General features: G+C 69.9%; 100 protein-coding genes, 3 tRNA genes and 2 pseudogenes. 63 read left to right on the top strand and 42 right to left on the bottom strand.

From position 1 onward, the window contains the following. From A5692_RS24750 to A5692_RS24760, 3 genes are all read right to left on the bottom strand, one after another. Positions 1 to 658 (bottom strand): DUF4350 domain-containing protein (locus A5692_RS24750; RefSeq protein ID WP_197514561.1); only part of this gene is annotated, 658 nt, incomplete at its 3' end. Next, entirely contained in the window at positions 658 to 1,311 is a 654-nt protein-coding gene (locus tag A5692_RS24755) for a DUF4129 domain-containing protein (protein ID WP_068061302.1), read from the bottom strand. The genes A5692_RS24750 and A5692_RS24755, both read right to left, overlap by 1 nt. A gap of 13 nt (positions 1,312 to 1,324) precedes the next feature. Continuing rightward, on the bottom strand, positions 1,325 to 2,659 hold the full coding sequence (locus tag A5692_RS24760; protein ID WP_197514562.1) for a hypothetical protein: 1,335 nt from the start codon (positions 2,657 to 2,659) through the stop codon (positions 1,325 to 1,327). On the opposite strand from A5692_RS24760, the gene A5692_RS24765 reads away from it, so the two are divergent. After that, complete coding sequence (locus tag A5692_RS24765) at positions 2,658 to 3,122, top strand: GatB/YqeY domain-containing protein (protein ID WP_068061308.1); 465 nt, start codon at positions 2,658 to 2,660, stop codon at positions 3,120 to 3,122. The two genes, A5692_RS24760 and A5692_RS24765, sit on opposite strands and share 2 nt — an antisense overlap. Here A5692_RS24765 and A5692_RS24770 read toward each other — a convergent pair. The 3 genes from A5692_RS24770 to A5692_RS24780 form a co-directional block, all read right to left on the bottom strand. Further along, a complete protein-coding gene (locus tag A5692_RS24770) occupies positions 3,106 to 4,815 on the bottom strand; it encodes a selenocysteine-specific translation elongation factor (protein ID WP_068061312.1) in 1,710 nt (569 codons plus the stop codon). The two genes, A5692_RS24765 and A5692_RS24770, sit on opposite strands and share 17 nt — an antisense overlap. Then, on the bottom strand, positions 4,803 to 6,095 hold the full coding sequence (selA, locus tag A5692_RS24775) for an L-seryl-tRNA(Sec) selenium transferase (RefSeq protein WP_068061314.1): 1,293 nt from the start codon (positions 6,093 to 6,095) through the stop codon (positions 4,803 to 4,805). Before selA ends, A5692_RS24770 begins: the two co-directional genes overlap by 13 nt. A gap of 18 nt (positions 6,096 to 6,113) precedes the next feature. Next, positions 6,114 to 6,208: transfer RNA gene (locus A5692_RS24780), tRNA-Sec, on the bottom strand. A gap of 27 nt (positions 6,209 to 6,235) precedes the next feature. On the opposite strand from A5692_RS24780, the gene selD reads away from it, so the two are divergent. The 10 genes from selD to A5692_RS29290 all read left to right on the top strand — a co-directional run bounded on the left by selD (position 6,236) and on the right by A5692_RS29290 (position 17,645). Next, entirely contained in the window at positions 6,236 to 7,228 is a 993-nt protein-coding gene (gene selD / locus A5692_RS24785) for a selenide, water dikinase SelD (RefSeq protein ID WP_068061316.1), read from the top strand. Between the two features lie 58 nt (positions 7,229 to 7,286). Then, complete coding sequence (fdh, locus tag A5692_RS24795) at positions 7,287 to 10,604, top strand: formate dehydrogenase (RefSeq protein WP_231984454.1); 3,318 nt, start codon at positions 7,287 to 7,289, stop codon at positions 10,602 to 10,604. After that, positions 10,567 to 11,538 carry a 4Fe-4S dicluster domain-containing protein gene (locus A5692_RS24800; RefSeq protein WP_068061322.1) on the top strand — a complete coding sequence of 324 codons (972 nt, stop codon included), beginning with the start codon at positions 10,567 to 10,569 and terminating at the stop codon, positions 11,536 to 11,538. Before fdh ends, A5692_RS24800 begins: the two co-directional genes overlap by 38 nt. Positions 11,539 to 11,545: 7 nt before the next feature. Further along, a complete protein-coding gene (gene nrfD, locus A5692_RS24805; protein WP_068061326.1) occupies positions 11,546 to 12,637 on the top strand; it encodes an NrfD/PsrC family molybdoenzyme membrane anchor subunit in 1,092 nt (363 codons plus the stop codon). 131 nt (positions 12,638 to 12,768) lie between these two features. Continuing rightward, positions 12,769 to 13,755 (top strand): LLM class F420-dependent oxidoreductase, encoded by a 987-nt coding sequence (locus A5692_RS24810; RefSeq protein WP_068061331.1) that lies wholly within the window; start codon positions 12,769 to 12,771, stop codon positions 13,753 to 13,755. Positions 13,756 to 13,933: 178 nt separating this feature from the next. Beyond that, entirely contained in the window at positions 13,934 to 14,863 is a 930-nt protein-coding gene (locus tag A5692_RS24815) for an SRPBCC family protein (protein ID WP_068061334.1), read from the top strand. Further along, positions 14,860 to 16,032 (top strand): zinc-dependent alcohol dehydrogenase, encoded by a 1,173-nt coding sequence (locus tag A5692_RS24820; protein ID WP_068061338.1) that lies wholly within the window; start codon positions 14,860 to 14,862, stop codon positions 16,030 to 16,032. Before A5692_RS24815 ends, A5692_RS24820 begins: the two co-directional genes overlap by 4 nt. Positions 16,033 to 16,057: 25 nt before the next feature. Further along, positions 16,058 to 16,612: a type 1 glutamine amidotransferase domain-containing protein gene (locus A5692_RS24825; protein ID WP_068061341.1), complete on the top strand. Its 555-nt coding sequence runs from the start codon at positions 16,058 to 16,060 to the stop codon at positions 16,610 to 16,612. Between the two features lie 98 nt (positions 16,613 to 16,710). Next, the gene (locus A5692_RS24830) at positions 16,711 to 17,400 is read left to right on the top strand and encodes a HemK2/MTQ2 family protein methyltransferase (protein WP_068061344.1); all 690 of its coding nucleotides are present in this window, start codon (positions 16,711 to 16,713) and stop codon (positions 17,398 to 17,400) included. A gap of 35 nt (positions 17,401 to 17,435) precedes the next feature. Next, positions 17,436 to 17,645 (top strand): CDGSH iron-sulfur domain-containing protein, encoded by a 210-nt coding sequence (locus A5692_RS29290; RefSeq protein ID WP_082963064.1) that lies wholly within the window; start codon positions 17,436 to 17,438, stop codon positions 17,643 to 17,645. Here the strand turns inward: A5692_RS29290 and A5692_RS24835 are convergent. From A5692_RS24835 to A5692_RS24860, 6 genes are read right to left on the bottom strand one after another with little or no spacing between them, the layout of a single operon-like run. After that, a complete protein-coding gene (locus A5692_RS24835; protein ID WP_068061558.1) occupies positions 17,593 to 18,612 on the bottom strand; it encodes an iron-containing redox enzyme family protein in 1,020 nt (339 codons plus the stop codon). The genes A5692_RS29290 and A5692_RS24835 overlap by 53 nt on opposite strands. Before the next feature lie 49 nt (positions 18,613 to 18,661). After that, entirely contained in the window at positions 18,662 to 20,875 is a 2,214-nt protein-coding gene (locus tag A5692_RS24840; RefSeq protein WP_068061348.1) for a SpoIIE family protein phosphatase, read from the bottom strand. Further along, positions 20,872 to 21,498: a SpoIIE family protein phosphatase gene (locus A5692_RS24845; protein ID WP_068061351.1), complete on the bottom strand. Its 627-nt coding sequence runs from the start codon at positions 21,496 to 21,498 to the stop codon at positions 20,872 to 20,874. Before A5692_RS24845 ends, A5692_RS24840 begins: the two co-directional genes overlap by 4 nt. Further along, entirely contained in the window at positions 21,491 to 21,901 is a 411-nt protein-coding gene (locus A5692_RS24850; protein WP_068061354.1) for an anti-sigma regulatory factor, read from the bottom strand. Before A5692_RS24850 ends, A5692_RS24845 begins: the two co-directional genes overlap by 8 nt. After that, a complete protein-coding gene (locus tag A5692_RS24855) occupies positions 21,891 to 22,280 on the bottom strand; it encodes an STAS domain-containing protein (RefSeq protein ID WP_068061358.1) in 390 nt (129 codons plus the stop codon). The genes A5692_RS24850 and A5692_RS24855 overlap by 11 nt, the downstream gene beginning before the upstream one ends. Positions 22,281 to 22,301: 21 nt before the next feature. Beyond that, positions 22,302 to 23,204 carry an STAS domain-containing protein gene (locus A5692_RS24860; RefSeq protein WP_068061362.1) on the bottom strand — a complete coding sequence of 301 codons (903 nt, stop codon included), beginning with the start codon at positions 23,202 to 23,204 and terminating at the stop codon, positions 22,302 to 22,304. 163 nt (positions 23,205 to 23,367) lie between these two features. Here A5692_RS24860 and A5692_RS24865 point away from each other — a divergent pair, with 163 nt between their 5' ends. Further along, entirely contained in the window at positions 23,368 to 23,736 is a 369-nt protein-coding gene (locus tag A5692_RS24865) for an STAS domain-containing protein (protein WP_231984450.1), read from the top strand. A 96-nt stretch (positions 23,737 to 23,832) separates the two neighbouring features. Next, on the top strand, positions 23,833 to 24,333 hold the full coding sequence (locus A5692_RS24870) for a DUF6328 family protein (protein ID WP_068061561.1): 501 nt from the start codon (positions 23,833 to 23,835) through the stop codon (positions 24,331 to 24,333). On the opposite strand, the gene A5692_RS24875 is transcribed toward A5692_RS24870, so the two are convergent. Further along, a complete protein-coding gene (locus tag A5692_RS24875; RefSeq protein ID WP_068061368.1) occupies positions 24,298 to 24,993 on the bottom strand; it encodes an HAD family hydrolase in 696 nt (231 codons plus the stop codon). The genes A5692_RS24870 and A5692_RS24875 overlap by 36 nt on opposite strands. A gap of 199 nt (positions 24,994 to 25,192) precedes the next feature. Here A5692_RS24875 and A5692_RS24880 point away from each other — a divergent pair, with 199 nt between their 5' ends. From A5692_RS24880 to A5692_RS24890, 3 genes are all read left to right on the top strand, one after another. Beyond that, complete coding sequence (locus A5692_RS24880) at positions 25,193 to 25,504, top strand: hypothetical protein (protein WP_231984451.1); 312 nt, start codon at positions 25,193 to 25,195, stop codon at positions 25,502 to 25,504. Positions 25,505 to 25,588: 84 nt separating this feature from the next. Further along, positions 25,589 to 25,879, top strand: a complete 291-nt coding sequence (locus A5692_RS24885; RefSeq protein ID WP_068061372.1) for a hypothetical protein — start codon at positions 25,589 to 25,591, stop codon at positions 25,877 to 25,879. Positions 25,880 to 25,954: 75 nt separating this feature from the next. Continuing rightward, positions 25,955 to 26,257, top strand: a complete 303-nt coding sequence (locus A5692_RS24890; protein ID WP_068061374.1) for a DUF4193 domain-containing protein — start codon at positions 25,955 to 25,957, stop codon at positions 26,255 to 26,257. Positions 26,258 to 26,299: 42 nt separating this feature from the next. Here the strand turns inward: A5692_RS24890 and A5692_RS24895 are convergent, their stop codons facing one another. The 5 genes from A5692_RS24895 to ponA2 all read right to left on the bottom strand — a co-directional run bounded on the left by A5692_RS24895 (position 26,300) and on the right by ponA2 (position 31,686). Continuing rightward, positions 26,300 to 26,875 carry a hypothetical protein gene (locus A5692_RS24895; protein ID WP_068061376.1) on the bottom strand — a complete coding sequence of 192 codons (576 nt, stop codon included), beginning with the start codon at positions 26,873 to 26,875 and terminating at the stop codon, positions 26,300 to 26,302. A gap of 82 nt (positions 26,876 to 26,957) precedes the next feature. Continuing rightward, positions 26,958 to 27,031 (bottom strand) — tRNA-Pro (locus A5692_RS24900). 61 nt (positions 27,032 to 27,092) lie between these two features. After that, positions 27,093 to 28,220, bottom strand: coding sequence for a PLP-dependent cysteine synthase family protein (locus tag A5692_RS24905; protein WP_068061378.1), 1,128 nt, complete (start codon positions 28,218 to 28,220; stop codon positions 27,093 to 27,095). Further along, entirely contained in the window at positions 28,217 to 29,176 is a 960-nt protein-coding gene (locus A5692_RS24910) for a metallophosphoesterase (RefSeq protein ID WP_068061381.1), read from the bottom strand. Before A5692_RS24910 ends, A5692_RS24905 begins: the two co-directional genes overlap by 4 nt. Before the next feature lie 77 nt (positions 29,177 to 29,253). Continuing rightward, positions 29,254 to 31,686, bottom strand: a complete 2,433-nt coding sequence (gene ponA2, locus A5692_RS24915) for a transglycosylase/D,D-transpeptidase PonA2 (protein ID WP_068061384.1) — start codon at positions 31,684 to 31,686, stop codon at positions 29,254 to 29,256. Positions 31,687 to 32,045: 359 nt separating this feature from the next. Here ponA2 and A5692_RS24920 point away from each other — a divergent pair, with 359 nt between their 5' ends. Next, complete coding sequence (locus A5692_RS24920; protein WP_065443482.1) at positions 32,046 to 32,396, top strand: WhiB family transcriptional regulator; 351 nt, start codon at positions 32,046 to 32,048, stop codon at positions 32,394 to 32,396. Between the two features lie 22 nt (positions 32,397 to 32,418). Here the strand turns inward: A5692_RS24920 and A5692_RS24925 are convergent, their stop codons facing one another. Together A5692_RS24925 and A5692_RS24930 are read right to left on the bottom strand one after the other, a co-directional pair. Next, the gene (locus A5692_RS24925) at positions 32,419 to 33,564 is read right to left on the bottom strand and encodes an ArsA family ATPase (protein ID WP_068061387.1); all 1,146 of its coding nucleotides are present in this window, start codon (positions 33,562 to 33,564) and stop codon (positions 32,419 to 32,421) included. After that, positions 33,561 to 34,580: an ArsA-related P-loop ATPase gene (locus A5692_RS24930; protein WP_068061393.1), complete on the bottom strand. Its 1,020-nt coding sequence runs from the start codon at positions 34,578 to 34,580 to the stop codon at positions 33,561 to 33,563. Before A5692_RS24930 ends, A5692_RS24925 begins: the two co-directional genes overlap by 4 nt. A 77-nt stretch (positions 34,581 to 34,657) precedes the next feature. On the opposite strand from A5692_RS24930, the gene A5692_RS29295 reads away from it, so the two are divergent. From A5692_RS29295 to A5692_RS24940, 3 genes are read left to right on the top strand one after another with little or no spacing between them, the layout of a single operon-like run. Further along, positions 34,658 to 34,819 (top strand): DUF4177 domain-containing protein, encoded by a 162-nt coding sequence (locus tag A5692_RS29295; protein ID WP_007166633.1) that lies wholly within the window; start codon positions 34,658 to 34,660, stop codon positions 34,817 to 34,819. Beyond that, positions 34,820 to 35,284: a RidA family protein gene (locus A5692_RS24935; RefSeq protein WP_068061396.1), complete on the top strand. Its 465-nt coding sequence runs from the start codon at positions 34,820 to 34,822 to the stop codon at positions 35,282 to 35,284. Further along, the gene (locus tag A5692_RS24940; RefSeq protein ID WP_068061399.1) at positions 35,281 to 36,072 is read left to right on the top strand and encodes an MBL fold metallo-hydrolase; all 792 of its coding nucleotides are present in this window, start codon (positions 35,281 to 35,283) and stop codon (positions 36,070 to 36,072) included. The genes A5692_RS24935 and A5692_RS24940 overlap by 4 nt, the downstream gene beginning before the upstream one ends. Positions 36,073 to 36,264: 192 nt before the next feature. On the opposite strand, the gene crp is transcribed toward A5692_RS24940, so the two are convergent. Next, positions 36,265 to 36,939, bottom strand: coding sequence for a cAMP-activated global transcriptional regulator CRP (gene crp, locus A5692_RS24945; RefSeq protein ID WP_007166630.1), 675 nt, complete (start codon positions 36,937 to 36,939; stop codon positions 36,265 to 36,267). Positions 36,940 to 37,037: 98 nt separating this feature from the next. Then, positions 37,038 to 37,418: a hypothetical protein gene (locus tag A5692_RS24950; protein WP_068061402.1), complete on the bottom strand. Its 381-nt coding sequence runs from the start codon at positions 37,416 to 37,418 to the stop codon at positions 37,038 to 37,040. A gap of 188 nt (positions 37,419 to 37,606) precedes the next feature. On the opposite strand from A5692_RS24950, the gene nth reads away from it, so the two are divergent. From nth to marP, 4 genes are read left to right on the top strand one after another with little or no spacing between them, the layout of a single operon-like run. Then, positions 37,607 to 38,287 (top strand): endonuclease III, encoded by a 681-nt coding sequence (gene nth, locus A5692_RS24955; protein ID WP_067918857.1) that lies wholly within the window; start codon positions 37,607 to 37,609, stop codon positions 38,285 to 38,287. A 9-nt stretch (positions 38,288 to 38,296) separates the two neighbouring features. After that, entirely contained in the window at positions 38,297 to 38,938 is a 642-nt protein-coding gene (locus A5692_RS24960) for a TlpA disulfide reductase family protein (protein ID WP_068061405.1), read from the top strand. A gap of 29 nt (positions 38,939 to 38,967) precedes the next feature. Then, a complete protein-coding gene (locus A5692_RS24965) occupies positions 38,968 to 39,792 on the top strand; it encodes a CoA pyrophosphatase (RefSeq protein WP_068061409.1) in 825 nt (274 codons plus the stop codon). Between the two features lie 11 nt (positions 39,793 to 39,803). Then, positions 39,804 to 40,997 (top strand): acid resistance serine protease MarP, encoded by a 1,194-nt coding sequence (gene marP, locus A5692_RS24970; protein ID WP_102420061.1) that lies wholly within the window; start codon positions 39,804 to 39,806, stop codon positions 40,995 to 40,997. Here marP and A5692_RS24975 read toward each other — a convergent pair. After that, complete coding sequence (locus A5692_RS24975) at positions 40,990 to 41,943, bottom strand: alpha/beta fold hydrolase (protein ID WP_068061412.1); 954 nt, start codon at positions 41,941 to 41,943, stop codon at positions 40,990 to 40,992. The genes marP and A5692_RS24975 overlap by 8 nt on opposite strands. Continuing rightward, positions 41,944 to 42,471 carry a phage holin family protein gene (locus A5692_RS24980; protein ID WP_068061415.1) on the bottom strand — a complete coding sequence of 176 codons (528 nt, stop codon included), beginning with the start codon at positions 42,469 to 42,471 and terminating at the stop codon, positions 41,944 to 41,946. Between the two features lie 247 nt (positions 42,472 to 42,718). Between A5692_RS24980 and A5692_RS24985 the strand changes: the two genes are divergently transcribed. Beyond that, entirely contained in the window at positions 42,719 to 43,417 is a 699-nt protein-coding gene (locus A5692_RS24985; RefSeq protein ID WP_156766263.1) for a serine protease, read from the top strand. A 5-nt stretch (positions 43,418 to 43,422) separates the two neighbouring features. Here the strand turns inward: A5692_RS24985 and acs are convergent, their stop codons facing one another. Further along, complete coding sequence (gene acs / locus A5692_RS24990; protein WP_068061420.1) at positions 43,423 to 45,372, bottom strand: acetate--CoA ligase; 1,950 nt, start codon at positions 45,370 to 45,372, stop codon at positions 43,423 to 43,425. 115 nt (positions 45,373 to 45,487) lie between these two features. Between acs and A5692_RS24995 the strand changes: the two genes are divergently transcribed. Next, the gene (locus tag A5692_RS24995) at positions 45,488 to 46,030 is read left to right on the top strand and encodes a DUF4232 domain-containing protein (protein ID WP_197514563.1); all 543 of its coding nucleotides are present in this window, start codon (positions 45,488 to 45,490) and stop codon (positions 46,028 to 46,030) included. A 7-nt stretch (positions 46,031 to 46,037) separates the two neighbouring features. Here the strand turns inward: A5692_RS24995 and A5692_RS25000 are convergent, their stop codons facing one another. Beyond that, complete coding sequence (locus A5692_RS25000; RefSeq protein ID WP_231984452.1) at positions 46,038 to 46,604, bottom strand: hypothetical protein; 567 nt, start codon at positions 46,602 to 46,604, stop codon at positions 46,038 to 46,040. 322 nt (positions 46,605 to 46,926) lie between these two features. Between A5692_RS25000 and A5692_RS25005 the strand changes: the two genes are divergently transcribed. The 5 genes from A5692_RS25005 to A5692_RS25025 are packed head-to-tail and all read left to right on the top strand — an operon-like array spanning position 46,927 to position 52,724. Continuing rightward, entirely contained in the window at positions 46,927 to 48,546 is a 1,620-nt protein-coding gene (locus A5692_RS25005) for an ABC transporter substrate-binding protein (RefSeq protein ID WP_068061430.1), read from the top strand. 3 nt (positions 48,547 to 48,549) lie between these two features. Continuing rightward, entirely contained in the window at positions 48,550 to 49,476 is a 927-nt protein-coding gene (locus A5692_RS25010; protein ID WP_068061434.1) for an ABC transporter permease, read from the top strand. After that, positions 49,469 to 50,344 (top strand): ABC transporter permease, encoded by an 876-nt coding sequence (locus tag A5692_RS25015; protein ID WP_068061437.1) that lies wholly within the window; start codon positions 49,469 to 49,471, stop codon positions 50,342 to 50,344. Before A5692_RS25010 ends, A5692_RS25015 begins: the two co-directional genes overlap by 8 nt. After that, positions 50,341 to 51,954, top strand: coding sequence for an ABC transporter ATP-binding protein (locus tag A5692_RS25020; protein ID WP_068061567.1), 1,614 nt, complete (start codon positions 50,341 to 50,343; stop codon positions 51,952 to 51,954). The genes A5692_RS25015 and A5692_RS25020 overlap by 4 nt, the downstream gene beginning before the upstream one ends. An 11-nt stretch (positions 51,955 to 51,965) precedes the next feature. Next, entirely contained in the window at positions 51,966 to 52,724 is a 759-nt protein-coding gene (locus tag A5692_RS25025) for an oxidoreductase (protein ID WP_068061440.1), read from the top strand. Positions 52,725 to 53,168: 444 nt separating this feature from the next. On the opposite strand, the gene A5692_RS25030 is transcribed toward A5692_RS25025, so the two are convergent. Next, positions 53,169 to 54,002, bottom strand: a complete 834-nt coding sequence (locus tag A5692_RS25030) for an HAD-IB family hydrolase (protein ID WP_068061442.1) — start codon at positions 54,000 to 54,002, stop codon at positions 53,169 to 53,171. A 479-nt stretch (positions 54,003 to 54,481) separates the two neighbouring features. On the opposite strand from A5692_RS25030, the gene ssd reads away from it, so the two are divergent. The 7 genes and pseudogenes from ssd (at position 54,482) to A5692_RS25065 (ending at position 58,957) form a co-directional block, all read left to right on the top strand. Beyond that, a complete protein-coding gene (ssd, locus tag A5692_RS25035; RefSeq protein WP_082963068.1) occupies positions 54,482 to 55,534 on the top strand; it encodes a septum site-determining protein Ssd in 1,053 nt (350 codons plus the stop codon). Then, positions 55,531 to 56,703, top strand: a complete 1,173-nt coding sequence (locus A5692_RS25040) for a TadA family conjugal transfer-associated ATPase (protein WP_068061444.1) — start codon at positions 55,531 to 55,533, stop codon at positions 56,701 to 56,703. Before ssd ends, A5692_RS25040 begins: the two co-directional genes overlap by 4 nt. Continuing rightward, entirely contained in the window at positions 56,700 to 57,500 is an 801-nt protein-coding gene (locus A5692_RS25045) for a type II secretion system F family protein (protein ID WP_068061447.1), read from the top strand. Before A5692_RS25040 ends, A5692_RS25045 begins: the two co-directional genes overlap by 4 nt. After that, positions 57,497 to 58,093, top strand: coding sequence for a type II secretion system F family protein (locus A5692_RS25050; protein WP_197514564.1), 597 nt, complete (start codon positions 57,497 to 57,499; stop codon positions 58,091 to 58,093). The genes A5692_RS25045 and A5692_RS25050 overlap by 4 nt, the downstream gene beginning before the upstream one ends. 27 nt (positions 58,094 to 58,120) lie before the next feature. Beyond that, entirely contained in the window at positions 58,121 to 58,312 is a 192-nt protein-coding gene (locus A5692_RS25055) for a DUF4244 domain-containing protein (protein ID WP_068061576.1), read from the top strand. Positions 58,313 to 58,335: 23 nt separating this feature from the next. Next, positions 58,336 to 58,658, top strand: a pseudogene (locus tag A5692_RS25060) (TadE family type IV pilus minor pilin). Positions 58,659 to 58,669: 11 nt separating this feature from the next. Next, entirely contained in the window at positions 58,670 to 58,957 is a 288-nt protein-coding gene (locus A5692_RS25065; protein WP_369830325.1) for an Rv3654c family TadE-like protein, read from the top strand. Here A5692_RS25065 and A5692_RS25070 read toward each other — a convergent pair. Next, positions 58,954 to 59,991, bottom strand: a complete 1,038-nt coding sequence (locus A5692_RS25070) for a PAS domain-containing protein (RefSeq protein ID WP_068061449.1) — start codon at positions 59,989 to 59,991, stop codon at positions 58,954 to 58,956. The genes A5692_RS25065 and A5692_RS25070 overlap by 4 nt on opposite strands. Before the next feature lie 46 nt (positions 59,992 to 60,037). Next, positions 60,038 to 62,368 (bottom strand): DEAD/DEAH box helicase, encoded by a 2,331-nt coding sequence (locus A5692_RS25075; RefSeq protein ID WP_068061452.1) that lies wholly within the window; start codon positions 62,366 to 62,368, stop codon positions 60,038 to 60,040. A 251-nt stretch (positions 62,369 to 62,619) separates the two neighbouring features. Here A5692_RS25075 and cspA point away from each other — a divergent pair, with 251 nt between their 5' ends. From cspA to topA, 3 genes are all read left to right on the top strand, one after another. After that, positions 62,620 to 62,823, top strand: a complete 204-nt coding sequence (gene cspA / locus A5692_RS25080; RefSeq protein WP_007166602.1) for a cold shock protein CspA — start codon at positions 62,620 to 62,622, stop codon at positions 62,821 to 62,823. 143 nt (positions 62,824 to 62,966) lie between these two features. Continuing rightward, positions 62,967 to 63,557, top strand: a complete 591-nt coding sequence (locus tag A5692_RS25085; protein ID WP_068061454.1) for a hypothetical protein — start codon at positions 62,967 to 62,969, stop codon at positions 63,555 to 63,557. 193 nt (positions 63,558 to 63,750) lie between these two features. Further along, positions 63,751 to 66,558, top strand: coding sequence for a type I DNA topoisomerase (gene topA / locus A5692_RS25090; RefSeq protein WP_068061457.1), 2,808 nt, complete (start codon positions 63,751 to 63,753; stop codon positions 66,556 to 66,558). A 2-nt stretch (positions 66,559 to 66,560) separates the two neighbouring features. On the opposite strand, the gene A5692_RS25095 is transcribed toward topA, so the two are convergent. After that, positions 66,561 to 68,282 carry an adenylate/guanylate cyclase domain-containing protein gene (locus A5692_RS25095; protein WP_231984453.1) on the bottom strand — a complete coding sequence of 574 codons (1,722 nt, stop codon included), beginning with the start codon at positions 68,280 to 68,282 and terminating at the stop codon, positions 66,561 to 66,563. Positions 68,283 to 68,340: 58 nt separating this feature from the next. On the opposite strand from A5692_RS25095, the gene A5692_RS25100 reads away from it, so the two are divergent. Continuing rightward, a complete protein-coding gene (locus A5692_RS25100) occupies positions 68,341 to 69,558 on the top strand; it encodes a DNA polymerase III subunit delta' (protein ID WP_068061463.1) in 1,218 nt (405 codons plus the stop codon). 144 nt (positions 69,559 to 69,702) lie between these two features. Then, positions 69,703 to 69,778 (top strand) — tRNA-Thr (locus A5692_RS25105). A 26-nt stretch (positions 69,779 to 69,804) separates the two neighbouring features. On the opposite strand, the gene A5692_RS25110 is transcribed toward A5692_RS25105, so the two are convergent. Further along, the gene (locus A5692_RS25110; RefSeq protein WP_197514565.1) at positions 69,805 to 71,613 is read right to left on the bottom strand and encodes a hypothetical protein; all 1,809 of its coding nucleotides are present in this window, start codon (positions 71,611 to 71,613) and stop codon (positions 69,805 to 69,807) included. Between A5692_RS25110 and A5692_RS25115 the strand changes: the two genes are divergently transcribed. Then, positions 71,579 to 72,523, top strand: a complete 945-nt coding sequence (locus A5692_RS25115) for a GDP-mannose 4,6-dehydratase (protein WP_156766266.1) — start codon at positions 71,579 to 71,581, stop codon at positions 72,521 to 72,523. The genes A5692_RS25110 and A5692_RS25115 overlap by 35 nt on opposite strands. 53 nt (positions 72,524 to 72,576) lie before the next feature. Here the strand turns inward: A5692_RS25115 and A5692_RS25120 are convergent, their stop codons facing one another. Genes A5692_RS25120 through A5692_RS25130 form a run of 3 tightly spaced genes read right to left on the bottom strand, consistent with a single transcriptional unit; the run spans position 72,577 to position 74,928 of the window. Further along, positions 72,577 to 72,927: a DUF2304 domain-containing protein gene (locus A5692_RS25120; protein ID WP_068061471.1), complete on the bottom strand. Its 351-nt coding sequence runs from the start codon at positions 72,925 to 72,927 to the stop codon at positions 72,577 to 72,579. After that, positions 72,924 to 73,628, bottom strand: coding sequence for a glycosyltransferase family 2 protein (locus tag A5692_RS25125; RefSeq protein WP_068061475.1), 705 nt, complete (start codon positions 73,626 to 73,628; stop codon positions 72,924 to 72,926). Before A5692_RS25125 ends, A5692_RS25120 begins: the two co-directional genes overlap by 4 nt. 22 nt (positions 73,629 to 73,650) lie before the next feature. Then, positions 73,651 to 74,928 carry a hypothetical protein gene (locus tag A5692_RS25130; RefSeq protein ID WP_068061588.1) on the bottom strand — a complete coding sequence of 426 codons (1,278 nt, stop codon included), beginning with the start codon at positions 74,926 to 74,928 and terminating at the stop codon, positions 73,651 to 73,653. A gap of 90 nt (positions 74,929 to 75,018) precedes the next feature. On the opposite strand from A5692_RS25130, the gene A5692_RS25135 reads away from it, so the two are divergent. Next, the gene (locus A5692_RS25135; protein WP_068061478.1) at positions 75,019 to 76,095 is read left to right on the top strand and encodes a DUF475 domain-containing protein; all 1,077 of its coding nucleotides are present in this window, start codon (positions 75,019 to 75,021) and stop codon (positions 76,093 to 76,095) included. Between the two features lie 19 nt (positions 76,096 to 76,114). Here A5692_RS25135 and A5692_RS25140 read toward each other — a convergent pair whose 3' ends face one another. Together A5692_RS25140 and A5692_RS25145 are read right to left on the bottom strand one after the other, a co-directional pair. Continuing rightward, on the bottom strand, positions 76,115 to 76,807 hold the full coding sequence (locus A5692_RS25140; protein WP_068061480.1) for a hypothetical protein: 693 nt from the start codon (positions 76,805 to 76,807) through the stop codon (positions 76,115 to 76,117). A gap of 47 nt (positions 76,808 to 76,854) precedes the next feature. Next, positions 76,855 to 77,343, bottom strand: a complete 489-nt coding sequence (locus A5692_RS25145; RefSeq protein ID WP_068061483.1) for an inorganic diphosphatase — start codon at positions 77,341 to 77,343, stop codon at positions 76,855 to 76,857. Positions 77,344 to 77,457: 114 nt separating this feature from the next. Between A5692_RS25145 and dacB the strand changes: the two genes are divergently transcribed. Genes dacB through hpt form a run of 4 tightly spaced genes read left to right on the top strand, consistent with a single transcriptional unit; the run spans position 77,458 to position 81,513 of the window. Next, entirely contained in the window at positions 77,458 to 78,843 is a 1,386-nt protein-coding gene (gene dacB, locus A5692_RS25150) for a D-alanyl-D-alanine carboxypeptidase/D-alanyl-D-alanine-endopeptidase (protein ID WP_068061486.1), read from the top strand. Continuing rightward, positions 78,840 to 79,898, top strand: coding sequence for a zinc-dependent metalloprotease (locus tag A5692_RS25155; protein ID WP_068061489.1), 1,059 nt, complete (start codon positions 78,840 to 78,842; stop codon positions 79,896 to 79,898). The genes dacB and A5692_RS25155 overlap by 4 nt, the downstream gene beginning before the upstream one ends. Continuing rightward, positions 79,877 to 80,851, top strand: coding sequence for a tRNA lysidine(34) synthetase TilS (gene tilS, locus A5692_RS25160; RefSeq protein ID WP_068061492.1), 975 nt, complete (start codon positions 79,877 to 79,879; stop codon positions 80,849 to 80,851). The genes A5692_RS25155 and tilS overlap by 22 nt, the downstream gene beginning before the upstream one ends. A gap of 50 nt (positions 80,852 to 80,901) precedes the next feature. Next, positions 80,902 to 81,513: a hypoxanthine phosphoribosyltransferase gene (gene hpt, locus A5692_RS25165; protein ID WP_068061497.1), complete on the top strand. Its 612-nt coding sequence runs from the start codon at positions 80,902 to 80,904 to the stop codon at positions 81,511 to 81,513. A gap of 24 nt (positions 81,514 to 81,537) precedes the next feature. Here hpt and A5692_RS25170 read toward each other — a convergent pair whose 3' ends face one another. Further along, positions 81,538 to 82,284 (bottom strand): SIMPL domain-containing protein, encoded by a 747-nt coding sequence (locus tag A5692_RS25170; RefSeq protein ID WP_068061500.1) that lies wholly within the window; start codon positions 82,282 to 82,284, stop codon positions 81,538 to 81,540. 349 nt (positions 82,285 to 82,633) lie between these two features. Between A5692_RS25170 and A5692_RS25175 the strand changes: the two genes are divergently transcribed. Together A5692_RS25175 and A5692_RS25180 are read left to right on the top strand one after the other, a co-directional pair. Continuing rightward, on the top strand, positions 82,634 to 82,933 hold the full coding sequence (locus A5692_RS25175; RefSeq protein ID WP_068061504.1) for a PE family protein: 300 nt from the start codon (positions 82,634 to 82,636) through the stop codon (positions 82,931 to 82,933). A gap of 11 nt (positions 82,934 to 82,944) precedes the next feature. Continuing rightward, on the top strand, positions 82,945 to 84,183 hold the full coding sequence (locus A5692_RS25180) for a PPE family protein (RefSeq protein WP_068061508.1): 1,239 nt from the start codon (positions 82,945 to 82,947) through the stop codon (positions 84,181 to 84,183). Positions 84,184 to 84,210: 27 nt separating this feature from the next. Here A5692_RS25180 and A5692_RS25185 read toward each other — a convergent pair whose 3' ends face one another. Beyond that, positions 84,211 to 85,797: an HNH endonuclease signature motif containing protein gene (locus A5692_RS25185; protein WP_068061511.1), complete on the bottom strand. Its 1,587-nt coding sequence runs from the start codon at positions 85,795 to 85,797 to the stop codon at positions 84,211 to 84,213. 51 nt (positions 85,798 to 85,848) lie between these two features. Next, positions 85,849 to 86,193: a hypothetical protein gene (locus A5692_RS25190; RefSeq protein WP_068061514.1), complete on the bottom strand. Its 345-nt coding sequence runs from the start codon at positions 86,191 to 86,193 to the stop codon at positions 85,849 to 85,851. Positions 86,194 to 86,366: 173 nt separating this feature from the next. Here A5692_RS25190 and A5692_RS30055 point away from each other — a divergent pair. From A5692_RS30055 to A5692_RS25210, 4 genes and pseudogenes are all read left to right on the top strand, one after another. Then, a pseudogene (locus tag A5692_RS30055) lies at positions 86,367 to 86,660 on the top strand (PE family protein); the annotation flags it as partial. Positions 86,661 to 87,287: 627 nt separating this feature from the next. Continuing rightward, a complete protein-coding gene (locus A5692_RS25200; protein ID WP_068061520.1) occupies positions 87,288 to 88,364 on the top strand; it encodes a PPE family protein in 1,077 nt (358 codons plus the stop codon). Between the two features lie 74 nt (positions 88,365 to 88,438). Further along, a complete protein-coding gene (locus A5692_RS25205) occupies positions 88,439 to 88,735 on the top strand; it encodes a WXG100 family type VII secretion target (RefSeq protein WP_068061523.1) in 297 nt (98 codons plus the stop codon). 39 nt (positions 88,736 to 88,774) lie between these two features. Then, positions 88,775 to 89,059 (top strand): WXG100 family type VII secretion target, encoded by a 285-nt coding sequence (locus A5692_RS25210; RefSeq protein WP_068061526.1) that lies wholly within the window; start codon positions 88,775 to 88,777, stop codon positions 89,057 to 89,059. 5 nt (positions 89,060 to 89,064) lie between these two features. Here A5692_RS25210 and A5692_RS25215 read toward each other — a convergent pair whose 3' ends face one another. From A5692_RS25215 to A5692_RS25225, 3 genes are read right to left on the bottom strand one after another with little or no spacing between them, the layout of a single operon-like run. Then, complete coding sequence (locus A5692_RS25215) at positions 89,065 to 90,078, bottom strand: zinc-binding dehydrogenase (RefSeq protein WP_068061528.1); 1,014 nt, start codon at positions 90,076 to 90,078, stop codon at positions 89,065 to 89,067. Continuing rightward, positions 90,078 to 91,265, bottom strand: coding sequence for an LLM class flavin-dependent oxidoreductase (locus A5692_RS25220; RefSeq protein WP_068061531.1), 1,188 nt, complete (start codon positions 91,263 to 91,265; stop codon positions 90,078 to 90,080). Before A5692_RS25220 ends, A5692_RS25215 begins: the two co-directional genes overlap by 1 nt. Continuing rightward, the gene (locus A5692_RS25225) at positions 91,262 to 92,230 is read right to left on the bottom strand and encodes an alpha/beta fold hydrolase (RefSeq protein ID WP_068061534.1); all 969 of its coding nucleotides are present in this window, start codon (positions 92,228 to 92,230) and stop codon (positions 91,262 to 91,264) included. The genes A5692_RS25220 and A5692_RS25225 overlap by 4 nt, the downstream gene beginning before the upstream one ends. A 135-nt stretch (positions 92,231 to 92,365) precedes the next feature. Here A5692_RS25225 and A5692_RS25230 point away from each other — a divergent pair, with 135 nt between their 5' ends. The 8 genes from A5692_RS25230 to A5692_RS25270 all read left to right on the top strand — a co-directional run. Next, positions 92,366 to 92,782: a VOC family protein gene (locus A5692_RS25230; RefSeq protein ID WP_068061538.1), complete on the top strand. Its 417-nt coding sequence runs from the start codon at positions 92,366 to 92,368 to the stop codon at positions 92,780 to 92,782. Between the two features lie 269 nt (positions 92,783 to 93,051). Beyond that, complete coding sequence (gene ftsH / locus A5692_RS25240; RefSeq protein WP_068061541.1) at positions 93,052 to 95,418, top strand: ATP-dependent zinc metalloprotease FtsH; 2,367 nt, start codon at positions 93,052 to 93,054, stop codon at positions 95,416 to 95,418. A 15-nt stretch (positions 95,419 to 95,433) separates the two neighbouring features. Then, entirely contained in the window at positions 95,434 to 96,048 is a 615-nt protein-coding gene (gene folE, locus A5692_RS25245) for a GTP cyclohydrolase I FolE (protein ID WP_068061543.1), read from the top strand. Between the two features lie 18 nt (positions 96,049 to 96,066). After that, positions 96,067 to 96,900, top strand: a complete 834-nt coding sequence (gene folP, locus A5692_RS25250) for a dihydropteroate synthase (protein WP_068061546.1) — start codon at positions 96,067 to 96,069, stop codon at positions 96,898 to 96,900. Beyond that, positions 96,893 to 97,294 carry a dihydroneopterin aldolase gene (gene folB / locus A5692_RS25255; protein WP_068061549.1) on the top strand — a complete coding sequence of 134 codons (402 nt, stop codon included), beginning with the start codon at positions 96,893 to 96,895 and terminating at the stop codon, positions 97,292 to 97,294. The genes folP and folB overlap by 8 nt, the downstream gene beginning before the upstream one ends. Before the next feature lie 100 nt (positions 97,295 to 97,394). Further along, a complete protein-coding gene (folK, locus tag A5692_RS25260; protein WP_068061553.1) occupies positions 97,395 to 97,943 on the top strand; it encodes a 2-amino-4-hydroxy-6-hydroxymethyldihydropteridine diphosphokinase in 549 nt (182 codons plus the stop codon). Continuing rightward, the gene (locus A5692_RS25265; RefSeq protein ID WP_068061555.1) at positions 97,943 to 98,419 is read left to right on the top strand and encodes a DUF3180 domain-containing protein; all 477 of its coding nucleotides are present in this window, start codon (positions 97,943 to 97,945) and stop codon (positions 98,417 to 98,419) included. The genes folK and A5692_RS25265 overlap by 1 nt, the downstream gene beginning before the upstream one ends. Positions 98,420 to 98,505: 86 nt before the next feature. Beyond that, positions 98,506 to 99,562 (top strand): DUF6779 domain-containing protein (locus tag A5692_RS25270; protein WP_369830326.1); only part of this gene is annotated, 1,057 nt, incomplete at its 3' end.

Genomic DNA, 99,562 nt, shown 5'->3' on the forward strand with positions numbered 1-99,562 from the left:
CACCCGCAAGGTTCATCGCCAGGGCGGCGTTGCCCGCCTGCAGCAGGGCGTCGTTGGTCAAGAAGTCGGTGCTGCCGACCACCGTGACGGTCCGCCCGCCCTCACGGAAGCGGATCAGCGCCCCGCCGTAGCAGCGGGTCATGGGCCGTCCGTCGGTAGCGCGATAGGCGTCGCTGGGCCCGAACCGCACCGGCCCGGCCCGCGTCGCCTCGCGCAGAGTGCAATCCGGATCGGTGTCGAAGGCGTCGGCCGCCGCCGAGACCCGCACGCCCGGCATCAGCGCCTCGCGGGTGCGCGCCGTCGGTTCCACCAGCAGCAGGTCGCCCGGCGCCTTCGAAAGCCGGTCCAGCAGCGGCTCGGTCAGGTATTGGCTCTGCGCCACCAGGATCAGCGCGTCGGGGCGCGCCGCCCGCTCGACGCCGGCGATGCTGTCGGCGACCACGACGTCGACGCCACCCCCGCGCAGCAGCGCCACCAGCGCGTGGGCGCCGTCGGGGCCCGTCGAGGCCGGATCCATGCGCGCGCCCGGCCGTGGCGCGGTCAGGTAGGCATCGACCCCGGCGACCACGACGAGCACGAGCAGGATGAGGATCACCCAGCGCCAGGACCGTGAGCGCCGTATCGGCGTCGCGGGTTGAGGGCGCCCGACGGTCGCCATCACCGCACCTTGGCCCACGCGTCGGACGGGGCGGATTGCCCCGGCCCTGCGGCGACGGCCGCCGAGCGGGACCGCAGGTGGTCGTCAAGGTCGGCGATCATCCGGTATGCGCTCGGTGTCCCCGGTTGCTCGCCATAGGTAACGTCGTTGAAAGCCGTTGCGGCCTGCGAAAGTTCGCCGGCGAGATGGGGCAAAGCGGTGCCCGCGTCGGAGGCCAGCTCGTTGGCGGTGCGGCCGGGCGCCGGGTTCAGCACCCCGGTCTCCTCCAGCTGGCGGGCGACCGCACGCAGCCGGTGCCGAATCGCCGCGGCCCAGTCCCCTTGCGCCGCGTAACTTTCGGCGGTCACACGGTGCTGGGCGGCGGTGAGCTGCGCGGCTTCGAACAGCTGATAGTCGCCGCCGCGATTGGTGCGCATGGTGCGCCGCGCGAGGTGGATGGCGGCCGCCAGCGCGATCCCGAGCATGACGAAAAGCACCGTCGCCGTGAGCCATCCGCCGGGCAGCGAGGCCGTCTTCTGCAGCAGCCGGTAAAGGGTCTCGTTGAGCCATTCGGCGATCTGCTCGGTGGCCGAGCCCTTGGAGTAGATCGGTTTGTTGAGCTCGTCCTGGGCGGCCTGGTGTGCGGCATCGCGGTCGATGTCGATGGAGGGCACGGTCAGCTCGTCCTCAGACCGGTCGCGTCAGCCACAGGTTATCGGTGGACTCGGCCGCGTACTGCCCGCCCGCGGCGCCGGTCTGCAGCACCAGATCGAATGCCTCGGCGCGCATCCGGCGATCGGTGTAGAGCAGCGCGATCACCCCGGCGTTGAACGGCGCGGTGATGATCTCGCCGATCGCGGCGCCCACCGACGCGACCGCGGTGCCGACCAGGAAGGCCGCGGTGGACGTGCTGACCAGGAAGAACCTGCTGGCGATCTCGAACGGAACCGAGACCGCGCCCGCGACAACGGAGGTCACCAGCAGCGACAGCAGCCGGATGCCCAGCACCCGCCAGAAGCCGTTGCGCACCAAGGCGAACGATCGGGTGATGGCGTCCAGGACGGGCAGCCGCTCCAGCACGATCAGCACGGGCGCAAACAGCACGACCGTGTACAGGTACACCAGCAACGCGATCACGGCCAGCACCAGCGGCATGCCAAGGATGACCGCCGCCGCGCCGTTCCCGATGGCCGCCAGCACCGCGATGATCACGATCACCAGTCCGGCGACGACGGCCAGGGCGGCTCCTTCCAGCAGGGCGAGGCCGAATAGCGGAACCAGGCGCCCCCGGATCCTGGCCCACGTCTCGCCGATGGTGATCGGCGAGCCGAACACCGCCCGCCCGACGATGACGGTGAGCATCCCGGACAGCAGCATGCCGCCCAGCCAGGCGACCAGGACACCGGCGCCCATCGACGTCAACCAGGCGCCGATGACCCCGCTGGTCAGCTCCTTGGCGTGGTCGGTGCTCAGCCTGCCGTAGGCCGCCAACGGCCCGTAGACGGCCAGTTTCGTGACGATCTGGATGACCACCACCACCACGGTCGTCAACCCCAGGGTGGCCTTCGGATTGGCCCGGACGTAGCCGACCGCGCCGTTGAAGATGTCGCCCAGGGTGAGCGGCCGCAACGGGATGATGCCGGGTTTGACCGCCCCCGGAATCAGTTGTGGGAGGCCGGATTGCCACGGCGGCGGGGGTCCGTACCCCGGTGGGGGGCCATACCCCGGCGGAGGTCCATACCCCGGCGGGGGACCGTAGCCCGGTGGGGGCCCGTAGCCCGGTGGGCCGTATCCCGGGGGTGGGCCGTAGCCGGGTGGGGGTCCGTATCCCGGTGGTGGGCCGTAGCCGGGTGGCGGGCCGTAGCCCGGTGGCCGGCCAACCGGATAGCCAGGCGGCGGCGCGCTCAACGTGTTCCGCGGCGTCTGCGAGCGGGCCCGTCGTTCGTCATGGGCTCCATCCTGTCGGTGGTCCGGGCATTTCTCAATCATGGCCAGACCGTCGGCGCGTAGCGTTCCTGGCATGGCGGAACTCAAATCCCGGCTGCGGGCCGACCTGACCGATGCGATGAAGAGCAAGGACAAGCTGCGCACGGCGACCCTGCGCCTCCTGCTCGCCGCGATCCAAACCGAGGAGGTGTCCGGCAAGCAGGCCAAAGACCTCTCCGACGACGAGGTGATCAAGGTGCTGGCCCGGGAGTCCCGCAAGCGTGCCGAGTCGGCGGAGATCTACACGCAGAACGGCCGCGGGGAGCTGGCCGCCACCGAGCACGCCGAGGCGCGCATCATCGACGAGTATTTGCCGACGCCGCTCACCGAGGCCGAACTGGCCGACGTCGCCGACACCGCGATCGCCCAGGTCGCAGAGGAGATCGGCGAGCGCCCGAGCATGAAGCAGATGGGGATGGTGATGAAGGCGGCCACCGCGATCGCGGCCGGCAAGGCCGACGGGGCCCGGCTGTCGGCGGCGGTCAAGGAGCGGTTGTAGCAAGCACCACCCGGGTGCCGTCCGGGGCCCGCCTGGTCACGCGCCGGGCGTCGAGCTGCTCCAGCAGCGGGACCGCGACCCGCCGGGTGGTGCCCAGCGCCCGGCGCGCGTCGCTGACCGTGAACGGCTGCGGCAGCGCCGCGAGGACGCCGGCCGCCCGGTCCAGCGCGCCGGATCCCAGGACGACGCCGTCGGCGATCCGGGTCAGCCGCCCGGCGCGCACCGCCGCCGCCAGCTCCCGGGAACCCAGCTTGAGCTCGGCCAGTTCGTCGGCCTCCGGCGCCCGGAACGGCTCGGCGGCCAGCCACTCCTCGATGGCGCGGACCGCCTTGTCGACGCGGGCCGGCAGGCCCGCGCCCGGCGCACGGACCAGCCCGTCGGCCACCTGAAGGCCGGTGCCCTCGAGCAGCTTCGGCAACAGCTCGGCGGCGGGCAGCCCGGCCCGCTGCCGCAGCGTCTCCAGCGTCATCCCGGCCGCGACGTCGTGGTCGTCCGCCCACAACCGCACCGCCGCGGTCGCCCGCTCGCGCCGCCCGGCCCACCACTGCGGGTCCACCACCCAGTCGCCCACCCGCAGCCCGGCGAGCGGCAGGCCCATCGCCCGCAGGTGGGCGGCCCGGGCGCAGTCGGGCGGGCGGACCCGCCCGGTCGCGAGCTCGGCGGCCCGATCTCGGGCGGCGCCGCGTCGGCGCAGCGCCGGCGGCCGGACGTCGAGCACCTCGACGCCCGCCGCGATCCGGTGCTCGCCGGGGTCGCGCAGCAGTCCCACGTCGCCGACCCGCAGCGGCAGCGACCGCGCCAGCCGCAGCCGGGCCGCCGCCTCGCCGAGCGGGCGCACCTGCACCGGCACGGCCGCGGACCCGACATGCAACACCAGCTGGCGATGCAGCGCGTCCGCCGACCGCAGGGCGACGTCGATCTCCGCCGTGTCCAGCCACACGCCCGGTGCCCGAACGGTGTCGCCGCGGCCGATGTGCTGACGGTCGACCCCCCGCAGGTTCAGCGCGACGCGCGCCACCGGGCCAACCGACGGCTGGTCGCGGCCCAGCGATTGCAGCCCGCGCACCGTGACGCGCCGGCCGGCGTGTTCCAGTTCGTCGCCCACCCGGATCGTCCCGGCCGCCAGCGTCCCGGTCACCACGGTGCCCGCACCCCGGACGGTGAAGCTCCGGTCGACCCACAGCCGCACGTCGGCGTCCGGGTCCGGAGCCGGCAGCCGGTCGGTGAGCGCCAGCAGCTCCGCGCGCACCCGCTCCAGATCGGTCCCGATCGCGACGGGAACCCCGGCCAGCGAGGTGGCGGCGAACCGTTCCCGCGCCTGCTCGATGGCCGGGCCGGGATCGGCGAGGTCGGCCTTGCTGATCACCACCAGCCCGTGCCGGACCCCGAGCGCATCCAGCGCCGCCAGGTGTTCGTCGGACTGCGGCATCCAGCCCTCGGTCGCGGCGACGACGAACAACACCGCGGGGACGGTCCCCACCCCCGCCAGCATGTTGGCCACGAACCGCTCGTGCCCCGGCACGTCGACGAACGCCAGCTGGCGGCCGCCGAACTCGGTCCACGCGAAACCGAGGTCGATGGTCAGGCCCCGGCGCCGCTCCTCGGCCAGCCGGTCCGGCCACATGCCGGTGAGCCGGTGCAGCAGGGTGGATTTGCCGTGGTCGACGTGCCCGGCGGTGGCTATGACGAACATGCGAGCACCGCCGCCGCCAGCAGCGCGTCGTCCTCGGGCGCCACCGTGCGCAGGTCGAGCAGGCACCGACCGGCCTCGAGGCGGCCGACGACCGGCGGGCTGGCGGCGCGCAGCGCGGCGGCGTAGGGCTCCGGCAGGCTCACGGCGGCGCTGGGTAGCCGGACGTCCGGCGCCCCGCCCCCGCCGACGGCCGCGACGCAATCCACCGCCTGCGCGCCCGGCAACGCGGCCGCGAGCGACTCCGCGCGGGCCCGCAGCCGCGCCACGTCGGCGACCAGCGCCTCGGCCACCGGCGTCGGCGGGCCCGTCAGCGTCGCTTCCAGCGCGGCCAGGGTGAGCTTGTCCACCCGCAGGGCGCGCGCGGCGGGGTGGCGGCGCAGCCGTTCGATGAGCCCGGCGTCGCCCAGCAGCAGGCCGGCCTGGGGGCCGCCGAGCAGTTTGTCGCCGCTCGCGGTGACCAGGTCGGCGCCGTCGCGCAGGGCCGTCGTGGCGTCGGGCTCGTCGGGCAGCAGGGGGTGCGGGGCCAGCATCCCGGAGCCGATGTCGACCACCAGGGGCACACCGAGTTTCGCCAGCTCCGCGACGCCGACCGCCGAGGTGAACCCGGTGACGTGGAAGTTGGACGGGTGGACCTTCAGGACGAAACCGGTCTGCGGCCCGATCGCCTCGGCGTAGTCACGCAGGCTGGTGCGGTTGGTGGTGCCGACCTCGCGCAGCCGCGATCCGGTGGAGGCCAGCAACTCGGGGATGCGGAACCCGTCGCCGATCTCGACCAGCTCGCCACGGCTGAGCACGATCTCCTTGCCCCCCGACAAGCCCCCAGCGAGCGTCAAGGCCGTCAGCAGCAGCGCGGCCGCGTTGTTGTTGACGACGTGCACCCCACCCGCGAGGGGCACCGCGCGGGCCAGCGCCGCCAGCGCGCCCCGGCCGCGACGGCCGCGGCGGCCGGTCGCCAGGTCCAGCTCGACGTCGGTGGTGCCGGCGGCGGCGAGCACCGCGTCGACGGCGGCCCGCGACAGCGGCGCGCGCCCCAGGTTGGTGTGCACGATCACGCCGGTGGCGTTGATCACGGGCCGCAGGCTGGACGCGGTGCTGGGCAGCGCGTCGAGGGCGTGCTCGGCGACGCGCTCGGGCTCGATCTCCCCGGCGCGGGCCCGCCGCTGCGCGTCGGCGATCACCGACTTCACCAGCGCGCGCCCCAGCACCCGCTGGGCCTCGACCAGGCGCGGATCGGCGAGCAGCGTGTCGGTTCCCGGCACCCGCCGGCGCGGGTCGGTCATGTCGGGCTCGAGAGGGTATGGCGGAGGCGGACGGGAATCGAACCCGCCAGCGGCAGCGTCTGCCGTTCGACGGTTTTGAAGACCGCGCCGGTCACCAGACCGGACACGCCTCCTCGGACCATAGGGACAAGTATGGACGCGTGGCCTATCGACTGACTCAGTACGCCCACGGCGGCGGGTGTGCATGCAAGATCCCGCCCGGTGAGCTCGAGGAGGTGGTCCGCGGGCTGGGGGTGAGCGCGCCGCGCGACCCGGTCGGCGAGCTGCTGGTCGGGCTGGAACACGGCGACGACGCGGCCGCGGTGCAGATCGCCGACGGCACGGCGCTGATCGCGACGACGGACTTCTTCACCCCGGTGGTCGACGACGCGTACGACTGGGGCCGCATCGCGGCCACCAACGCGCTGTCCGACGTCTACGCGATGGGCGGTCGTCCGGTGGTGGCGGTGAACCTGCTGGGCTGGCCGCGCGACGTGCTGCCGTTCGAGCTGGCGGCCGAGACGCTGCGGGGCGGGCTGGACGTCTGCGGCCTGGCCGGCTGCCACCTCGCCGGCGGGCACAGCGTCGACGACCCGGAACCCAAATACGGGCTGGCGGTCACCGGGATCGCGGACCCGAACCGGTTGCTGCGCAACGACTCCGGCAAGCCCGGCCTGCCGCTGTCGCTGACCAAACCGCTCGGCGTCGGGGTGCTCAACAGCAGGCACAAGGCCACCGGGGAGCGCTTCGAGCAGGCGGTCCGGGTGATGACCACCCTCAACGCCGAGGCGGCCGCCGCCGCGCTGGCCGCCGGCGCCGAATGCGCAACCGACATCACCGGTTTCGGGCTGCTCGGTCATCTGCACAAGCTGGCGCGGGCCAGCGGCGTCACGGCGATCGTCGACGCGGCGGCGGTGCCCTACCTGGAGGGGGCCCGGGAGGCGCTGGCGGCCGGCTACGTCAGCGGGGGCACGCGCCGCAACCTCGACTGGGTGGCCCCGCACGTCGACCTGTCCGCGGTCAGGGAGTCCGACGCCCTGTTGCTCGCCGACGCGCAGACCTCGGGCGGCCTGCTGGTCGCCGGTGAGGTACCGGGCGCCCCGGTGATCGGTGAGCTGGTGCCGCGTGGCGAGCACACGATCGTGGTGCGGTGAACCGAGCGGGGTTTCGGGGCCGCGCACTAGGGTGGTGGTCATGGCCCCGAAAAAAGACATGCGGAAGCTTTTCCTCGAGTGGCCCGTCGTACGTCAGCTGCGTTCGGGCGACAAGCTCGGCCGCGGCTCGGCCGTGACCTCGAAGCGCACCCGCGCCGTCACGCCGCGCACGACGACGGCCGACCGCGTGGTGCAGAGCATCTGCCCCTATTGCGCGGTCGGTTGCGGGCAGCGGGTCTACGTCAAGGACGAACGGGTGGTCCAGATCGAGGGCGACCCGGACTCGCCGATCTCGCGAGGCCGCCTGTGCCCCAAGGGTGCTGCCAGTGAACAGCTGGTGAACTCGCCCGGCCGGCAGCTGCAGGTGCTCTACCGCGCCCCCCGGGCGACTGAATGGCAGCCCCTCGAGCTGGACACCGCGATCGACATGATCGCCGACCGGTTCGTCGAGTCCCGCCGCCACACCTGGCAGGACATCGACAAGAAGGGCAACCTGTTGCGCCGCACCATGGGCATCGCCGCGCTGGGCGGGGCGACGCTGGACAACGAAGAGAACTACCTCATCAAGAAGCTCTTCACCGCCGCGGGCGCCATTCAGATCGAGAACCAAGCTCGCATTTGACACTCCGCCACGGTTCCCGGTCTGGGAGCCTCCTTCGGGCGCGGCGGCGCCACCCAAACACTGCAGGACATGGCGAACGCCGATTGCATCGTCATCCAGGGCTCCAACATGGCCGAGTGCCACCCGGTGGGTTTCCAGTGGGTCGAAGAGGCCCGGGCCCGCGGCGCTCGGGTGATCCATGTGGACCCGCGCTTCACCCGCACGTCGGCGGTGTCGGACAAACACATCCCGATCCGGGCCGGTTCGGACGTGGTGCTGCTCGGCGCCTTGATCAACCACGTGCTCGCCAACGACCTGTGGTTTAAGGAATACGTCGTCGCCTACACCAACGCCGCCACGTTGATCAACGAAAAGTTCAGGGACACCGAGGATCTCAATGGGCTGTTCTCCGGCTTCGACCCCGAGACCGGGCAGTACGACACGTCGACGTGGGCGTACGAGCAGGAAGGGAACGGCCAGATCGAGTCCGCCGGCGGCGACCACACGCACGGTGCCACCGCGTCACCGAGCGCGGCGGGCGACGAGCACGGCAGCGGCGGCCCGCCGCTCGCGCACGCCAAGGTGAAGCGGGACGAAACCCTGCAGCACCCGCGCACCGTCTTCCAGATCCTCAAGCGCCACTACGCCCGCTACACCCCGGAGGTGGTCACCGACGTCTGTGGCATCAGCCGCGCGGATTTCGACTACCTCGCCCGCTCCATCGTCGAGAACTCCGGGCGCGAGCGCACCACCTGCTTCGCCTACGCCGTCGGGTGGACGCAGCACACCCTCGGCGCCCAATTCATCCGCACCGCAACCATTCTGCAGCTCCTGCTGGGCAACGTGGGCCGGCCGGGCAGCGGCATCATGGCGCTGCGCGGCCACGCCACCATCCAGGGCTCCACGGACATCCCGACGCTGTTCAACCTGCTGCCCGGCTACCTGCCCATGCCCAAGGCCGGCATGCACGACACCCTGGCCGACTATCTCGACGTGGTGGGATCGAAGAAGCAGAAGGGGTTCTGGGCCAACTCCGACACCTATGCGATCAGCCTGCTCAAGGCGTGGTGGGGGGAGGCGGCCACCAAGGACAACGACTGGGCCTACGACTACCTGCCGCGGCTGTCCGGGCCGCACGGCACCTATCAGACCGTGATGGGCATGCTGGCCGACGAGGTGGAGGGCTACTTCCTGCTCGGCCAGAACCCCGCGGTCGGGTCGGCGCACGGCCGGATGCAGCGGATGGGCATGTCCCACCTCAAGTGGCTGGTGGTGCGCGACCTCAACCTCATCGAGTCGGCCACCTGGTGGAAGGACGGGCCCGAAATCGCTTCGGGCGAACTGAAAACGGAGGATATCGAGACCGAGGTGTTCTTCCTGCCCGCCGCCACGCACGTGGAGAAGGCCGGATCGTTCACCCAGACCCAGCGCCTGGTGCAGTGGCGCCACAAGGCCGTCGAGCCGCCGGGCCAGTGTCAGAGCGAGTTGCAGTTCTTCTTCGAACTCGGCAAGCGGATCAGGCAGCGGTTGGCCGGGTCGACCGACGAGCGCGACCGGCCCCTGCTGGACCTGACGTGGGACTACCCGACCGACGAGCACGGCGAGCCCGACGGCGAAGCCGTATTGGCCGAGATCAACGGGTATCACACCGCCGACCGCGCGCCGCTGTCGTCGTACACCGAGTTGCGCGCCGACGGGTCGACCGCCGCGGGGTGCTGGATCTACACGGGCGTCTACGCGAACGCCACCAACCAGGCCGCCCGCCGCGTGCCGCACGGCGGTGACTCGCCGAGCCAGCACGAGTGGGGCTGGGCGTGGCCCGCCGACCGGAGAATCCTCTACAACCGCGCGTCGGCCGACCCGGACGGCAAGCCGTGGAGCGAACGCAAGAAATACGTGTGGTGGGACGCGGATCAGCGGCGCTGGGTCGGGTATGACGTGCCCGACTTCGTGGCCGACCGGGCGCCGGGGAGCCGGCCCGATCCCGCCGTCGGCGGTCCCGACGCGCTCGCCGGGGACGACCCGTTCATCATGCAGGCCGACGGCAAGGGGTGGCTGTTCGCGCCGAAGGGTGTGGTCGACGGCCCGCTGCCCACGCACTACGAACCGCAGGAGTCCCCGGTCGCCAACGCGTTGTACCCGCAGCAGCGCAACCCGGGACGAATCACCTTCCCGCGCAAGGACAATCTGAGCGCGCCCAGCGCAGGCGAGCCGGGTGCGGACGTGTATCCGTACGTGTTCACCACCTACCGGCTCACCGAGCATCACACCGCCGGCGGGATGAGCCGGTGGCTGCCCTACCTCTCGGAGCTGCAGCCGGAGATGTTCTGCGAGGTGTCCCCGGAGCTGGCCGCCGAACGCGGCCTCGAGCCGTATGGGTGGGCCACCATCGTATCGCCGCGCGCGGCGATCGAGGCGCGGGTGCTGGTCACCAAACGCGTTGCGCCGCTGGTGATCAACGGTCACACCGTGCATCAGATCGGCCTGCCGTATCACTGGGGCGTCGGCGGTGACGCCGTCGTGAGCGGGGACGCGGCCAACGATCTGCTGGGCATCACGCTGGACCCCAACGTGCAGATCCAGGAGTCCAAGGCCGGCTCGTGTGACATCCGGCCGGGGCGCCGGCCGCAGGGCGAGGATCTGCTGCGGCTGATCGCCGAGTATCAGTCCCGCTCGGGGGCCACCACCGAGACCGGCAACGTGCGGATCGACGACGGCGTCTGGGAAGGGGGAGCCGATGGGTCAGCTGAGCGGACCGACCGACCCGACGAGTGACGCCGGCTGGGCAGAACCCAAGCCGCGCAAGGGCTTCTTCACCGACACCTCGATCTGCATCGGCTGCAAGGCCTGCGAGGTCGCGTGCAAGGAGTGGAACCGCAACCCCCGCGACGGCGACCTGGAGCTGCTGGGTTCGTCCTATGACAACACCGGCGCGCTGGGCGCCAGCACCTGGCGGCACGTCGCCTTCATCGAGCAGGACCGCGACCGCATCGAGGAGGCGCGCGAATCCGGGCGCGCCCTCACCGATTTGGGCATGCCGGCGCTGCCGGGTGCCGCGTCGGAGCCGGACCTCACCCCGCCCGACACCCCGGAGTTCCGCTGGCTGATGTCGTCGGACGTGTGCAAGCACTGCACGCACGCCGGCTGCCTGGACGTCTGCCCGACGGGTGCGTTGTTCCGCACCGAGTTCGGCACGGTCGTCGTGCAGGACGACGTCTGCAACGGGTGCGGCACCTGTGTGGCCGGGTGCCCGTTCGGCGTGGTCGAGCGCCGCAGCGACGGCACCTATGCGACGCCCGCGCGGCGGCCGGGCCGCCCGACCGAGAAGTTCGTCACCGGGGTCGCCCAGAAGTGCACCCTGTGCTACGACCGCCTGGTCGACGACCAGATCCCGGCGTGCGCCAAGACCTGTCCCACGACGTCGATCAAGTTCGGCGACCACGACGACCTGGTCATCACGGCGCGGGAACGGGTGGCCGCGCTGCGCGCCCAGGGGCTCACGGAGGCCCGCCTCTACGGGGCGAACGAACACGACGGCGTGGGTGGCACCGGGTCGATCTTCCTGCTGCTCGACGAGCCCGAGGTCTACGGCCTGCCGCCGGACCCGCGGGTGTGCACGGCCGACCTGCCCCAGATGTTCAAACGAGCCGGCGTGGCCGCGGCGGGCATGTTCGCCGCCGCGGCGCTGGCCTTCTGGAAAGGCCGGTGAAAAGCCCATGAGCACTTCGGAATACGACAGCCTGCGCCCGCCCGAGCCCGTCGGCGGTCGGCGCAAGCGGCAGCGCAGGGGCCGCCGGGGCGGCGGCAGGAGTTTTGATGGTTCCCGCGAGACGCCGATGGTGCCCGAAGCCGAATTCAGCTCCTACTACGGGCGTCCGGTGGTCAAGCCGCCGCCCTGGGAGTCCGAGGTGGCCGCGTACCTGTTCCTGGGCGGCGTCGCGGGCGGCTCCGGCCTGCTGGCGGCCGGCGCGCAGCTCACCGGCCGCGCCAGGCTGCGCCGCAACGCCCGCCTCACCGGCTTGGCGGCCGTCCTGTTGAGCCTCGTCGCGCTGGTGAAGGACCTTGGCCGGCCCGAGCGGTTCCTGCACATGCTGCGCACGTTCAAGCTCACCTCGCCGATGAACCTCGGCTCGTGGATCCTGAGCGCCTTCAGCGCCGGGATCGGGGTGGCCGCCGCGTCCGAGGTCGATCGGATGACGGGGGAGCGGCTACCGCTCGGTCCGCTGCGGCCGGTGCTGCGCGCCGTCGAGGGGCCGGCCGGCCTGGAGGCGGCGCTCCTCGCCCCGCCGCTGGCCGCCTACACCGCGGTGCTGCTCTCCGACACGGCGACGCCGACCTGGAACGCCGCCCGCGAGGACCTGCCGTTCGTGTTCGTCAGCTCGGCGAGCCTGGCCGCGTCGGGGTTGGCGATGGTCACCACCCCGGTCGCCGAAGCCGGCCCGGCCCGCGCACTGGCCGTGTTCGGCGTGATCGGTGACCTGGTGGCGACGAGGCTGATGGAGCGCCGGATGGACCCGGTCGCCGCCGAACCGCTGCACCACGGCGCCCCGGGCCGGATGCTGCGGTGGAGCGAACGGCTGGCGATCGGCGGCGGGTTGGGCACGCTGCTCGGGGGCCGCAACCGCGCCGTCGCGGCGGTGTCCGGCCTGGCGCTGGCGACGGCGTCCGCGCTGACCCGCTTCGGCGTGTTCGAGGCGGGGCTGGAATCGGCGCGCCACCCCCGCTACACGATCGAGCCGCAGAAGCGCCGGCTGGCGGCGCGCCGCGCGGCGGGCGTCACGGGGGACTCGATCACCACCGCGGGCTGAACGGTCCCCGGGTCGCGAGCGTAACGTCACCGCGATTCTGGGCCCCATTTTTCGCGGTGCCGTTACGCTCGCGAAGGATGGCGCCCCGGCGCAGCGGTTTGCGCCCGGCCGGCCGGGGTAACCATAGCAGCATGACGCATTTTGGTTACACCCTGATGACCGAACAGAGTGGAGCCAAAGACCTTGTCCGCCAAGCTCTTTCCGCCGAGGAGCGCGGTTTCGACTTCGAGGTGTGCAGCGACCACTTCTCCCCCTGGCTGACATCGCAGGGGCATGCGCCCAACGCCTGGGCCGTGCTGGGCGCGGTGGCGCACGCCACCGAACGGGTGGACCTCTACACGTATGTGACGTGCCCGACGATGCGCTATCACCCCGCCGTCGTGGCCCAGCAGGCCGCCACCGTGCAGATCCTGTCCGATGGCCGGTTCACGCTCGGCCTCGGCACCGGCGAGAACCTCAACGAGCACATCGTCGGCCGTGGCTGGCCCACCGTCGAGCGTCGGCAGGACATGCTGCGCGAAGCGATCAAGATCATCCGCGAGCTGTTCGGCGGTCAGCTGGTGAACTTCAGCGGCGACTACTTCCAGGTGGACTCCGCACGGTTGTGGGACGTGCCCGAGGTCCCGGTCGGCATCGCGGTGGCGATGGGTGGCGCCAAGGCCATCGACAAATTCGGCCGGCTGGCCGACCACTTCGTTGCGGTCGAGCCGGACGGGGAGCTGGTCGACGCCTGGCACGCCGCGCGGCAGGCCGGCAACCTCGCCGGCGGCGGCCGCGTCGTCGGCCAGATCCCGGTGTGCTGGGACCCCGACCGCGACACCGCGATCGAACGCGCCCATGACCAGTTCCGCTGGTTCGCCGGGGGCTGGAAGGTCAACGCCGACCTGCCGACGCCGGCGGGGTTTGCCGGCGCGACCCAGTTCGTGCGTCCCGAAGACGTCGCCGAGTCCATCCCCTGCGGCCCCGACCTCGATGCGATCGTCGAGGCCGTCCGGCCCTACTGGGACGCCGGGTTCACCGACGTGGCGCTGGTCCAGGTCGGCGGGGAATCCCAGGACCTCTTTCTCAAAGAAGCCGCCGAACCTTTGCTTGCCGCACTGCGCAGCGCAGCAAACTGATCCCACGTTTGGGCGGTATCCGCTCGGGTATCCGGCCTCAATCGCGCGTCCACCGAGTACGGGCCGGTGCGGTGCGCGAACACCGCAAGCAGCGCCGAAAACCTGTTGATTCGCAAAGCGGCTGTCCGCCAGCAACTTTGCCCGATGCGTGTTCGCCGCAAGGCAAGGAGAGCTGACAATGGGTGACCGATCCGCCAACACCACCTCGGCCTTGGTCAAGGCGCTCAGCGGCGCCAGCTTCGGACTGGGCCTGAGCGAGTTGGTGGCCCCCGGAAAAGTTGCTGCAGTGGCGGGTGTCGACGACACCGCCCGGTCGCGGCGGGTCATCCGCGCGTTGGGCGCGCGGGAATGCGGCCACGGTGCGGCGCTGCTGGCCGGTCCCGACAAGCTGGTGTGGACCCGGGTGATCGGCGATGTCTTGGACATGGGGCTGCTGGTAGCCGGGGTGGCCGCGCGCGGCCCGGGGCGACGACGGCAGGGTGCCATCTCCGCCGTGCTGCTCACCGGCATAGCGGGGCTCGACCTGTACACGGCCCTACGCACGGTCAATGGCGGCGGCCGGCACGTCAACAAGGCCCGGCACCGGACCCTGCGCGCCGCGGTGACGGTGCGGCGCCCGCCCGAGGAGGTCTACGGGTACTGGCGCGACCTGGAGAACCTGCCCAGCTTCATGCACCACCTGAAGTCGGTCACCCCCGCCACTGACGGCCAGTCGCACTGGGTCGCCCACGCCCCGGCCGGACAGTCGGTGCAGTGGGACGCGCAGATCACCGAGGAGACCCCCAACAGGCGGATCGCCTGGCAGTCGCTGCCCGGCTCGCCGATCGAGAACGGCGGCAGCGTCGAGTTCACCCCCACCGTCACCGGCGACGGCACCGAAGTCCGCGTCCGGATCGGCTACCACATCCCCGGCGGACTGTTCGGCAAGGCGGCGGCGAGCCTGTTCGGCCAATCTCCCGAGCAACAGGTCAGCGACGATCTGCGCCGATTCAAGCAGATCCTCGAGACCGGCCAGGTGCTGCTCACGGACGGGTCCCCCGAGGGCACGGCGTCGGCCCGGCAGCTGCATCAGCAGCCCGCTCAACCCAACAAAGGAGCAAGCGTATGAGGGCCACCGTCTACGCGGGCCGCAACAGCGTGCAAGTGGAGTCTGTCCCGGATCCCAAGATCCTCAACGACCGCGACGCGATCGTACGCATCACCTCGACGGCGATCTGCGGTTCGGATCTGCACCTGTACGACGGCTACATCCCCACCGTCAAGCACGGCGACGTGCTCGGGCACGAATTCATGGGCGAGGTGGTCGAGGTCGGCAAGGCGGTCAACAACCTGGCCGTCGGTGATCGGGTGGTGGTGCCGTTCCCGATCGCGTGCGGCGCGTGCAACGCCTGCCGGCGGGACCTGTACTCGCTGTGCGAGAACTCCAATCCCAACGCCGGCATCGCCGAGAAATTCATGGGTCACTCCCCGGCCGGCCTGTTCGGGTACTCGCACATGCTGGGCGGATTCGCCGGCGGTCAGGCCGAATACGCACGGGTGCCGTTCGCCGATGTCGGGCCACTCAAGATCGAGGACGACCTGACCGACGAGCAGGTCCTGTTCCTGTCGGACATCCTGCCCACCGGTTACATGGGTGCCGAGATGTGCGACATCACCCCCGGTGACGTGGTCGCCGTGTGGGGTGCGGGTCCGGTCGGCCTGTTCGCCATCATGAGCGCCTATCTGCTGGGGGCGTCGAAAGTCATTGCGATAGACCGGGTTCCGTACCGGCTCGAGCTGGCGCAGAAGATCGGCGCCACCCCCGTCAACTTCGCCGAGACGTCGGTGCTCGAGGAGCTTCGCGACATCACCGCCGGCCGGGGACCCGACCATTGCATCGACGCCACCGGCATGGAAGCACGCAGCGGATCCACCCCGGTGGACGCCTACGATCGTGTCAAGCAAGCCGCGCGCCTGGAAACCGAACGGCCGCACGCCATTCGGGAAGCGGCCATGAGTTGCCGCAACGGCGGCACGATTTCGATCGTCGGGGTGTACGGCGGCCTGATGGACAAGTTTCCCATCGGGGCGGTCATGAACCGGTCGCTCACCATCAAGACCGGCCAATGTCACGTGCACCGCTACATGCGGCCGCTGTTGGACCGGATTCGCAACGGCGACATCGACCCGACCATCATCGTCAGCCACCACCTGACCCTTGACCAGGCGCCGTACGGATACGAGATTTTCAAGAACAAAGAGGACCGCTGCACCAAAGTCATCCTCAATCCGAGCTGACCGAAAGTAAGAAAGAGGAATAGCCATGGCAAATGAATTGCAGGGCAAGAAAGTCGCGATTCTCGCCGCCGATGGCGTCGAGAAGGTAGAACTCGACCAGCCCCGTTCGGCGCTCGAGGAGGCGGGCGCCCAAGTCGAGTTGCTTTCGCTGAAGACCGGCGAAATCCAGGCCCGCAACCACGATCTGGAGCCGGCCGGAACCTTCGAAGTCGACCGGGCGGTCTCGGACGCGTCGGTCTCCGAATTCGACGGCCTGGTGCTGCCCGGCGGCACCGTCAACCCGGACAAGCTGCGGATGGACAGCTCCGCCGTGGCCTTCGTGCGCGACTTCGCCGCCTCCGGAAAGCCGGTCGCCGCGATTTGTCACGGTCCCTGGACGCTGCTGGAAGCCGGTGCGGCAAAGGGCCGCACGCTCACGTCGTATCCGTCGATCCGCACCGACCTTCGCAACGCCGGGGCCAACGTGGTGGACGAGGAGGTCGTCGTCGACGGCAATCTGATCACCAGCCGCTCACCGAAGGACCTCCCCGCGTTTTGCGCGACCATCGTGCAGCAATTCGCCCACGCGCCTGCGAGTTAGCGGAAATGGCCTTTCCGCACTCCGTTTGAACCCATCGGTTTGCGGGCATTACACAGGCCAAGCGGTGATCGCCGCGGCGATCCGTCGAAAGGCCAAAGTTGACCACAACATATCCCGGAGCGGTTGCTTCTGCTGCCTCGAACGTCTATCAGCCGCAAGATGATTCCCGATTGTTGGTGGGCGTAATGGGAGAAAGCGGACTCATTCGGGGCCGACGCGTTCTCGACTTGTGCACGGGCAGCGGATTTGTCGCGATCGCCGCCGCAGAAATGGGCGGCGCCGACGTCACGGCCTTCGACATTTGTCCGCAAGCGGTGGGCTGTTCGCGCGGTAACGCCGTCGCCGCCGGGGTGGATGTCGACGTCCGCCACGGCACATGGAGCGACGCACTGGACTGCGCGCCGTTCGACGTCGTCGTGTCCAACCCGCCGTACGTGCCGGCACCGCCGCACGACGACACGGCGGCGATCCCGGTGAGCGCGGGGCCGTCGTGGGCGTGGAACGCCGGTCCGGACGGGCGGATGGTGCTGGACTCGCTGTGCGAAGCGGCGCCGAAGTTGTTGTGCGACGGCGGAACCCTGCTCTTGGTGCATTCGGCCCTGGCCGGTGTCCAGCAATCGCTGGACTCGCTGAAGTGGGCCGGCATGGACGCGAAAGTCGTTGCGTCGAAATGGATACCGTTCGGCCCGGTGATGACGGCGCGGGCGGCCTGGCTCGAGAGCGTCGGGTTGATATCGCCCGGCCGCCGGGAAGAGGAGCTGATCGTGATCCGGGCGGACAAGCGGTGACCGGCACCCGGGTACAGGTGGTTGCGGGCGGACCGGTGCTGGTGGCCGGTCCGGTGCGCATCGAGATGCCCGACGGGGAGGTCGTCGAATCCGACCGGTTTATGGTGGCTATCTGCACCTGCCGGCGCAGCGACAACTATCCGTTGTGCGACACCAGCCATCGTCGATGCCGGAATCTGTCCCGGCGGACGGCTAGTCCAGCGGCCCCCGCAACGACGTCCGACCCTGCTGCCACGACGCCATAACGGCGTCGGCCAACCGGTTTTCGACGGCGGCGTGCGCGCGGATCCCGAACACGATGTCGCGATCGAGCTGGGGCTCCCGGGCGACGAGATCCCCGACGACATCGATGCGCACCACGTGTTCGTGCACCGCGTCGGCCTCGACATGCTCGGCGTAGAACTCCACGCACGCCGACGGTGCCCCCATCCGCTGCAGGGCCTGCACCATCCGCCGGGACCCCGGCGGCGAGGTGATCTCGGTTGACGCGAAGTGCCCGATCGCGGCGCCACGCAACTCGCGGTGCAGCCCGAAGAGCGACATCAGGTTCACCGCGGCCAGCGCCTCGGCGGTGACAACGTCCGCGTAGGCCAGGTACGTCGTGTCGAGGCCGGCGGCCGCCATCAGGTCGGCGAAAAGCTGCTGGTGCACCCGGGGGCCGCGCCCGGCGCCGTATTCGTCGAATTCGATTGCCACGAAAGCCGCTTTGGCGACACCCATCAGTCGCGGGATGGCCCACGCGTGGGGATCGCCCTCTTTGAGGTGATACACCGACCGGTGCACGAAGTATTCGCGCATCTGCTGCCAGGTTCCGGTGTCACGCAAGTAGTACGACGGGCCGGTGCCGTCGGCCGGTTCGACGGAGATGGCGTCCATTTCGGTGGCCGCCGTCCGGTCGTCCGCGATGGGTCCGACGTCGCGGCGCACACCGGCCAAGAAGACGCGTTCCAGTTCGGCGCGCAGGGCCAGCAGCGCCGGATTCCACTCCCAGCCCGGATCCACCCCCGCGAAGCCGCGGTAGTGCAGCTCGTAGCACATGCACAGTGCCAGCTGCAGGTCCAGGCCGTAGGGATCCGAATCGCGCACCGACGCGCCGATGCGCGTCAGGTGGTCATGCGACGGCGGCCCAGCCAGGGCGCGACGAACCGCGGTCGATAACGGCCCGTGTGCCGCCGGCAGGGCGGGTTCGGTCGTGATTGATGCGCGGGTCACGCCCACGACTACCCGCAATCCAGGGGCCACAAACGGTGCGGCGCCACCCCTAGCCGGCCTCGGCCGGCAGGCGAAAGGTGAGGTCGACGGCCGTTCCGTCGGGGCCGTGATCCAGCTCCAGCGTGCTGCTGAGCGCCCTCATCAGCAGCAGGCCCCGCCCACCGTTGCCGGGGTTGACGGCCGGTTCCTTCCAGGAGCCCTGGTCGGTGACCCGGGCGCGGATCTCGCCCGCCGCGAGTTCGACATCGAGCGACATCGCGCCGGGCGGGTGCCCGGAGTATGCGTGTTCGACGCAATTGGTGCAGGCCTCGTTGGTGACCAACACGATGTCGGCGGCCAGTTCGTCCGGCAGGCCCGCGGCGCGCAGCCAGTCGGCCAACCTGTGCCGGATGCCGGCCAGTTGGTCTGCCCGGGCCTCACTTTCGATACGAAGCGGGGACTGCTGGTATCGGTAGATCACCATGGCCACGTCGTCGTCATACCCCGAAGCGGGGGCCAACTCACGCAACACCGCATCGGCGACGGAATCCAACGGCAACGTCGTCGTCTTCGCCAGCACCGCCGCCGCCCGATTGATCCCGTCGTCGATGGACTCGTGCTTGCGCTCGACCAGCCCGTCGGTGAACAGCATCAGGGTCGACCCGGGCGGCAGCACCCGGCTGGCCTGCGGGCGGGGCTCCGAGCGACGAACCGCGAGGGGCACCGAGGCGGCGTCGCTCAGCATCGTCGCCGTGCCGGGCTCCGAGCCGACGAGCACGGCGGGCATGTGACCGGCGTTGCTGTACTGCAGGACCCCTGATTCGGTGTCCAGGATCGCCAGGAAGACGGTGGTGCAGTACGCATTCGGGATGAGCGACGCCGCCGAGTCGAGCTGCTCGAGCAACAGCGCGGGCTCGGCCCCGTTGATCAACAGCGCCCGCGCCGAGCTGCGGAGCTGCCCCATGACCGCCGCCGCCGGGAGGCCACGGCCCACGCAGTCACCCACGACGATGCCGATGCGGTGATCGCCGATCGGCAGCACGTCATACCAGTCGCCGCCGATTTCCAGCGGCGGGACGGCGGGCTCGTAGCGCACGGCGAATCCGGGCGGCGGTTCCATGGTCGGCAGCAGGGCGCGCTGCAACGTCAGCGACGTCTCGCGGGCGCTCTCGAACTGGCGGACGTGTTGCATGGCCAGGCTGAGGTGACCGATGAGGACCGTGATCAGCAGCCGGTCTTCGGCGCTGACCCAGCGCGGTGAGCGCAGCTCCAGCCAGAGGGCCACGTCGCCTGCCCCCGAGAGCACCGCCACCAACCCCTGTGCCTTGCCGGGGTTGTCGGGCCGCTCGATCGTCTTGGCGGTCAGCGGCAGCTGGTGACGCGCGTCCTCGAAGGTGTGACGCAGCCACGGATCCAGGCTGCGCCAAGAGGTCTCGGACGGTTCGCCGGCGACCTGGACGGTGGGTTCTCCCCCGGCGGCCGGCCAGGAGATCGCGATCACCCGTTGCACGTCGATCGCCGCGGTGCACTCGGCGAGCGTGATGGACAGCAGCTCGTCCACGCTCTTGGCCACCGCCACCGCCGTCGCCAGACGCAGGACCGCGCTTTCCCGCGCGGCGAAGGCCCGCTCGGCGGTGATGTCCCGGATCGTCCCCACGAAGACGTCTTGGTCGCTGCCGCTGCCCTGAACCGCGTTGATGCTCACCGTCACCCAGACCAGATGCCCGTCGTGGTGGCGGATCGGCGTCTCGTACGCAGTGCTGCCGATGCTGCGCACGAGCGCCTGCTGTTGGGTGGCGCCCTGTTGGTCGACCAACCACGGGTGCGGCCACCGGTACGGCAGGTCCTCGGCGGGATAGCCGAGGATCTCGATGAGGGCGTTGTTCATCTCGACCACGGAGCCTTCGTGGTCGGCGACGAAGAAGCCCTCCTGCAACGAATTGACCAGCGCGGTGCGGAATTTGTCGCGGTCGGCCAGCCCCTCGGCGCGGGCGCGCTCGCGCGCGTAGCGCCTGGTGCCGTCCAGGAAGCCGCGAGTGGCGATGTCGAGCGGCACCAGCATCTGCAGCAGGAACTCCAGCGCGATCGGTGCGTCGATCTGGATGTCCTTGGCCAGCTCGAGAATCAGCTCGACGTGGCGCTCGATGATGGCCAGCAGGCTGACCTCTTCCTGCAACGCCCGGCGCCCGAGCTCATACGCGACCGCCAGGCTGTCCTCGTCGCGCGCCTTCATATACGTGCGCAACGCCGAGGCGTACTGGGCGTGGAAGTCGTGGTCGCTCATGTCGAGGCTCCCCGGTGCCGGGCGGTCAGCACCATGGCGTCGTCGGTTTCCTTCGCGTCCTTGCCGAGGAGCTCCTCCGCGATGGCGACGGCGGGCGCGGCGAAGTCGATGTGGTCCAGGTAGTCTTCGGTGATTCCGTCGGTGCTCATCACGAGCAGGTCACCCGGACGCATCGAAATCACCTGCGCGGGCCTGATTTCCGGTATGCGGTAGCCGACGATGCCCGCGGACAGCCGCGCACTGGATCTCACCTGGACGCCCGTGGGGGACTTGGCCACCAGGTCGGCGGTGACATTGCCGACGCCCGTCCACGTCAGCGTGTTGGCCGCGAAGTCGACCCGTGCCAGGGTCATCGCGACGCCTCGGGTCCCAGCGAGCACCCGGTGACAGAGCTGGATCAAGACCTCGATCCGCTCACCGCTGGAGCGTTTGACCGCGTCGACGGCCCGCAGCGCCGCTGTCGCGGCCTCCGGACCGTGGCCGAGGCCGTCGACCACGCCGAACAGGGCGGCATCGCCGCCGACGTCGACCGCGATGCCCCGATCCCCGGAGATGAACTCACTGGGCAGGGGACGACCCGCCCGCGCCCACTCGATCGGCCCGAAGCGGCCGTTCTCACGCATGGGGCGGAACCCATTTCCACATCTCGACGACCGTCCCCCGGCCGAGCGCGGATTCCACGAACAACTTGTCCATCAGCCGCCGCGAGCCGGGCAGGCCCATGCCGAGTCCGCGCCCGGTCGAATACCCGTCCTCCATCGCCCGCTCGATGTCGGCGATGCCCGGTCCCTGATCCTCCGCGCGCACCACCAGGGCTTTGCGGCCCTCCCGGTCGGCGACGAAGACCCGGACCACGCCGCGACCGGCGTAGCTGGTGATGTTTCGCGCGATCTCGGAGATCGCCGTGGCGATCATCGTGACGTCGGTGAGCGAGAATCCCAGGTCGAGTGCGAGTTGATGTCCGGCTTTGCGGGCTTCGACGATGTCGTCAGGATTGTCGATGTCGACGACGATGTCAGTCTCCACCGTCGCGCCCGATCGCCGGTTTCCGCTGCGCCAGTTGGCGATTCAGCAGGGCCAGGCCCTCTTCGAGGTCCAGCGCGGTATTCATGTCGTCGAACGCCAAGCCCAGCTGAACCATCGCGAAGGCCACCTCGGGCTGCAGGCCGACGATCACCGTGTCCGCGCCGCGCAGCCGCGTCATGTGTGCGATGGTCCGCAGCGACCGGGCCGCGAAGGAGTCCATCACGTCGATGGCGGTGACGTCGACGATGATGCCCTGCGCGCGGAACCGGCTGACCCGCTCCATGAGGTCGTAGCGCAGCCGCTCGGCGTCGGAGTCGCTGAGCGCGGCCTGCACCGAGGCGATGAGGATCGCACCCTGTTTCAGGATCGGTACCGGCATGGGGCGCTCGTGTTCCTCTTTCTATCCGGTCTGCTCGCCGGTGCGGGTGACCTCATAGCCCAGCAGCCGCTCGGCTTCCTCGATGCCGCCCTGCAGGTCGCCGACGGCGTTCATCTTCGACAGGTCCAGGCCGATCGTCACCAGCGTCAGGGCGATCTCGGAGGACAGGCCGGTGATGATGACGCTGGCGCCCATCAACCCCGACGCATCGACCGTCTGCACGAGGTGGTTGGCCACCGTGGAGTCGATGGTCGGCACACCGGTGATGTCGATGACCACCACCTTCGCGCGGTTGGCGCGGATGGCTCTCAGCAGCTGTTCGGTGACCTGGCGGGCGCGCTGGGAATCGAGCACACCGATGATCGGCAGAATCAGCAGCTGTTCACGCACCTGCAGCACCGGCGTGGACAGCTCGCGAATCGCCTCCTGCTGCTGGCGGATGATGCGCTCGCGCTCCTGCACGAAGCTGACCGCCACGGTGTTGGCGATGCGGTTGGCCGCCGGTTCGTACGCGTCCAGAACCCGGTTGAGCATCTCGAATTCCGTCTGGTACTTCTCGAACAACGAACGCGCTAGCACGTCGCGCAGCAGCAGCACGATGCCGACGACCTCGTCGGTTTCCACGCCCCGCGGAATGATGCGCTCGGACAGGTCGCGCGCGTACGCCTGCAGCGCCTCGACGCTACCGGTCTCGAGCACCTCCACGTAGTTGTCGTAGACGGCCGTCGCCTCGGAGAACAGCTCCTCCGGCGTCATCGCGGTGAGCAGTTCGGCCTCGGTGATCCGGCGCGCCCACTCCTCGCGCAGGACGGTGCGGTTCTGCCGCAGGTGTTGGACGAGCTGGGGTAACAGGCCCTCGCTGGAAATACCGACTGCCTGCACGGTGGCGCCCGCGCCGCTGAACTCCGCCGGCGAATCTGACATGTGGCCTCCCAGGTGCCGGTCCGCGCCCCGCCGTGTGCAGGCTCGATTTTGCGAGACTAGCCTGGGTTGCCGCGGGGCAGGTGTTGAGGGCATATTCTTCTCGCAGTCCGCAACGCAGGCTAGGCTTGCACCACACCCTGAAGCCCAGGACAAAGGATTGCCATTGTCAGCTCCTGATTCGATTACCACGTTGGTTGAGGACCACGATGGGGTGTCGGTGGTCAGTGTCAGCGGCGAAATCGATTTGGTCACGGCTCCGGCCCTGGAACAGGCCATCGGCACGGTGGTTGCGGAGAACCCGGCGGCGTTGGTGATCGATCTTTCCGCGGTGGAGTTTCTCGGCTCGGTGGGGCTGAAGATCCTGGCGGCGACCTACGAGAAGCTGGGCACGGCGACTGGGTTCGGTGTGGTCGCACGCGGTCCGGCGACCAGGAGGCCCATCCATTTGACCGGCCTGGACAAGACCTTCCCGCTGTACCCGACGCTGGACGACGCGCTGACCGCGGTGCGCGACGACAACATCGACCGCTAGGCGCGTCGCGCGGCCGGGATGGTCTGCGCGCAAAGGGATTTGGGTAAAATCGCCGAATCGGCGCTGCCGCCTGCGGCAGGTGCGATGATCAGCGCTATGGACGTCGACAATCCGCAAGGCGACCAGCGGTGGGACAGTCGCGAGCGTGGCGAAACCGAAATCCAACGGCTGGACCGCAATTGGAACAGCCTGCTGCAGGAGCTGCGCGTGGTGCAGACCGGTGTGCAGCTGCTCACCGGTTTCCTGTTGACGCTGCCGTTTCAACAGCGGTTCGACGTCCTTGGCCCGCCTATGCGCAACGCTTATCTCGCGACGGTCGGCTGTTCGGTGGGGGCAACGGTGCTGTTGATCGCCCCGGTCGGCATGCATCGGCTGTTGTTCCGCCGCCATCGTCTGCAGGTGCTGGTGTCCGCCGCGCACCGCTGCGCGTACGCCGGGCTGGCGCTGCTGGGCCTGGCGCTGACCGGGGTGACCGTCGTCGTCTTCACCGCGGTGGCCGGCAGCAGCCCGGGGATCATCGCCGGCGCGTGTGCGCTGACGCTGTTCACCTTGTTCTGGTGGCTACTGCCGCTGCTGCTCCGCACCCGCGGCATGTAGCGCGAGTTCGGCGATGCGGGTCGAGTCCAGGTGCTCGAGCAGGTCCTGCGGATCGGCGAAGATCGGTGACGCGCCTGCCGCCCGCAACTCCTCGCGGGCGATTCCGCCGCTGAGCAGGCCGATGCACGGCAATCCGGCGCCCGCCGCGGCGTGCGCGTCCCAGACCGCGTCCCCGATGAACACGGCATGGCCGGCGTCGACCCCCGCCCGGTCCAGCGCGACCTGCACGATGCCGGGTTCGGGTTTGGCGGTGTCGACGTCGCGCGACGACGTCGTTGCGGAGATCACGTCCTCGCAGTCGAGGACCTTGCGCAATATCTCCAGTTCGTCGTCGGGTGCCGAGGTGGCCAGCACGACCTGCAGGCCGAGGCCGGCTACCCGGCGCAGCAGCGCCCGGGCGCCGGGCAGCGGCGCGAGCAGCGGGGTGCATTCCCGGTAGTAGCGGCTGTGCCCGTCGCTGAGCCGGTCCTGGGCCTCGTCCGGGGCGTCCCGGGACAGCGTGCGCACCAGCGTGGAACCGTCCATGCCGATGCAGCGGTGGATCTGCCAGGCGGCCACGGGTAGACCCTCGGCGTCGAAGGCGCGCTGCCAAGCGTAGACGTGCAGATAGTTGGAGTCGACCAGGCTTCCGTCGACGTCGAAGAGAACGGCGGGTTTCATCTGCGCGGCATACCCAGGCCGGAGCCGACTGACACCGGCGTCCGGAGTCGTTTGGGTTGGGGGGCGACGGGTAATCGGCGTGGGTGAGCGGTTGCGGCTCCTTTGCCGCGGGATGGCCGGCTCGGCCGGCGGCCCGAGCGGCGCACCGCAGTACCACACGAATCGCGTTGGTGTGCAATCTTTCTCACGAGGAGTGCAGGTGAATTACCACAACGGCGACCCGGTCGATCACCATCGGACCGCCCGTCGGCACGCCGGCGAAACCCTCACCTACGACGCGAACGCGCCCGGTTTGGCCGCCTCGGCCGTCGCGGTGGTTGCCCTTGTCGTCGGCTTGTTCGCCTTGGCGACCGGTCATTTGGCCGCGGGCGTGGCGGCGGTGTTCCTGTCCGCCGTGCTCGGCGCGGCGAGCGCGCTGTGGCTGCTGCGCGCGCATCGCAGGGTGCGCGACGCCGAACTTGCCTGGCACGCTGCGCATTCCGACGAGCCCGCCCCTCCGCCGAGCAGTTGACCGGTGTGAGCTAACGAACACCGGCCGGCACGCTGCGCCCGGATCGGGCGTTTATTTGTTGCCATGACCGGGTAAAAGCGGATCATGGTCGCGCCCTTCTCGTTGCCAGCAGCAAACTACCCGGTCGGGTACGCGCGGGATTTCGCGCTGCTCGGCCTCGCCGCCGTGGCGGTCTGGGCGGTCAGCTTGGCGATCGGCCTGGTCGAGCTGTTGATCGGCCACGAGGGAATCGCCATCGCGGCGCTGATCGTCTCCGTCGTGGCGCCGTGGCTGGGCCTGGCGCTGGCCCATTACCCCGCGGTGGCCCGGCGCATGCGGCGGCTCAAGGTCCGTCGGCGCAACTTTTTGCAGCCGGTCGGTGTAACGCGCGCCTGAACGGGGTACGTCCTGCGCCACGGGTGAGTACAGGAAAGTGCGTCAGCCCGGGTTCATCAGCAGGAAGGAACTGCCATGCCGACCGCCAGCGACTATGACGCACGCCGCGCCCCCGACTCCGACACCCAGGACAAGTCCGCCATCCGCGAATTGGCGCCGACCTTGCACGGATCCGCCACCGCGGTGGTCGACGAGGACCCCAACGATGTGCACTTCTTCGAGCTGCCCGGCGCCGATCTGTCCGGCGAGGAGCTGTCGGTGACCGTGATTCCCCAACGCTCGGACGAATTCACGTGCTCGAGCTGTTTCCTGGTGCAACACCGCAGCCGGTTGCGCCGCTCGAACGCGGGCCTTTCGATCTGCGCCGACTGCGCCTGACATCGGCACTTCCGCTGGGGAAGTGTTTGCCGCACAACCGATTCAGGCCTGCGCCCATTCGCGGTCGCACACGGCGCACCGCCGGGTGACCATCGCCCAGGCCGGTTCGTCCGCGGCCGGCTCGCGGATCAGGTGGGCCGATGTGTCGCCGCAGCCGGGGCACGCGCAGATGGCGCGGTAAGGCTCCACGGGCTGGCCCGCCATCAGCTGTAGGTTCTCCGCGCGGGAGAACGGCACGATCACCAACTGCTCGGGGCGCGGGGCCGGGTGCGGTTTGTCGAACCACAACAGGCCACAGGTCACCGTCGCCACCGCGGTGAAGATGGCCAGGATCATCGTCGGGATGTCCCACGGCCAGTTCGGCGGGAGGGGCGTCACCACCAGGATGACCAGCACCGCAGAGATGAGGGCGCCGATGATGGTACCCGCTTTGGCGAACCGGTAGCCGCCGACGTTGAGCGCTTCCCACGCCCGGATCTCCTGCTGCCGCTGCGCGATCTCGGCCAGGGTCGGGTGTCCACGGCCGCCGCTGCCCGCCGCGCGATCAGCAAATACCGTGATCTGTTGGCCGGGCCCGCGCGGGTGGCCCTGCCCGGGCGACGGGCTTACCAGCGCCATGCGGGCAGAGCTTAACGGCAAACCCGCGACGCCGCAGTGTCAGACGCCGGTGCCGGCCGGCATGCCAGCTAACACCATTGAGTCGGGGTGGCGGGATTTGAACCCACGGCCTCTTCGTCCCGAACGAAGCGCGCTACCAAGCTGCGCCACACCCCGCTTGAAGCTCCGACAGCCTATCGCACCGGCCCAGCGGCTGGCCAAATCGCGGCGTGGCGGGTCACGGCCACCGGCAGGAGCGCTCGAACTCCCCCAACGCCTCGGCGGGGCCACTCGGGTCGAGCCCCTGCGCGCTGACCCACTCGTCGTTGAAGTAGGTGTCGGTGTAGCGGTCGCCGCTGTCGGCGAGCAGTGTGACCACCGAACCGCTGCGGCCCTCGGCGACCATCTCGGCGAGCAGCCCGAACGCGCCCCACACGTTGGTGCCCGTCGAGGGCCCCACCCGGCGCCCCAGGACGGCGCTGACGTGGCGGGCGGCGGCGACGGACGCCGCGTCGGGGACCAAGACCATCCGGTCGACCACGTCGGCCAGAAACGACGGCTCGACCCGTGGCCGGCCGATGCCCTCGATGCGAGAGGACCCGGACACCACGACGTCGCATCGGCCCTCGGCGTAGGCGGGAAAGAACGCGGAGTTCTCCGGGTCCACGACGCACAACCGGGTGGCGTGCCGCCGGTAGCGGATGTAGCGGCCGATCGTCGCGCTGGTGCCGCCGGTGCCCGCACCGACCACGATCCACTCCGGAACCGGATGGCTCTCCTCGGCCATCTGGTCGAAGATCGACTCGGCGATGTTGTTGTTGCCCCGCCAATCGGTGGCGCGTTCGGCGTTGGTGAACTGGTCCAGGTAATGGCCGCCGGTGTCGCGGGCGACCCGCTCGGCCTCGGCGTACACCTCGGAAGAGTCGTGCACGAAATGGCAACGGCCGCCTTGGGCTTCGATCAGCGCCACCTTGGACGCGCTGGTGGACGCCGGCATCACGGCCACGAACGGCAGGCCCAGCAGGGCGGCGAAGTAGGCCTCCGACACCGCGGTGGAGCCCGACGAGGCCTCAACCACGGTGGTGCCCTCGTTGACCCACCCGTTGCAGAGCGCATACAGGAATAACGACCGCGCCAGCCGGTGCTTGAGGCTGCCGGTGATGTGCGTGGTCTCGTCCTTGAGGTACAGCGCCACATCGACATCGCGGCCGACACCGCGGCGATCCTGGCCCCATGCCGACGGCAGCGGGTAGCGCAACAGGTGGGTGTCGGCGCTGCGGCGGGCGTCGGCGTGAATCAGCCGGACCGCATCGTCCGTCCAACTCCGCGAGCGGCTGCGGACCGCGATCCGGGTCCGCTGGCTCAACGCACCGAAACTGTTGGCTGCGAACGGCTAAGGTCGCTGGCCGAGTCGCGTCCGCCCATCGGGGTGGCGATCAACGTCAGCAGCGTGGCCTCGGGCCGGCAGCAGAAGCGGACCGGCGCGAACGGCGAGGTGCCGATCCCGGCGGAGACGTGCAGCTGCATGTGCGCCCCCCAGCGGGACGGGCCCTTGGCGCGCGACCGGTCCAGGCCGCAGTTGGTGACCAGGGCGCCGTAGAGCGGCAGGCAGACCTGGCCGCCGTGGGTGTGTCCGGCCATCACCAGCTGGTAGCCGTCGGCGGCGAAGCGGTCCAGCACCCGCGGCTCCGGGGAATGAGTCAGCCCGAGCCGCAGGTTTGCGGCCGGGCTGGCCGGGCCCGCGATCGTGTCGTAGCGGTCCCGGTCGATGTGCGGGTCGTCGACGCCGGCGGCGGCGACGTGCAGGCCGGCCACCTCGAACTCGCGCCGCGTGTGGGTCAGGTCGAGCCAGCCGCGCTCGGTGAAGGCCGCCCGCAGGTCCTGCCAGGGCAGCGGCTCACCGTGGACCCGGTGCGACGGGTTGGTCAGGTAGTTCAGCGGATTCTTCAGGCGCGGCCCGAAGTAGTCGTTGCTGCCGAAGACGAAGACACCCGGCCGCGACAGCAAGTCCCCGAGGGCCTGCACCACCGCGGGCACCGCCTTGGGGTGCGCCAGGTTGTCGCCGGTGTTGACCACCAGGTCGGGTTCCCAGTTGCTCAGCTCGCGCAGCCATGCCTGTTTGCGGCGCTGGTCGGGCAGCATGTGCAGATCGCTGATGTGCAGCACCCGCAGCGGCGTGGAGCCCGGCGTCAGGACGGGCATGGTTATCTCGCGCAGGACGAAGGCGTTGCGCTCGACGACGGCGGCATAACCGATGCCGACGGCGGCAGAACCGAGCGCGGCGGCACCGGCGCGTATCAGCGTGGGCAGAACATCAGCCATGCTGGCAGCCTACTGCCGGTTGCGCTTTGGCAACGTATAGCTTGCGCGGCGAGCGTGAAATGGCGGCCTGTGCCGGTCTACGGCGGCGGCTGCCCCGGTGCCGGCGGAGGCGGCGGCGCCAGCAGCGGAATCGTGATCGGGGGCAGCCCCGGGATCTCCACCACCTGCGACCCGACCGGCGGTGGCGCGCCCTCCGGCGGCGGCGGGGGAGCCGGCGGGATGCCGTTGCTGACCTGGATGGTGATGATCGACCCGGGAATCGTCGCACCGCTCGGTGTCGTTCCGACCACCTCGCCCTGCTTGGCGGTGCTGTTGACGAAGTTGCTCTGGTCGGCGACCTGGAAGCCCGCCTCCTTGAGGCGCGAGCGCGCCGCGTCGATGTCCAGGCCGGCGACGCTGGGCACCCGTGAGCCGGGCGACCCGTCGACGTACCGCGGATCGGTGGGCGGCAACTGCACCGGCCCGAAGTTGGTGGCGATCGGCTTCATCGCCGTGAACCAGGTGCGGGCCGGCTCGTTACCGCCGTATAGGTCGCCCTCGGCGCAATGGCGCAGCGGCGACGAGCACAGGTCCGTCGGCGTCGTGGAGTCGTCGTAGATGTAGTTGGCCGCCGCGTAGTGGTTGGTGAACCCGACGAAGCCGGAGGAGCGGTGCGCCTCGGTGGTGCCCGTCTTGCCGGACACCGGCAGGGTCCAGCCCGCGGCGCCGGCCGACCCGGATGCCGTCCCGCCGCCGACGGCGTCCTTGCTCATCGCGTTGGCCAGGGTGTTCGCCAGGCCCTCGGGCACCACCTGATCGCAGGTCTCGGTGGTCACCGCGACCTCGTTGCCGTGCCGGTCGATCAGCTTGTCGATCGGATTCGGTGGGCACCAGGTGCCGCCGGAGGCCAGCGTGGCCGCGACGTTGGACAGCTCCAGCGCGTTGACCTCGATGGGGCCCAGGGTGAACGACCCGATGTTCTGCCGTTTAACGAAGTCGGCCAGGCTTTCGTTGCTGTCGGGGTTGTAGTCGCGGGCGGTGCCGGGGTCGGCATAGGACCGCAGGCCGAGCTTGATCGCCATGTCCACCGTGCGGGTCACCCCGACCTGCTGGATCAGCTTGGCGAACGCGGTGTTGGGCGAGGTGGCCAGCGCCTCGGTCACGTTCATCGACCCGCGGTAGTTGCCGGCGTTGACCACGCACCAGGTGTCCTTGGGGCAGCCCTTGGCGCCGCCGCTACCCATGCCCTTGGCCTGGAAGCGCGCCGGCACGTCGAGCGTCGCGTTGGTGCCCATGCCCATATCGAGGGCGGCGGCCGTGGTGAAGATCTTGAAGACCGACCCCGCGCCGTCGCCGACCAACGAAAAGGGCTGTGGCCGCATGGTTTCGCCCGCGTCGAGGTTCAGGCCGTAGGTCCGGTTACTGGCCATCGCCATCACCTTGTGCGACGTCTTCCCGGGCTGGATCACGCTCATCACGCTGGAGATGCCCGGCAGCGTCGGGCTGGCGAACTGGTCGATGGCCGATTTGACCGGGATCTGCACGTCGGGGTCCAGCGTGGTGCGGATCAGGTAGCCGCCGCGGGCCACCTGGTCTTTGCTGATGCCGGCGCGGGACAGGTACTCCTGGACGTAGTCGCAGAAGAACGCGCGGTCGCCGGCCGCGATGCAGCCGCGCGGCAGTTCGTTGGGCTGCGGCAGCACGCCCAGCGGGGTGGCCTTGGCGGCGCGCAGCGCGTCGGCTTCCTGCGGGATGTTCTCGATCATGGTGTCCAGCACCAGGTTTCGCCGGGCCAGCGCGCCCTCGGGGTTGGTGTACGGGTTGAGCGCGCTGGTCGACTGCACCATGCCCGCCAGCAGCGCCGCCTGCTGCCAGTTGAGGTCGGATGCGTTGATGCCGAAGTAGGTCTGGGCCGCGTCCTGCACGCCGAACGAACCGTTGCCGAAGGACACCAGGTTCAGGTAGCGGGTCAGGATCTCGGGCTTGGTGAAGGTCTTGTCCAGGGTGAGCGCCATCCGGATCTCGCGCAGCTTGCGCGCCGGGGTGGTCTCCACGGCGGCGCGCTTCTCGGCGTCGGTCTTGGCCGTCACCAGCAACTGGTAGTTCTTGATGTACTGCTGCTCGATGGTCGAACCGCCCCGCGTGTCGACGTCACCGCGCGCGTAGCCCGCCAACCCGGTCAGCGTGCCCTTCCAGTCCACCCCGTTGTGGTCGGCGAACCGCTTGTCCTCGATGGACACGATCGCCAGCTTCATCGTGTTGGCGATCTTGTCGCCGGGCACCTCGAACCGGCGCTGGGAGTACAGCCAGGCGATGGTGTTGCCCTTCGCGTCGACCATCGTCGACACCGCGGGTATCTCGCCCTCGAGGAGTTGGGCCGAGCCGTTGGCGACGACTTCGGAGGCGCGGTTGGACATCAGTCCCAGTCCGCCCGCGAACGGAAACATCAGGGCCGTGGCGACGACACCGGCCAGCAAGCAGTACCCCGCAAGCTTGAGGATGGTGAGGAAGGCCGGGGGGCGGTCTGACATGGCTACTACAGTAGCGGCCCCCAGTCACGCCGCCACGCTGCGAGTTCGCCCCCTTTTACCCCCGGCATCGACCAGTGCTTTACGCGCGGCGCCGCGATAAAATTGTCGCCTGCGTCAGAGGGAGTCCTCCGCCGACGTGTGCAAGATCACTTCGTCGCCTATGGTTCTGGGCGAGACGGCACGCCCGTCCCAAAAAAAGCGTTATCGGACTGTTGCGCAATTGGCAGCTGACCACCTAACTTAGACACACGGTGAGATTCAGGTAACACCGATGTACACAGTGTGGCGTAGATCGCAGGTAAGGATCTGCACCTGAGGAGGGCGGTCGCGAGAGCGGCCGGTAGGGAAGGGACCAGCTCGTGTCAGGAACACGGCCTGCGGCGCGTAGGACAAACATTGCGGCCGCTCAAGGGGTACTCCGCAGCGTTGATGCCGAAGAACGGATCGCCTGGGTTTCCAAAGCACTGTGCCGGACCACGGACCCCGACGAGCTCTTCGTGCGGGGAGCCGCCCAACGCAAAGCCGCCGTCATCTGCCGGCACTGCCCGGTCATGCAGGAGTGCGGCGCGGACGCGCTGGACAACAAAGTCGAGTTCGGCGTCTGGGGCGGCATGACCGAACGTCAGCGTCGCGCCCTGCTCAAGCAGCACCCCGAGGTCGTGTCCTGGGCGGACTTCTTCGACAAGAGGAGAACCCGCAGCGTCGGCTGAGCCACGGGTTCGACCGGGTTTGTCAGCGGACCGCGGCGTCGCCGGTGGAAGTGATCTGATCGGCCAGCGCGCGCAGCGCTTCCAGGTCCGACACGTCGAACGGCAGCGAGGGCACCCCGACCACCGCCACGTGCGGATTGGCCCCGGTGAAGCGCGACAGCAACCTGATCTCCCGCTTGGCGGTCTGCGCGCGATCGGCATGAATCCTCAGCACGGCCGCGGCCAACGACGCCGCCTCGGAATGCGGTTCGGCCTCCAGGGTTTCGGATCCGTCGATGGCCCGCTCGGCGGGTAACGAACACAACGTCGGGTGGGTGCGGTTCAAGACCAGCCCGGCGAGCGGCATGCCCTCCTGGGACAACCGGTCGACGAAGAAGGAGGCCTCGCGCAGCGCGTCGGGTTCGGCCGCCGACACCACGACGAACTGGGTGCCGCGCCGCTTCAGCAGCGCGTAGGTGCGGTCGGCCTTCTCCCGGAATCCGCCGAAGGTGGCGTCCAGCGACTGCACGAACGCGGCCGCATCGCTCAACATCTGCGAGCCGAGCACGGTGGAGATCGCCTTCATCGCCAAACCCATTGCGCCCGTAACCAATCGGCCGATGCCCCGGCCGGGCGCCAGCAGGAGCCGCCACAGCCGGCTGTCCATGAAGCTGCCCAGTCGTTTCGGCGCGTCCAGGAAGTCCAGCGCGTTGCGCGAGGGCGGCGTGTCCACCACCACCAGGTCCCAGCGGTCCTCGGCCAGCAGTTGACCGAGCTTCTCCATCGCCATGTATTCCTGCGTGCCGGCGAGCGAGCTGGCGACGGTCTGATAGAACTGGTTGTCCAGAATCGCTTGCGCCCGGCCGTTTCCGGAGTACTGGAGCACCATCTCGTCGAACGTGCGGCGCATGTCGAGCATCATCGCGTGCAGCTCGCCGGGCACCTCGGGCGCCAGGGGCACCCGCTGGGGGGTGTTGCCCAGGTCGTTGACTCCCAGCGCCTGCGCCAGCCGCTTGGCCGGGTCGATCGTCAATACGCAGACGTTGCGGCCGTATTCGGCCGCGCGCAATGCCATGGCGGCCGCGGTGGTGGTCTTGCCCACCCCGCCGGCGCCGCAGCACACCACCACCCGGTTGGTCGTGTCGGCCAGGATGGCCGCCATGTCAAGCCTATTCGGTGCGGTAATCATCGAACCCCCTGCTGGGCAAGCGATTCCGAAAGCTCGTAGAGGCTTCCCAGGTCGACGCCGTCGGAGATCGCGGGCAATTCCAGCCGCGGCACCTGCAGCGCATCCAGCTGCTGTGCGATCTCGGCGCGCGCGGCGATCACGGTCGCATGCTCGATGGTCTCGGTCAGCAGCCCGGCGAAGTCGGCGTCGTCGAGCTTGATCCCGGCCATCTCCAATCCCGCCCGCAGTGAGTCGGCGTCGACGTGGCCTTCGGCGGCCTTGGCCAGGTCGGCGGGCTGCAGGTGGCACGGGATGTTGCGATTGACGATCACGCTGCCGATCGGCAGCTCCATCTCGGCGAGTTCCTCGATGGCTTCCAGCGTCTCCTGCACCGGCAACGCCTCCAGCAGGGTGACCAGGTGGATGGCGGTCTGCTCGGAGTGCAACAACTTGACCACTCCTTCGGCCTGCCCGTGCACCGGGCCGCCCTTGGCCAGATCCGACACGGCCTTGGTGACGTCCAGGAAGCGGGCGATCCGCCCCGTCGGTGGGGCGTCGACGACCACCGCGTCGTAGACCGGGAGCCGGTTCTTATCGACGCGCACCACCGATTCCTTGATCTTTCCGGTGAGCAGCACGTCACGCAGGCCGGGCGCGATCGTCGTCGCAAACTCGATCGCGCCGATGCGGCGCATCGCCCGCCCGGCGATGCCGAGGTTGTAGAACATGTCCAGGTATTCCAGGAACGCCGCCTCGATATCGATCGCCAGGGCGTTGACCTGACCGCCGCGCTCGGCGGTGGCGATCTTGACTTCCTGGTAGGGCAGCGGCGGAACGTCGAAGAGCTGCGCAATGCCTTGGCGCCCTTCGACTTCCACGAGGAGCACCTTGCGGCCTCCGGCTGCCAGGGTCAGCGCCAGTGCGGCCGCGATCGTCGACTTGCCCGTCCCGCCTTTGCCGGTGACGAAATGCAGGCGGGCTTTCGACAGCCGCGCCGGCCAGCCGACGGCGCTGCCGCCGCTCGATGTGTTTGCCACCTTCGCATGCTAGCCCGGCCGGCGCCCGGGCCACGGGCAGGTCAGAGCCGTTCACATCCGACCGATAAGCTCGCGCCATGAGCCAACCGACCGCCTGGGAATACGTCACCGTCCCGCTGCTGACGCACGCCACCAAACAGATTCTCGACCAGTGGGGTGCCGACGGCTGGGAACTGGTGTCCGTACTGCCCGGCCCCACCGGTGAGCAACACGTCGCGTATCTGAAGCGCCCCAAGTAGATGACCGCGTCGGCCCGGCTCGCGCGACTCGGCGTCGCGCTTCCCGAGGTGGTGGCGCCGCTGGCCGCCTACGTGCCCGCGGTGCGCACGGGTGACCTGGTCTACACCGCGGGCCAGCTTCCGATGCAGGGCGGGCAGCTGGCCGGCACCGGCAAGGTCGGGGCGCAGGTCAGCCCGGAAGAGGGCAAGGCGATGGCGCGGATCTGCGCGCTCAATGCCCTGGCGGCCGTCGATTCGCTGGTGGGCATCGACGCGGTGACCCGGGTGGTCAAGGTCGTCGGCTTCGTCGCCTCCGCCCCGGGTTTCAACGGCCAGCCCGCCGTCATCAACGGGGCTTCCGAGCTGCTGGCCGAGGTCTTCGGCGATGACGGCGCACACGCGCGGTCGGCGGTCGGCGTGTCCGAGCTGCCGCTGGATGCGCCGGTGGAGGTCGAGCTGATCGTGGAGGTCGGCTCACGACCGTGACCGCCGCACCCGAGTCGTTGAGCCATCCCGCCTACGGCAGGCTGCGGGCGGTCACCGACACCGCCTCGGTCCTGTTGGCCGACAACCCCGGGCTGCTGACGCTCGAGGGCACCAACACCTGGGTGTTGCGCGGCAAGGGCAGCGACGAGATGGTCGTCGTCGATCCCGGTCCCGACGACGACGAACACATCGCCCGGGTCGCCGGACTGGGCCGCATCGCGCTGGTGCTGATCAGTCACCGGCACGGCGATCACACCGACGGCATCGACAAGCTGGTCGAGCGCACCGGGGCGACGGTGCGCTCGGCGGGCAGCGGCTTCCTGCGCGGCCTCGGCGGCCACCTCGCCGACGGGGAGGTGATCGACGCGGCCGGCCTGAAGATCAAGGTGATGGCCACCCCCGGCCATACCGCCGACTCGTTCTCGTTCCTGCTCGACGACGCCGTGCTCACCGCCGACAGCGTGCTGGGCCGCGGCACCACCGTCATAGACAAGGAAGACGGCAGCCTGGCCGACTACCTCGAGTCGCTGCGCCGGCTGCGCGGCCTGGGGCGCCGGACGGTGCTGCCCGGTCACGGGCCGGAGCTGGCCGACCTGGAGGCTGTCGCCTCGGGCTACCTGACCCACCGCCACGAGCGCCTGGAACAGGTACGCGCGGCGCTGCGGGACATCGGCGAGGAAGCCACCGCGCGCCAGGTCGTCGAACACGTCTATGTAGACGTCGACGAGAAACTCTGGGACGCCGCCGAATGGTCCGTTCAGGCGCAGCTGGACTATTTGCAGCGCTGAACTCTCGTCGAAATCGACGCTATCGCGGAAAAGTTCGAGAGGACATGTCGATAACGTCGATCTCGGCGCAATTCGCGCGCGCTTACCTGGCTCGGGGTTCGATTACTCGCTCGGTTGCGCCCGCGCTTCGCGCGCGCTTACCTCGCTCGGGGTTCGATTACTCGCTCGGTTGCGCCCGCGCTTCGCGCGCGCTTACCTCGCTCGGCGGGCCAGCCTTTCGGAGTCCGAAATCAGCACACTCTTGCCCTCCAGACGGATCCAGCCGCGGTGTGCGAAATCGGCCAGCGCCTTGTTCACCGTCTCCCTGGACGCGCCCACCAGCTGGGCGATCTCCTCCTGGGTCAGGTCGTGGGTGACCCGCATCGCGCCACCCTCCTGGGTGCCGAACCGCTGGGCGAGCTGCAGCAGCTGCTTGGCGACCCGGCCGGGCACGTCGGTGAAGATGAGGTCGGCCAGGTTGTTGTTGGTGCGGCGCAGCCGTCGGGCCAGCACCCGCAACAGCTGCTCTGCGATCTCGGGTCGATCGGCGATCCACGCCCGCAACGCGTCGCGGTCCATCGACACGGCCCGCACCTCGGTGATGGTGGTCGCGCTGGAAGTCCGCGGGCCCGGGTCGAAAATCGACAACTCACCGAACATGTCCGACGGCCCCATGATCGTCAGCAGGTTCTCCCTGCCGTCGGGTGACCGACGGCCGATCTTCACCTTCCCCGAGACGATGATGTACAGCCGGTCGCCCGGCTCACCCTCGGCGAAGACCGTGTGCCCACGGGGGAAGTCGACGGGTTGCAGTTGCTTGGTCAGCGCGGCGACGGCGCTGGGCTCAACCCCTTGGAAGATTCCTGCCCTTGCCAGGATCTCGTCCACATTGCCTCTTCAGATTTCCAATGATTGCGCTACGGGCAGGTTAATCCCGTGCTCGCGTGCTGAGTCTAGCGGTAGGACATTTTGTCCAACGTGCAACGCTACACACGATTGCCGTGTCGAGTGGCCTTAAACTGCGGATTGATCGGCGAATGCGCGTGTATTCGCGTCGGCAATGTCAGCTCCGCATGGTCGATGAAGCTGGCGGCAAACGAGGGTGCCGCGTGCCGCGGCCGGGCCGTGATCCCGGCGAGCGCGGCTTCGGACAGTTCCCAGGCCTCGCGCCGGTGCAGGTATTCCACCGCCTCCGGCATGCCCTCCCGGGCCAGGGTGCGCATGTCGACGAGCTCGACGCGCTCGAAAAGCTCGGTGACCGCCAGCACCGCGACGTCATCGCGGGAAAGGCCCCGTTCGAGCCGTCCCAAGCCGAGCGCCGCCAGCATCAGCAGCCCCGGAACGACGGCCACCAGCAACCATGACACAAGGAGAGTAAACAGGCCCTTCAATCAACACGAGGTCTCGGCGGGATCACGAAATCAGTACTCTGTCGTAGGTGACAGCGGCTAAGTCGTCCGGGCGAACGAAGTCCACGCCGGCAGCTGCGGGCGGCGATGCCGCGCGGCGCTGGTCGGAGGAGACCCAAACCGGCTTGGTGCGACGGGCCCGGCGGATGAATCGGGCGCTGGCGCAGGCCTTTCCGGACGCGCACTGCGAACTCGACTTCACCACGCCGCTCGAGCTGACGGTCGCCACCATTCTGTCCGCGCAGAGCACCGACAAGCGGGTGAACCTGACGACGCCGGCGTTGTTCAAGCGATACCCGTCGGCGCTGGACTACGCGCAGGCGGACCGCGACGAGCTGGAGACCCTGATCCGCCCGACGGGGTTCTTCCGGAACAAGGCGACCTCCCTGATCGGACTGGGGCAGGCCCTGGTCGAACGGTTCGACGGCGAGGTGCCCTCCACCATGGAGGAGCTGGTCACGCTGCCCGGGGTGGGCCGCAAGACCGCCAACGTGATCCTGGGCAACGCCTTTGGCGTTCCCGGCATCACGGTCGACACCCATTTCGCGCGGCTGATGCACCGGTGGCGCTGGACCGCCGACAAGGACCCGGTCAAGATCGAGCGCGCGGCCGGCGAACTGATCGAACGCAGCGAGTGGACCATGTTGAGCCACCGCGTGATCTTCCACGGCCGCCGGGTGTGCCACGCGCGCAAGCCCGCGTGCGGGGTGTGCGTGGTGGCCAAGGACTGCCCGTCCTTCGGCCTCGGGCCCACCGAGCCGCTGCTGGCCGCGCCGCTGGTGCGGGGCCCGGAAACCGAGCACCTGCTGGCCCTGGCCGGCCTGTAGGGCACGGCGTTGACGCGCACCACGCGCTGGACGATCGCGATCCTCGCGGTGGTGGCGGCGCTGACCGCGGCCCTGGTGGCCCAGCTGCGCGACGAGTCCGCGACGCCACCGCGGCCCGGCGTGACCATGCCCGACCGCGAACACCGCGACGCCGACACGGCGGCGGCGCTGGCGGGCCCGCGGCAGCGCGCCGACCTGCCGCCGTGCCCCGCCGCCGGTGAGGCTCCCGGCCCCCAGGCGCTGCGCGGTGTCACGGCCGAGTGCGCCGCGGACGGTTCGGTTGTCGACGTCGCCCGGGCGCTGGCCGGGCGCCGGGTGGTCCTCAACCTGTGGGCGTACTGGTGCGCGCCATGCGCGGCCGAACTGCCCGCGATGGCCGAGTATCAACGGCGGGCGGGGCCGGACGTGGTGGTGGTGACCGTGCATCAAGACGAGAACGAGACGGCCGCATTGCTGCGCCTGGCCGAGCTGGGCGTTCGGCTGCCGACGCTTCAGGACGGCCGCCGTGGGGTCGCGGCGGCGCTGGGCGTGGTAAACGTGATGCCTGCGACGGTGGTTCTGCGGCCGGACGGTAGCGTTGCCCAGATGCTGCCAAGGGCTTTCGGCAGTGCCGATGAGATCGCCGCAGCGGTCGGAAACGACAAGGGATAAGCCGTACATTGGACCGACTGGAGCGCCCGGTGACTGTTGGGGGCACGCCCCCGCCTGCGGAAGGTGGGACCCCGGCCGACGCGCGCGGGACGGTTCCGCTGGCGCCCAGTGCCTCCCCGGCGTGGCTGCGCCCGCTGGTCGACAACGTCGCCCGGATGCCCGATGCGTACCGGCGCCGGCTACCGGCCGACGTGCTGGCGATGATCACCGGCGAGGCCGTGTCGTCGCTGTCGGCGATGCGCGGCAGTGGCCGCGAGGCCGCCGTCCTGGTGCTGTTCTCGGGGCCGGAGTCCGCGCCGGGCGACGGGGGTGTCCCCGACGACGCCGACCTGCTGGTCACCGTGCGGGCCTCGACGCTGCGCCACCACGCCGGGCAGGCGGCGTTTCCCGGCGGTGCCTCCGATCCCGTCGATGACGGTCCGGTGGCCACCGCGCTGCGCGAAGCCCGGGAGGAGACCGGCATCGACGTGTCCCGGTTGCGTCCCCTGGTCACCATGGAACGCACGTTCATCGCGCCGTCGCGGTTCCACGTGGTCCCGGTGTTGGCCTACTCGCCCGACCCCGGGCCGGTGGCCGTCGTCAACGAGGCCGAAACCGCGATCGTGGCGCGAGTCCCGGTGCGCGCGTTCATCAATCCGGCAAACCGGCTGATGGTGTACCGGGGTGACCTCGGCCGCCGCTGGGCCGGACCGGCGTTTCTGCTGAACGAGATGCTGGTCTGGGGATTCACTGGCCAGGTGATCTGTGCGATGCTCGACGTCGCCGGCTGGGCCCAGCCCTGGGACACCACCGACGTTCGCGAATTGGACGCGGCGATGGCGCTGGTCGGCGAGCAGGGTGGATCCCCGCGATGAACATGAATTCGATGACCCCGTCGCAATGGCTTGACGTGGCCGTGCTGGCGGTCGCCTTCATCGCGGCCGTCTCGGGCTGGCGTTCCGGCGCGCTGGGCTCGTTGCTGTCGTTCGTCGGCGTGTTGCTGGGCGCCATCGCCGGTGTGCTGCTTGCCCCCCATCTCGTCAGCCACATCGCCGCGCCCCGGGCCAAGCTGTTCGCCGCCCTGTTCCTGATCCTGGCGCTGGTCGTCATCGGCGAGGTCGCCGGGGTGGTGCTGGGACGGGCGGTCCGCGGCGCGATCCGCAGCCGCATGATCCGGACGGTCGACTCGTTCATCGGGGTGGGCGTTCAGCTGGTGGTGGTGCTGACCGCGGCCTGGTTGCTGGCGACGCCGCTGACCCAGTCGAAGGATCAGCCGGAACTGGCCGCCGCGGTGCGTGGTTCGCGGGTGCTGGCCCAGGTCAACGAGGTCGCCCCACCGTGGCTGAAGACGGTGCCCAAGCGGCTGTCGGCCCTGCTGAACACCTCCGGCCTGCCGGCGGTGCTGGAGCCGTTCAGCCGCACACCGGTGATTCCGGTCGCCTCGCCCGACCCGGCCCTGGCCAACAACCCGGTGGTGCAGGCCACCGCGCCGAGCGTCGTCAAGGTGCGCAGCCTGGCGCCGAGCTGCCAGAAAGTGTTGGAGGGCAGCGGATTTGTGATCGCCCCGGACCGGGTGATGACCAACGCGCACGTGGTCGCCGGTTCCAACAGCGTGCAGATCTACGCCAGCGGCAGCCCGCTGGACGCCACCGTCGTGTCCTACGACCCGTCGGTCGACATCGCCATCCTCGCGGTCCCCAACCTGCCGCCGCAGCCGTTGGCGTTCGCGCAGAACGAGGCCAAAACCGGTACCAGCGTCGTGGTGCTGGGCTATCCGGGCGGCGGCAACTTCACCGCGACGCCGGCGCGCATCCGCGAGGTGATCAAGCTCAGCGGGCCCGATATCTACCGCGATCCCGCGCCGGTGACCCGCGACGTCTACACCATCAGAGCCAATGTGGAGCAAGGCAATTCGGGCGGACCGCTGATCGACCTGAACGGTCAGGTGCTCGGCGTGGTGTTTGGTGCGGCCGTCGACGATCCCGACACCGGATTCGTGTTGACGGCCGACGAGGTGGCCGGTCAGCTCGCCAAGATCGGCGACACCCAGCAGGTGACCACCGGGTCCTGCGTCAGCTGACCGCGTTGTCGAGGAACTTCATCAAGTGTCTGTTGACTTCCTCGGGCGCCTCTTCGTGACTGAAATGCCCTGCGCCGGCGATGGATACGTAACGTCCCTGCGGGGCGTAGCGCTGCGTGCGGTCGACCGGGTCGGCGAGCACGTAGGGATCGGCGTCGCCATGCAGGTGTAGCAGCGGCACGCTGAGCTGCTGGCACATCGATTTCATGAAGCGGCGGCCTTCGTCACGCAGCTGGCTGCGCACCGCCCAACGCTGGTATTCCAGCGCGCAGTGCGCCGCGTACGGAATCTGGATGGCCATCCGCAGGTGCCGGATGGACTCGGAAAAGTCCTCGGAGGCAAGCCATTTGGCGCTGCTGCGGCGGCGAACGAGGCGCTCGATCTCGGCCGCGTCGTCGCGGGTCAGCAGGCGCTCGGGCCAGATGGGCAGCTGGTAGCGCAGCAACGTCGGTAGCAGCGCGTAGCCCTGGTCGCGCCGGGTCAGCGTGGAGCGGCGCAGCGCCGCCGGGTGCGGCGAGCTGATCAGCGCGATGGCCGAGACCAGCCGCGCGTGCAGCAGCGCGGTGGCCCAGCAGGTCAGCCCGCCGTCGGCGTGACCCACCAGCGTCGCCGACGAGTGCCCCAGCGCGCGGATGAGGCCGGCGGTGTCGCCGGCGAGCGTCCAGCCGTCGTAGCCGCGGGGTGGCTTATCGCTGCCGCCGTAGCCGCGCAGGTCGACCGCGACCACCCGCGCGCCGCTCAGTCCACGCAGCTGGTGACGCCACGACCACCAGAACGAACCGAAGCCGTGCAGCAGCATCACCAACGGTCGGGCCGTGGGCGGCGTGGCCGTGTCGGCGTCGTCGGGCAGGGCCTCCACGACGTGGAACCGGATGCCGTTGGCGTGCACGTCGAAGTGCCGCCATGGCCCGTCGATGCGGGTAACCGACGGATCCGGCGGCGCCATCTACCAACCCGAGGGATCGGGTTCGGGCTTCTCGTGCTTGCCGTGCGCGGCGAGCTGCTTGGCCGGTCCCTGCGGTTTGTCGTGGCCCGGGGTGAGGGCGGTTCGCGTCTCCTTGACCGATTCGATGGTTTCCCGCGGTCCCCGGATCCGGCGCACCTTGAGGAAGCCCAGCAGCGCCAGCAGGGCCCCGACCACCACCTGGATTCCGAACACGATCAGGAAGGCCACCCACCGCCACAGCCAGGTGTCGAGCAACTCGGCGACGAAGAAGAAGAAAAAGAACGTGGAGTAGAACAGCACCACCAGCGCGGCGATGAAGAACACGCTGCCGGTCAGGCCCTTCTTGACGTCCCGGGTGATCTCCGCCCGGGCCAATTCGACCTCGGCCCGCACCAGCGTGGACACCTGCGTGGTCGCGTCCTTGATCAGGTCGCCGATCGACGGCTCGGCGGGCCGGGCGTGCGGGTCGGTCAGGGGGATCGTGGTCAGGGTGCTGGGCACACCGTTCTTGCCGTCGGCTTTGCTCACAGACGGTCCCCTCTTTCGTCGTCGGCCGGGCTCAACTCGTTGCGGTTCATGTTGCCATGCGGCGCTATGCCAGACGAGGCCAGCCGAAGACGGCGCCCGGACGAACGTCGAATCGGCGGCGACCGGCGGCGACGTTCGCGCCCGGTCGAAGCGATCCGGCAAACTCGCTCGGCACGACCGGCGAGGCGCCGGGCCGACTAGACTGGCCAAGCCGGTTCGGGTCCGGCCTGTCGATGGGAGTGGTGCTGTGCAGACGGCGCACCGGTGCTTCGTGGCGGCAATGGCGGCGGTCCTCGTGGCCCTGGTGGGCTGCCCCGCACGCGCCGCGGCGGCCGATGTCAGGATCCCGATGGGTGGCGGCGCCGGCATCGTCATCAACGGGGACACGATGTGCACGCTGACCACCATCGGGGGCGATACCGCCGGTGAGCTGATCGGATTCACCTCCGCGCACTGCGGCGGTCCCGGCGCCCAGGTCGCCGCCGAGGGGGCCGAAAACGCCGGGACCCTGGGCACCATGGTGGCCGGCAACGACAACCTCGACTACGCGGTGATCAAATTCGATCCGGCCAAGGTGACGCCGACCGCCAACTTCAACGGCTTCGTGATCAACGGCCTCGGCCCGGATCCGGCCTTCGGCGAGATCGCCTGCAAGCAGGGGCGCACCACCGGAAACTCGTGCGGCGTCACCTGGGGGCCGGGCCAGGACCCCGGCACCATCGTCATGCAGGTCTGCGGCCAGCCGGGTGACTCCGGGGCGCCGGTGACCGTGAACAACATGCTGGTCGGCATGATCCACGGGGCGTTCAGCGACAACCTGCCGACCTGCGTCATCAAGTACATCCCGCTGCACACGCCGGCCGTGGTGCAGTCGTTCAACGTGATCCTGGCCGACATCAACGCCAAGCACCGGCCCGGTGCGGGATTCACGCCGCTACCGGCCTGAGCCGGCTACTTCGCGGCTTGGATCGCGTCGAAGACGCCGGGGTCGAGCAGCGTCGACGTGTCTCCGAGCTCCCGCTTTTCGGCGACGTCACGCAGGAGCCTGCGCATGATCTTGCCGCTGCGCGTCTTGGGCAGCTCGGGCACCACGTGGATCTCCCGCGGCTTGGCGATGGGTGAGATCTCCCGGGCCACCTCGGCGCGGAGCTCCTCGACGACCCCATCGTGCACCTCGTACTCGGCGCACAAGACGACGAACGCGCAGACGGCCTGGCCCGTGGTCTCGTCGGTTTTCGCGACCACCGCGGCCTCGGCCACTCCGTGGTGGCCGACGAGCGCCGACTCCAGTTCGGCGCTCGAGAGCCGGTGCCCCGACACGTTCATTACGTCGTCGATGCGGCCCACCACCCAGATGGCGCCGTCGCGGTCGTAATAGGCGCTGTCGCCGGCGAAGTACCAGCCCTGCTCGGCGAACCTGGACCAGTAGGTCTCGACGTAGCGCTCGGGGTCACCCCAGATGCCGCGCAGCATGGACGGCCACGGCTGGTCCAAGACGAGGTAGCCGGTGACGTGTTCGCCGTGATGGACGGCCGGCGTCAGGTGATCGCCGTGGTCGTCGACGATGCTCGCGGAGATGCCCGGCAAGGCCCTCATCGCCGAACCCGGCTTGGCCGCGGCGACCCCGGGCAGCGGGGAGATCATCGCGGAACCGGTCTCGGTCTGCCACCAGGTGTCCACGATCGGAAGGCGCTCGGCGCCGATCACCTTGCGGTACCAGCGCCACGCCTCGGGATTGATCGGCTCGCCCACCGTGCCCAGCAGCCGCAGGCTGGACAGGTCGTGCGCGTCGGGGATCTCGCGACCCCACTTCATGAACGTACGGATGAGCGTGGGCGCGGTGTAATAGATTGTCACGCCGTATTTTTCGATGATCTCGAAGTGCCGGTGCTGGGTCGGCGTGTCGGGTGTGCCCTCGTAGAGGACCTCGGTGGCGCCGTTGGACAGCGGGCCGTAGACACCGTAGGTGTGTCCGGTGACCCAGCCGATGTCGGCGGTGCACCAGAACACGTCCGTCTCGGGCTTGAGATCGAAGACGTAGTAGTGCGTGTACGAGCTCTGGGTCAGGTACCCACCGCTGGTGTGCACGATGCCCTTGGGCTTGCCGGTGGTGCCGGAGGTGTACAGCAAGAACAGCGGCTGCTCGGCGTCGAACGCCTCCGGGGTGTGCTCGGGCGACGCGGCGTCGACGGCCTCGTGCCACCACAGGTCGCGGTCGTCGTCCCAGGACACGTCGATTCCGGTGCGCCGCACCACCAGGACGTGCTCGACGGGACTGTCCGCATCCGAGACGGCCTCGTCGGCCGCGTCCTTCAGCGGTGCCGGCTTGCCGCGGCGGAACTGCCCGTCGCTGGTGATCAGCAACTTGGCCTGCGCGTCGGCGATGCGGGCGCGCAACGCCTTCGCGGTGAAGCCGGCGAACACGACGCTGTGCATGATGCCCAGCCGGGCGCAGGCCAGCATCGCGATCACCGCTTCGGGGATCAGCGGCATGTAGATGGCGACGCGGTCGCCGGCGACCAGGCCCAGACCGGTCAGCGCGTTGGCCGCCTTGCACACCTGCTCCTGCAGGTCGGCGTAGGTCAGGCTGCGGCTGTCGCCGGGCTCGCCCTCCCAGTGGATCGCGACCCGGCCCCCGTTGCCCGCCTCCACGTGGCGGTCCACGCAGTTGTAGGCGACGTTGAGCTTGCCGTCACCGAACCACCTGGCGAACGGGGCGTCCGACCAGTCGAGCACCTCGGTGAACGGCGTCGCCCAGGACAGCCGGCGCGCCTGCTTGGCCCAGAAGGCCAACCGGTCCTCGTCGGCCTCGCGGTAGAGCTCCTCGCCCGCGTTGGCCTGCGCGACGAACGCGGTGGCCGGGGGAAACGACGACGGGCCTACGGCGTCGGTGGTGGTCACTGGCTTCCTCCTAGTGTCGAGGCTCGTCGATCGTCAGAGAGCCTAGCCCTACAAGGTGAAATGCAACGCCCGAAATGGAGCTCAAAGCGCGCGCGGATGGCGGATAATCACCGGTGTGCCGGGTCAGGGGCGGCGGATTCGCCGACTAGTTCCCAGCTTTGTCACGGCCACAACGGGTTACGCGGCCACCGCCATGCTCGGGATTCCGGCGTGGGCCATGCCGACCGACACCGCCGACGCGCCGACCCCATGCTGGTCGGACCAGATCGCCGTCACCGCCTCGCCGGCTCAGGCCGCCGTGGGCCACCGCGCGACCACCCTGGTGTTCAGCCTCGCCGGCGGCGCGGAGCCGTGCACGCTGACCGGCTACCCCGGGGTCGACTCGGGTGCCGGTGGGCCACTCATTCATGCGCAACCCACGCCGCGCGGCTACATGGGCGGCCTGACGGTGGGCGCCGACTCACCGCCCACCGTCATCCTGTCCCTGTCCACCCAGGCGCAGGCCGTCGTGGAGGGCGTCGCCATCGACGCCAACGGCGATCCCTGCCCCGCCTACACCGAGTTGCTGGTCAACCCCCCGGACACGACCGTGGTGCTGACCGTGCCGGTCGCCATCGACGCGTGCGTGCTGCAGGTGCACCCGGTCACGCCCGTCTGAAGCGGCGTCACGAGTCGGCCCTTGCCAGGCAATAGACGCGGGCCGGCTCCGGGTAGCTGACGCCCTTGGACCCTTCCGGGCATCGGGTTTTGTCCGTGCTGCCATCGATGCGCTGCACGACCTTCACCTGTAGGGCTCCGGAATGGGACTGGCAGTCACCGAGTCGCATCGTCATGTCAGCGGCGCCCGGGTTCGGCATTTGGTAGCACTGTCCTTCTTTGAGATTGAAGGCGAAACACAGGATCGAATCGTCGTCCGTGAAACGGTCGTACACGGAGTGATCGCGTTTGCCGTCGGGGCATGTCGCCGAGGGGCCGCCTTTGAAGGCGAGCTCATAGACAGCCGCCGGGTTGGCGCAGTCATTGTCCGGCCGGGACGCGAAATGCTCTGCCTTGAAAGTCGATTGATTCACACATTCGCCCACCCGCATCGACGTGTTGTGGGCTCGCTCGGCCTGGCTTGATGCGGCGCGCGCAGCGTGGAGGAGGATGTTCAGCGCGCCCAGCCCCAGCAGGACGATACCGATGGTGATCAGCGCGGTGGCCGACTTGCCCGCCGTCGCCCGGGGCGGCACGACGGGCGGGTAACCCGGGTATGGCGCCGGAGCGGGATACGGGCCCGGATATCCCATCGCCGGAGGCGGTGGCGGGTAGCCGGCGAGGTACGGCGGCGGATAGGCAAGCGGCCGCCGACGCCGGCGCGAGCGCTCCCACACGCCGATGATCAGACACGCCAACCCGATCGCGGGGACGCCGAACGTGAAGATCATTTGCCCCGCTAGTAGACCCGGTCTCTCCGAAGCCAGATACGCGACAGTCACGACGGGATTCTAAATTCGCGGACCCGCGCCGGGCACTTCACCGCCGGCGCCGTGACAGGCCCTAGGGTCGGGTGTCATGCGTCGGATGTGGGCCGCCTTGCCGGTCTTCGTCGCCGCCGGCTTCCTGGCGGCCACCTCGCTGACCGCGTGCGGCGGCGGGGCGCTGACCCCTGAGTCGGTGGTGGTGAACGGTGGGGAGCCGCCCAACCCGCTGGTTCCGACCGCCACGAACGACAGCCTCGGGGGGCGGATCCTGGATCGGCTGTTCGCCGGCTTGGTGTCCTATGACGCCGCCGGCAAGCCGTCGCCGGAAGTGGCGCAGTCGATCGAGACCACCGACAACATCGACTACCGGATCGTTCTCAAGCCCGGCTGGAAGTTCACCGACGGCTCGCCGGTGACGGCGCATTCGTTCGTCGACGCGTGGAACTACGGGGCGCTGAGCAGCAATGCCCAACTGCAGCAAAGCTTTTTCAGCCCGATCGTCGGGTTCGACGACGTCGCGGCCGCCAAGCCCAGCGCGACCACTATGTCCGGACTGCACGTGGTCAACGACCTGGAGTTCACCGTCCGGCTCAAGGCGCCGACCGTCGACTTCACGTTGCGGCTGGGACACAACGCGTTCTATCCGTTACCGGACAGGGCTTTTCGCGATATGGCGGCGTTCGGCCGCAACCCGGTCGGCAACGGCCCGTACGAATTGGCGGACGGTCCCGACGGGCCGGCCTGGGAACACAACGTCAAGATCGACTTGAAGCCCAATCCCGGCTACCACGGCAACCGAAAGCCGCATAACAAGGGCGTGCGGTTCGAGTTCTACGCCAACCTGGACACCGCCTACGCCGACCTGCTGTCCGGAAATCTCGATGTGCTGGACACGATTCCGTCCAGCGCGCTGACGATCTACAAGCGCGACCTGGGAGGTAATGCCGCCAGTGGACCCGTCGCGGTCAGCCAATCGCTCGACACGCCGTTGCGGCTACCGCATTTCGGGGGCGAGGAAGGACGACTGCGCCGCTTGGCGTTGTCGGCGGCCATCAACCGACCGCAGATCTGTCAGCAGATCTTCAACGGCACCCGCAGCCCGGCCCGGGATTTCACCGCGAGCTCGCTGCCCGGATTCGACCAAAACATCCCGGGTAACGACGCGTTGGACTTCAAACCCGAACGGGCGCGCCAACTCTGGGCGCAGGCCAACGCGATCTCGCCATGGAGCGGGCGGTACTCCATCGCATACAACGCCGACAGCGGGCATCAAGAGTGGGTGGACGCGGTGGCCAACAGCATCAAGAACGTGCTCGGCATCGATGCCGTCGGCGCGCCGCACCCCACGTTCGCGGGCTTTCGCACCCAGATCACCAGCCGCACCATCGATACCGCATTCCGCGCGGGCTGGATCGGCGACTACCCGTCGATGATCGAGTTCGTGGCCCCGCTGTACGCCACCGGAGCGGGATCCAATGATGTTGGATACTCGAGCCGGGAGTTCGACGCCGGGCTGGCCGCCGCGGAGGCCGCCCCCAACCTGCAGCGGGCCGATGTGCTGGTCAACGAGGCCCAACGAATCCTATTGCGCGACATGCCTGCTGTGCCGCTGTGGTACTACATCGCGGTGGTCGGGTGGTCGCCGCAGGTCAGCGGTGTCAAGCTCACCTGGAACGGTCTGCCCGACTACGAGAACATCGGCAAGGCCTGAGCCATGGGCTGGTACATCGCTCGCCGGATCGCCATCATTGTGCCCGTCTTCCTCGGTGCCACGCTGCTCGTCTACGGCATGGTGTTCCTGTTGCCTGGTGACCCGGTCGCCGCGATCGCCGGGGACCGCCCGCTCACGCCCGAGGTCGCCGCGCAGTTGCGGGCACGCTACCACCTCGACGACCCGTTCATCGTGCAGTACCTGCGCTACCTCGGCGGCGTGCTGCGCGGCGACTTGGGCCGCTCCTACTCCGGCCTGCCGGTGAGTAGCGTTCTGGCCCATGCCTTTCCGGTCACGCTGCGGCTCGCACTGATCGCCCTGGTCGTCGAGGCGGTGCTCGGTATCGGCTTCGGGGTGATCGCCGGACTGCGCACCGGCGGCCTGTTCGATGCAGGCGTGCTGATCGTCGGCCTGGTCATCATCGCGGTCCCCATCTTCGTCCTGGGGTTCCTGGCCCAATTCGTCTTCGGGGTGAAGCTGGGCATCGCGCCGGTCACGGTGGGCGAGCGGTCGACGTTCGGGCGTCTGCTGCTGCCCGGGATCGTGCTGGGTTCGGTGTCGTTCGCCTACGTGGTGCGGTTGACCCGGTCGGCGGTGGCCGCCAACGCGCAGGCCGATTACGTCCGCACCGCGACCGCCAAGGGGTTGTCCCGGCCGCGTGTGGTGGCGGTGCACATTCTGCGCAATTCGCTGATCCCGGTCGTCACGTTCCTGGGGGCCGACCTGGGGGCGCTGATGGGCGGAGCCATTGTGACGGAAGGCATTTTCAACATCCACGGCGTCGGCGGTGTGCTGTATCAGGCCGTCACCCGGCAGGAGGCGCCGACCGTGGTGTCGATCGTCACGGTGCTGGTGGGGATCTACCTGATCACCAACCTGGCCGTCGACCTGCTGTATGCCGCCCTGGACCCGAGGATCCGGTATGGCTGAGCCATCGGCAAGGCGCAGCGGCTTCTGGCGGGACACGTGGCGCGGGTTGCGCGGGCGCCCGAAGTTCGTCGTCGCCGGCCTGCTGATCCTGTTCATCGTGCTCGTCGCGATATTCCCGGCGCTGTTCACCGGGGCCGATCCCGGCTACGCCGACCCCGCCCAGAGCCTGCTCCCGCCGTCGCGCGCGCATTGGTTCGGCACCGACCTGCAGGGCCACGACGTCTACGCCCGCACCGTCTACGGCGCGCGGGCCTCGGTCACCGTCGGCGTCGGGGCGGCCCTGGTGGTGTTCATCGTCGGCGGCGCGCTCGGCGCGCTGGCCGGCTTCTACGGCGGCTGGGTCGACGCGGTGGTCTCGCGCGTCAGCGACGTGTTCTTCGGGTTGCCGCTGCTGCTCGCCGCGATCGTGCTCATGCAGGTCATGCGGCATCGCACGGTGTGGACCGTGATCGCCATCCTGGCGTTGTTCGGCTGGCCGCAGGTGGCCCGCATCGCGCGCGGAGCGGTGCTGGCGGTGCGCGCCAGCGACTACGTCCTGGCCGCAAAAGCTCTGGGGCTGAGCCGCTTCCAAATTCTGCTGCGCCACGCGCTGCCCAACGCCCTGGGGCCGGTCATCGCGATGGTCACCCTCGCCCTGGGCGTCTTCATCGTCACCGAGGCGACGCTGTCCTACCTCGGTGTCGGGCTGCCGAGCACGGTGGTGTCCTGGGGCGGCGACATCAACCTGTCCCAGACGCGGCTGGGGGCCGGTTCGCCCGTCCTGTTCTATCCGGCCGGCGCACTGGCGATCACGGTGTTGGCCTTCATGATGATGGGCGACGCGCTGCGCGACGCGCTGGATCCGGCGTCCCGGGCGTGGCGGCCATGACGGGGGGACCGCTGCTGGCCGTCGAGGGGCTCGAGGTCAGCTTCGGCGATCAGGCCGCCGTGTGCGGCGTGGATCTGGTGGTCCTGCCCGGGCAGACCGTCGCGGTGGTGGGCGAGTCGGGTTCCGGGAAATCCACCACGGCCGCGGCGATACTGGGGCTGCTCCCGCCCGGCGGCCGGATCACCGCCGGGCGCATCCTCTTCGACGGATCCGACATCGCCGCGGCCGACCGCCGGAGGCTGCGGGCGATCAGGGGCCGCGAGATCGGCTACATACCCCAGGACCCGACGACCAACCTCAATCCCGTCTGGAAGGTCGGCTTCCAGGTCTCAGAAGCGCTGCGGGCCAACACCTCCGATCGCCGGACGCGGGAACGCGCGGTGGAGCTGCTGGCCCGGGCGGGCATGCCGGACCCGGCGAAGCAAGCGGGCCGCTACCCGCATCAGCTGTCCGGGGGCATGTGCCAGCGGTCGCTGATCGCGATCGGATTGGCGGGCCGGCCGCGGCTGCTGATCGCCGACGAGCCGACCTCCGCGCTGGACGTGACCGTGCAGCGGCAGGTGCTCGACCACCTGCAGGGGCTCACCGGCGAACTCGGCACCGCGCTGCTGCTGATCACCCACGACCTTGCGCTGGCCGCCGAACGCGCCGAGTCCGTGGTCGTGATGCGCGCCGGGGTTGTGGTGGAATCGGGTGCGGCGGAGGCGATCCTGCGTGACCCGCAACACGACTACACCCGGCGGCTGGTGGCCGCGGCGCCGTCGCTGTCGGTCAAGAGTCCGGCCCGGCCCACGGGTCACCGGGCGTCCGGCGACATCCTCGTCGCCTCGGAGCTGACCAAGGTCTACCGCGAGTCGCGCGGGTGGCGGCGAATGCGGCACGCGGATTTCCGTGCCGTCGACGGGGTTTCGTTTCGGCTGCGGCGGGCGAGCACCCTGGCCATCGCCGGGGAGTCGGGTTCGGGCAAATCCACGCTGGCGCGGATGGTGCTCGGCCTGCTGTCGCCGACTTCGGGCACGGTCGTCTTCGACGGCGCCCGCGTCGACGCCGCACTGAGCCGGGAGCAGCAGTTGGCCTTCCGGCGGCGGGTGCAACCGGTGTTCCAGAACCCTTACAGCAGCCTGGATCCCATGTACACGGTGTTTCGCGCCATCGAGGAACCGCTGCGCATCCACCGCGTCGGTGACCGCGCGCAGCGCGAGCGCGCGGTGCGCGTGCTCGTCGACCAGGTCGCGTTGCCGTCGTCGGTGTTGGGGCGGCTGCCCCGCGAGCTGTCGGGGGGCCAACGGCAGCGGGTGGCGATCGCCCGGGCGCTGGCGCTGCGCCCCGACGTGCTGGTGTGCGACGAGGCGGTCTCCGCGCTCGACGTGCTGGTGCAGGCTCAGATTTTGGAGTTGCTGGCCCGCCTGCAGGACGAACTGGGCCTCGCCTACCTGTTCATCAGCCACGACCTGGCGGTGATCCGGCAGATCGCCGACGAAGTCCTGGTGATGCGCGCCGGCCGCCTGGTGGAGCAAGCCGCCACCGAGGAGCTGTTCACCAGGCCGCGGCACGAGTACACCCGTCAGCTGCTGGAGGCCATCCCGCGCGCGCCGGCGCCACCGGGATAGGTTGGCAACCTGTGACGGCTGATCCACTGGCTCCACTGATGGAGTTGCCGGGCGTGGCCGAGGCCAGCGACCGGGCCCGCGACGCGCTGGGCCGCGCCCACCGTCACCGGGCCAACCTGCGCGGCTGGCCGGTGACCGCGGCCGAAGCGGCGTTGCGGGCGGCCCGCGCGTCGTCGGTGCTGGACGGCGGACCCGTACGGCTGGAAGACCTCGCGGACGCGGCGGTGGTCAGCGATCCGGTGTTCGGTGGGGCGCTGCGGGTGGCCCAGGCGCTGGAAGGCGGCGAGGGTCCGTTGGTCGGTATCTGGCGGCGGGCGCCGCTGCAGGCGCTGGCCCGGCTGCACATGCTGGCGGCGGCCGACCAGGTCGACGAGGAGCGGCTGGGCCGGCCGCGCGCCGATACCGGCGTCGCGCAGCGGCTGGAGTTGCTGGCGGAGTTGGTCAGCGGCGGCACTCAGGCGCCCGCGCCGGTGGTCGCCGCGGTCGCGCACGGCGAACTGCTGACGTTGCGGCCGTTCGGCAGCGCGGACGGCGTGGTGGCCCGCGCCGTATCGCGGTTGGTGACCATCGCCAGCGGGCTGGATCCGCACGGACTGGGTGTGCCCGAGGTGAGTTGGATGCGCCAGCCCGCCGACTATCGCGACGCGGCCCGGGGCTTCGCCGAGGGCACCGCGGCCGGGGTGGGCGGCTGGCTGGTGCTGTGCTGCCGGGCGATGCGCTCCGGTGCGCAGGAGGCGCTGACGATCGCCGAGTCGATGTCGGGTCGATAGCTGGACCGGTGACCGGAGACCACGTAAAACCCGGCCGGACAATGCAAAGCGGGCGACGTCCCGAAGTATTCGGTCCGCCGCCCGCTAGCACGGAACTCGGTTACCATGCGTGCATCTCGGGGCTGCGTGGGTTGGCCTCGGCGATCTTGCGATGCTTCCGGTCGCAACCCCACCCAAAGGGCCGTCGACACCGTCCACAATTCGCAATTACGCAGGCCCGCAACACTTCTGCCATTATCGCGGCTATGACTCCGCGTGGGTGCCGAGCACCGTGCTGGGCGCCCGGGTCGGGAGATCGAACCTTCTCTTCCGGATCGACCTAGGCCTCACCGGGCTTCCGTGGTTCCTTTGTACTACTAGACCCTTAGCGCAGCAAGGCCCAATTTTGTTCAAAATTGCGGAGCGGCGCCGGAAATGCGTTTGCTGCGTAGCCCCGCGTGCGGGCTAGAACGCGAAGCGGCGCAACAGCGAATAGGTGACAGCGCCGGCGGCCAGCGCACTGACGCCCACCGCGGCGGTCGTCGCGATCGCCGCACCCGACGGCGCCGGGATGCGGTCGCGCAGCGACACCGGCCGCGAGAAGGACAGCACGGGCCACCCACGCTCGACGGCTTCCCGGCGCAGCCCGCGGTCGGGGTTCACCACGCTGGGATGCCCTACGGATTCGAGCATCGGCAGGTCGGTGATCGAGTCCGAGTACGCGTAGCAGTGCTCCAGCGGGTAGCCCTCCCGGGCGGCAAGCTCGCGAATCGCCTGGACCTTGCCCTCGCCATAGCAATAGAACGCGATCTCGCCGGTGTACCGGCCGTCCTCGACCACCATGCGGGTCGCCATCGCGTGCGTGGCGCCGAGCGCCCGGGCGATCGGGGCCACGATCTCCTCGCCGGAGGCGGAGACCACGACGACGTCGCGGCCGCACAGCTTGTGGGCGGCGATCAGGTCCGCGGCTTCGGCGAACACCAGTGGCGTGACGATGTCGTGCAGCGTTTCGTTGACGATCGACTTGACCTGTTCCACATCCCAACCGGCGACCATGTTGGTCATGTGGATGCGCATCCGGTCCATCTGGTCATGATCGGCGCCGGAGAGCAGGTAGATGAACTGGGCGTAGCTCGACTTGAGCACGGCGCGGCGGTTCAGCAGTCCCTGGTTGAAGAACGGTTTGCTGAACGCCAGGGTGCTGGACTTGGCGATGATCGTCTTGTCCAAGTCGAAGAAGGCCGCGGTGCGGGCCCGGGGAGTCGTGTGCTGCTCATCGGCCGGGTCGAAGACGGTCACGGGCCCAGCATAGGTCGGTGGTCCGCCGGCGCCGCGGTCTCGGGCCCGAAATGGCCGCTCAGCAAAGTGGGACCTACGGTAACGGCAGTGTTCTTGCGGCTCAACGTGTTCTTTCATAGAAAGAGCTATTGCGTTACCGCGGCTTGGCATGTGTATAGTAAGCATTACTCGGCCTGAGCCGAGGGTGTATCAGCCCGACCCCCCGGGGCTGATGCACGACGACCCTCGCCTCCTCCCCCCCTGGCGGGGGTCGTCCCCTTTCTGGGGTCAGTTCCGCTCATACGGGCCGCGCGGCGCGGCCGCAAGAGTAGTTGCGGACATTCCCTCTTCTGCGCGCCGGCCGACGTCTTTGTGCACACTTGCGTCTCTATCCCCAAAATCGGCGTTTGGGACTGGTGTCCAACATCACGGGCCCGCAGAGTGGGCGCGTGACGAGCACACCTCAGGCCGAAGTGGCGACCGCCGCGGGCGTGCTGGCGGTGTTGGCGGACGCGGAGCTGCGCCGGGAATTGGATCGCGTGGCCGCGGCCGTCGGCGTCCGCGTCGTCCATTCCGGCGGCGCCGTGAGCCGCAAGACGTGGTCCGCGGCCGCGGCCGTGGTGTTGGACGAGGCGGCGGCCGAGCGGTGCGTACGGGCGGCGTTGCCGCGCCGCGCTCACGTGATCGTGTTGACGGCCGCCGACCCGGTGACCGCGACGTGGGCGGCGGCCGTCGCGGTCGGTGCCGGGCAGGTGTTGCGGCTGCCCGAGCAGGAGCGCGGGTTGGTGCGCGCGCTTGCCGAGGCGGCCGATGCGTTCGCCGACGACGGGCCGCGCGGCGATGTCGTGGCGGTCATCGGAGGGTGCGGCGGGTCCGGTGCGTCGTCGCTGACCGTCGCCGTCGCCCAGGCCGCCGCGGAGGCGCTGGTGGTGGATCTCGACCCGTGGGGCGGCGGGATCGACCTGCTGCTGGGCGCCGAGACCGTGGCGGGCCTGCGCTGGCCGGACCTGGCGGTGCAGGGCGGCCGGCTCAATTGGTCGGCCGTGCGTGCGGCGTTACCCCGGCACCGGGGCGTCAGCGTGCTGTCCGGCACGCGGCGTGGGTACGAGCTGGCGCCCGGGCCGGTGCGCGCGATCGTCGACGCCGGCCGCCGGGGCGGGGTGACGGTGGTCTGCGACCTTCCCCGTCGCCTTACCGATGCGGTGCAAGCCGCGCTGGACGCCGCCGACCTCGTCGTCGTGGTGAGCCGATGCGATGTGCGCGCATGCGCGGCGACGGGTGCGCTGGCTCCGGTGCTGGCCGCCGTCAACCCCAACCTGGGATTGGTGGTGCGGGGCCCGTCGCCGGGCGGGTTGCGGGCGGCCGAGATCGCCGACATCACCGGGTTGCCCTTGCTGGCCTCCATGCGAGCCGAGCCGCGAGTCGCCGAGCAACTCGAGCGCGGCGGCCTGCGGGCCGGACGGCGCTCCGCGCTGGCGGCGGCGGCGCGCCGGGTGCTCGCCGTGCTGCCGCGGGCGTCGTCGGGGTCGGCACGAAACGGTAGGGCCGCGTGAGCGGCTCGCTGATCGACCGGGTGCGCGAGCGGCTGGCCGCCGAATCCGCCCCGCTGGGGCCGGCGTTGGGGCCGAACGTCGTCGCCGCCGCGATCCGCGCCGAGTCCGGCGGGATGCTCGGGGACACCGAGGTGCTGGCCAATCTGCGGGTGCTGCAGACCGAGCTGACCGGCGCCGGCATCCTCGAGCCGCTGTTGTGCGCGGACGGCACCACCGACGTCTTGGTCACCGCACCGGACGCGGTGTGGGTCGACGACGGAGACGGCCTGCGGCGCACGCAGGTCCGGTTCGCCGACGAGGCGGCGGTGCGGCGCCTGGCGCAGCGGCTGGCGCTGGCCGCCGGCCGGCGCCTGGACGACGCGCAGCCGTGGGTGGACGGCCAGCTGACCGGCATCGGCGCCGGGTTCACCGTGCGATTGCACGCGGTCCTGCCTCCCGTGGCGGTCGCGGGCACGTGCTTGTCGCTGCGGGTGCTGCGGCCGGCCAGCCAGGACCTGGCGGCCCTGACCGCGTCGGGCGGCCTGGCGCCCGAGGCCGCGGCCCTGGTCGCCGACATCATCGCCGCCCGGCTGGCCTTCTTGGTGTGCGGCGGAACCGGTGCGGGCAAGACGACCCTCTTGGCGGCGATGCTCGGGGCCGTCGCGCCGACCGAACGGATCGTCTGCGTGGAGGATGCCGCCGAGTTGGCGCCCCGGCATCCGCACCTGGTGAAGCTGGTCGCGCGGTGCGCCAACGTCGAAGGCGTGGGCGAAGTGGGCGTGCGCCAGCTCGTTCGCCAGGCCTTGCGGATGCGGCCGGACCGGATCGTGGTCGGCGAGGTGCGCGGCGCCGAGGTGGTGGATCTGCTGGCGGCCCTGAACACCGGCCACGACGGGGGAGCGGGCACCGTGCACGCGAACAACCCCGCGGAAGTTCCCGCCCGGCTCGAGGCGCTGGGCGCGCTGGGCGGTCTCGACCGGGCGGCGCTGCACAGTCAACTCGCCGCCGCAGTGCAGGTGCTGTTGCACGTCGGACGGGATCGGAGCGGGCGGCGCCGGCTCGGCGAAATCGCCGTGCTGCGCCGGGTTGCCGGGCGGGTGCGGGCGGTCACCGTGTGGCATGCCGACGCCGGCATGACCGACGACGCCGCGCTCCTGCGCCGGTTGCTGCACAGCCGGATGCCGGCGTGAACGGCCCCGCCGCCGGAGTGCTGTTGGCGCTCGCGCTCGTCGTCCTTCCGTCGTCACCGCGGTACCGCCTCGCACCCGTGACGTCACGCCGCCGAGGGCGCCCCCTGGCCGGGCCGCGCGGGGCGGCCTGCCTCGTCGCGGGTGCGGTGGCCGTCGCCGCGGTACTGCTGCCGTTGACGACGGTGCTGGCCGTGGCCGTCGTGGGCGCGACCGCGAACCTGCGCTACCGCCGCCGCCATCGCATCCGCCGCGCCGTCAGCGAGGGCCGGGCGCTGGAAGGCGCACTCGACGTGCTCGTCGGTGAACTGCGGGTCGGCTCCCATCCGGTGCGTGCGTTCGCGGTGGCCGCCGGGGAATCCGCGGGCGCGGTCGCGGAGTCGCTTCGCGCGGTCGCGGCCCGCGCCAGATTGGGGGCCGACGTCGCCTCGGGCCTGCGGGCCGCGGCGCGGTCGTCGACCCTGCCCGCGCATTGGGATCGTCTGGGGATGTGCTGGCAACTGGCCAGCGACCACGGCCTGGCCATCGCCACCCTGATGCGCGCCGCGCAGCGCGATATCGCGGAGCGGCAACGCTTCTCGGCGCGGGTGACGTCGAACATGGCCGGCGCGCGGGCGACCGCGGCGATCTTGGCGGCCCTGCCGCTGCTCGGCGTGCTGCTGGGTCAACTGATCGGGGCCCGGCCGCTGGCCTTTCTGGTCAACGGGCACGCCGGGGGATGGTTCTTGGTCGTCGGTTCGGCCATGGCGTGCGGGGGGATGTTGTGGGCCGACCGCATCACGGATCGGCTCGGGTCGTGACGGCGGCCGCGGTGTTGCTGGCGGTGGCCGCGTGGCTCGGTCCCGGCCCAGCACTGGTCCGGGCGCGGGCGCGCGCGCCGGTTCGCGAGAATCGGGCCCGCAGCGGGCCGGGGCCGGCGCGGGGCGACGATCCGCTGGCGGTCGCATCCTGTTTCGACGTGCTGGCCGTGTGCCTGGGCGCGGGTATGGCGGTGGCCACCGCGGCGTCCGCCGCGGCATCGTGCGCGCCGCCGGAGTTGGCCCGCGTGCTGCGGCGCGCGGCCGACCTGCTGGCGTTGGGCGCGGATCCCGTTGCGGCGTGGACGGTTACGGCCGGTCCGCGGGCCGACCCGGCCGATGCGCAGGTGGAGGCGCTGCTGCGGCTGGCCCGGCGCTCGGCGGCCTCGGGCGCCGCGCTGGCCGAGGGTGTCGCCGAATTGGCAGACCAATCCCGCCACAACGCCGCGCACGCAGCCACCGCCACCGCCGAGCGCGCCGGGGTGTTGATCGCCGGGCCGCTCGGATTGTGCTTCCTGCCGGCGTTCGTCTGCCTGGGCATCGTTCCCGTGGTGGCCGGGCTCGCCAGCCGGGTATTGCAGTCGGGATTATGGTGAAGAGGAAGGAAAGCGTTGCTGCACAACATGTTTCGGGACCTGGTGGCCCGTGTGACGGTTCTGGCGTCCGACGAGGGGGGCATGTCCACTGTCGAGTACGCCATCGGCACCATCGCCGCCGCCGCCTTCGGTGCGATCCTGTACACCGTCGTGACCGGCGACTCCATCGTGTCGGCGCTGACCCACATCATCGGTCGCGCGCTCAGTACCAAGGTCTAGCGGACAGTGCGGGTGCCGGCACCGTGGAGGCGGCCTTGGGCGTGGCCACGCTGGTCGTCGTGTTGGTGCTGTGTCTGGCCGGCGTCACCGCGCTGTCGATGCAGGTCCGCTGCGTGGACGCGGCCCGGGAGGCCGCCCGGCTGGCCGCCCGCGGCGACGAACGCTCGGCGCTCGGTGCGGCTCGGCGCATCGCCCCCGCCGGGTCGCGCGTCGAGGTGCACCGCGACGGCGAGTTCCTGGTGGCCACCGTCGTCGCGCGTTCGGAGCTGTTGCCGGCGCTCGACATCGCGGCCAAAGCGGTCTCGGTCGCCGAGCCGACGGGATGACCGGGGCTCGGCCACCCTGATCGCGGCCTGGATGGTGGCGGTGCTGCTGTGCGCCACGGTCGCCGCGGCCTGGGTCGGTGCGGTCGTGGTGGCGCGCCACCGCGCGCAGGCGGCGGCCGACCTTGCCGCGTTGGCCGCCGCCGGCCGGTTGGCGGCCGGACCCGAAGCCGCGTGCGCCCGCGCGACGGCGGTGGCCCGGGCGATGCGGACCGACGCCGGTTGCGCGGTGGACGATCTCGACGTCGTCGTCACGGTGCGCATCGCGGTCCTCGGCGGGGTGGCGAGCGCCGCGGCACGGGCGGGGCCCGCGCCCGGCTAGGGGGCCGGCTCGGGCCCGCGCGACAATCCCACCGCGGCCAGTTCCTCGTCGGAGGGCAATCGCAGCGAGACCAGCCCGGCGTAGACACCCGGTTCGATCTCCACCCGGTTGACCGTGACGTGCACCGGCACCCACTCGGTGTCACGGCCGGGCATTCGCAGCACTCGGCTGGTCGCACCGTGGGCGAATTCCTCGGTCATCGAGGACACCAGGTGCTGGTCGTCGGGGTGCACCTTCGGCTTGCCCGTCTCACTGCCCCGCCAGTCGTAGAAGGTGCACGGCTCGTCGAGCCATTTCAGCAGGGCCCAGTTCTTCAGGTCGATCAGCGCGCGGTGCACGCCGGCCTGGGCGAGTCCGCTCAGGATCCGTTGCGCCAGGTCGTCTGTCGACACCTGAGGGCCCTTGAGTTCGGCGCGCCAGTTGATCGCCCGCGCGACCAGATGGTCCCGGCCGTCGGGGCCGGGCTCCAGGCCGGTACGCGCGACGAAACCGATGCGCATGGGGTTGCCCTGCCAATCGGTGAGATCCCATGTGCTGCAGAGTGTTTGATCGGGCTCGGCCTTGACGGCCATGGCGAGCACCTTGGTTTCGTTCTGGTTGAGCTCGCGCGAGGGAAGATCTTCCGCGAAGGCCCTGCCGAAGGTCACCTCGACTTCGGGATTCTTCCCGCTGTTCACCAGCGACTCCCGGGTGTCGGTGGCGACGCCCATCGTCAGGTCCCACTTCAGCGGCCCGGGGGTGGGCCGTTCGGGCGGCTCGACGTCGGCGGGGCCGGTCCACACGTGCACGCCGTGGATGTAGCCGTCGGACATCACCACCGGTTCGGTGCGAATGACGCGGTCGCGCTTGGGGGTGATGCTGGTCAGGCTCTGCCCGGTCTGCACCGACTCGGCGATCGCCGTCCGAACCGCGGAGAGGTACGGGCTGCGGCGCATGAACGTGGTGATGGGAACGAGGTTTTTCAGCTGGCGTCCCTGCGCCACCACGGTGGGTTCACCCCCCAGCGTCTCCACGAGCAACCAGTCGTGGCCCATGCGGTGAGATTTTACGGCGACGACCCGCACCCTTGGGGGTCGGCCGTCATCCCGCGGATCGCGTGGCGTGCGGCAACTGCGCGAGCACCAGCCGCAGGACCCGCACCGCACCCGCCTTGTCGAGCGGGTCGTTGCCGTTGCCGCACTTGGGGGACTGCACGCAGGAGGGGCATCCCCGCGGGCACTCGCATGCCTCGATGGCGGCGGCGGTCGCACCAAGCCAGGTGCTCACCTGGCGAAACCCGCGTTCGGCGAACCCGGCGCCACCCGGATAGCCGTCGTACACGAAGACGCTGGGCAGACCGGCCGGGTCGGGTCCCACCGCGGTGGACAGGCCGCCGATGTCGCCACGGTCGCAGCTGGCCACCAGCGGCAGGAGGCCGATCGCCGCATGCTCGGCGGCGTGTAACGACCCGGGGATCCGCGGTACGTCAATACCGTTGCGCAGCAACGCCTCTTCGGTGATCGTGTACATCACCGCGGTGGTCGCCAGCATCTGTTCCGGCATCTCCAGCTCGATGAAGTCGATGACCTCGCCCGAAGGCCGGCGGCGAAGGTACCCCACCACCCGGTGGGTGACGGTGACCGGCACCAGCCCCAGGGTGACCGGCCCGTAGCGCGAGCGTTCGCCGGTACCGGTGACGGCGATGTCGGTGATTTCCCGCGCGAACGTGGCGTAACCGGGATCCTCGGCGTGCACGAAGGCGATCGCGTCCTCGAGGTCCAGTGAGTCGACGACGTAACTCTCGCCCTGATGCAGGTAGACGGCGCCCGGATGCACCGATGCCGGCGCCTGGCCGACGCCGGTGCTGCCCAGCAACCGCCCGGTGTCGGCCTCCACGATGACGATCTGGCCGCCCGCCGACCCCCGGATGTCCACCGCGCCATGCGGTTCCAGGCCGGGCGCCGGAAAGTACTTGCCGTTGCGGCGCCGCAGAAGTCCGTCGTCGACCAGGTCCTCGGCCACCCCGGCGGCACCGAAGTCGCGCACCTCCGCCTCGTCGAGCGGCATTTCGGTTGCGGCACAGAGAAGTTGGGGGCCCAAAATGTAGGGATTGGCGGGATCGATCACCACCCGCTCGACCGGCTTGCCCAGCAGCGCGGCCGGGTTGTGCACCAGGTAGGTGTCCAGCGGATCGTCGCGGGCGACCAGCACGACCAGCGCGCCCTGCCCGCGCCGGCCCGACCGGCCGGCCTGCTGCCAGAACGAGGCGACCGTTCCGGGGAACCCGGCGAGCACCACCGCGTCCAGCCCCGCGATGTCGACACCCAGCTCGAGGGCGTTGGTGGTGGCCAGGCCACGCAGCCGGCCCTCCGCCAGGGCGCGCTCCAGCGCGGTGCGGTCCTCGGCGAGATAGCCGGCCCGATACGACGCCACCTGGCCGGACAGCTGCGGCGCGATGTCATCCAACCGCGCCTGGGTGGCCAACGCGGTCAGCTCGGCGGCGCGGCGCGACCGGACGAACGTCAGCGTCTGCGCCCCCTCGGCGACCAGGTCGGCCATCACCCGCGCCGCTTCCGCGCCGGCCGAACGGCGCACCGGCGCGCCGTTCTCACCCAGCAGGTCGGTCCGCAGCGCCGGTTCCCACAGCGCCACCGTCCGGGCGCCCTGGGGCGAACCGTCCTCGGTGACCTCCTCGACCGGGAGCCCGATGAGCTCGGCGGCCGTCGCGCCCGGCGCGTCCGTCGTCGCGCTGGCGAAGATGACCGTCGGTGTGGCGGAGTAGCGCGCGCACAGCCGCAGCAGCCGGCGCAGCACCATCGCCACATTGGATCCGAAAACCCCACGGTAGTAATGGCATTCGTCGACGATCACGAACCGAAGCCCCCGCAGCAGCACGGCCCAGCGGGCGTGATTTTGCAAGATCGACAGATGGATCATGTCGGGGTTGGAGAACAGCCAGCGGGAGCGTTCGCGGGCAAACCTGCGCACTTCCGGGGGGCTGTCACCGTCGTAGGCGGTGGGTGCGACGTCATGGCACCGCGGGATGGCGGCGGTCAGCGCGTGCGCGGCGCGCAATTGGTCGTGGCCCAGCGCCTTCGTCGGCGACAGGTACAGCGCCCGGGCGCGCGGATCGGTGGCCAGCGCGTTGAGCACGGGAAGCTGATAGGCCAGCGACTTGCCCGACGCGGTCCCGGTGCTCACCACCACGTGACGGCCGGCGTGCGCCAACTGCGCGGCCACCGACTGGTGTGACCAGGGGGAGCTGACGCCGCGGTCGGTGAACGCGCGCACCACGTCGCGCTCGGCCCACGCCGGCCAGCTGTGCGGGCGGCCGCTGCGGGCCGGCAGCTCGGCGACGTGGCGCAGCGGGCGCTCGTCGGCGGCGGTTCCGGCGAGCGCGGCGGCCAGCAAGTCGCTGCCGAAGCTCGCCAAGATTCACACCCTCCTTACACGCCTTGGGCGGCGCAAGTCTGTCGCCGAAGCGATGAACATGGTTGACTATTTGCGGTCGCAGCTTCTGTGTTCGTGTCAAACTTTCGCAGGATCGACGTTGCGGCCGCGGTTCCTGCGAGGTTAATCGGTCGGGTGAAGTTCCGGCGACTGAGCGAGGTATGGCGGTCGTACCAGGCCCGGGGCATCGAAAGGCGATGCCCCGCACCCAGAAGAAAAGGAAAGATCGAGAGATGCCACAGGGAACTGTGAAGTGGTTCAACGCGGAGAAGGGCTTCGGGTTCATCGCCCCCGAAGACGGCTCCGCAGACGTGTTTGTCCACTACACGGAGATCCAGGGTTCGGGCTTCCGCACCCTCGAAGAAAACCAGAAGGTCGAGTTCGAGATCGGCCACAGCCCTAAGGGCCCCCAGGCCACCGGAGTCCGCTCCGTCTAAGACGAGCCGCATCTCCACGAACCCCCCGTGCAGTCCCGCCCAGCGGGCCCGCCGGGGGGTTTTCGTAATCCGGCCGGCCCGCGAAGCCGCCGGCGCGCCGCGCCTCAAGACGCGGATGGTCGACCTGGCCTACTGTCGGTGGCGTGAGCCAGCTTTCCTTCTTCACAGCGGAGTCGGTGCCGCCCGCGGTCGCCGATCTCTCCGGGGTGCTGGCGGCTTCCGGGCAGATCGTCATGGTCGGCGGCCACGAGGCGCAGGGCGCGCGGCTCTCCGTGGTGGTGGATCAGCCGTGGCGCGCCGGCGCGCTGGCCGAGATGATCCGCGAGGCTGGTCTGGCGTTCGAGATCGGCCGCACCGACGAGGACACCCCGCTGGTGCGGACGGCGGTCACCGCGTCCTTGGTGAATTTGGCCACCGAATGGACGCGCGGGGCGGTCAAGACCGTGCCGCCGCGGTGGCTGCCCGGGCCGCGCGAATTGCGGGCGTGGACGCTGGCGGCCGGTCATCCCGACGGCGACCATTATCTGCTCGGGCTCGATCCCCACGCACCCGATACCCATTCCCCGTTGGCGTCGGCTTTGATGCGGGTCGGAATCGCCCCCACCCTGATCGGCACCCGCGGTGGCCGCCCGGCGCTGCGGATCAGCGGGCGTCGGCGGCTATCGCGCCTGGTAGAGAACGTGGGCGACGCCCCGGCCGGGGTCGACGCATCATCGGTGTGGCCGCGGGTATAACCGCGGAAAAAGATTTGCGATTCCGCTTGCCGGTTTGCGCAGTCGCGCCCAAGGGTGCGAAATTGTCAGGTGCCCGAGGGCGAAGGAACGCTGGCGTATCTGAATTTCCGCGGAATTTTCGACGCCGGCCTGTCATTCTTCTGCGGGGCGGCCTCGCAGGGGGGCCGGGATCAAGGATGGAGCGTAAGCGTAGTTGGCCGACCAGAATCTCAAGGACCGCGAGAGCGGCCGGGCTGGGAGCCGTAGGCGACTCGTCATCGTCGAGTCGCCGACCAAGGCGCGCAAATTGGCCGGCTACCTGGGGTCCAACTACATCGTCGAATCGTCGCGGGGGCATATCCGCGACCTGCCCCGCGCCGCGGCCGACGTGCCCGCGAAATACAAGTCCGAGCCGTGGGCCAGGCTCGGGGTCAACGTCGATCACGACTTCGAACCGCTCTACATCATCAGCCCGGAGAAGAAAAGCACCGTCAGCGAACTGAAGGGCCTGCTGAAAGGCGTCGACGAGCTCTATCTCGCCACGGATGGTGACCGCGAGGGCGAAGCCATCGCCTGGCACCTGCTGGAAACCCTGAAGCCCAGCATCCCGGTCAAGCGGATGGTGTTCCACGAGATCACCGAGCCGGCCATCCTCGAAGCCGCCGAGAACCCCCGCGACCTGGACATCGACCTGGTCGACGCGCAGGAGACCCGCCGCATCCTGGACCGGCTGTACGGGTACGAGGTCAGCCCGGTGCTGTGGAAGAAGGTCGCGCCCAAGCTGTCGGCGGGCCGGGTGCAGTCGGTGGCCACGCGCATCATCGTCCAGCGGGAACGCGACCGGATGGCGTTCCGCAGCGCCTCCTACTGGGACATCCTGGCCCGTCTGGACGCCAGCGTGTCCGACCCGCAGGCGTCACCGCCCACCTTCACCGCCCGGCTGAGCTCCGTCGACGGCATGCGGGTCGCCACCGGCCGCGACTTCGACTCGCTGGGCCAGCTGCGCAAATCCGACGAAGTCACGGTGCTGAATGAGGCCCAGGCGACCGAGCTGGCCACCGGGCTGCGTGGCGCCCAGCTCTCCGTCGCCTCGGTGGAGGAGAAGCCGTACACCCGCCGGCCTTACGCGCCGTTCATGACGTCGACGCTGCAGCAGGAGGCCGGCCGCAAGCTGCGGTTCTCCTCCGAGCGCACCATGAGCATCGCCCAGCGGCTCTACGAGAACGGCTACATCACTTATATGCGTACCGACTCGACGACGCTGTCGCAGTCGGCCATCAACGCCGCACGCACCCAGGCGCGTCAGCTCTACGGCGAGGAGTACGTCTCGCCGTCGCCGCGTCAGTACACCCGCAAGGTGAAGAACGCCCAGGAGGCGCACGAGGCCATCCGGCCCGCCGGCGAGGCGTTCGCGACCCCGGACGCGGTGCGCCGCGAACTCGACGGCGACGAATTCCGGCTCTACGAGCTGATCTGGCAGCGCACGGTGGCCTCGCAGATGGCCGACGCGCGCGGCACGACGCTGAGCCTGCGGATCAATGGTCAATCAACGGCGGCCGGGACCCGAAGAGAAGTGGTGTTCTCCGCGAGCGGCCGCACCATCACGTTCGCCGGCTTCCTGAAGGCCTATGTGGAGACCGTCGACGAACTGGCCGGCGGCGAGGCCGACGACGCCGAGAGCCGGCTGCCGCAGTTGACGCAGGGTCAGCGGCTGGACGCCATCGAGCTCACCCCCGACGGCCACGCCACCAACCCGCCGGCGCGCTACACGGAGGCCTCGCTGGTGAAGGCGCTCGAGGAGCTGGGCATCGGCCGCCCGTCGACGTACTCGTCGATCATCAAGACCATCCAGGACCGTGGCTACGTGCACAAGAAGGGCAGCGCCCTGGTGCCTTCGTGGGTCGCGTTCGCCGTAACCGGCTTGCTGGAACAGCATTTCGGCCGACTGGTCGATTACGGCTTCACCGCCGCGATGGAAGACGAGCTCGACGCGATCGCCTCGGGGCAGGAGCGGCGCACCGACTGGCTCAACCGCTTCTACTTCGGCGGCGACCACGGGGTGGCCGACTCGGTGGCCCGGTCCGGTGGGCTGAAGAAGCTCGTCGGCGTCAACCTCGAAGGCATCGACGCTCGAGAAGTCAACTCTATCAAGCTGTTTGACGACGAGCAGGGCCGGCCGGTGTACGTGCGGGTGGGTAAGAACGGGCCCTACCTGGAACGCATGGTCACCGGCGACGACGGCGAACCGACGCCGCAGCGCGCCAACCTCAACGACTCGCTGACGCCCGACGAGCTGACGCTTCAGGTGGCCGAGCAGCTGTTCGCCACGCCGCAGGAGGGACGCTCGCTGGGCATCGACCCGGAGACCGGGCACGAGATCGTCGCCAAGGACGGCCGGTACGGCCCCTACGTGACCGAGATCCTGCCTGAGCCGCCCCCGGAAGACGGTGACGCGGCCCCGGCCAAAAAGGGCAAGAAGCCCACCGGCCCGAAGCCCCGCACCGGTTCGCTGCTGCGCAGCATGGACCTGCAGACCGTCACCCTCGAGGACGCGCTGAAGCTGCTGTCGCTGCCCCGGGTGGTGGGCGTGGACCCCCAGACCGGCGAGGAGATCACCGCGCAGAACGGCCGCTACGGCCCATACCTCAAGCGCGGCACCGACTCTCGCTCGCTGGCCACTGAGGACCAGATCTTCGAGATCACGCTCGACGAGGCGCTGAAGATCTACGCCGAGCCCAAGCGCCGCGGCCGGCAGGCCGCCGCCGCGCCGCCGCTGCGCGAGCTGGGCGCAGACCCCGCGACCGGCAAGCCGATGGTGATCAAGGACGGCCGGTTCGGCCCCTATGTCACCGACGGCGAAACCAACGCGAGCCTGCGCAAGGGCGACGACGTGCTGTCGATCACCGACGAGCGGGCCGCCGAACTGCTGGCCGACCGGCGGGCGCGCGGTCCGGTGAAGCGTCCGGCGAAGAAGGCCGCGCGCAAGAAGGCCCCGGCCAAGAAGGCCGCCAAGCGCACCTAGCTCTAGTAGCCGGGGCCGATGGCCTCGCTGTGCACCTCGTCGGACGTCCGCACGGGTTGGCTATCCGGCGATCCGGCGAGGTTGACCGGCCGCGCCAGCTGGGTGGGGGCGGTGCGGCCGCGCAGCTCGACCACCTCGCCCACGTCCCAGCACAGGGCCTCGGCGTCCAGCGCGCCGCTGACCGCGATCGCCGACGCCAGCACGTGCCCGGGCTCGAGCTTGGCCAGCTCGGTCAGCCGGGCGGCCTCGTTGACCGGGTCCCCGATCACCGTGTACTCGAAGCGGGCCTGCGCGCCGATGTGCCCGGCGATCGCCCTGCCCGCCGACACCCCGATCCCGAACTCCGCCGACCCGATCACCGGGAGCAGCTCGTCGTGCAGCTCGCGGGCCGCGGCGAGCGCGCCGCCGGAGGCGTCGGGGTGTTCGATCGGCGCGCCGAAGATCGCCAGCGCGGCGTCGCCCTGGAACTTGTTGACGAAACCGCCGTGGCGGCCGACGGTTTCGACGACCACCCGGAAGAACTCGTTGAGCAGGTGGACCACCTCGGCGGGGGGCCGGGTCGCGGCGAGCTTGGTGGAACCGACCAGGTCGACGAACAGCACCGCGACGTTGCGCTCCTGACCGCCCAGCTCGGTGCCGCGCTCGAGCGCCCGGCGGGCCACGTCTTCGCCGACGTAGCGGCCGAACAGGTCGCGCAGCCGTTGCCGCTCGGACAGGTCCCGCACCATGTCGTTGAAGCCGGCCTGCAGCAGGCCCAGCTCGCTGGCGTCGTAGATCTGCATGTGCGCGTTGTAGTTTCCGCGCTGTACCTCCGACAGCGCCCAGCGCAGCTGGCGCAGCGGGTCGGCGATCGACATGGCCACCAACAGGGTGCTGACGAAGCCGATGCCCAGCGCCGCCAGCGCCAACAGCAGAATCGGGGTGAACAGCTTCTCCGGTGTGGCGTGCAGCAGCGACGCCTTGTCCGCCATCACCGCCAGCACGATCGCCAGCACCGGGACGGCGGTGGACAGCATCCACGTCAGGATCTGCCGCAGGATGACGCCGGGCGCCTGGACGTTCTCGGGTACGCCGCTGCGAAGGGCCGCCACGGCCACCGGCCGCAGCACCCGCTCGGACTGCAGGTAGCCGATGATGGCGGTGGCCGCGGCGCCGAGCCCGGTGGCGACGGCCACGACGGGCGCGGCGAACCGGGCGACCGACCAGCTGGCGATGATGAACACCACGCCGCCGATCAGCCAGGCCGCCATGCTGATGAGCGTGCGGTAGAAGGGCATCCGCAGGGCCCGGCTGCGGGCCAGCTCGGTGGCGGCCGGGTCGGCCTCGGCGAGCAGGTTGTCCCGGCGCTGCCAGCGGAAGACCGGCATCAGCAGCTTCAGGTTGACAAACCAGCCGGCCAGGAACAACACCACCAGCGCGGCCCCGAAGACCGCCAGGTTCAGGACCGGCAGATCCTGCAGCTGGATGCGATCCTCGGGGGGCAGGGCGTAGCGCAGGAAGCCGAGGACGAACAGGGCGCCGATGATGTCGGCCTGCAGCATGCTCAGCGAGAACAGCGGCCACGGGGTACGCACCACCCACCGGACGAATCCGCTGATCCGCCCGGGCAGTGCTGCCGGTGATGCCACGATCCCACCGTATCGGGCAGCAGGGACTTGTCGGAAACTTACAACGATCTCGAGCCGGCCCCGTCCGCGCCGAAAATGGGCGAAATGTAACGGCATTGTCGCGACACGGTGGCCGATCGGTATCTGTCGGCGGTGGTGGCTACTGTTACCGGTGATGTCCGGGGTGTTTACACGGCTGGTAGGCCAGGACGCGGTGACGGCCGAATTGCTGGCCGCCGCCAGGGCCGCCCGCGGTGATCTGGTTCACAGCGACGCTGGCGGCGGGACTATGACACATGCCTGGCTGATCACGGGTCCCCCCGGATCGGGGCGCTCGGTCGCGGCGCTGTGCTTCGCCGCCGCGTTGCAGTGCACCTCTGCCGTTGAAGACGGGGGCCCGGGGTGCGGGCAGTGCCGCGCCTGCACGACGACGATGGCCGGCACTCACGCCGACGTGCGCAGGGTGATCCCCGAGGGGCTGTCCATCGGGGTGGACGAGATGCGCGGCATCGTCCAGATCGCGTCGCGGCGGCCGGCCACCGGGCATCGGCAGATCGTGGTGATCGAGGACGCCGACCGGCTGACCGAGGGCGCCGCCAACGCGCTGCTGAAGGTGGTGGAGGAGCCGCCGCCGTCGACGGTGTTCCTGTTGTGCGCGCCATCGGTGGACCCCGAGGACATCGCCATCACGTTGCGGTCCCGGTGCCGGCACGTCGCGCTGGTCACCCCGCCGACCGGGGCGATCGCGCGCGTCCTGATCGACAGCGACGGCCTGAGTGCCGACACCGCGAACTGGGCGGCCTCGGTCAGCGGCGGCCACGTGGGCCGGGCGCGACGGCTGGCGACCGATGCCGAGGCCCGGGCGCGCCGCGAACGGGCGCTGGCGCTGGTGCGCGACGCGGCCACGCCGTCGCGGGCCTATGCCGCCGCCGAGGAGCTGGTGGCCGCGGCCGAGGCCGAGGCCGTGGTGCTCACCGCGGATCGCGCCGAGGCCGAGACGGAGGAGCTGCGGACGGCCCTGGGCGCCGGCGGCACCGGCAAGGGCACCGCCGGGGCGATGCGCGGCGCCGCCGGCGCGATGAAAGACCTCGAACGGCGGCAGAGATCGCGTCAGACCCGCGCCTCCCGCGATGCCCTGGACCGGGCGCTGATCGACCTGGCGACGTATTTCCGGGATGCGCTCATGGTCTCGGCGGGCGCGGGCTCGGTGCAGCCCAATCATCCGGACATGGCCGACCGGGCGGCGGCCCTGGCCGCACACGCCGCGCCGCCGCGGTTGCTGCGCTGCATCGAGGCGGTCCTGGGGTGCCGCGAGGCGTTGGCGATGAACGTCAAGCCCAAGTTCGCCGTCGACGCCATGGTGGCCACCTTCGGCCAGGAACTGCGCGACTGAACCGCCCGGTGACGATGCACACGGCGCAGCCGTGTGAGGTGGGGGTGCCCCCGCCGCGAAGCGGCTAGGGGGAGAGCCGGGCAATCCTAACTTGGGTCGGCCCGCCCGCCTGCCGTAGACTCGTGCCGCCCGGCATCAGGGTGTGCCGCCTTAGCTCAGTCGGTAGAGCGATTCACTCGTAATGAATAGGTCGGGGGTTCGATTCCCCCAGGCGGCTCCACAGTTCTTCCGCCGGGCGCGCGGCTTTCAGGCCGGCGCCAGGAAACCCACCGGACCCGAGGCGAGGCACAACGCCAGCGCGGTGGTGTTGGCGCGCACGGTGATCGCGTCCCCCGCGCCGGGCAGCCGGGCGAAGACCCGGTTGAGCCCCGGATGCACGGGGACCTTGACGTCTGGTCCCTGCGTCATCGTCAGCGTCATCGTTCCCTCGCTGTTGGCCAGGTAATTGAGTTCGACGCTCCAGTCGGCGGGCAGCAGCGGGTCGTCGAGGACCAGGCGTGCCGGGTGGTCGGGCTGCGCGAAATACCCGCACTGCGGCAAGGGGCCCGGCACGACGGTCCTGACCCAGGTCACCCGCGCCCTGACCAGGTGGCCGGAGCTGTCGAGCATCAGCAATCGGGTTGTGGCCGAAGCGAATTCGGGCCTGTCCCGCAGCAGGGCGAACAGGTGGCTGGCCAGGTTCTCCGGTGCCGCCACCCGCTGCAGCACCAGCGGATCGACCTCCTGATCCAGCAGCGGCGCCGTGGACGCCGCGTGCGCCGCGGCCAGATCGGCCCGGGCGTTCTGCAGGTACCGCTGGGCCGGGTTGTCGCGCCAGCTGGTCAGGAACGTCGCCGTCGAGTACAGGCTGCTGGCGACGAACAGCGCCGCCAAACCCAGCGTCACCGCGGCGCGCCCGGGCGAGGCGTCCAGCCAGCGCGGCCCGGCGGCCCGGTTGGGCGCGCAGAACGCGACGGCGGCCAGCAGCGCCAGCACGAAGACGAGATCGGGGAAGTAGCGCAGGGTTTGGGCGAGTTCCAGCGCGGTCTGCTTCGACGAGCGCATCAGATAGATCGGCACCTGGCAGGCGACGGCGTAGCCGGCCGCGGTCAGCCACACCGCCCCGATGCGCTGCTTGCGCAGCAGGGACACCACCAGCGCGCCGGCCAGCACCAGCCAGCCGAGCGCCATCACCAACGGCGGGGGCGTCGCCCACGGCGAGGCCGGCGCCCACCGGTCCCAGTGCCACGGGCCGCCGGCCAGCCCCGGGACGATGCCGTGCGTGACCGACCGCGCCAGCAGCTGCGACGTCATCGCCAGGTCGGAACTCCACCGCCGCTGGTTCACCACGGCCAGGTAGAGCGCGATCCAGCCGGCCGTCAACGCGAGCGTCGCCAGCCACAGCCGCAGCCCGGCGCGCCACACCGTCCGCAGCGCCGCCGGATCGCCCTGCACGTGGCGCAGCAGCGCGGCGACCGCGAAGGCGACGAACGGGATGACCGCGGCCTTCTCGAAGAACAGCAGGCCCCCGAGGTAGACCAGCGTCCCCGTCACCGCGTAGCGCCGGTTGCCGGTACGGACCAGCAGCACGGCGTCGGCGCACACCCAGGCCAGCGCCGCCAGCATCGGCAGCGAGTTCAGCGCCGCCGCCCACCACGCGAACCCCGGCACGGCCAGCGGGGTGAACAGCGCGAACGTCAGCGGGATCAGCAGCACCGGCCGCCAGCCGAGGACGACGTGCAGGGCGCGCAGCAGCGCCAGCGACGCCAGCAGCTGCAGCACGAGCAGGCTGATCGCCGGCCCCGTCCAGTTCAGGGGGGCCAGCCGGATGATGGCGCCGCCGAGCAGAAAAGCGCCGGGCATGACGTGGCCGTCGTGGTCGTCGAACAGGTAGGCCGGCGAGAGCAGGTTGTGGGTGCCGGCCTTGCCGATCAGGATCAGGTCGTCCCAGTAGAAGTAGCCCCCGAACGCCAGCGCCGTGCGAATCCCCAGCTGGACGGCGATCAGCGCGACGGCCACCACCGCTATGTATGGTGGGCCGGTGCGCGCACTGGTCACCGGGGCTGCCGGATTCATCGGGTCGACGCTAGTCGACCGCCTGCTGGCCGACGGCCACACCGTGGTGGGGCTGGACAACTTCGCCACCGGCCGCGCGACCAACATCGAGCACCTGGCCGACAACCTGGCGTATGTCTTCGCCGAAGCCGACATCGTCACCGCCGACCTGCGGGCCATCCTCGACGAGCACCGCCCGGAGGTGGTGTTTCACCTGGCCGCGCAGATCGACGTCCGGCACTCGGTGGCCGACCCGCAATTCGACGCCTCGGTCAACGTCATCGGCACCATCCGGCTGGCCGAGGCGGCCCGCATGACCGGGGTGCGCAAAATCGTGCACACGTCCTCGGGGGGATCCATCTACGGCACGCCGCCGGTATACCCGACACCCGAGACGGTGCCCACGGATCCGGCCTCGCCGTACGCCGCCGGCAAGGTGGCCGGCGAGGTCTACCTGAACACGTTCCGTCACCTGTACGGCATGGAGTGCTCGCACATCGCCCCGGCGAACGTCTATGGGCCCCGCCAGGACCCGCACGGCGAGGCCGGCGTGGTGGCGATCTTCGCCCAGGCGCTGCTGTCGGGTAAGCCGACCAAGGTGTTCGGCGACGGCGGGAATACCCGCGACTACGTGTTCGTCGACGACGTGGTCGACGCCTTCGTCAGGGCCTCCGGGGACGCCGGCGGCGGGCAGCGATTCAACGTCGGCACCGGGATCGAAACCTCGGACCGCCAACTGCATTCGGCGGTGGCCGCGGCCGTCGGGGGTCCGGACGACCCGGAGTTTCATCCGGATCGGCTGGGCGACCTGAGGCGGTCCTGCCTCGACATCGGTTTGGCGGAACGGGTTTTGGGCTGGCGTCCGCAGGTGCGGCTCGACGACGGCGTGCGCCGCACGGTCGAGTACTTCCGTCACGCCCAGACGGTGTGACCCACCGCCGAACGTGCACACATTGCGAATTCCGAGCTGATTTTTCGCACTGATTACACGTTCGACGACTGTTCGGGCGTCTGGGCGCCCTCGAGCGCCAGGGCGCGCGCGAGTCGCGCGTAGCGCAGCTCCAGGTCCTTGAACCGCATGTAGGTGCTGAGCGTGGTGAAGCAGAACGCCATGATGAGCGCGTAGAGCATCAGGTCGGTGCCGCGGCGCACCCCGAACCAGTGCGCCACGACCGTGGTGTCGTCGGGCCGCAGCACGGCATAGATGCCGGCCAGCACGAAGACGACGTAGCCGACCTTGACCCAGGCCTTCGATCGCGAGTTGCGACGGGATCGCAGCAGATAGACGAGCAGCGCGATGATCGAGCCGATCAGCAGCACCTGGATCCAGTTCACTTAAGAATCCTCCCTCGCAGGAAACCGTCGAAGATGATGTTGACGCCGTTGAGCAGCGGCTGCCCCTTCGACTTCGAGTAATCGGTGTAGAGCACCTCGACCGGCTGTTCGACGACACGCCAATGGTTTTCGGCGATCAGCATGATGAACTCGTTGGCGTGGCTCATGCCGCTCATGGTGATGTCCAGCCCGTCGGCGACCTTCTTGTTGAACACCCGCAGCCCATTGTTGGTGTCGGTCAGGCCAAGTCGGCGACCGCGCCGGCTCAGCCGGGCGGCGGTCCGCAGCACGAGCCGCTTGAGAAACGGCGGCCGGGTGCCCACCGCCGCGCCGAACCGCGTCCCGATGACGACGTCGACGTCCTCCGCGCCGAGCCGGTCGACCATCGCCGCCAGGTCCTTGACCCGGTGCTGCCCGTCACCGTCGAACGTGGCGAACACCTGTGCCCCAGGCTGTTTGCGGGCGTACTCGACGCCGGTCTGGATGGCCGCACCCTGGCCGAGGTTGATCGGATGGCGCACCAGGTGGGCGCCGGCCCGCCTGGCGACCTCACCCGTGCCGTCGGTGCTGCCGTCGTCCACGCAGACGACATTGTCGAAGACGGACCGCACATCGGCGACCACCTCGCCGATGACGGTTGCTTCGTTGAAGGCGGGGATGACGATCCAGGCGCCCGCGTACTTGGGTGATGCAGTGTCCATTCAGCCCAAAAGGTACACGCGATCAGCCGGCGGGGCGCCCGGCGCGCGACAGCGCCACCAGATGAACGCCGATTCCCACCAGCGGGCCGCACAGCAAGGCGACGACGGTGCGCGTCTGCAGCGGCAGCGGTAACAGCAGCAGCAGCCCCGACGCCACCGTCGCGCCGACCCAGCCCAGCGCGTACGCCCGGTGCAGCGCCGCCGCCACGGCGGCGGCGCCGGTCAGCGTCAGCATCGCGATCGCCACGGCCGCGGCGGTCAGCCAGGCCAGCAGCGCGCCGCCGGCGTGGTACTGCGGCCCGAAGGCCACCCGCAGCAGCCACGGGCCCACGGCCCAGGCCGCCAGCACCCCCACCGCGCCGATGCCGCCGACGATCGCGGCCGGGGCGATTAGCGGGCGAACCCGGTCGCCGCGCGCGTCGACGAAATGCGCGATCAGGTTGCCCTGCATGGCCGTCAGCGGGACCAGCAGCGGCGCCCGGGTCAACGTCACGGCGAGGATGATCACCCCGCCCTCGGCCCCCAGCTCGTTGCTGGTCAGCTTCAACAACACCGGAAAACCCATCACCAGAACCGCACTCGCGCCGGCGGCGGTGATCGAATGGGCGGCCCCCCGCAGGAAGGTCTGGGCGCCGCCCGGCGTCCGGAGGCGGGCGGCGGACCGGGCCGAGGGCGAGGCCAGCAGCATGATCAGCCAGGCGACCGCCCCCGCGACCGTGGCCCACAGGAAGCCGACCAGGCGCCAGCCGAGCACGACGGCGGCCGCGGCGACCGCGACCCGCATGACCGCGTCGGTCACCATCAGCGCCCCGTAACCGGTCCACCGATCGGTGCCGGCCAGCATGCCCAGCAGGGTGGCGTGCACACAGAACCCGGCCAGCCCGACGCTGAGCAGCGCCACCGACAGCCAGCGTTGTTCGACGAACACCCGCGCGCTCCACAGCGGCGAGCTGCCGGCGATCACCACGGCCGCGCCGACGCCGACCAGCATTGACACCCGCAGCGGGTGGGTCCGGGGCTCGTCCGCGGCCGGTGGGGCCGCCGAGAGGTGGCGGCTCGAACGGACCTCCCGGGTGGTCTCCTGCAGCAGCCCGAAGGCGGCGCCGGTGGCCAGGCCGAACGCCCCCCAAAACACCCCGAACACCGAGAAGCCGTCCGGCGCCAGGTCCCGGGCGGCCAGGTAGATCACCGCGTAACCGCACAGGGCGGTCAGCGCCGTCGCGGTGGCGACCCGGGCCACGCTGCCGCGCGTGATCGGACCGGTGCCGGTGGGGGCTTGGGTACCGCCGACTTCGGGCATCGCCACAATTTGAAAATAGTAAGTGGCCGTGGACGCAGGTCAGCGGCGGCGACCGGGGTTCGCTATCGTGGGCGGCTGTCGGAAAGGACCTTGGCCGCCTTGCGCATCTTCGGGATCTCGCTGCTGGTCACCGTGGCGGCCCTCGCGGTCGGATACGCCCACGGCGGCCTGCGGGACCTGTTCTTGCTGCTGGTGCTGGCCACCCTCGAGGTGTCGCTGTCGTTCGACAACGCCATCATCAACGCCGCGATCCTCAAGCAGATGAGCCGGTTCTGGCGGCAGATGTTCTTGACCGTCGGGATTCTCATCGCCGTCTTCGGCATGCGGCTGCTCTTCCCGTTGCTGATCGTGTGGGCCACCGCCGGCCTGGACCCCGTCCGCGCGATGGAGCTGGCGCTGCGCCCCCCGCCGCACGGCGCGCTGGAATTCCCCGACGGCTCGCCCAGCTACGAAAAGCTGATCACCGCCGCGCATCCACAGATCGCGGCGTTCGGCGGGATGTTCCTGTTGATGCTGTTCCTGGACTTCATCGTTTACGACCGAGACATCAAGTGGCTCAAGTGGATCGAGATCCCGTTCGCCCGCATCGGACGGCTCGGGCAGGTGTCGGTGGCGGTGGCCGTCGTTGCGCTGGTTCTCGTCGGAACCGGGCTGACGCATTCCGGCGACGAGAGTGAGACGGTGCTGACCGCCGGCCTGCTGGGCCTGGTGACGTATCTCGTCGTCAACGGTCTGAGCCGGGCGTTTCGGCCGCCGGACCTCGAGGCGGTGTCGAACGGCGGCGCGGTCGGCAAGGCCGGCCTCAGCCTGTTTCTGTATCTCGAGGTCCTCGATGCCGCCTTCTCGTTCGACGGGGTCACCGGCGCCTTCGCGATCACCTCGGACCCGATCGTCATTGCGCTTGGTCTCGGTGTGGTGGGCTCGATGTTCGTCCGGTCCATCACGATCTTCCTGGTGAAGCAGGAAGCGCTGGACCGCTACGTGTACCTGGAGCACGGCGCGCACTGGGCGATCGGGGTGCTCTCGGTGATCATGCTGCTCTCCGTCAACCCGCGATATCAGGTCCCCGAGGCGGTCACCGCCTCGGTCGGGGTGGTGTTCATCGGCGCGGCGCTGGGCTGGAGCGTGCTGCGCAATCGGCGACAGGCCGCGGCGCCGACGGGCTAGGTGTACTGCCCAGGAACAGCTAGGCCTCGATCTGGCCGGCGATGCGCCGTTCGATGCCGGCCCTCGCTGGGGCCGGCAGTGCGATCAGGCCGCTCAGTTCCTTGCTCGCCCGCGCGTAGGCATTCTGCCGTTCCTCGCGCGTGGCCGCGTCGTCCTGGGCCAAGTGCAGCAAGCTCTGGGCCCGCGCCATCCGTTGCTGCTCGTCTGCCGTGAAGTCGCTGCGACGTCGGCGAATCGCCTCGGCTTCGGCGATCTCGAACGCACTGACGTACTCGTGGACTGCGTCGCGGTATTCCACCAAGGCGTCCCGGTTGCCGACCAGGCCCTCGGGCGGTTCCGGCCGCAGCAGGTCCGCGTGTCGTTTCGCCCGATGGAAGGCGATGGTCAGCGGAGCCCGCATATCGGTCATCATCGGAAAGTCCAGCAATTTCGCGATGTCGACCTCGTAGTCGAACCACCGGGCGTCGATACGATCATGCGTCGCAAGGAGTTTGGCGACTTCCCGTCGATCGCTGTCCTCGTTGGTCCGCGCCCGGCCCGATGCCTCGGCAATCGCGATCTTGGCTTGCTGCTTCAGCCGATACCGTTCCAGCCGGCGCTCGGCCCTACGCTCGTTGGCGGCGGCAACGGCCCGCAGGCCGCCGCCGATCGCACCGCCCAGTGGAAAAACCAGCCACCAGAAATGGGCGGCCAAATGCAACACCGGGGTCACACCGCCAGGATGCCACCGACGAGCGGCGCGCGGTTACGCCAGGAGCGTCAGTGCCCGCCGGCCTTGAACCGCTCCACCGACCGCTGCACCTCGGCTTCGGCGTCGGCGCGGCCGACCCAGTCGGCCGCCTTGACGAACTTGCCCGGCTCCAGGTCCTTGTAGTGCACGAAGAAGTGCTTGATCACGTCCAGCTCGAACTCGGGGACGTCCGCGATGTCCTGGATGTGGTCCCAGCGGTGGTCGCCGGCCGGCACGCACAGGACTTTGTCGTCGCCGCCCTTCTCGTCGGTCATCCGGAACATGCCCACCGGGCGCGCCTCGACGATCACGCCCGGGAACACCGACTGCGGCAGCAGCACCATCGCGTCCAGCGGGTCGCCGTCTTCGCCGAGGGTGTCCTCGATGAACCCGTAGTCGGTCGGGTAGCCCATCGAGGTGTAGAGGTAGCGGTCCAGACGCACCCGTCCGGTCTCGTGATCGATCTCGTACTTGTTCCGCTGACCCTTCAAGATCTCGATGGTCACGTCGAATTGCACTGTGCGCTCCTTAGATCTGGGCGGGTGGCAAGTGGTCCGTTGCGTCGGGCATCACCCTAGTCGAGGCCAATGCGGCGGATTCGGCAGAATGGGTCGGAGACAGTCAGGAGAGCGATGGGTCCCACTCGCTGGCAAAAATCCACCCATGTCTTCGTCGGGTTGGCCGTGCTGGCGTTCGTCGCCGCCGTGGTGGCGGCGGCAACGTTTTTCACCTCGGCGGGGCATGGTGGCAACAACTCGCACGCCCCCATACCGCCTCCGCACGCGCCAACGGTCAAACCGGGAATGCTGCCGGTCAGCGACACCGCCGAGACGCCCAACCCCGCCGGGGTGACGGCCGCGCTCGCGGCCATCGCGGCCGATCCCAACCTGGGCAGGCTGGGCGCCCGCGTCACCGACGCCCTCACCGGGAAAGAGCTTTGGCAGGTCGGGGACGACCTGCCGCTGGTGCCGGCCTCGACGAACAAGGTGCTGACGGCGGCCGCGGCCCTGCTGACCCTGGACCGGCAGGCCCGGATCAGCACGCGGGTGGTGGCCGGCAGCCAGAACGCGCAGGGGCCCGTCGTGCTGGTCGGTGCCGGCGACCCGGTGTTGTCGGCGGCGCCGCCCGGCGTGGACACCTGGTACCGCGGGTCGGCCCGGATCGGCGACCTCGTCGAGCAGGTCCGCCGCAGCGGCGTGACGCCGACCGCGGTGCAGGTGGACACCTCGGCGTTCAGCGGGCCGACGATGGCGCAGGGCTGGGACGTCGCCGACGTCGACAACGGAGACATCGCGCCGATCGAGTCGGTGATGATCGACGCGGGGCGCATCCAGCCCAGCACCGTGAACTCCCGGCGGTCCCGGACCCCGGCGCTCGACGCCGGGCGCGAGCTGGCCAAGGCGCTGGGCCTGGATCCCGCCGCGGTGACGATCGCGACGGCTCCCTCGGGAGCGCGGCAGCTGGCCGTCGTGCAATCGGCGCCGCTGGTCCAGCGGCTGTCCGAGATGATGGACCACTCCGACAACGTGATGGCGGAATGCATCGCCCGCGAGGTGGCCGCCGCGATCAACCGGCCGCGCAGCTTCGCCGGCGCCGCAGACGCGGTGTCCAACCGGTTGAGCACCGCGCACGTCGACACCGGAGGCATAACGCTGATGGACTCCAGCGGGCTGTCCGTCGACGACCGGCTGACCGCTAAGACACTCGACGGGGTTCTGCAGGCCGCCGCCGGACCCGATCAGCCCGCGCTGCGCGCGCTGCTGGACCTGCTCCCGATCGCCGCCGGCAGCGGGACGCTGGCCGACCGCTTCACCGACGCGGCCTCCAACCAGGGGCCCGCCGGCTGGTTGCGCGCCAAGACCGGCTCGCTCACGGCCACCAACGCCTTGGCCGGTGTGCTCACCGACCGCAGCGGCAGGGTGCTCACCTTCGCCTTCATCTCCAACGCGGCCGGACCCAACGGCCGCAACGTGATGGACGCCCTGGCCACCAAGCTCTGGTCCTGTGGTTGCTCATGACGCCCACCTCGGAGCTGACGCTCGGCGGCGCCGTCGACTGGGGCTTCGCGGCCAACGTCGGCCAGCGGTTGGCCCGGCCGGGGCCGCCGGCGAGCGAGTACACCCGGCGGCAGGTGATCGACGAGCTCACCAGGTCGGCCGCCAAGGCCGAGCCGCCGGTGCGTGAGGTCACCGGCCTGGTGACCGACGGGGCCGTGCCCGCCGCCCGGATCGTCGACCGCCCGGAGTGGATCGCCGCGGCGGCCGAGTCGATGCGGGTGATGATGAACGGAGCGGAGAAGCCGCGGGGCTTCTTCACGGGCCGCGTCACCGGCGCGCAGACGGGGGCCGTGCTGGCGTTCGTGTCGTCGGGCATCCTCGGTCAGTACGACCCGTTCGCGAGGGGCCTAGGGGCCACCAACGAGGGAAGCCTGCTGCTGGTGTATCCCAACGTCATCGCCGTCGAGCGGCAACTGCGGGTCGAGCCTTCCGACTTCCGGCTCTGGGTCTGCCTGCACGAGGTCACCCACCGGGTGCAGTTCACCGCGAACCCGTGGTTGTCCGAGCACATGTCCCGGGCGCTGGGATTGTTGACGCGGGACGCCGGGGAAGACGTCGGGCAGGTGGCGAGCCGGCTCGCCGATTACGTCCGCAACCGCGGCAGCGGGGCGGCGGACGACGGCCCGTCGGGAATCGTCGGCCTGGTGCGCGCGGTCCAGTCCGAGCCGCAGCGGCAGGCCCTCGATCAGCTGCTGGTGCTGGGCACGCTGCTGGAGGGCCACGCCGACCACGTGATGGATGCCGTCGGGCCGATGGTGGTGCCCTCGGTGACCACCATCCGCCGTCGCTTCGACGAGCGCCGCAACCGCAAACAGCCGCCGCTGCAGCGGCTGGCGCGCGCGCTGCTGGGACTCGACGCCAAGCTCAGCCAGTACACGCGGGGCAAGGCATTCGTCGACCACGTGGTGGGAAGGGTCGGCATGGAGCGGTTCAACGCGATCTGGACCGGCCCCGAGACGTTGCCACTGCCCGCCGAGATCGAGGAACCGCAGCGATGGATCGACAGGGTGCTGTAGCGCAGCTGCGCGCGGCCGCCGAGGACTTCCTCAAAACCCACGTCGCGACGGCCGAACAATGGTGCGTGGCGCTGTCCGGCGGCCCGGATTCCCTGGCGCTGACCGCGGTGGCGGCCCAGCTGCGGCCCACCACCGCCGTGATCGTCGACCACGGCCTGCAGCCCGACTCCGCCGCCGTCGCCGAAACCGCTCGACAGCAAGCCGAGACCCTGGGATGCGTTGCCGCACAAGTGGTTCGAGTGCACGTGGGCAACGAAGGCGGCCCCGAGGCCGCCGCGCGCGCCGCCCGCTACGCCGCGCTGAGCGCCTACCACGGCGGGCCGGTGCTGCTGGGCCACACGCTCGACGACCAGGCGGAGACGGTGCTGCTGGGGCTGGGCCGTGGCTCGGGCGTGCGGTCGATCGCCGGGATGCGCCCGTACGACTCGCCGTGGGGCCGGCCGTTGTTGGGCGTGCGGCGCGCGGTGACCCACGCCGCGTGCGGCGAGCTGGGCCTGACCCCGTGGCAGGATCCGCACAACACCGACCGCCGCTTCACCCGGACCCGGCTGCGCTTGGAGGTGTTGCCGCTGCTGGAGGACGTGCTGGGCGGTGGCGTGGCCGAGGCGTTGGCCCGCACTGCGACGGCGCTGCGCGAGGACACCGAGCTGCTCGACACCCTCGCGGCCCGGGCGCTGCCCGAGGCCAAGGCGGACACGGGCCTGCGGACCGAGGCTTTGGCCGCGCTGCCAGCCCCGGTGCGGCGCCGGGTGATCCGCGGCTGGCTCCTGGCGGGCGGCGCAATCGGTCTGACCGACAAGCAGATCCGCGGCGTCGATGCGCTTGTGACCGCCTGGCGCGGGCAGGGTGGGGTGGCGGTCGGGTCCGCGTTGCGCGACGAGCGGTTGATCGCCGGGCGGCGCGACGGTGTGCTGACCCTGTGGCGTGAACCGGTTGAAAAGCCCGCCCGATAGGCGCAATACCGGGGTCGCCGTTGGTTATTCGGCCGTCGGCGTGGCACTCTGTGGGCGTGGCCCAGATCTCCTCGGCGATCACCCCCGCCCAGCCCGTGGAGCTGTACCCGGGGGACATCAAGTCGGTGCTGCTCACCGCCGAGCAGATTCAGGCGCGAATCGCCGAACTCGGCGAGGAGATCGGCGCGCAATACCGCGACGTCATGGCCGAGACCGGCCAGGATCTCCTGCTGATCACCGTGCTCAAGGGCGCTGTGATCTTTGTCACCGATCTCGCACGGGCTATCCCGGTGCCCACCCAGTTCGAGTTCATGGCCGTCAGCTCGTACGGGTCCTCCACGTCGTCGTCCGGCGTTGTGCGGATCCTCAAGGACCTGGACCGCGACATCCAGGGCCGTGATGTGCTGATCGTCGAGGACGTCGTCGACTCCGGCCTGACCCTGTCGTGGTTGCTGCGGAACCTCACCAGTCGCCATCCGCGTTCCCTGCGCGTGTGCACGTTGCTGCGCAAGCCCGACGCGAAGGGCGCCAACGTCGACATCGCCTACGTGGGCTTCGACATCCCGAACGACTTCGTCGTCGGCTACGGCCTGGACTACGACGAGCGCTACCGCGACCTGTCCTACATCGGCACCCTGGACCCCAGGGTCTACCAGCAGTAGGCCCGGGCCTCGCTGGCCATCGGGCTAGTCCAGCTCCCATACCGCGGTCACCGAAAAGCTCACCGTCTGCTGGCCGGGCTCCAGTGGGACCGCGCTCGGCATGGCCTTCGGCGGCGCCGGCCGTCCGCCCGGCGTCGGTTCGGTGGCCTCCGAAATCGACAGCACCCTGCCCAGTCGAAGCCCGGACAGCTGGGCGTACTGCTCGGCGCGGCTCTTGGCGTCGTTGAACGCCCGGGCGCGTGCGTCCTTCACCAGCTGTGAGTCATCGGCGATGGAGTAGCTGACCGACTTGATCCGGGTGGCGTCGCCGCCGGTTGCGACGATCAGGGCCAGCATCCGGGACGCGGCGTCGGGCGGGTGGATCTTGACTGTGATGGCGTTCGTGGCGCGGTACCCGGTGATCGTCGCGGTGCCGTTGGGTTCGGGGTTGTTGAACTGCGGCTGCAGCGTGACCTCCGTGGTGCTGATGTCCTTGTGGTCGACGCCGGCACCGACCAGCGCGTTGATGACGGCTTGCTGACGGTCGTTGGTCTGGTTCATCGCGGCGGTGACGTCGGGTGCCGTGAACTCGATGCCGACGTCGGCGGTCAGGGTGTCCGGGACGCCCTGGACCTGTCCCGATCCGAAGACGGTGACCTGGCGGGGGTTCACCCCGGGCGCGGGCGCCGAAGGCGGGGAATCGCAGGCCGACACCGTCGCGGTCGCCAGGCCGGCGACGGCCAGGGCGATCAACCTGCGGGCAAACCTCGGGGAGTTCGTTGCGACCGGCATGCCTGGCACCCTAGCCGCTTCGGCCGCGCCGATGCGGTGATCCCGTGACAACCGCAACGTGATGGCGGCCCGGCCGGCTCGCCTCGGCAAACCATGACGGATCGACCAGCAACCACATATAAGTCCATATATGTCTCCAAACATATTTGTTCGCAACAGTTCTCATGCCCAAATCAAATGCTGCAGCATTTCCTATCAGCTAAGTGAACAGTTATCGACTCGGCGATGAATTGGCGTGCCCGAGGGTGTCGTCGCCGGGCGTCACTGCCCTAACGTGTCCTGGCGTCCCACTCGGCGTCCGCCACCGGCGCTGAAAGGCGTTGTCGAGAAGCACTTTTGAGGAGGGGAAATGTCTTTCTTGTTGGTCCAGCCGGAAATGCTGGATGTGGCCGCGGAAGAGCTGCATGACATCAACGCGACCGTGCGGGAGGGAAACTCGGCCGCGGTAAGCCCGACGACCGCGGTTACACCCGCCGCTGCTGACCTCGTCTCGATATTGACTGCGGCCCAGTTCTCCTGGCACGCAAGGCTATTCCAGGAGATCAGTGCCGAGGCCGCCGGGGTTCGGGAGCAGTTGGTGACGACACTCGGTGTCAGCGCGGGTTCGTACGCCGCCACGGAGGCGGCCAACACCGCCGCGGTCGGTTAGGCGAGGGCACGATGCTGGACTTCGCGCAGTTGCCGCCGGAGGTCAACTCCGGGCGGATGTATTCGGGACCCGGCTCGGGGCCGCTCCTGGCCGCTGCGGCGGCCTGGGATGGGCTGGCCGCCGAGCTGCATGCCGCGGCGGCCTCCTATGGGGCGGTGATCACGAGCCTTGCCGGCGGACCGTGGCAGGGGCCGGCCGCGTCGTCCATGCTGGACGCGGTCGCGCCGCAAGTGGCGTGGCTACGCGGCACGGCCGGGCGGGCCGAACAGGCCGCCGCTCAAGCCGTGGCGGCGGCCGGAGCCTACGAGGCGGCGTTCGCCGAAACGGTGCCGCCACCGGTGATCGCGGCGAACCGGGCGTTGTTGATCGATCTGCTCACGACGAACGTCCTCGGCCAGAACACCGCCGCGATCGCGGCGACCGAGTCCCAATACGGCGAGATGTGGGCCCAGGACACCGCTGCAATGTACGGGTACGCCGGTGCGTCGGCCGCGGCCTCGACGTTGCCGCCGTTAGAGCCGTCGCCACCCGCGACCAACCCCGGCGGCCTCGCCGGCCAGGCCGCTGCGGTGACGCAAGCGGTTGGCGTCGGCGGAAGTGGGAGCGCGCAGGGGCTCGACGCGGTGCCTCAGACGCTGTCGTCGCTGGCCGGGTTGACGAGCAATCCTCCGGCCAATCCCACGCTTTCCCTTGGCGGGCTGATCGGGCTGAACCCCGAAGGGGATGGGCTGGTCATCGGCGGTCCACTGGGTGACCTCCTGGAGGGCTTGACCGGGTCGCAAACCCTGGACGCCAGCACGCCATTTGACGCGTTCATCCGATTGATTTCGCCGACACGGCTGTTCACGACCTCGTTCAAAGACATCCAAGGCATTGCCCAGGGCATGATGCCCGCCGCGAAGTCCGCCGCCGAGGGCGCTGCCAAGGCCGCCGAAGCGGCTCTGCCGGCTGCCATCCCCGGCGCGGGCCTGGGTTCGATCGGTGCGATCGGCGGGACGGTCGGCAAGGCGGCATCGATCGGAGGGCTATCCGTGCCAGGAACGTGGGCGAGCGCGGCCCCGACGGCACTCGTCACCGTCGCGCTGAACGGCGTCACCGCTGCGGCGGCCGTCGAACCCGCGACGAATGCGGTCGGCGCGGTGCCGATGATGCCTGTCGGCGGGGCGGGGCGCAGCGTCGCCGCCCAGTTTGTCGCACCCCGATATGGGTTCAAGCCCACTGTCATCGCCCAACCCCCGGCGGGGGGTTGATCGTGAGGCCCGCGCGACCCGATCCGGTCAGAAGGGTGGATCGTCCGGCAACGGCAGCGGGGCCGGTTCGTCGGGAATCCAGTCCGGCGGCAGCTCTTCGGGTTCTTTGGGATCGTTCACCCAGGTGCAGAACGGGCTGGTGCTGGGTGCGCCTTTGAACAGAAAGAGCATGTCGCGCATGTGGTTCCGGAATTTGCGCGCGGCGATTTCTCGCTGGCGGGCCTCTTCCAGCGCTCGCCGGGCTTCGTTGACCGGCCGCTGCACGCGGTTGTGCTTGCGTGCCTGAGCGATTCGCGCGCTTCGTTGCTGTGTGCGGCTTCGTCTCGTTGGCACAGGCGGCGCGCAGGCCGGGCGGCCGGTCTGGGGGAACAGATCGGCACCGGCGGGCGAGGTGCGATACGTCCGCCCGGCGGGTGAGACCCAGATGACGGTGCCGTCTGCCAGTTGCTTGTCGCGCCATCCGCCGAAGGTTTTGAGCCGATGATGTTGTCGGCACAGGCATTTGAGGTTCTCCGCGACGGTCCGCCCGCCGGCCGCCGGGTTCTGGTGGTTGAACGGAATGGTGTGGTCGAGGTCGCAGACGACGGCCGGCCGGCTGCAGCCGGGGAAGCGGCACGTGAGATCGCGGCACCGGACGGCCCGTTCCAGCGCCGCCGATGGCTGATAGCGCAACGCCTCGACCGGACTGGTCACCGGGTCGGCCACGAGTACGGATGCCGCGGCCGCCAATTGGCGCACCTGCTCGGCGTCGATGACGCCGTAGCCCTCCAGGTAGCCGGGCTCACCGCCACCTTTATGCACGGTCTGGTCGCTGGCCACCACGTTGATTACCACTTGCGCCGCGGCCCCACGATCCGGGCCGCGCTCACTGGTCCGGTTGGGGCACTGCGGTTCTCCGCACGCACAGGTCAACCCGCGGCCCTCGGCCAGCGCGGCCAGCGCGTCGGCCCGGCGTTGATCCAGCGTCCGAGGGTCCGCCGCGCACACTTGCTTGGCGAGCTGTGAGAGCCGTCGGTCGAATGCGGTCGCGGCCGTGGCCGCGACCGACCCGTAAATGTCGGCCATCCCATCGTCTTTGGTGCTAATTCCGACGTAGCGGTCGTTTTGGGCGGTCACCCGGCGCTCGCGGGCGGCGTCGGGATCGTTGACCCGCACGGCGGCGTCGACGGCGTTGACGATCCGCTGCTTGGACCAGCCGTGCCAGCTGTCGAGGCGTTCGGCCAGCGATCGGTCGATCTCGGCGATCAGCTTCTCGTCGGTCACCAGGTCGGTGCGGCTGATGATCAGGCGCACTGTGCGCCAATCCGTCCGGCCGGCCGCGAGCAGGGCCCCGACTTCGGGCAACCGGGTGTCCAGCGCCTCCGCGTACGACACCACGTAGCTGGCCGCCACGGGGGAGAGGTTCATCGCGGCGGCAACCTCGGCAGCGGCCTGCTCGAACCCGTCGATCGCCGCGTATTCGCGCGGGCGCTCAGGCCGCTCGGCGGCGGCCACCCGGTGCCTCAGCAGTGCCGCGACCGCGGCCAGCCGGCGGGCAACCAGCACTGACTCCTGCCGGTGCGTCGACTCGATCAGCTCCACGAGGGACGCCGGGGTCGGCATCGATTCGAACATGTGTTCGATAATATGCGATGCCTACGACAGCGAAGGCTTCCCCGCGGGGGCTTACTCCCGCGAGGGCTCCGGATTGGGCATCAGGACCCGCTGGCGCGTCGTGGCCCGGAAGGGGTCGAGGGACTGGCCGTCGCCCAGGGCCCCGTGCACGTCGTCCGGGGTGATCAGGCCGAGTTCGACCTGTAGCCAGGTAGCGCTGAGCCCGAATGCGTGCGCGGCTCGTCTGGCCTCCTCGGCGTCGGGGAAGTCCTCGGCGTTGGCGCGCCCGGCGGGCCCGTACCAGCGCCCTTTGGTGACGCCGCAGGCGTCGCGCAACTGCTCGACGGTGATGTCGCGGTTCAGCGTCGCCTCAAGCAGGCGCCTCAGCCCCCAGCCGGCGGCATTCGTTCGTGGCATCCATCCAGCGTAACTCGGTGCCGAAAGACGGGCAAAGTGTCTCGACCTGCGAGTTATAGACCAAAATAAAGAATATCGTGATTAAGACTAGACATAGATTCATGAATTATGACATAGTGTCCGCAAGCACGACAACGTAAGCCGAATCCAGGCATTCACGGAGGAGAAGACACATGTCGTTCCTGACCACAGTCCCGGAACTGCTGCAAGCGGCAGCCGGCCAGCTGCAGGCAATCGGTTCCGCGCTGACCGCGGCCAACTCGGCGGCCGCGTTCCCGATCACGGGAGTGGTCCCGGCGGCAGCCGACGAAGTCTCGGCAATGACCGCGGCCGCGTTTGCCGGCTACGGCCAGCAGTATCAGGCGATCAGCGCCGAGGCGAGCATGATCCACGAGCAGTTCGTCAAAGCCCTCGGTCTGAGCGCCGATTCGTATTCGGCCACCGAGGCCGCCAACGCGACGCAAGCCGCGGGCGGTCACCTGGCGCCCGCGCACATGGCCCCGGTTGCACCCGCCCGCCCGGCGCCCGCCGTGCACACTCGGGTCGCACCGGCGGCGCCGAACCGCGTGACCCCAACCATCCCCGCCCGGCCGGTGCCAGGCGCCCCCGTCGGCGCGGGTCCCGCGGCGCCCGGCTCGCTGCCGGCGGCGACGCCCCTCGGTCAGGGTTGGCATGGGGGCGGCAACTACCGCCACATGGCACCGCAGCACGGCGGGTATGCCAACGCCGACTACGGCCGCCACCAGGCGCCGTACGGGCGCGGCGACTATGGCGCGCACCCCGCAGCCCGGGTCGAGCACCTTTCGCCCGCGCGGATGACGCCCCCGCAGCGTATCGAGCACGTGGCACCGGCCCATCCGGCGCCGTCCGAGCGGGTCGAACGCCCGAACGTCGGGGCGGGGCAGCACATCTCGCCTTCGCAGCTGGCGCCGACGGCGCCCCTCCACCGGATGCCGCTCGCGGCGGCCCCGCACTTGCCGGGCGCGCCGGGCGAGCATGTCGTGCACGCGAACTCGGCCTTCAGCGCTGTTGCCGGCCCCAAGCCCTTGCCGTCACTGGCATAGCGAATCCAAGCAAAAAGGAAAGGAACACTCATGGATTTCGGTGCGACGCCCCCGGAGATCAATTCCGGGCTGATGTACGCGGGGCCGGGGCCGGCGTCGATGCTGGCGGCGGCAATGGCCTGGGAGGGCCTGGCGGCGGAGCTCCGTTCGGCTGCGACGAGCTACGGGACGGTGATCGTCGACCTCACAGGGGTGGGCTGGCAGGGCCCCTCTTCGGCGGCGATGGCCACCGCCGCGGCTCCCTACCTGGCCTGGATGCATGCAACGGCCGCCCAGGCCGAGCAGGCGGGGATGCAGGCGACGGCGGCCGCCGTCGCGCATGAGGCTGCGTTCGCGGCGACCGTGCCGCCGCCGCTGATCGCCGCCAACCGATCCACGCTGATGATGCTGGTCGCGACAAACTTCCTCGGTCAAAACTCCGCGGCGATCGCGGCCACCGAGGCGCAGTACGGCGAGATGTGGGCCCAGGACGCGATGGCCATGTACGCCTACGCCGGCTCCTCGGCGGCGGCCGCCATGCTCGCACCGATGGCGGTCGCACCGCCCACCACCAGCGCGGGCGACATGCAGGGAATGGCCACTCAAGCCGCGATGGGGCTGCCGTCGGCGCTCAATTCGTCGGCATCATCGCTGGCGAGCAGCTTCCCTTCCGCCATCGGCAGCTTCGCCGACTTGCTCGGCAAGCCCTTCGGTCAGGGGTCCGGCGCGGCCACATCGGGCGTGGGCGGGGCGACCCTGTCCGGCGCGGGCCTCGCGAGCTCGATGCGCGGATCCGGGGCCTTCTCCCCGGCGGGTATGGCCCAACGGTTCATCCCCGCTCAGCCGCTGATGCAAGCGCCTGTGCGACTGGCACCCGCGCGACTGATGCCGTCGGCGGTGATGGGCCAGGCCACTCCGGTCGGAGGCCTTTCGGTTCCGCCCAGCTGGACCGCGGCGGCTCCCGAGGCTGCCGCGCCGGCCGGCGCACCACTGGCCGGCGCCGGCGCCGCGGCTCGAATGCTGAGTCCCCGGAGCAGCTCCGCGGCCCCGGTGGCCGGCATGGAGATGCGCGGGTTCGGCGGCACCCTGCCGGCTCCCGCAAGCGTGTTGCCGCGTGTGGTCGGATGACGGAAGGAGAGACGCTTTCGACGTATCGATGACCAAAAGTCAATCATAACAACCACTTTCGAAGGAGAATTCCAATGACAACACGTTTCATGACCGATCCGCACGAGATGCGTGCGATGGCCGGCCGCTTCGAGGTCCACGCCCAAACGGTGGAGGACGAGGCCCGCAAGATGTGGGCGTCGTCGCAGGACATTGCCGGCGCGGGCTGGAGCGGTCAGGCGCAGGCCACCTCGTACGGCACCATGGGCCAGATGAATCAGGCCTTCTGCAACATCGTCAACATGCTGCACGGCGTGCGCGACGGGCTCGTCCGGGACGCCGATAACTACGAGCAGCAAGAGCAGGCTTCCCAGCAGATCTTGGGCGACTGACCGACCACATCAACCTTCTACCAACAGGAGACGATCAACATGACGATCAACTATCAATTCGGCGATGTCGACGCCCACGGCTCCCTGATCCGCGCCCAGGCCGCTTCCCTGGAGGCCGAGCACCAGGCCATCGTCCGCGATGTGCTTGCCGCCGGCGACTTTTGGGGCGGTGCCGGCTCGGCGGCGTGTCAGGAGTTCATCATCCAGCTGGGTCGCAACTTCCAGGTGATCTACGAGCAGGCCAACGCCCACGGCCAGAAGGTGCAGACCGCCGGCAGCAACATGGCCAGTACCGACAGCGCGGTCGGATCGAGCTGGGCTTAGCTGACTTATGGGGTGACCAGAACCTTGCAGTGCCGCTCGGGGTCGGCGAGTTCGTCGAAGGCCTCGCCGACCCCGTCCAGGCCGACCTCTCCGGTGATGAGCGGAGTCACGTCGATGTCGCCCTCGGCCAAAGCGCGCAGCGAGTCGGTGAACTCCTCCGGGGTGTAGGCAAGGACGAACTGGACGTTGATCTCTTTGGCGATGGCGAAGAACGGATGCACGGTATCGGGCTGCATGCAAACGCCTGCGACCACCAGGCGAGTGCCCGGCCGGGCCCGGAGCAGCACGTCATCGATGATGCCGGGCACTCCGACCGCCTCGAACACGACCGCCGGTTTGACGGAGTCGAACGGGGAACCCTGCGCGGCATCCAGCGTTCGATGGGCACCCATGGCGCTGGCGAGTTCCCGCCGCTTCGGCGAGAAGTCCGACGCCACAATGTTTTCCACACCCCGGGACCGCAGCGCCGCGATGATCGCGATGCCGATCGGACCGCAGCCGATGACCAGGGCTGTCTCCCCCGGGGTGACGTTGGACTTGTTGACGGCGTGCAGCCCCACCGCCATCGGCTCGGTCAGGGCAGCATGTTTGAAGTCCAGGCCGTTCGGGACGGGCAGGAGCAATGCGGCCGAGAGGAGCATGCGTTCGGCGTAGCCGCCGATGGTGCTGTTGCTGTAGACGATCGGTTCGACGCCCTTGGCGGACAACAGCACCGGAAGCGAGGTGACCAGCGTGCCCGGCGGGTGGGTCTCGGTGCCGGGCCCGGCCTCGAGCACCTCGGCGCTGAACTCGTGCCCCATGAAGACGTCGTGATCCAAGTCCACATGCATGCCGCCCGCCCCGCCGGCCACCCGCTCGCTCATCTCGAGCACGTGTGCGCCGTGAGCGGCGAAATGCAGGTCGGAGCCGCATATCCCGCACGCCCGCACGCCGACGAGCACCTGACCGGACTCGGGCACGGGGTCGGGCACATCGTCCCGATAGACCATCCGGCCGTCGCGCAATACCGCTGCGCGCATCAGTTACTCACACCCTTCTGTTCTTCGACATGCTCGGTGATGGCTTTCACCACGGCCTCACCGGCTCGGCCGATCAACTGGTCGCGGTTGCCCTTGGCCCAATCGTGCGACGAGCGCGACGCCGCGAGCTGTCCCTTGAAATGGGGGATCACCTTGCGCGCCATCAGGTCGTAGCAGTGGTACGTCGCCTCGGGGGAGGCCCAGTCGTGGCCCAGCATCAGCAGCGTGCCGAAACCGCCTGAGCGGTCGAGCAAGTCCTCGATGTGGGCGATCGCGTCGTCGGGGGTTCCTATGCAGCAATTGCCCTTGGCCGCGTAGTCTTCGACGAACTCGTGCGGCGTCTGGGCACCCTCGACGGTGTTGGCCAGGGGGACGAACCCGGCGGCCCCGAAGTAGTTGGCGAAATCCTGCAGCCCGTAGGTGCAGTCGTCGATGGCCCGCTCGCGGCTGTCCGCGATGTGCATGATGCTCAGGACGCGCCAGTCGGCCCGGTCCGGCTCGTCCCGGCCGGCTTTGGCTGCCTGCTCGCGCACCACGTCCCAGGTGGTCTCCAGAGCGGCGTAGCCGCCGGGCACCGACATCGACAACGACAGCAACGACGTGCCCAGCGCGCCAGCCAGCCGCGGTCCGGACGGTGAAATCATTGCCGCCGTCGAAATTTCGGGATAGGGCCACGTGTACGGCCGGATGTGCAGTTGCGCCTCGCGCAGCGTGAACCAGTCGGTGTGGCGGTCTATTCGCTCGGTCGGCCCGGCGCGGAACAGCGCCAGAATTGCCTCCAACGACTCCTGCATCATGTGCCGCTGGTCGACCGGGTCGATGCCCATCATGTAGGCATCCGACGGCAACGCGCCGGGCCCGGTGCCGAACATCACCCGGCCGCGGGTGAGATGGTCCAGCAGCACCCAGCGATCGGCCACCATCAGCGGATGGTGGTAGGGCAGCGAAACCACGCCGGTGCCCAGCCGGATGTGTTTCGTCCGCTCGGCCGCGGCGGCGATGAAGACCTCCGGGCAGGCGATCAGTTCGTAGCCACCGGAGTGGTGTTCGCCGAACCACGCTTCGTCGAAGCCGAGCCGATCCAGCGCGACCACCCGTTCCATGTCGTATTCCAAAGCCACGGTGGGCGATTGGCCGATCGGGTGAAATGGTGTGATGAAGACACCGAAGCGAAGTGGCGCGCTCATCGCAGCTCCAATCCATTGAGGAAGTCCAATAGGGCCGCGTTGACCTCGTCGGGCCGTTCCTGCTGCAACCAGTGCCCCGCGTCGTCGATCATCACCTGGCGGTAGGGGCCGGTGATCAACTGCGCCGCGCGGTCCGCGCGGGTGAACGTCAACACCGGGTCGGCGGTCCCTCCGATAAAGAGCGCCGGCACAGTGATTTTCGCATCGGCCAGCTCAGGGGTGGTCTCCCAGTTGCGGTCGAAGTTGCGATACCAGTTCAGGCCGCCGGTGAAGCCGGTGCGGGAGAACTCGGCGATGTAGTGGTCGAGTTCCTCCTGGCTCAGCCAGTCCGGTAGCCCGTCGGGTTCCGGAAGGCGGTCGATAAACCCCTCGGCACCGGGGGCCACCATCCGCAGGCCCGCGGCCTTGTCGCCGGGTGTTCGCAACCCGCCCAGCATCCGCCGCATCGTTCGCGCGGGGTCGGCGTTGAGTTCCGCATCGGCGACGCCGGGCTCCTGGAAGTAGAGGATGTAGAAGAAGTTCTCGCCGAATGCCTTGCGCCACGCCCTCGTCGGCGCCACTTTCGAGCGGGGCACCGCCGGGACGCTCAGCGCGGCGACGGCCGCGACGCGATCCGGGTGCAGCAAAGGGGCGTTCCACACCACGGCGGCGCCCCAGTCGTGTCCGATCCAGACGGCACGTTCGGCGCCGGCATCGTCGAGCAGGCCGACCAGGTCGCCGGTCAGCTGGTGGATGTCGTATGCGTCGATCGCATCCGGTCGCGAGGAACCGCCGTAGCCGCGCTGGTCGGGCGCCAGCACGTGGTAACCCGCCTCGGCGAGGACCGGTATCTGGTGGCGCCACGAATAGGCGAGTTCGGGAAAGCCGTGGGCCAAAATCACGACGGGTGCGCCGCGCTCTCCCGCCTCGGTCACGCGCAGTTGGACACCGTTGGTCTCTACTAACCGTTCGGTTGATGGGAGCATCCTGCCACCAAAGCACAACCCCTCCGGGGCTGAGAAGTATTCGACCTGATTGCGAATAGCATTCCAACGACATTGGTCGCCTGGTAGATATCGCCGTGAAGCCCTCGCCTTTACGCGAAAGCAGGTGGACTCGGAATGAAACGGCTCGACCATGTCGTCCTGTGGACGAGGAATCCGCGCGCCTCAATGGATTTCTATACGCGGGTGGTCGGCTTGGAGCCGGTCCGGTTTGCCGAATACGAGGCCGGCGATGCGCCCTTCCCGAGCGTGCGGGTGTGTGAGGACTCGATCATCGACTTGTTGCCGGTGGCCGATGCCGCTGCCACCGAATCGCTGACCCGGACGGCGGGCAGCGCCGGGCACCCGGTCAACCACGTCTGTCTTGCCCTGTCCAAACCGGAGTACGACGCGCTCGACCAGCGCCTGCAGGCGGAGGGGGTGGACACCGGCGCGAGGCTGAGTCCCACCTTCGGGGCGCGCGGCTGGGCGCCGCAGGGTTACTACTTCGCCGATCCGGACGGCAACGTCGTCGAGGCACGCTTTTACGAATGACGGATATCGACGGGATGAGTGCCCGGCTCCAGCGCCCCGGTGGGAACCCACGGTCGTTGTATGCACAGATGGTGGCGACCCGCCCCCCGCAAGCGGGCGGTACCCGCTGCGCCCCGGCTCTGCCGGAGCTGGCGATCGCCACGCGATGGATGGTGGCGACCCGCTACGCCCCGGCTCTGCCGGAGCTGGCGATCGCCACTAGCGGTAACCTGGACTTTTCGAGCTGCGTGTATATCGGGGAAGGACCTGGCCACCAAGGCCGATGATTGATGAACCGGAAAAACCTTATTCGCACCGTCACGGCGATTGCAGTCGTGGTGCTGCTCGGTTGGTCGTTCTTCTACTTCAGCGACGACACCCGCGGCTATAAGCCCGTCGACACGTCGGTGGCGGTGGCGCAGATCAACGGTGACAACGTCAAGAGCGCGCAGATCGACGATCGCGAGCAGCAGCTGCGGTTGACCCTGAAAAAGGGCAACAACGACACCGAGAATTCCGACAAGGTGATCACCAAGTACCCCAGCGGGTACGCCGTCGACCTGTTCAACGCCCTGAGCGCCAAAAACGCCAAGGTCAGCACCGTCGTCAACCAGGGCAGCATCCTGGGCGAGCTGCTGGTCTACGTGCTGCCGCTGCTGTTGCTGGTGGGCCTGTTCGTGATGTTCTCCCGCATGCAGGGCGGCGCCCGAATGGGCTTCGGGTTCGGCAAATCACGCGCCAAGCTGCTGAACAAGGACATGCCCAAGACCACATTCGCCGACGTTGCCGGCGTCGACGAGGCGGTCGAGGAGCTCTACGAGATCAAGGACTTCCTGCAGAACCCCGGCCGCTATCAGGCTCTGGGCGCCAAGATCCCCAAGGGTGTGCTGCTCTACGGCCCGCCCGGGACCGGCAAGACGCTGCTGGCCCGTGCCGTGGCCGGGGAAGCCGGGGTCCCGTTCTTCACCATCTCCGGCTCCGACTTCGTCGAGATGTTCGTCGGCGTCGGCGCGTCGCGGGTGCGCGACCTGTTCGAGCAGGCCAAGCAGAACAACCCGTGCATCATCTTCGTTGACGAGATCGACGCGGTGGGCCGCCAGCGCGGCGCCGGCCTCGGCGGCGGCCACGACGAGCGCGAGCAAACGCTGAACCAGTTGCTGGTCGAAATGGACGGGTTCGACCCGCGCGCCGGGGTCATCCTGATCGCGGCCACCAACCGGCCCGACATCCTCGACCCCGCGCTCTTGCGGCCCGGCCGCTTCGACCGGCAAATCCCGGTGTCCAACCCGGACCTGGCGGGTCGCAAAGCGGTGCTGGAAGTGCATTCCAAGGGCAAGCCGATCGGCCCGGACGCCGACCTCGCCGGGCTGGCCAAACGGACCGTCGGCATGACCGGCGCCGACCTGGCCAACGTCATCAACGAGGCCGCTCTGCTGACCGCCCGCGAGAACGGCACCGTCATCACCAGCGCGGCGCTCGAAGAGGCGGTCGACCGGGTGATCGGTGGGCCGCGCCGCAAGGGCCGGATCATCAGCGAGCAGGAAAAGAAGATCACCGCCTACCACGAGGGCGGCCACACCCTGGCCGCCTGGGCGATGCCGGACATCGAGCCGATCTACAAGGTCACGATCCTGGCGCGGGGGCGCACCGGCGGGCACGCGGTGGCGGTGCCCGAGGAAGACAAGGGCCTGCGGACCCGCTCGGAGATGATCGCGCAGCTGGTGTTCGCCATGGGCGGGCGCGCCGCCGAGGAACTGGTGTTCCGGGAGCCGACCACCGGCGCGGTGTCCGACATCGAGCAGGCCACCAAGGTGGCCCGCGCGATGGTCACCGAATTCGGGATGAGCTCCAAACTCGGGGCGGTCAAGTACGGCACCGAACACGGGGACCCGTTCCTGGGCCGCACCATGGGGACGCAGGCCGACTACTCCCACGAGGTCGCCCGCGACATCGACGACGAAATCCGCAAGTTGATCGAGGCGGCCCACACCGAGGCATGGGAGATCCTCACCGAATATCGCGACGTCCTCGACACGTTGGCCGGTCAGCTGTTGGAGAAGGAAACTTTGCATCGGGCGGAGCTGGAGAAGATTTTCGCCGATGTCGAAAAGCGGCCCCGGCTCACCATGTTCGACGATTTCGGCGGCCGCATCCCGTCGGACAAGCCGCCGATCAAGACGCCCGGCGAGCTGGCGATGGAGCGCGGTGAGCCGTGGCCACCGCCGGTTAGCGAACCGGCATTCAAGGCGGCCATCGCGCGGGCCAGTCAGGCCGCGGCGGCCCCGGGAGTGGATGCCGACCGAAAGAACAACGGCGGCAACGGTTCTCAGGGCTCACAAGGCGCCGGCTACCGCCCCGGCGTGCCGCACGGGCCCACCCAACCGGACTACGGCGCGCCGGCGGGCTGGCACGCGCCGGGATGGCCGCCGCAGGACCAGCAGCCGAACTACTGGTATCCGCCGCCACCGGCCCCGCAGCAGCCCTACTGGCCGCAGCCCGCGGGTCACTACCCGGGTTATCCGGGCCAGCAGGGTCAGGGGCAGCCCCCCTACCCGCCGTATCCGCCCTACCCGCCGCCGAGTCTGCCCGACCCGGACGGCGGCAAGTCTCCTGAGCAGGACGACGTGAGCCGGTCCAAGCCACCGGCTCACGGCTGACGAACGGAGGATTCGATGGCCTTGACGGGTTTGGGTCCGGACACCGCCACTGAACCGACACGGGTGTTCGATCAGGCACGCGCCGAGGCCGCGGTGCGGGAGCTGCTGTTCGCCGTCGGCGAGGACCCGGACCGGCACGGGCTGCGAGAGACGCCGGCCCGCGTCGCGCGCGCCTACCAGGAGATGTTCGCCGGGCTCTACACCGACCCCGACAGCGTCCTGAACACCATGTTCGACGAGGAACACGACGAACTGGTGCTGGTCAAGGAAATCCCGCTGTACTCCACGTGCGAACACCACCTGGTGTCGTTTCACGGTGTGGCGCATGTCGGCTATATCCCCGGCGCGGACGGACGGGTCACCGGTTTGTCCAAGATCGCGCGACTGGTCGACCTGTACGCCAAGCGGCCGCAGGTGCAGGAACGGCTCACCAGCCAGATCGCCGACGCTTTGATGAACAAGCTCAATCCGCGTGGGGTGATCGTGGTGATCGAGGCCGAGCACCTGTGCATGGCCATGCGCGGCGTACGAAAGCCCGGCGCGGTCACCAGCACCTCTGCGGTACGCGGACTGTTCAAGACCAACGCCGCTTCCCGAGCCGAAGCGCTCGACCTCATCCTGCGTAAGTGAGTCGCGCCTGTGCAGGTTATGGGAGTTCTGAACGTCACTGACGACTCGTTCTCCGATGGCGGCCGCTATCTCGATACCGGCAACGCGGTGGCGCACGGACTGGCGCTCGCCGCGGACGGCGCGGACATCGTCGACGTCGGCGGGGAGTCGACCCGGCCCGGTGCCACGCGCGTCGATTCCCGCGTAGAGACTTCGCGGGTGATTCCCGTCGTGAAAGAGCTTGTGGCGGAAGGGATCACGGTAAGTATCGACACCATGCACGCCGAGGTCGCGCAAGCGGCGTTGCAGAACGGCGCGCGGATCGTCAACGACGTGTCGGGCGGACGGGCAGATCCCGCGATGGCGCCCTTGCTCGCCGACGCCGGCGTGCCCTGGGTGCTGATGCACTGGCGCTCGGTGTCGGCGGACCGCCCGCACGCGGCCCCACATTACGACGACGTGGTGGCCGAAGTGCGCGCAGAATTGCTGGCCAGCGTCGACGCCGCCGTCGCGGCGGGCGTCGACCCCGCCAAGCTGGTGATCGATCCGGGTCTCGGGTTCGCCAAGACGGGGCAACACAATTGGGCGCTGCTCCGCGCGCTGCCGCAGTTCGTCGCCACCGGAATCCCGGTGCTCCTGGGCGCGTCGCGCAAACGGTTCCTCGGTACGTTGTTGGCCGGGGCGGATGGCTCGCCGCGTTCGCCCGACGGCCGCGAGACGGCGACGGCGGTCATCTCCGCACTGGCGGCGCTGCACGGGGCATGGGGTGTCCGCGTGCACGACGTGCGGGCGACGGCCGATGCCCTCAAGGTGGTGGAGGCGTGGTCGCAAACCGAATCGCAGCAGACCGAGCTGGCTGGAGACGATGGCTGATCGAATCGAATTGCGGGGGTTGACGATTCGTGGGCGACACGGAGTTTTCGAACACGAGCGCGCCGACGGGCAGGACTTCGTCGTGGATATGACGGTGTGGATCGACCTTGCCGGGGCCGCCGAAAGCGACGAACTCGCCGACACCTACGACTACGCCGCCCTGGCCCAGCTCGCGGCCGACGTCGTGGCCGGGCCGCCGCGGAACCTGATCGAAGCGGTGGGCGGCGAGATCGCCGACCGGGTGATGCAAGACGAGCGGGTCCACGCGGTCGAGGTGGTGGTGCACAAGCCGCGGGCACCCATTCCGCAGCAGTTCGCCGACGTCGCGGTGGTGGTGCGGCGGTCGCGCCGCGGCGGCCGCGGCTCGGTGGTCCCGGCGGAGCGGCGCCTATGACGCGCGACGACGACGATGACGCCGGCGGAGCCGGGGTCATGGGGGTACCGCCCGCTTGCGGGGGTGGGGGCACCTCCCACTTGTGGGGGAAGCGGCGCATATGACTTGGGTGGTGCTGTCCATCGGATCCAACCTGGGCGACCGCCTCGCGCGCTTGCAGTCGGTCGTCGACGGGCTGGGCGAGAAGGTGCTTGCGGTGTCCCCGGTGTACGAGACCGACCCGTGGGGCCGGGTTGATCAGGCACCGTTTCTCAACGCGGTGCTGATCGCCAACGACCCGGCGTGCGACGCGCAGGGCTGGCTGCGCCGGGCCCAGGACTTCGAGCGCGCGGCCGGCCGGGTCCGCGGCGAGCGATGGGGCCCGCGCACCCTCGACGTCGACCTGATCGCCTGCTACGACGAGGCGGAGGTGACCTCCCGCGAGAACAACCTGACGCTGCCGCACCCGCTGGCCCATCTGCGGGCTTTCGTCATGATCCCGTGGCTGGCCATCGACCCCGACGCCCAGCTGACCGTCGCCGAGGGTCAGCGGCCCGTCGCGAGCCTGCTGGCCGAGCTGGACCCGGCCGACCGGGAAAGCGTCCGGCTGACCAGCCTCACGCTCGAGCGCGCGGGCAGGCCGCCGGCCGACCCGGAATCGGAAACCTGATGGGACCGACCAGGAAACGTGACCTGACGGCCGCGGTGGTCGGCGCTGCCGTGGTGGGTTATCTGCTGGTGAACGCCCTGTACCGGTGGTTCCCGCCGATCACGGTGTGGACGGGCCTGTCGCTGCTCGCGGTGGCCGTCGCCGAGGCGCTGTGGGCGCGCTACGTGCGGGCCAAGATCAACGACGGCGAGATCGGCGTCGGCCCCGGCTGGCTGCACCCGCTGGCCGTGGCGCGCGGCCTGATGGTCGCCAAGGCGTCGGCCTGGGTGGGCGCGCTGACGCTGGGCTGGTGGGTAGGGGTGCTGGTGTACTTCCTGCCGCGGCGATCCTGGCTGCGGGCGGCCGCCGAGGACACGACCGGCACCGTGGTCGCGGCCGTCAGCGCGCTGGCGCTACTCGTCGCCGCGCTGTGGCTGCAGCATTGCTGCAAGTCGCCGCCGGATCAACCCGAGCACGGCGAGGGGGCGGAAAACTAACCCGCTGCTGACGCGCCTGCAAGCCGCGTGAGAATCGCCGGAGTAGGGCGACACGCGGATTGACCTCGCGCAGGTACAGTCAGGCCATGACCGTTCTGTCCCGCGGCGCCCGGGTTCGGCGCGGCGGCCGCAGGCCGGGGTGGGTGCTCTTGACCGCGTTGCTGGTCCTTGCGATAGGGGCCAGCTCCGCACTGGTTTTCACCAATCGGGTGGAACTCCTCAAGCTCGCTGTAATCCTGGCGCTGTGGGCCGCAGTCGCCGGCGCCTTCGTGTCGGTGCTGTACCGCCGCCAGAGTGACGCGGACCAGTCCCGCGTCCGCGACCTGAAGCTGGTGTACGACCTGCAGTTGGACCGGGAGATCTCGGCCAGGCGCGAGTACGAGCTGACCGTGGAGTCCCAGCTGCGCCGCGAGCTGGCCTCTGAGCTGCGTGCCCAGGCCGCCGACGACTTGGCCGAACTGCGCGCGGAGCTGAGCGCTTTGCGCACCAGCCTGGAGATTTTGTTCGACACCGATCTTGCCCAGCGACCGGCCCTGGAGAAGCCGGACACCGAGGCGGCGCCCGAACGCGCGTACAGCGAGTGGGACCGCAACGGCGAGACACCGCGTGACGCGCCCTACGACTGGGTTGCGAGCGACCGGGTCACCTCCGTCTCGCAGGACGGCGGGACCAGCCGCGCCGACGAAACGGCGATCATCGACGTCCCCGAGGAACCGCTGTTGCCGCCCCGGCAGCCCCAGACCCAGCCTCAGCCCCGCCGCGAGCGGGCCCATTACCAGTACGAAGCGCCGCAGGAGCCTCCGCCGCCGGCTCAGCCCGAGCCGGCGTACAGCGTCGCGCCGCCGCAACCGGAACCGAGGTTCGAACCTCGCCAGCCCTCCCCGCCGCCCCCCCCGGCGCCCGGACTCGGTGTACGGCGGCGGGTTCACCGGCTCGACGGGCGGGGGCGCCCAGGCCTGGTCCGGTTCCGAATGGCGGGCGCGGCGCCGCCGGCCCTGCGTCTCGTCGGCCGGCGCAGCGGTGGCGTCGGAGCCGGCCCAGTGGCTACCCGGGGCGCCGGGCGGCAACCACAGTCCGGACGCGCCGACCGGCTGCCAACCCGGCGCTTGCGGCTGGGGTTCGGGCGCGGCCGGCGGCGGGGGC

It is taken from the genome of Mycobacterium sp. E342, from assembly GCF_001667665.1.
In the GTDB taxonomy this organism is placed as follows: Bacteria; Actinomycetota; Actinomycetes; order Mycobacteriales; family Mycobacteriaceae; genus Mycobacterium.

Coding starts and splice junctions, on each gene's coding strand:
- ponA2 (WP_068061384.1), bottom strand. CDS start 31,686: ATGTCAGACCGCCCCCCGGCCTTCCTCACCATCCTCAAGCTTGCGGGG.
- marP (WP_102420061.1), top strand. CDS start 39,804: ATGACCCCGTCGCAATGGCTTGACGTGGCCGTGCTGGCGGTCGCCTTC.
- A5692_RS25265 (WP_068061555.1), top strand. CDS start 97,943: ATGGGACCGACCAGGAAACGTGACCTGACGGCCGCGGTGGTCGGCGCT.
- A5692_RS24840 (WP_068061348.1), bottom strand. CDS start 20,875: ATGAGCGACCACGACTTCCACGCCCAGTACGCCTCGGCGTTGCGCACG.
- A5692_RS24765 (WP_068061308.1), top strand. CDS start 2,658: ATGGCGGAACTCAAATCCCGGCTGCGGGCCGACCTGACCGATGCGATG.
- nrfD (WP_068061326.1), top strand. CDS start 11,546: ATGAGCACTTCGGAATACGACAGCCTGCGCCCGCCCGAGCCCGTCGGC.
- A5692_RS25010 (WP_068061434.1), top strand. CDS start 48,550: ATGGGCTGGTACATCGCTCGCCGGATCGCCATCATTGTGCCCGTCTTC.
- A5692_RS25225 (WP_068061534.1), bottom strand. CDS start 92,230: ATGCTCCCATCAACCGAACGGTTAGTAGAGACCAACGGTGTCCAACTG.
- A5692_RS25125 (WP_068061475.1), bottom strand. CDS start 73,628: ATGGACACTGCATCACCCAAGTACGCGGGCGCCTGGATCGTCATCCCC.
- A5692_RS25155 (WP_068061489.1), top strand. CDS start 78,840: ATGACGCCCACCTCGGAGCTGACGCTCGGCGGCGCCGTCGACTGGGGC.
- nth (WP_067918857.1), top strand. CDS start 37,607: ATGAATCGGGCGCTGGCGCAGGCCTTTCCGGACGCGCACTGCGAACTC.
- A5692_RS24845 (WP_068061351.1), bottom strand. CDS start 21,498: ATGCGTGAGAACGGCCGCTTCGGGCCGATCGAGTGGGCGCGGGCGGGT.
- A5692_RS25210 (WP_068061526.1), top strand. CDS start 88,775: ATGACGATCAACTATCAATTCGGCGATGTCGACGCCCACGGCTCCCTG.
- A5692_RS25180 (WP_068061508.1), top strand. CDS start 82,945: ATGCTGGACTTCGCGCAGTTGCCGCCGGAGGTCAACTCCGGGCGGATG.
- cspA (WP_007166602.1), top strand. CDS start 62,620: ATGCCACAGGGAACTGTGAAGTGGTTCAACGCGGAGAAGGGCTTCGGG.
- A5692_RS25200 (WP_068061520.1), top strand. CDS start 87,288: ATGGATTTCGGTGCGACGCCCCCGGAGATCAATTCCGGGCTGATGTAC.
- selA (WP_068061314.1), bottom strand. CDS start 6,095: ATGACCGACCCGCGCCGGCGGGTGCCGGGAACCGACACGCTGCTCGCC.
- ftsH (WP_068061541.1), top strand. CDS start 93,052: ATGAACCGGAAAAACCTTATTCGCACCGTCACGGCGATTGCAGTCGTG.
- folB (WP_068061549.1), top strand. CDS start 96,893: ATGGCTGATCGAATCGAATTGCGGGGGTTGACGATTCGTGGGCGACAC.
- A5692_RS25110 (WP_197514565.1), bottom strand. CDS start 71,613: ATGAATCCGGCAGCCCCGGTGACCAGTGCGCGCACCGGCCCACCATAC.
- A5692_RS24860 (WP_068061362.1), bottom strand. CDS start 23,204: ATGTCAGATTCGCCGGCGGAGTTCAGCGGCGCGGGCGCCACCGTGCAG.
- A5692_RS25215 (WP_068061528.1), bottom strand. CDS start 90,078: ATGCGCGCAGCGGTATTGCGCGACGGCCGGATGGTCTATCGGGACGAT.
- A5692_RS25065 (WP_369830325.1), top strand. CDS start 58,670: ATGGTGGCGGTGCTGCTGTGCGCCACGGTCGCCGCGGCCTGGGTCGGT.
- A5692_RS24825 (WP_068061341.1), top strand. CDS start 16,058: ATGGCAAATGAATTGCAGGGCAAGAAAGTCGCGATTCTCGCCGCCGAT.
- A5692_RS24800 (WP_068061322.1), top strand. CDS start 10,567: ATGGGTCAGCTGAGCGGACCGACCGACCCGACGAGTGACGCCGGCTGG.
- folK (WP_068061553.1), top strand. CDS start 97,395: ATGACTTGGGTGGTGCTGTCCATCGGATCCAACCTGGGCGACCGCCTC.
- A5692_RS25100 (WP_068061463.1), top strand. CDS start 68,341: ATGTCCGGGGTGTTTACACGGCTGGTAGGCCAGGACGCGGTGACGGCC.
- A5692_RS24810 (WP_068061331.1), top strand. CDS start 12,769: ATGACGCATTTTGGTTACACCCTGATGACCGAACAGAGTGGAGCCAAA.
- A5692_RS25055 (WP_068061576.1), top strand. CDS start 58,121: ATGTTTCGGGACCTGGTGGCCCGTGTGACGGTTCTGGCGTCCGACGAG.
- A5692_RS25190 (WP_068061514.1), bottom strand. CDS start 86,193: ATGCCACGAACGAATGCCGCCGGCTGGGGGCTGAGGCGCCTGCTTGAG.
- folE (WP_068061543.1), top strand. CDS start 95,434: ATGGCCTTGACGGGTTTGGGTCCGGACACCGCCACTGAACCGACACGG.
- A5692_RS24815 (WP_068061334.1), top strand. CDS start 13,934: ATGGGTGACCGATCCGCCAACACCACCTCGGCCTTGGTCAAGGCGCTC.
- A5692_RS24925 (WP_068061387.1), bottom strand. CDS start 33,564: ATGATTACCGCACCGAATAGGCTTGACATGGCGGCCATCCTGGCCGAC.
- A5692_RS25020 (WP_068061567.1), top strand. CDS start 50,341: ATGACGGGGGGACCGCTGCTGGCCGTCGAGGGGCTCGAGGTCAGCTTC.
- A5692_RS25170 (WP_068061500.1), bottom strand. CDS start 82,284: ATGCCGGTCGCAACGAACTCCCCGAGGTTTGCCCGCAGGTTGATCGCC.
- A5692_RS25205 (WP_068061523.1), top strand. CDS start 88,439: ATGACAACACGTTTCATGACCGATCCGCACGAGATGCGTGCGATGGCC.
- A5692_RS24760 (WP_197514562.1), bottom strand. CDS start 2,659: ATGCCAGGAACGCTACGCGCCGACGGTCTGGCCATGATTGAGAAATGC.
- folP (WP_068061546.1), top strand. CDS start 96,067: ATGGGAGTTCTGAACGTCACTGACGACTCGTTCTCCGATGGCGGCCGC.
- A5692_RS24895 (WP_068061376.1), bottom strand. CDS start 26,875: ATGGCGCTGGTAAGCCCGTCGCCCGGGCAGGGCCACCCGCGCGGGCCC.
- A5692_RS24910 (WP_068061381.1), bottom strand. CDS start 29,176: ATGGCTGATGTTCTGCCCACGCTGATACGCGCCGGTGCCGCCGCGCTC.
- A5692_RS24890 (WP_068061374.1), top strand. CDS start 25,955: ATGCCGACCGCCAGCGACTATGACGCACGCCGCGCCCCCGACTCCGAC.
- A5692_RS24820 (WP_068061338.1), top strand. CDS start 14,860: ATGAGGGCCACCGTCTACGCGGGCCGCAACAGCGTGCAAGTGGAGTCT.
- A5692_RS25230 (WP_068061538.1), top strand. CDS start 92,366: ATGAAACGGCTCGACCATGTCGTCCTGTGGACGAGGAATCCGCGCGCC.
- A5692_RS25015 (WP_068061437.1), top strand. CDS start 49,469: ATGGCTGAGCCATCGGCAAGGCGCAGCGGCTTCTGGCGGGACACGTGG.
- A5692_RS24975 (WP_068061412.1), bottom strand. CDS start 41,943: ATGGCGCCGCCGGATCCGTCGGTTACCCGCATCGACGGGCCATGGCGG.
- A5692_RS25070 (WP_068061449.1), bottom strand. CDS start 59,991: ATGGGCCACGACTGGTTGCTCGTGGAGACGCTGGGGGGTGAACCCACC.
- A5692_RS24885 (WP_068061372.1), top strand. CDS start 25,589: ATGGTCGCGCCCTTCTCGTTGCCAGCAGCAAACTACCCGGTCGGGTAC.
- A5692_RS25005 (WP_068061430.1), top strand. CDS start 46,927: ATGCGTCGGATGTGGGCCGCCTTGCCGGTCTTCGTCGCCGCCGGCTTC.
- A5692_RS24770 (WP_068061312.1), bottom strand. CDS start 4,815: ATGTTCGTCATAGCCACCGCCGGGCACGTCGACCACGGCAAATCCACC.
- A5692_RS25185 (WP_068061511.1), bottom strand. CDS start 85,797: ATGTTCGAATCGATGCCGACCCCGGCGTCCCTCGTGGAGCTGATCGAG.
- A5692_RS24870 (WP_068061561.1), top strand. CDS start 23,833: ATGGACGTCGACAATCCGCAAGGCGACCAGCGGTGGGACAGTCGCGAG.
- A5692_RS24855 (WP_068061358.1), bottom strand. CDS start 22,280: ATGCCGGTACCGATCCTGAAACAGGGTGCGATCCTCATCGCCTCGGTG.
- A5692_RS24935 (WP_068061396.1), top strand. CDS start 34,820: ATGACCGCGTCGGCCCGGCTCGCGCGACTCGGCGTCGCGCTTCCCGAG.
- A5692_RS25130 (WP_068061588.1), bottom strand. CDS start 74,928: ATGCCCGAAGTCGGCGGTACCCAAGCCCCCACCGGCACCGGTCCGATC.
- A5692_RS24875 (WP_068061368.1), bottom strand. CDS start 24,993: ATGAAACCCGCCGTTCTCTTCGACGTCGACGGAAGCCTGGTCGACTCC.
- A5692_RS25220 (WP_068061531.1), bottom strand. CDS start 91,265: ATGAGCGCGCCACTTCGCTTCGGTGTCTTCATCACACCATTTCACCCG.
- A5692_RS29295 (WP_007166633.1), top strand. CDS start 34,658: ATGAGCCAACCGACCGCCTGGGAATACGTCACCGTCCCGCTGCTGACG.
- dacB (WP_068061486.1), top strand. CDS start 77,458: ATGGGTCCCACTCGCTGGCAAAAATCCACCCATGTCTTCGTCGGGTTG.
- tilS (WP_068061492.1), top strand. CDS start 79,877: ATGGATCGACAGGGTGCTGTAGCGCAGCTGCGCGCGGCCGCCGAGGAC.
- A5692_RS25095 (WP_231984453.1), bottom strand. CDS start 68,282: ATGCCGTTACATTTCGCCCATTTTCGGCGCGGACGGGGCCGGCTCGAG.
- A5692_RS25175 (WP_068061504.1), top strand. CDS start 82,634: ATGTCTTTCTTGTTGGTCCAGCCGGAAATGCTGGATGTGGCCGCGGAA.